This is a genomic window from Sulfurimonas sp. HSL-1656 (assembly GCF_039645585.1).
In the GTDB taxonomy this organism is placed as follows: Bacteria; Campylobacterota; Campylobacteria; order Campylobacterales; family Sulfurimonadaceae; genus Thiomicrolovo; species Thiomicrolovo subterrani.
Genome location: NZ_CP147915.1, coordinates 2042373 through 2156452, shown reverse-complemented (window position 1 = coordinate 2156452; position 114080 = coordinate 2042373). Strand labels below are relative to the sequence as shown.

Here is a 114080-nt window from a genome sequence, read left to right as displayed (position 1 = left end):
CTTGACTGAACATGGGGGGACCACCCTCCAAGGCTAAATACTACTACCAGACCGATAGCGAACCAGTACCGTGAGGGAAAGGTGAAAAGAACCGTGGTGAACGGAGTGAAATAGAACCTGAAACCTATAGCTTACAATCATTCGGAGCCCCATTCTTTATGAGGGGTGACGGACTGCCTTTTGCATAATGAGCCTGCGAGTTGTGGTATCTGGCAAGGTTAAGCGAACGCGAAGCCGTAGCGAAAGCGAGTCTTAATAGGGCGATTAGTCAGATGCTGCAGACCCGAAACTGAGTGATCTATCCATGAGCAGGTTGAAGCCGGTGTAAGAGCCGGTGGAGGACCGAACCGATGGGCGTTGAAAAGCCCCCGGATGACTTGTGGATAGGGGTGAAAGGCCAATCAAACTCAGTGATAGCTGGTTCTCTCCGAAATATATTTAGGTATAGCCTCGAGCATTAGCATACAGGGGTAGAGCACTGACAGGGCTAGGGCTGCTCACCGCGGTACCAAACCCTATCAAACTCCGAATACTGTATGTGTAACCTCGGGAGTCAGGCGGTGGGTGATAAAATCAATCGTCGAGAGGGGAACAACCCAGACTAGCAGCTAAGGTCCCTAAGTTACATCTAAGTGGAAAAGGATGTGGAGTTGCTGAAACAACCAGGAGGTTGGCTTAGAAGCAGCCATCCTTTAAAGAAAGCGTAACAGCTCACTGGTCTAGCGATTCTGCGCCGAAAATATAACGGGGCTAAGATGTACACCGAAGCTCTAGACTTAGTTTTACTAAGTGGTAGGAGAGCGTTCCATTCAGCGTTGAAGGTATACCGGCAAGGAGTGCTGGAGCGGATGGAAGTGAGCATGCAGGCATGAGTAGCGATAAAAGCAGTGAGAATCTGCTTCGCCGTAAACCCAAGGTTTCCTACGCGATGCTCGTCATCGTAGGGTTAGTCGGGACCTAAGTCGAGTCCGAAAGGGGTAGACGATGGCAAATCGGTTAATATTCCGATACCGACTGTAGAGCGTGATGGAAGGACGCATAGGGCTAAACGAGGTCACTGATGGAATAGTGGCTCGAAGGATGTAGGTTGTAAGGTAGGCAAATCCGCCTTACATGAGACCGAGATCTGACAGGCTGTCGACGCTCTTCGGAGCAGAAACAGAATCGTTGATGCCGTCGTGCCGAGAAAAGTTTCTAAGCATATCTACAGTCGCCCGTACCGTAAACCGACACAGGTGGGTGAGATGAGTATTCTAAGGCGCGTGGAAGAACCCTGGTTAAGGAACTCTGCAAACTAGCACCGTAACTTCGGAATAAGGTGTGCCCGTTGTACGTGAAACCCCTGCGGGTGGAGCGGAAGCGGGTCGCAGCAAAGAGTCCCTCCCGACTGTTTACCAAAAACACAGCACTCTGCCAACACGTAAGTGGATGTATAGGGTGTGACGCCTGCCCGGTGCTCGAATGTTAAAAGGATCCGTTAGCTTTGCGAAGCGGTGAATTGAAGCACGAGTAAACGGCGGCCGTAACTATAACGGTCCTAAGGTAGCGAAATTCCTTGTCGGTTAAATACCGACCTGCATGAATGGCGTAACGAGATGGGAGCTGTCTCAACCAGGGATCCAGTGAAATTGTAGTGGAGGTGAAAATTCCTCCTACCCGCGGAAAGACGGAAAGACCCCGTGCACCTTTACTATAGCTTGACACTGCTATTGGGATATTCATGTGCAGGATAGGTGGGAGCCGTTGATTTAGTGACGCCAGTTGCTAATGAGGCACCCTTGAGATACCACCCTTGAATATTCTGATAGCTAACTGCGCAGAGTTATCCTCTGTCAGGACAATGTCTGGTGGGTAGTTTGACTGGGGCGGTCGCCTCCTAAAAAGTAACGGAGGCTTACAAAGGTTGGCTCAGATGGGTTGGAAATCCATCGTAGAGTATAATGGCATAAGCCAGCCTGACTGTGAGACATACACGTCGAGCAGAGTCGAAAGACGGTCATAGTGATCCGGTGGTTCTGTGTGGAAGGGCCATCGCTCAAAGGATAAAAGGTACGCCGGGGATAACAGGCTGATCTCCCCCAAGAGCTCACATCGACGGGGAGGTTTGGCACCTCGATGTCGGCTCATCGCATCCTGGGGCTGGAGCAGGTCCCAAGGGTATGGCTGTTCGCCATTTAAAGCGGTACGCGAGCTGGGTTCAGAACGTCGTGAGACAGTTCGGTCCCTATCTTCCGTGGGCGTAGGAGAGTTGAGGAGAGCTGACCCTAGTACGAGAGGACCGGGTTGGACGAACCACTGGTGCACCGGTTGTCCTGCCAAGGGCACCGCCGGGTAGCTACGTTCGGATGTGATAACCGCTGAAAGCATCTAAGCGGGAAGCCAACTCCAAGATGAACTCTCCCTGAAGGACGCATGAAGACTACATGCTTGATAGGCTGGGTGTGTACGCAGAGCAATCTGTTTAGCTGACCAGTACTAATAGTCCGTTCGTCTTTTTTCCCTAAAATTAGTGTCTTACTGCCTTACTCAGTATGAGCTGTAATAGCTGTAGTTGCAACCGTTGACTTTAACAATCATATTTTATGCTAACCCTTAGCATAAAACATACATAACCGACACGCAGTCGGATCCAAGAGCTTCTCGAAGCTTTTCGATCCGATTGTCCAGGTGGCTATAGAGAGAGGGAAACGCCCGGCCCCATTCCGAACCCGGAAGCTAAGCCTCTCATCGCTGATAATACTGACCCTTGCAGGGTTGGGAACGTAGGTCGCCGCCTGGTTCTCGGATTTATCCTTCTACTTACAATTTACAATCAATCATCAAATACCTTACTTCTAATCAATCACTTGGCATCAACTGCATTAGCCTATTTCTATCTCTGCTACTGTGCTCTAGGGAATATAGATCTTGTCGATCAGTTCCTCATACTCTTTTTTCGCATCACTGTCGATTGTTATCCCGCCGCCGCTCTTGTAGACCAGTCCATTCGATGTCTGTTCGATATAGCGGATGGATACGGCACTATAGAGGTTTTTGCCGTCAAAATAGCCGAATACCCCTGTAAAATAACCGCGTTCGTACCCTTCAATCTCTTTGATAATCTCTACGGTTCGTTTTTTCGGTGTACCGCTTATACTTCCCGCAGGCAAAAGGGATCGCAGGATCTCTTCGATGCGGGTAGGCCATGTGTTTTCCAACTGTCCGGATATCTGCGAGCTAACCTGCAGTAGCTCTTTTGCTCCGGCTTTGATCCTGTCGATATAGCGGAACTTTTCGACACGTATATTGGATGCCACAATGCCAAGGTCGTTACGCAGGAGGTCGACGACCATCAGGTGCTCCGCCATCTCTTTTTCATCGCCAAGGATTGTTGCTTCAGCATCACGAAGAGATGCGTCAATGGTGCCTTTCATTGGATAGGTATAGATCTTGTCATCAATGATTTCAATAAATTTTTCCGGAGAAAAGCAGACGAACTTATTTTTGAAGCGAATTTTGAAAGGGGCATTGGCCTTCTGGTAGATTGTATGGAGCGTTTCAGTGCATTTGATAGGTGTAGGCTGGGTCAGGTTGAGGAGATAGGTCTCTCCGCAACGAATGTACTCCTGTACGTTGTCCAATTTTGCTTTGTAGGTCTCAAAATCAACAGGCTTTTTATCCAGCGTAGAAGCATGTGGCGTGCCTGAGGCATGAAAAGAAAATTCGATGTCTTCATCCGACAGGGTATCCAGGGGATAGCAGGTGAGACTTTTCCCTTCGAAGTCGGATAGAAAAAAGAAAGGCGTGGCGACTGCGCAGAGGGAATTGAGACTAGCGGTTGCCATCAAGGATCAGTTTTTTGAGCACGGCCATACGTACGGAAACACCGTTTGAGACCTGTTCAAGGACTTTGCAGCGGGGATCGGCCAGAAGGTCGTCATCGATATCGATATTGCGGTGTACCGGCCCTGGATGCAGGATGATGATGTCGCGGTCGCCGACCAGCTCTTTGGTGATACAGAAGTCGCTGGCATAATCCTGCAGCGAAGCGTAACTGGGCTGGGAGTGGCGCTCCGTCTGGGTACGTAGGCTCATGATGACGTCGACATCGTCCATCACGTCATGCAGGTGGTAGGTGGAAGGAAGTTCGGTCTGCGGCATGAATTGCGGCGGGCTGACAAGGGTGACCTTCATACCGAAGCGCTGCAGTAGCTCGATATTGGAGTTTGCGACCCGCGAGTTCTTGATATCACCGACGATGGCGATACGCTTACCGTTGACGTCCCCGAAATGTTTGCGCAGGGTATAGAGGTCGAGCAGGGCCTGTGTGGGGTGGGCGTGGGCCCCGTCGCCTGCATTGATGATGGCGGCACGGGTATGGTTGGAGAGTATTTTCGGGACCCCGGCATTGGCATGGCGGACGATAATGGCATCCGGCCCCATGGCATCTAGGTTCATGGCCGTATCGACAAGGGTCTCCCCTTTTTTCGTGGAGCTTTTGCCGACATCGAGGTGGACGACTTCCGCACCGAGTCGCTTGGCCGCAATTTCGAAGGAGCTGCGGGTCCGTGTCGAGTTTTCAAAAAAGAGGGTGATGATGATGCGGTCCTGCAGAATACGGTGAAAACCGCCCTGTGCATAGAGATCCGCATCGTTGTAAAGGGAGAGAATCTCTTCTGTGCTGAAGTCGTCGGTACGGATGAGATGCTGCATAGACCCTCTTTATTTTTGGAGAATTATAGCAAAAGCGCGTCGCAAAGTTGCTCAATATCGTCTTCGAGACGGTGCCATCCGGGTGCGGCCGTATCGAACCAGGGGCGGGACGTCTCATCGAAGCCCATATCGCCTTCCCGGCAATTCAATACCCATTCGGATGCGATGCCGCGCCGTTCGAGCGCTTCGAGGCTGAGACGCAGGTCGTTGATGCCGCCCAGACGGCAGTGGGCAACGAGCAGTGCCTTGGCACGGTAGCGGGGAATCAGGTCGATCATATCCGTTTCGGCATCAACGGGTACGAGAAGTCCGCCGGCCCCTTCGATCAGGCAGACATCGCAGATCGCGTCCATCGCCTCGACGGCACGGTCGATGGCGTCCCAGTCGATGGGTGTGTCCCCTCTGGCGACATAGGGGGCGGCCGGCAAGGCAAATTGCACGGGAACGATATCGTCGATGTCGAGCGCCCACGCCTGGGGATTGAGCTGCTTGAGGTCCTGCAGCAGCAGGGTGCCGTCTTCGGGGAGGTTCTGAACACCGGTTTCAATCGGCTTGATCACGCCGATGCGCAGCCCACGCGCGCTCAGTGCGTGCATCAGCTTCCGAGTCGTATAAGTTTTGCCTATCTCCGTATTGGTCGCTGTGATAAAAATGTGTTGCGCCACCTAAACCTCTTTCAGCTATAATGTGCCAATTCTACAATCAACAGGTTTAAAGCAATGAATCGTTTTGAAGCGTTTACGACACAGTTCGTGCAGGGAACGGGAGCGAAAGAGGGGGCCATATCACCCGTCATCGCCAACTCGGCGGCCTTTGCATACGGGGACCCGGAGACGGCAGAGGGGATTTTCGACGGCAGCGTCAAAAAACCGCTGTACGCCCGGGTGGGTAACCCGACATCCGGCAAACTTGAGGGCCTCCTGGCACAGATGGAAGGGGGCGTCGGCGCTATTGCGACAAGTTCGGGCATGGGCGCAACGACCCTGGCCGTGATGTCGCTGCTGGAGAGCGGGGACGAGATCATCAGCATCGGCGGACTCTTCGGGGGGACATACTCCTTTTTTGAGGAGACCCTGAAACGCTTCGGTATCCGCACCGCTTTTTTTGATGTTGATGCCCTCGAAGAGGTGGAATCCGTTATCAATGCGAAGACGAAGCTGATTTTCCTCGAGAGTGTCGGTAACCCGAACATGCGGCTGCCGGACCTTCAGGCCGTTGCGGCCATCGCCGACGCCCACGGGATCGCCCTGATGGTCGATAATACCGTGACGCCGCTGAGCATTCAGCCGCTCAAACTCGGTGCGGATATCGTTGTCTATTCGACGACGAAACTGATCGCAGGGAACGCTTCGGCCCTCGGCGGTGCCGCTGTCTTCCGTGCCATCAGCGAAGGCAAAGACAAATTCAAAACGTCACGCTATGCGTCGATCCACAAGTTCATCGACAAAATGGGGGCGATGGCCCTTGTCGCGGTCGGCAAAAAACGGGCGATGCGTGACTTCGGCATGAGCCCGTCGGCGTTCAACAGCTATCTGACGCTGCTGGGCCTCGAGACGCTTCCGCTGCGTCTGAACCGGATCGTCGAGAGTGTCGAAACGGTCGCACACGCCCTCAAAGAGGCCGGTCTGAACGTTAATCACCCGGTGCTGAGGGATCATCCCCACCATGACCGGTACACGACACAGTTTGCAAACGGGACCGGCCCCCTGCTGACGATCGATATGGGCAGTGCGGAGGCCGCCTATGCCTTTCTGCGTAAAACGAAACTCGTGACGATCACGGCCAACATCGGCGACAGTCGTACCCTGGCGCTGCATATGGCGTCGACGATCTATAGTGATTTCGGCGACAATGAACGGGCATTCCTCGGGATTACACCGGGGCTGATCCGCGTATCGATCGGGCTGGAAAACCCCGATGATCTTATCCGGGATTTCATTACCGCGGCAGAGTGACACTCTAAAGTGCGGCAAGAGTATCACAAATGTCGTTAGTGGACATGTGTTGTTAGATTTAATTAGATTGTAAGCTTAAGGAAAAGATAATATAAGCATTTGATATTCCTGCAAGGCTTATGATGCGTATTTTTTTCCTCTTTTTGTTCCTGGGTGCCTCTTTGCTCTTTTCCGCCACCGTAGAGCAGATGAAGAGCGAGAAGCGTTACGCTTTGGTGATCGCGAACGGGCTCGTCACCGAGACGGGTGATGACAAGGCAGTGGCATCCGCCCAGGCGCTGGCGTCGTTTTTGAAATCAAAGGGCTTCAAGACGGTAACGGCTTTCAACCTTGACCGCGCGGAACTCATTAAGACCTTCCGTAGCTTTGACAAGGAGCTCACTCCGAACGCTATCGTCACGCTTGTCTACAGCGGACGGATGATCGTCCACGATTCGCAGGCATGGATCCTGCCGGCGCGCATGAAGCTGGAAGGGCTGCCGCAGCTGCGTCTTTCGGCAGTCAGTTTCGACTTTCTGCTGCAGAAACTCCAGCGCCACACCCCCCGTGTCAGCATCGGACTCGTGGATGCTTTCGCCTACAGTGGCAAACCCAATACGACCGACGGCGAACTGATTCTTGACGCGATCAAGGATGTCAAAGAGGCCGATTCCATGGTACGCTGGAACGGCAAGGCGGCAAGTTCACCGCTCTTCGGCCACGTGACGGGGGCCGTGGGGAACGGCCATGACGATATGGACAGTCTGGCCGACAAACTCTCCAAAGCGGGTGTCCACTCCCGGATCGCCGCTGCCGATTTCTATTTCAATGTCCCGTCCAAACTGTTGACCCCTGCGGACAAAGCGTGGCAGCGCGCGGAGACCAAAAACAGTGTCGTCGGGTATGAAGCCTTTCTGATCGCCTACCCCAACTCTGCATACACCCAGACAGCTACAGGCCGGATCAATGCCCTCAAGGCCAAGGAAAAAAGCGCTGCTGCAGATAGCGCCAAGAACAAGGAACTTGAGAAGGTGGAAGCCGAGCTCAAAGTGCAGCAGGCGGAACTGGCACGCCTCAAAGCAGAGCAGAAGGCGCTCTCGAACGGAACCGAGAATGCGGATGCGGCACCGCTCTATTATGAGCCTACGGAGATGGTGGCCATCCCGGAGGGGATCTACCTGATGGGTTCGGACCGTTTCGACAACAGTAAGCCCGTCCATATGGTCACGGTCCAGGCCGGTCTGAAAATGAGTACCTATGAAGTCAGCAATCTGGAGTACAGTGCCTTTTTGAAAGCAACGGGGACGAAGTACCGCAAGAAAAAACTGCTCAAAAACGAGAGTGCCGCAGTGGCATTTGTGAGTTGGGAAGAGGCGATGGCCTACGCCGCCTGGCTGAGCAAGGTCACCGGCAAAACGTATCGCCTGCCGACAGAGGCGGAGTGGGAGTATGCCGCCCGTGCCGGAAGTGATACGCTCTATACGTGGGGAGACAGTGCTGCCAATGCCGCCCAGTATGCCTGGATGGCGACCAACGCACACGGCTTCGTGCATTCGCGCGGCTTGCTGCAGCCCAACGCCTTCGGCCTCTTCGATATGGCCGGGAACGTGGCGGAGTGGTGTCTGGACGGTGCAACCGCCGATTACAAGGGCGCCCCGACCAAAGCGGAGAAAACAGGTTCGGACAATGACGCCATGAAAATCATCCGCGGCGGCTCCATCAAGAGCCAGGATGAGGGGCTTTCACCCTCCTACCGCGATTCCAACATCCCTACATACCGCAGCGAAACGGTCGGGTTCAGGCTTATTCTCGAGTCCTGAAGCCGTCTGACAACCCTCTCAAAAACAACAATAATTAAAATAAATATATTTGAACAAAATATAATACTATAAATGTAATATATTACTTTCAATAATAGTTTATCTGTTTTTTAAGGTTGAAGAAGTGACAATGGGGCGTTACCGGAAACGGTTAAGAATGCCATCATACTTTGTAAGGAGAGAAGCATGGGATTGTCACGAAGAGAGTTGCTCAAGCTGTCCGGAGTCGCCGCCGTAGCGGTGGGGACCGCGGGGTGTTCGCAAATGGGGCTGTCGCCGGAAGAGGGTGAGGCCGAAAACAAGGGAAGCGTCGGGATCGGTACCCAGGCCCCGCTGCCCAAAACCGATGCGCCGAGGGTGGTCGTTGTCGGCGGAGGCTGGTCGGGCCTGACGGTAGCCAAATACGTCAAGAAATATGCGCCGAATGCGGATGTGGTTCTGGTCGAGCAGCGCAGCGAGTTCATGTCCTGCCCGGTCAGCAACCTCTGGCTGGTGGATGCCGTCGAACTGGACTTTTTGATGCATGACTACCTGCAGGCTGCACGGGAAAACGGCTATACCTTTTTCAACGCGACCGTTGTCGGAGTGAACAAGACCAAGCGGGTTGTGATGACAAGCGACGGCGATCTTTCCTATGACTATCTTGTGCTGGCACCGGGGGTCGATTACGACTATTCCGGGTGGACGAAAGACCCGGCGCTGGAATGCCGGCTGCGGACGGAGTATCCGGCCGGTTTCAAACCGGGGTCGGAACACCTTTCCCTGCGGAGCAAGGTGCTGGACTTCGAAGAGGGCAACTTTATCCTGACGGTACCCGGCGGCAACTACCGCTGCCTTCCCGCTCCCTACGAGCGTGCCTGCCTGATCGCCGATTATTTCAAAAAAGAGGGGATCGAGGGCAAGGTGATACTGATCGATGAGAACGAAGATGTCACGATCAAGGCCGAGGGCTTCCACTCCGCTTTCGAAAAGCTCTACAAGAATTACATCGAGTATATGCCCGGTACGAAGATCACGGCGTTCGATCTGGACAAAAAAGAGATCACGACCGAATACGACGATGTCATCCCCTTCGCGGATGCGGCGTTCTATCCGCATGTGCGCGGGGGCAAGATCCTGGAAGTTGCCGGGGTAGCAAAGGACAGTATCTTCAACAAGATGGAAGCGGACATCAACGTGCTGACCTATGAAGCCAACGGCCATCCGGAGATCTACTGCGCCGGTGACGTCCGTCCGATGGGCTTTAGCAAATCCGGCAATACGGCCAATACGGAAGGGGTCTATATCGCCAAGCGCATCGCCGCCAAGATCAACGGCGGGGGCGAAACACCGTGGGAGTCCCCGTTGACGATCTGCTACTCGGCCGTTTCCAGCGACCCGGTTCTGGCCATCTCGATCAATGCCGCCTACGCCTATGATGCCAAGGCCAAGCGTTTCACTTTTGCCAATGTCTATGCCAACGAGACGTGGGATGGCCGTGTCGGCATCAATAACGGTCGGGGGCTCATGGAATGGGCCAAGGGTATGTACCGCGACATGTTCAACGCATAGGAGAAGAGGAATGGAACGCAGAAATTTTTTAAAAGTGGTCGGTGCCACCGGTGCCGTGATTGCGATCGACCCCTCGACGATCGGCCAGACGCTGATGGCCAAGGACGGGTCGCTCTACAAACGTTATGCCAGGGTGCAGCTCGTTGACAACAGCGGCGCACCGCTGAAGGCCGATGCCCTGAAAACAGGTGAAAACTATGTCTTCAACTACCCCTATGCTGGCACGAGCTGCCTGCTGGTCAAAATGCCGAAACCGGCGGCAAAGGATGTCACACTGACGGATGAGTTCGGGAACGAGTACATCTGGAAAGGTGGTGTCGGAAGCGGGGGGACGATCGTCGCCTTCAGCGGCATCTGCCCGCACCAGCTGACGCACATCAATAAAAACGACAGTTTTATCACCTTCCGCAATCCGGGCGAACGTTTTGAGGGCGATATCGTCTGCGACGGGCATACCTCGGTCTACGATACGGGCAACGGCTGCCGCGTCAAGGAGGGCAAGGCGCCGCAGCCGCTGGCGGCCATCGTGCTTGAAGTCGGCAGCGACAACACCCTCTGGGCGGTGGGCGTGCTGGGCAAAGATAAGTTCCACGAATTTTTTCAAAGCTTCCGCCGCGAGCTCAAAGAGCAGTTCGGCAGCAAGCGCCAGGCAAAAGCTAAGGTGGGCGAACATGCCGTCACGGTGCCCATGCGCGACTATACCCGCGACATCGTCAAACTCTGATACACTCCGGACGGCAGGCCTTTTCGGGGCCTCTGCCGTTAATCTTCATTTTTAAGTCGTTGCTTACACAATCCCTGCTAATCTAACTGACGTTAGTAATGAACAAGACTGTTTTATGCATTTTGCACTGCAGAAGCAGTGGAATGCACGTGTTAAGGACAATGTTTGAGTACGAAAAGAGAGCTTGAACTTGAGGGTGAACTGCTGCTCAAGGAACCGGGACAATATAAAGTGATTTTGCTCAACGACGATTACACGTCTATGGATTTCGTCGTCGAGGTTTTGATGAGTATTTTTCACAAGAGTTATCAGGAAGCGGAGCAGATCATGCTCGACATCCATCGCCAGGACCGCGGGATCTGCGGTGTCTACACCTATGAGGTGGCAGAGACCAAAGTGATGCAGGTCAGCCGTCTGGCGCGGGAGCATGGGTATCCGCTCAAGGCAACGATGGAGGAAGCGTAATGATCAGTGCCGAACTTAATGCCGTCTTTCAAAAAGCGCTGCTGTATGCCAAGGATCAGCGGCATGAATACCTGACGATCGAGCATGTCTTTTATGCCCTGCTCGGTTCCAAAGAGGGGATCGCGATTATCCGCGAGTGCGGCGGCGACGTCGCGTCCATGCGTGCCATGGTGAGCCGTTACCTCTCCATGACGATGGAGCCCCTCCCCGAAGACGTAACCCAGGAACCCTTCGAGACGGTCGCGCTCTCGCGGATGATCGACCAGATGATCCGCCATATCCAGAGTGCGCAGAAGCAGCAGGCGGAAGTCGGCGACCTCGTGGCGGCGATCTATGAAGAGAAGCACACCTACGCCTGCCAGGTCCTGCTCGAGAGCGATATCAACCGTGTCGACGTCCTGGAGGTGATCTCGCACAAGGATGTGCAGCCCCAGTCCGTGTCGGACGCGGAAGAGAGCTACCTCGAGAAGTACACGGTGGAACTGGTGGCGCAGGCCCGTGCCGGACGCATCGACCCGGTTATCGGGCGCCAGGACGAGATCGAGCGGGTCGTGCAGACGCTCTGCCGTCGCAAAAAGAACAACCCCCTGCTCGTTGGCGAACCCGGCGTCGGCAAAACGGCCATCGCCGAGGGCCTGGCGCTGCGCATTGCGGACGGGGAGGTCCCCGAACTGCTCGAAGAGGCCCCTGTCTACGCCCTGGACCTCGGCGCGATGCTGGCGGGCACGAAATACCGCGGTGACTTCGAAAAACGTCTCAAAGGGGTGATCGATGAGGTGACGGCGCACAAGAACGCCATCATGTTCATCGACGAGATCCATACGCTCGTCGGCGCCGGTGCCGTCAACGGCGGCAGCATGGACGCTTCCAACCAGCTCAAACCGGCCCTCGCGTCGGGGGCGATGAAGTGTATGGGGGCAACGACCTATGCCGAGTACCGCAACGTGTTTGAAAAAGACCGCGCGCTGAGCCGCCGCTTTGCCAAGATCGATGTGGACGAGCCGAGCCAGGCCGAGAGCATCGAGATTCTCAGAGGGCTGCGTCCGAAGTACGAGAAGCACCACAAACTCACCTACGAGGACAAGGCGCTCGAAGTGGCGGTCACGCTGGCGAAGAAGTATATCTCTGACCGCTTTCTGCCCGATGTGGCGATCGACCTTATCGACGAGGCCGGTGCATCGTTCCATCTGAAAAAACATGACCGTAACGTCGTGGAGGCGCTTGACATCGAAAACGTCATCGCGAAGATGACAGGGATCCCGACCTCGCAGGTCTGTGAAGACGACACCCTGCGGCTCGAACACCTCGAGCGCGACCTTCGTAGCAGGGTAATCGGTCAGGATACGGCGGTCGAGAAGGTCGCTCTGGCGATCAAACGCAGCCGCGCCGGGCTCAATCCCGAAGAGCGGCCGATCGCGTCGTTCCTCTTCGCCGGCCCGACGGGCGTCGGGAAAACCGAACTGGCCAAGTCCCTGGCGGAGACGCTGGGGGTCCATTTCGAGCGCTTCGACATGAGTGAGTACATGGAGAAGCATGCGCTCTCTAGACTGGTCGGTGCGCCTCCGGGCTATGTCGGCTATGAGCAGGGCGGTCTGCTCACCGAAGCGATCCGCAAGCACCCCTACACGGTGCTGCTGCTCGATGAGATCGAAAAGGCCCACCCGGAGCTGATCAACGTGCTGCTCCAGGTGATGGACAATGCGACGCTGACGGACAACAACGGCTACAAGGCGAACTTCAAGAACGTCATCCTCATCATGACCTCCAATGTCGGCGCGACGGAGCGCAGCGTCATGGGCTTCAATGCCGACAGCAGCCTTGCCCGCGGCGAAGCGCTCAAGGCCTTCTTTACGCCGGAGTTCCGCAACCGCCTCGACGCCGTTATCGAATTCGCACCGCTGGACCGCGAGATCGTGGAGGGAATCGTCGACAAGTTCATCGTCGAGCTCAATTCGCAGCTGGCGCCGAAGGGCATTTCGATCACCCTGGGCGAGAAGGCCCGCGGTTATCTCGCTGAGATGGGCTATGACAAAGCAATGGGTGCGCGCCCGCTCGGGCGTATCATTCAGGAGAAGATCAAAGATCCCCTCACAAATGAGATGCTGTTCGGCCGCCTGAAGGCGGGCGGAAAGGTCCACGTCGATTACAAAAACGAGATCGTTTTCACGTACGACGAGCATGCGGAGGAAGAGGCGGCGGTGTGATCCCGCAGCAGATCCGCTACGAACTGGCATTTCCCGACCCGAGAGATGCCGACGAGTCCGGTATTGTCGCCTTCGGAGGCGACCTCTCCCCCTCGCGGCTGCTGCTGGCCTACCGCAGCGGTATTTTCCCCTGGTACAGCAAAGGCGACCCCATTTTGTGGTGGTCCCCCGATCCCCGCTTTATACTCAACCTTGAGGACTTCGTACTGCGCCGCTCCCTGCGAAAACGGCTGAAACATTTCGAGATCCGTTTCAATACGGCCTTCGGCGACGTGGTCCGGGCCTGCGCGACGACGCCGCGCCCGGGGCAGGAGGGGAGTTGGATTCTGCCGGAGATGGTCGAGGCCTATGAGGTGCTGCATGCCATGGGGCATGCGCACTCTGTGGAGGCGTGGCAGGAGGGACGGCTTGTCGGCGGACTTTACGGTGTCGAGGTCGGTGGGATGTTCTGCGGCGAATCGATGTTCGCCCATGTCAGCGATGCCTCGAAGGCCGCATTTGCCGCCCTGGTGGAGCATCTGAAGGCGCGCGGGTTTGAAATGATCGATGCCCAGGTACCGACGGAGCATCTCAAAAGCCTCGGCGCGATCGAAGTAAGCCGCGACTACTTCCTGATGCGTCTCGAACAGCTGCGCGATAAAGGTATAATGGGTTTCATGCAAGCGTAAAAGGAGTGGGCATGAAACTGCAAACGATCAGGGCGGCCGTTGCGGCACTGCTGGGCGTCATACTGCTTTCGGGCTTCTGGAGCGGGAAGACGGCGGACGAGAAGCGCCTGGAAGTACAGAAGATGAAAGCGGAAACGCTGGCGATGCTTTATAAAGAGGCGCCCGAGGCAAAGGCGATTATCAAGAAAGCGTACGGCTACGCGGTGTTCAGCAATATCGGGGTCAACGTCATCCTTGTCTCCGCCGGCGGCGGTTCCGGGGTGGCGCACGACAATAAAACAGGCAAAGATACCTATATGAATATGGGGACCGTGGGTGTCGGGCTTGGGCTAGGCATCAAGGATTTCCGCGGGGTCTTCCTTTTCGAGAACAAGAAGGTCTATGAGGATTTCATCAACAAGGGGTGGGAGGCAAACGCCCAGGCGGATGCCGCCGCCAAAGCGGACGACAAAGGGGCTGCCTTCGGCGGGGCGGTGACCGTCGCCCCGGGTATCCGTCTCTACCAGTTAACCAAGACCGGCCTGGCGCTGCAGGCGACGATCCAGGGGACGAAGTACTGGCAGGACGAAGAGCTCAACGAATAGCCGCTGCCCGCAACGGTGAAATAGGGTGCTTTATTAGACCGCTTTAAGGAAACAATTCCTATACTGAACCATCATCAAACGATGAAGGAGTCACAATGAAAAAAGTACTTGTAAGTCTTGCTGCAGTTGCGGCGCTCAGTTCGGCGGCTTTCGCCGGTGTTAACAGCCAGACGGGCTGCGGTCTCGGTGCGATGATCATCAAAGATGACAGCTCCGCGATTATGCTCGCACTGCAGGCGACAACCAACGGTACCTCTGCAAACCAGACGTTCGGTATCACCTCCGGAACGTCCGGCTGTAAGCGCATGCCGCTGGTCATGAACGACCGTGCTGCCGAATTCGTCGCGTCCAACATGGATCAGATTGCGAAAGAGGTTGCAATCGGCGGCGGTGAATCCGTCGATACGCTTGCGGAACTGCTCAACGTCGAAGACAAAGCGGCTTTCGCGGCTTCCCTGCAGCAAAACTACAACAGCATCTACACGTCCGGCGACGTCAAGATGGCTGACGTTCTCGACAACATCGCAACCGTCGAGGGCTGACCCTACTTTTTACGGGCCGGGTTCCCGGCCCATCCTTCCATCTTCCCCCAAAGGGTTTTTTCTTGTACCGTTTCCTCATTATGCTGATGATATTGGCGTCTGTCGTGCAGGCAAACGTAGTGGAAAACGCCCTGGATAAGGCGGCAGATATGGCGCTGGCAGAGAGCCGATACTGGCATCTCCTGCTGCATATGCCAGGTGACCTCAGCGAAGTCGACGACCCGGCATTCTTCCTTGCACCGGACGGCAGGGAAAACGCAGCGTCCGAACTCAATGCGACGATCACGGCGCTCTACGGGGAGACCCGTTTTGACGACAACGCGACGGGGTGCCGCTTCCCCGCCCGCCGCACCTGGTTGCAAAAGACCCTGGGGCACGAAGGTCTGCCGGAGCTGCAGTGCACCGCCTACGAAACGCTGGTGCGGAAGATGGACCCGCAGTCGGTGACGCTGGTCTTCTCTGCGGCGCACATCAACTCCCCGGCCTCCATGTTCGGCCACACCTTCCTGCGCATCGACTCCTCGTATGAATCGAAGATGCTCTCCTATGCCGTCAATTACGCCGCCGGGGCGGACCCGGACAAAGAGAACGGCGTTGTATTCGCGATCAAAGGGCTTTTCGGCGGCTATCCTGGCTTTTACTCCCTGCTGCCCTATTATGAGAAACTCAAGGAGTACCGCGATACGGAACAGCGCGACGTCTGGGAGTACGACCTGGACCTGGACCACGACGAGGTGATGGCGATGATCCGCCATATCTGGGAACTCAAAGGGGTGTACAACTGGTACTACTTCTTCGACGAGAACTGTTCGTACAATATGCTTTGGCTCATGGAGATCGCCCGGCCGGACGTGGATGTCCGGGGCCATTTCGCCTACCACATCATCCCGATGGAGACCGTGCATGCGACCGAGGAAGAGGGGCTGGTGCATGCCAAGCACTACCGTCCGTCGAAGCGGACGCTGCTGCTCGCCTATGAGAGGGTGCTGGACGGCCGCGGCGAAACGGAAGCCATGGCCCTGGCCGACGGGCTGCTCAACCCCATAGCCGTTCTGAACGATAATGGGCGCGATCCGCAGATGAAGCGCTATACCCTCGAGGCGGCGTCGGAGCTTGCCGAGTACCGCCTGATGAAGGGAGCGGTCGACAAGGCCGCCTATTCGGAGCGCTTTCACGCCATCCTTTCCGCACGGGCGGCCCTCGGGAAGGGGGAGACACTGCCCGTGACACGCCCGCGAAACCCCGATGAGGGGCACCGCGCGACGCGGGCGCTCGCCGCAACGGGATGGCGTGACGGCACCCCTTACCAGCGCATCGGCATCCGCCCGGCCTATCACGATCTTAGCGACAGTGACGTCGGGTTCATGCCCGGAACGCAGATCGAGTTCCTGGACCTTGAAGCACGTTATGACCGTGACGGTGCCGCCGTGGAAAAGGCGACGATCGTCTCTATTACGTCGATTGCCCCGCAAAGCGCCTTTTTCAGCCCCTTCTCCTGGCGGATGCGCGCAGGGTGGGACCAGTCGTTTCTGAGCCGTGATGCGGTATTCGGTACAACGGTCGGTGCGGGGTTTGCCGCCGGGGGCACCTGGGGGTACGGGTATCTCCTGGCGGAGCCGGAAATTTTCATCACGGACAAAGGGTACGGCGCATTGAACACGACGGCAGGGGTGCTTTTTGAAACGGGCGGCGGTGCCAAACTGGCCGGGGAGGGCGGCTACCGCTTTTATGCCGACGGGATGCGCCAGTGGACGGGAAAGGTAAAGCATACGAGCCGACTTTCACAGAACAACGCCCTGAAGCTCTCCTTTGAATACACGGACAAAACCGACGGTCCCCAGCGCAGTTTCAGCGCTACATTCGTACACTATTATTAACATGCTTTTATAGACACCGGTGTCGCAATCGGTTATAATCGTTACACGATATCAACGTAGAAGAGAGCCGATGTACATTCCGCAAATACAGTTTTCCCTCTGGGCCGATTTCATCGAACGCGATTTCATCGATACGGGCCTGAAACGCCTCGTCGAGCGGGGCGTTGTCAACGGGGCGACGTCCAACCCTGCTATTTTCAAAAATGCCATTTTGACCTCACCGGCCTACCAGATGCAGCTGGAGACACTGCAGAACCACACCCCAAAAGCCAAATACGAAGCCTTGGCGATCACGGATATCCAGAAGGCTGCGGATGCCCTGCGGCCGCTGTTCGATCAGAGCGACGACGGCTATGTGAGCATCGAAGTCGACCCCTATCTCTGCGACGATGCCGTCGGAACGATCGAGGAGGGACGCCGCCTCTTCCGTGAGATCGGACGCCCCAACGTGATGATCAAAGTTCCGGCTACCGATGCAGGCTATGTGGCGATGGAGATGCTGGTCAGCGAGGGGATCCCCGTCAACGCGACGCTGATCTTCTCCAAGGCGCAGGCGCTGGCCTGTGCCAACTCCTTTGCCAGGGGACTGGAGAAAGGCTCGGCGCAGGTCGACACGGTGATCAGCATCTTCGTCAGCCGCCTGGACCGTGCCATCGACGCGACGCTCGAAGCCAAAGGAGTACAGCCGGCCCTGGCGGGCGTCTACAACGCCGCGGCCATTTACGAGGCGGTCGAGTCGCTGGAAGTGCCCCGCTGCCGCGCACTGTTTGCATCGACCGGCGTCAAGGGGGGCGGATTGCGCCCCTCCTACTATGTCGATGCCCTGCTGGCGGCGCACAGTGTCAACACGGCACCGATCGAGACGATTGAGGCTTTCGTGGCGCACGGCGACACCGAGGCGAAGCTGCCGTTTGACGCGGAACGGATCGAGAAACATTTCGACGCCGTCGCCGAAGCGGGCGTCGATATCGAGGCGGTTTACGCCCAGCTGATGGCCGAAGGGCTCGAAGCATTTAAAACGGCATTTGCCGAAATCCTGGCGGAATTGGAGTAATTTATGAGTACAAATCAAGTCGATACCGAAATCAATATTGAGAACCTGACCTTTGAAACGCTCCGGCGTGTCCGCGGTTACCTGAAACGCATGATGGATGCCGGGGGGTCTGACCTCCACCTCAAGGCAAACTCCGTCGTACGTGCCCGTATCAACGGCGATATTACGCCGCTGAGCGGCGAGATCTTTAAAAAAGAGGAGGCGCTCACCTTCGCCAAGGAGCTGCTGCGGACCCGTTTCGCAGAGTTCGTCCGGCAAAAAGAGCTTGACCTCGTCTACTCTTTCGACGAGAATACCCGTTTCCGTGTCAACATCTTTTTCCAGATGGACGGGGTCTCCGCAGTTTTCCGTGTCATTCCCGTCAAGATCGTCTCCATCGATGATCTCGGCCTGCCGAAGGTCGTTCACCGGTTCGCCAGTACCGAGCGGGGGCTGGTCCTCGTGACCGGGGTCACCGGTTCGGGGAAATCGACGACACTCGCGGCGATCATCAACGAGATCAACTGGTCGCAGCGCAAGCACATCGTCACGATCGAGGACCCGATCGAATTCGTCCACAAGGACCGTAAATGTATCGTCAACCAGCGCAGCGTCGGGCAGGATACGAAGAGCTTCGCCAACGCTTTGCGCGCCGTTCTGCGTGAAGACCCGGATATCATCCTCGTCGGGGAGATGCGGGATATCGAGACGGTCGAGACGGCGCTGCACGCGGCCGACTCGGGGCACCTCGTCTTCTCCACCCTGCACACCCTGGATGCGAAGGAGACGATCAACCGTGTCATCTCCATCTTCCCGACCGGGGAGCAGAACCGGGTCCGTATGACCCTGGCGGCCGTTTTGCAGGGGGTTGTTTCCCAGCGTCTTATCCCGACCCTGGACGGCAAACGGACGGCGGCACTGGAGATCCTCGTCAATACGCCCTATATCGCCCAGCTTATCATGGAAGACCGCGACAGCGAGATCCGGGACGCCATCGAAGAGGGGAAAGATATCTACGGTTCGCAGAGTTTCGACCAGGGGATCCTGGACCTCTGGCATGCCAAGCGGATCTCGACGGAGCAGGCGTTCAAATATGCGACCTCGCCGGCAGACCTCAAGCTCCGCATGGAGGGCTTCACCAGCCGCGTGACCGCCAAAGACGGCAGTACGCAGCAGCGCAGTACCGAAGATGGCGATAAACCGCAGTTCAGCGAAGACGAGATCTTCCAGCTCAAAGGCGAGTAGCATCAGCTTTAGCTGTTTTTAAAGTACATTTAAGTATTATGCCGTCCTATTTTATTACAAGGACACACCTATGTTGGAAGGTATTGTTAGAGAGAGTACCGGTAAAAGCGCTACAAAAGCGTGTCGCCGCGATGGTTATCTGATTGCCAACATCTACGGAAAGGGGCTTGAAAACGTTCACGCCGCTTTCAAGATGAATGAGTTCATCCGTACAGTTCGCAACAAAGACACCCTGGCGTTCCCGGTAAAAGTCGGTGGCCAGGAGATGAACGTTGTTGTTCAGGCGTACGAGTCTCATCCGGTGTCTGGTAACCTGCTGCACGTTGACCTGATGGTCGCGCAGCCGGGTGTCGTTACCCACTACAACGTTCCGGTCAAAACGGAAGGTTCTCCGGTCGGTCTGAAGAACAAAGGTATGCTGTATGTCGCGAAGAAGCGTCTGCGCGTCAAAGGTGCGATCGATCAGATCCCGGATGCAATCACTGTTAACGTCGCTCCGCTCGACCTCGGTGACTCCGTACTGATCCGCGACCTGGAGAAATCCGAAGCGTTTACATTCACCGACGCTGACCGCGTTTCCGTTCTCTCCATCATCAAAGCGAAGTAATTTTGCTGATCGTCGGACTGGGTAATCCGGGTTCGGCGTATGAGAAGACCCGGCACAACGTCGGGTTCATGGTCATTGAGGCGCTCTTGCAGCGCCATCAGTGCGATGCCGTCAAAAAAGCCGTTTTTGAAGGCGACCTCTATAAATTTTCCACCCATTTTTTCCTCAAACCGCTCACCTTTATGAACCTTTCGGGCCGTTCCATCGCCAATGTCAAACGTTTTTACAAGATCGATGAGGTTATCGTGATCCACGACGATCTTGATCTGCCGTTTGGAACGCTGCGTTTCAAGCGCGGGGGCGGCCATGGGGGGCATAACGGCCTTAAATCAACCGATACGGCGATCTCCCCCGATTATATCCGTGTGCGGATGGGTATAGGCCATCCGGAGGACCGAAACCGGGTGGCGGATTATGTGCTGAGCGCCTTTACCCCGGCAGAACGTGAACATCTTCCCGCCTGGATCGACCGGGCTGCGGACGCGGTCGAGGCGTTGATGCGGATGAGCATGGACGAGGTCGCCTCTAAGTACACCGTCAAAAAAACTCCGTTACAATAACCGATATTTTTCAAGGGCCTGCGATGTTGATGTTCCGCTATATTGCCTACCATTATCTCAAATACATCGCCGTCATCCTCTTCGCCCTCGTCTTTTTCATGGTCGGCTTTGATTATATGGAGAGTGCGGACAAACTGCAGTCGGCGAACCTTATCGTCATCTACCTGACCTACAAAACTTTTTTTGCCGTCGACATGCTGCTGCCGCTCTCCCTGGTTTTCGCGATGATCGCAACGAAGATCTTCCTGATCCGCTCCAACGCCCTGGTGGCGATCTATGCGCTGGGCTACAACAAAACAGACGTGATCAAGCCCTTCGTCGGGGTGGCAGTCGTGATCATGACGCTCTACATCGCCCTGCATGCGACCTCTTTTGCCCGTGCGGACGAGTATGCGAACAATATCCGCCGTTCAGCGCAGTACCTGCAGCCCACCTCCAACCTCTTTTTCACCTTCAAGGACCGCTACGTCTATTTCGGGAAGCTCTACCCGCTGCAGGAACGGGCCGAAGACATCCGTATCTTCACCCATGAGAACGGACAGCTCCAGCAGGTGCTCTCCGCCGAGGGGGCCTACTATACCGATGAACACTGGCACCTGAGCCACGCCGTCTCGCTGCGCAAACCTGAAACGCTGAGCCTGGAGGGGGAAGGGATTACCGTGACGCAGCTGCAGGACCTGATGATGCTCGAGGGGTTCCGCCCGAAGATCCTCGACCAGGTCTACGAGGGGAAGGTTAACTACACCATCCTCGATGCGATCGATGCCCTGCTGCTGCTGGGGAGCGAAAACCTCAATATCGACAAGATCAAAAGTGCGCTCTACCGCATTTTCATTACGCCGCTCTTCGTGCCGAGCCTGATCATCCTGATCTTCTTCTTCGTCCCGATCAGCCCCCGTTTCCTCAATATCACGCTGTTCAGTTTCATCGCGATCTTGGCGACGATGATGACATGGTCGTTCCTTTTTATGCTCACCGAGCTCTCCAACAACAAAACGATCCCCAGCGAAGTGGGCATCGTGATGCCGGTGCTCGCACTCTTCGCGGCGGCCCTGATCCTCTGGTACCGCAACCACGGGCACGGCGTCGACGCACACTCCTAACGCCCCCTTTAGCCCTTTTTCGCTATTATCGCGCAACAATTTTCCCGGGCACGGTGCTGCTGCTGGCGTCACCCCGGCCCCGAAAGAAGGAAGCATGTCAATGGACTTCAATGCCCTGGCAGACACATACGGTACACCGCTCTACGTGTACGATTTCGATGCGATGCGTGCACAGTACGAGGAGCTCAAAGAGGCGTTCCGCGGACGCAAATCCCTCATCTCCTACGCCGTCAAGGCCAACTCGAACCTCAGCGTCGTCAAACAGTTCGCCGACCTCGGTGCGGGCGCGGACTGCGTCTCCATCGGTGAGGTGCGCCGTGCGATGATGGCGGGCGTGCCCAAATACAAGGTGATTTTCAGCGGCGTCGGCAAACGTGACGACGAGATCCGCGAGGCGATCGAACGGGACATCCTCTACATCAACCTCGAGAGCGAGGCGGAACTGGGGCGCGTCGAGATGATCGCACAGGAGCTGGGGCAGGTCGCGCGGATCAGTATCCGTGTCAACCCCAACATCGACCCCAAGACCCACCCCTACATCTCCACCGGGCTGCACGACAACAAGTTCGGTGTTGAGATCGATGCGGCCAAGCGGATGTATATCCGCGCCAACGCGTCACAATGGATCGAGCCCGTCGGGATCCACTTCCATATCGGCAGCCAGCTCACCGAGCTCGATCCGATCCGCGAAGCGAGCGAGATCGTCGCCGACCTCGTGCGCTCCCTCAAGGCGGCTATCGGCATCGAGCTGAAGTTCTTCGACGTCGGCGGGGGACTCGGTATCCGATACAAGGATGAAACAACGATCACGCCGTACGACTACGCCCAGGCGGTCCTCTCCACGCTGACGGGGATGGACATCACCGTCGTCTGCGAACCGGGCCGTTTCATGACGGCCAACGCCGGCTACTTCCTGACACGGGTACTCTATGAGAAACAAAACGGCGCGAAGCGTTTTGTCGTGGTCGACGGGGCGATGAACGACCTGATCCGCCCGAGCCTCTACCGTGCCTACCACCGCATTACCCCGGCCTCGGCCCATGAAGGCGACGAGACGCCGGCGGATATCGTCGGTCCCGTCTGCGAGAGCGGGGACTTCCTGGCCAAGGATTACCCGCTGCCGCCGATGGCGCATAACGACCTACTCGTCGTCCACAGCGCCGGGGCCTACGGCTTCGGCATGGGCAGCAACTACAATACCCGCGGACGTGCCGCGGAAGTCGCGGTCGAAGCGGGAGCGGACCGCCTGATCCGGGACCGGGAGTCTTTCGAGGACCTGGTCGCACCGGAGCTCAAGTACCTCGGCTGATCTCATGTACTTCGTCGACGTTCAGGGCACCCTGATCGATGACCGGGCCCAGGCGCCCATCCCCGGGGCGGTCGACTTCATCGACGCCCTCAACCGCAATCATATTCCCTACCTTGTCGTCACCAATAACACGAAACGCGCCAGTAGCGCGTTTCTGGCTTACCTGCAAAGCCTCGGTTTTGCCATCCCCCAGAACCGCTACCTTGATGCGCTGATGCTGCTGGAGCGCGAAGTCCCGAAGAAGGGGGTGGCCGCCTACGGTAGCGAGACCTTCCTGGCGCAGCTCGATGCCATGGGGTATGAACGCGATTACATCGCGCCGCAAACGCTCCTGCTCTCCGTCCGGGCCGATTACGGTGCGGAGGATTTCGCGCAGATGATCACCTTCCTGATGAACGGGGCACGCCTGGTCGGCATGCACGATACGTCGCTGTACGCGACGCAGGAGCGGCGCTATCCCGGAGTGGGGGCGCTGCTGCGGATGCTCTCCTATGCCGCGGCCGTCCCGTTTACGGTCGTGGGCAAACCTTCCGAGGCTTTCTACGCCGAGGCGCTGCGCCTGCTGCGCCGTCAGTGCCCGGAAGCCGGCTTTGAGCGCGTGACGATGATCAGCGACGATTACGCCGGCGACCTGACCGGCGCGGCGGGACTGGGGATGCGGACGGCCCTGGTCCTCAGCGGAAAAGTGCGTCCCGAAGACGCGCTCGCGGCGCGGCTGCGAAGGGAAGAATCGGGGACGGTGGTGTATAATGACGTCACTGACATACCGTCCGGAAAGAGTGTGAAGTGAAAAGCGAAGCGATACAAGCGTTGGACACCCTCGAGGCGTGCCGCGATGCCATTGATGCGATTGATACGGAGCTGCTGGCCCTGATCAATGAGCGCATGGCCGTGGTGGAGCGCGTCGGGGAGATCAAGAACGAAAGCGGCGCGCCGATCTACCGCCCCGAACGGGAACGGGCGATCCTGAAGCGGCTTGAGACGCTCAACATCGAGCAGAAGGGACTGCTCAATGCCGGGGCGATCGAAGCGATCTTCCTCGAGATCTTCGCCGTCGCGCGCAACCTCGAACTCCCTGAACGCATCGCCTACCTCGGTCCGGAAGGCACCTTTACCCACCAGGCGGCGGAGAGCCGTTTCGGCGCGATGAGCGAATACCTCCCGATGGGCACGATCAACGGCGTTTTCAAGGCCCTCGAGAGCGGGCGCGCGAAGTTCGGGGTCGTCCCGATCGAAAGCCGGCGCGACGGCGTCGTCGGCGAGACGCTCGACCTGCTGGCGGCGAGCCCCGTGAAGATCGTGGCGGAACTCTACATGCCGATCCACATGACCTTTGCAACGAAGGCGCCGCACCTCGACGGAATCAAGCGCATCTACTCCAAGGACAAGGGCTTCGGCCAGTGCCGCGCCTTCCTGGACGAGCATGGGCTTCACAATGTGGAGCAGATTCCCGTCGAGTCGACGGCGAAGGCCGCCATCCTCGCGGCAAAGGACCCGGAGTCCGCGGCGATCTGCAGCCATATCGCCGCCAAGCTCTACGGGGTCCCGATGCTGTTCGAGAACATCGAGGACGTCACCGACAACACGACGCGCTTCTTTATCCTGAGCGATTTCAAAAACGTCCCGAGCGGCCATGACAAGACCTCGATCCTGGCCAAACTCAAGAAGACGACGCGTGCCGGTGTCCTGGTCCATTTCCTGCACGATTTCGACAAGGCCAAGATCAACCTCAGCAAGATCGAGAGCCGCCCGGCCAAAAGCGGTTCCGGTTTCGGGTACTGGTTCTTTATCGATTTTTACGGCCATATCGACGATAAAAACGTGCAACGCGTTCTGAAAAAATATACCGAAGAAGTGACGTGGCTGGGAAGCTACGTCGAAGGGGAACAATGAGATTCAATCCAGTACTTGATGCCATCAGCGTCTATGAGGCGGGCAAGCCGATCGAGCTTGTCGTTCGCGAATTCGGGATCGCGCCGAAGGATATTGTCAAGCTCGCCAGTAACGAGAACCCGTTCGGCTGCTCCCCGAAAGTGCAGGAGGCCGTGGGCGCGATCGTCTCCAAGATGGCCCTCTACCCCGACGACTCCATGCACAAGCTCAAAGCGGGGCTCTCAAAACGTTTCGGCGTCGATCCGCATGAAGTCGTGATCGGGGCCGGTTCGGACCAGGTGATCGAGTTCGCCGTTCACGCCAAGGCGGGTGCGGGCAGCAAGGTGCTGGTGAACAGCGTCACTTTCGCGATGTACGAGATATACGCGCACCATGTCGGTGCGGAGGTGATCCGCACGGCATCACGCGAACATGATCTCGATGAGTTCTACGCGCTCTACCTGGAGCACAAACCCTCCATCATCTTCCTCTGTACGCCGAACAACCCGACCGGCGACAGCGCGGATGCGGCCGAAGTGAAAGCTTTCCTCTCTAAAATCGACAAGGAGACCCTGGTCATCGTCGACGGCGCCTACATGGAGTACGCCCGCTACAAGGATGCCGCCAAGGCCCTGGAGCCCAAAGAACTCATTGAGACCTATGAGAACGTGCTGTACCTCGGGACCTTCTCGAAAGCGTACGGGCTGGGGGGCATGCGTGTCGGGTACGGTATCGCGCAGCGCGATATTATCACCGCGCTCTACAAGCTCCGTCCCCCTTTCAACATCACGACCCTCTCGCTGGAAGCGGCTTCCGTGGCCCTGGAGGACGAGGCGTTCGTGCAGATGAGCATCGCGAAGAACTTCGAGGAGATGGCGCGTTACGAGGCCTTTGCCGAAGCGCACGGTATCCGTGCGATCGAGAGCTATACGAACTTTGTCACCCTCTGCCTGGGCGAGGGCAGGAATTCCACCGCGATCGCCGATGCCCTGCTGCGGCAAGGGATGATCGTGCGCAACCTCGCCGGTTATGGGCTCAATGCGATCCGGGTCACCGTCGGAAAGCCCGAAGAGAACGACCGCTTTTTCGCCCTGGCCGCGGAGCTGGTCTGATCGGAGGGCGGGGTGAAGATCGCAGACGCTTTCTCCTCCCTGCCGAAGACCGCCGTTCTGCTCTCCCTGCTCCTGCTCTGTTTCCTGCTGCTTGGCGGCATGCTCTACCGTTCGCTTACGCACATGGAAATGGCTATCGGTTCCATTGCCGACCCTGTTATGACGGGGCGGCTGATGGAGCGGCTGGAACTGCTCGATGCGGATTACCGTGTCAGGAAAGACGGACGTATCCTTGTGGATGAGCGCGATGCCGCACGCCTGCAGCGCCAGGGGCTCGCGCTGGGGGAGGTCCGCCCGCAGCCCGACCGCAGATCCCAGCTCCTTCTGATCCTGCTGCTGCTGGCGACGGCGGGGGGCGTCGCGTCGGTTGCACGGCGCTTTGTGCGACTGCTGCAGCCGACGAACCCGGCATCGGCTGTGACCGAACCTCACGTTGAAACCCGGCCGCTGCCGCAACCGCCCGCGACCGTTCCCGAGGCGCCTATTCCGGCCGGGACGCAGCGGCTCTATGAGGGGGAGCATCCCCAGACTGTCGCGGTCTACCTCCTGACGCTGGCGACGGCGGAAGCCGCCGCGGCGATGGAGGCGATGGAGGTGCACCAGCGCGACCGGGTCTGGGAACGGATGGCCTGCAGCGGGGAGTGTGACGAAGGGCTGCGCCGTCGGCTGTCGGAACTCTTTGCCCAAAAAATGAAAGCGCTGCAGAAACGGGTACGGCCGGCGGAGACGACGGAGAAGATGGTCGCCATCTACCGACGGCTCACGCCGCAGACGCGCGAGGCGCTGCTGGCGGCCCTGCGCCGGGGACACCCCAAAGAGGGGATTATCAGATTACTTGAAGCTGAAGCACTGCAGGCGCCCCGGGGCGGAGAAGGTTGATAATAGCCCCTTTTCGCTAATATGCTTCACCTTTTTTCCCCTTTTTCAGGGAGAGGCCATTGTACGAGGACAGGATGAACCAAAAACCATTACACGATTATGAAGCGCTGGAGGCACAGTGCCGCGCGATCCGGGAGCGGATCCTGGACGTGGTCAGTACCAACGGCGGGCACCTGAGCTCCACGCTGGGGGCGACCGAGCTGATCGTGGCGATGCATGCGGTGTTTGATTCGGCCAAGGATCCTTTCATCTTCGATGTCTCTCACCAGGCCTATGCCCACAAGCTGCTGACGGGGCGTTGGGAAGCTTTTGCCACCCTGCGCCAGTTCGACGGTCTCAGCGGCTACACGAAGCCCAAAGAGAGTGAGCACGACTACTTTGTTGCGGGCCACTCCTCCACCTCCATCTCCCTCGGGGTCGGTGCCGCGAAAGCGATTGCCCTCAAAGGGGAGCAGAACGAGCGGATTCCCGTCGTCATGATCGGCGACGGGGCGCTGAGTGCGGGGATGGCCTACGAGGCCCTTAACGAGCTCGGCGAGCGCGAATACCCGATGGTGATCATTCTCAACGACAATGAGATGAGTATTGCCAAGCCGATCGGGGCCGTCAGCCGGATGCTCAGCTCCGCGATGGCGAGCCCCTTCTATCAGAAAATCAAACGCGGCACGGAAATGTTTGTGGACCATTTCGGTGAGGGGGCGCATTACCTGGCCAAACGCTTCGAGGAGTCCTTCAAGCTGATCACGCCGGGCATCATGTTCGAAGAGATGGGAATCGAGTATATCGGTCCCGTTGACGGGCACGACATCAAACGTCTCGTCGAGACCTTCGAGACCGCCCGCGCGATGGGAAAGCCGGTGATCATTCATGCCCAGACCGTCAAAGGCAAGGGCTACAAGATCGCCGAGGGTCAGCACGAGCAGTGGCACGGTGTCGGTCCCTTTGATATCGACAGCGGCGTATCGCGGAAGAAGAGTGGAGGGAGCAAGAGTGCGACGCAGATCTACACCGAGGCGCTGATGCACCAGGCCGACCGTGATGAGAAGGTCGTCGGCGTCACGGCGGCGATGCCGAGCGGCACCGGCCTGACGCCCCTGCTCGAGAAGTACCCCGAACGTTTCTGGGACGTGGCGATCGCCGAGCAGCACGCCGTGACGTCGATGGGTGCACTGGCTAAAGAGGGGTTCAAACCTTTCTGTACGATCTACTCCACCTTTTTGCAGCGCGGGTACGACCAGGTGATCCACGATGTCTGTCTGATGGACCTTCCGGTCGTTTTTGCGATGGACCGGGCGGGGATCGTCGGCGAGGATGGCGAGACGCACCAGGGAGTCTTCGACATCAGCTTCCTGCGCGCGATCCCGAATATGACGCTCTGCGCGCCCCGGGACGAAAAGTCGATGCACCAGGCCGTGGCCTTTGCGGCGGCCTTTGACCGTCCACTGGGGCTCCGTTACCCCCGGGGGGCATTTTTGGAAGCGGAACTGCCCGAGTCCGCCTCTTTTGAATACGGCAAGGCGGAGCTGCTGATAGAAGCACAGAGCGATATCCTGCTGATCGGGTATGGCAACGGTGTCGGCCGCGCGGCGCAGACCCTCTCTCAGCTGGGGATGCCGGCAGCCCTGCTGGACCTGCGTTTCGTCAAACCGCTCGACACGGAACTGCTGCGTATGCTCTCAAACCGCCACAAGCGCTGGTTCGTCTTCAGCGACTCCGCCGCGGCCGGCGGGGTGGGCAGCGCCCTGCTGGAGTGGCTCTCAATCGAGGGGATCGGGGATGTCCGCCTTCAGAGCTTCGAATACGAAGACGCCTTTATTACCCACGGCGCGACACTGAAAGTCGAAGCGTCGCTGGGGCTGCGCCCCGAACAGCTCGCCGAGCGTATCCGCGAAAGCCTCTAGCGCTTCCTTCCCTAAAAAGCCAGTTCCATCAGCAGCGGCTGCTGCGCCGCTTTCGTTTTCAGGTAGAGCAGATGCGTTTTGATCGTACGCGGGCCTGACTTCAGGCTCTGTGTTGTATCCCCCGCCCCTGTATCAGAGGGGACGGCACTGCCGGGCGGGAGAGCCGTCGCATTGCTCTCCGCCGTCTCTTGCACTTTTCCGGTATAGATATTGAAATCTGTCACGTCACTGTCGATGATGCTGACGTGGATGCGTTCGCGGTCATCGTAGGGCACCGGCAGGGTAATGGGGAAAGCCGCCTCCAGGCGCACGAGCTGAAGGGTCTCCGCATGGACGAAGTAGGTGACATAGGGTGCGGCGATGCCGTAGAGGGAGTTCTTTGTCTGCAGCTGCAGTACCTGGTAGTGCTTGTCGTTGGTGGCAAGGACGCCGAAGGCATAGGATTCGACACAGTCGCGGTAGAACAGGGCATACTGCTTGAGCCGTTTGCTCTGGGCATCCGCATGGCTCTTCATCGTGACGTTGCTGGCACGGGTGCCCCCGAGTGCCCCGTAGAGGAAGAGCGCGAGCATAGCGATCAGCACGACCGAGATCAGCAGTTCCATCAGGGTAAAAGCGGTGCGTTTCATTGGGCCATCGGCCTTATGGTCAGGATGGAGCCGTGCTGCCGCTCCGCGCTCAGCGTCACCTGGATGAGTTCGAACTGGATCGGCGGAACGGCGCCGGCTGCCTCGATGTCCCTGGCATTGAACTCCTCCCCGCTCTCCGCCCCCTCCGTCAACGTCCCGGTATCGAACGAAATGGTGTCGACCAGGGTCTCCGTGTAGCGGTAGCGCTGGGATTTGAGGTAGGCGCGCAGATCGTCGTTTTCAATGGGGTAGCTGTCGCGCAGCAGGTCGTAAAGTGGCTTGTCGCTGCGGTGGAGGCTCTTGTCGGCGTGAAAGGCCGCGACGGCAAGGTTCTCGGTCATGAGGGAGGTCTGCTCAAGCTGGCCGAGGAAAAAGAGGTTCGAACTGTTCATCTTCAGCATCGCCGCGCCCGCGATGACCGCGATCGCGACGGCGGCCAGTACTTCGACGAGGGTGAAGGCGGGACGCATCAGGCGTCTTTGACCCCGACGCGGATGATCTCGTGCAGGGAGGTCGTCCCGGCCAGCAGCAGGGTCTTGAGCTGTCCGGAGAGGGGGACCATGCCCAGCGAGATCGCTTTGGCCCGCAGGTCATGGTCATTGACCCGGTCTTTGAGCATCGAGACCAGATCGTCTGTCATCTCGAAGAACTCCCCGATCGCCTGGCGGCCGGCGTAGCCCGTGTAGTTGCACGCTTTGCACCCCTGCTCCTCGAAGATGAGCGCCCCCCTGGGGAGGTCAAGCTCTTCGGCGTATTCGTCGGTAAGGACGGTCTGCTGTTTGCATTCGGGGCAGAGTTTGCGCACCAGGCGCTGGGCCAGGACCCCCAGCAGCGAAGAGCTGATGAGGAACTGCTCTATGCCCATGTCGACCAGACGGGTGACCGAGGCGGTGGCGTTGTTGGTGTGCAGCGTGGAGAAAACCAGGTGGCCGGTCAGGGCCGCCTGGATGGCGATCTCGGCCGTTTCGCTGTCGCGGATCTCCCCGACCATGACGACGTCGGGGTCCTGGCGCAGGATGGAGCGCAGCCCTGAAGCGAACGTCAGCCCCGCCTTGGCGTTGGTCTGGACCTGGTTGATGTTGTCGGCCTTGTACTCGACGGGGTCTTCGACGGTGATGATATTGATATCGGGGGTGGCGACCTGCTGCAAGAAGGCGTGCAGCGTCGTCGACTTCCCGCTTCCCGTCGGTCCGGTGACGAGGATGATGCCGTGGGAGTGCTTGAGAATTTCGTCGAGGTGCTTGGTGAGGGCATGGTCGAAGCCGAGTCCCTCGAGGTGGGGGATGTCCTCGGACTGCATCAGCATACGCATGACGACCCGTTCGCCGTAGTAGGTCGGCAGGACGGAAACACGGACGTCGAGGGTTTTGCCGGCAATCTTGACGTGGGTCCGGCCGTCCTGGGGGACGCGTTTTTCGGCGATGTCCAGGTTGGAGATGACCTTGATGCGGCTGATGATGAGGTTCGCGACCCGTTTTTCGATGTCGGCATGTTTGGTCAACGCCCCGTCGACGCGGAAACGCACTTCGCCCTTGTACTCATGCACCTCGACGTGGATGTCCGAGGCACGCTGCTTGACCGCCTGGTAGAAGAGGGCGTTGACGAACTTGATGACCGGCGCCGACTCCTCGCTGGTAAGCAGGTCCGAAGAGGTGTGCAGGAAATCCGAGAGCGACATCTCCTCCTCTTCGATCTCCTCCTGTTCCTGTTCGATCCCGCTGAGTTCGGAGTCGGTGCGGATTTCGAGGAACTTGTTGTAGAGCCGGTCAAAGGAGTCCGCATCGACGATGACCAGGGGGAGGTCAAGGTCGAACTTGGCGAGGAAGTCGAAGGCCTGGGAGAGGTGGGCGCGGGAGAGGACGATATGGACGTCGCCGTCGATCTCGCTGAAAAGCACGTAGCTGCGCAGGCTGAGGTTCAGATCTACCGATTCGAGCGGATGGGGTTTGAGGTCAACCCCTTCGAGTTCGGGAATGTTCAGCATGCGTTATCGCTTGGCCGGACTGATGACGGAGAGCGCATTCCCGGCGGCCGGGGCGGCGGCTTCAGTCGCATTGCTGTCGGGATCCTGCTTGTCCAGCTGCTCTTTACGCTCTTCGAGCTTCTCTTCGATCAGCTCCTCATACTTGGCCTGGATGGCGTCGAGCTCCTGCAGCATTTTACGGACTTTCGGCATATCTTCGTTGTTGCGTACGATGAAGGGCGTGAGGACGATCACGAGGTTGATCTCTTCGTGGGTGCTGTATTTCCAGTCGAAGAGGCCGCCGATGAGCGGAATGTCGCGCAGGAGGGGAATCCCCTGGGCTTCATCGCGGTTCTTGTCGTAGATGAGCCCCCCGATGATGACGCTTTCGCCGTTGCTGACGATAGCAGTGGTGACGACTTCACGCTTGGTCGTACTCGGCAGGCCGGGGACGGAGCTGTTGAGAATGTCCTCGAGCTTGGCCGTGGTGATCAGGGTGACCTTGTTGCCCTGGGAGAGGCGCGGCTTGATCTTGAGGGTCAGACCGATATCTTCGCGGGTGTAGGTGTTGCGCGCGACGGAGGTCGTATCGGCGGCCTGGGCCGTTGAGGTGACGATGGGCTCCGTGCGACCGACGTAGATGGAGGACTCCTGGTTGTTGACACAGAGCAGGGTCGGCTGCGAGAGGGTGTTCGCCGCGCCGTTGCTGGCGAGGAAATCGATCGTGGCGCCGAAAGCGATGCCCGAGTCGAAGGTGGCGCTGCTCAGGTTGATCAGCCCGCCGCCGTCGAAGGCGATGGCGGAACCACCGAGGTCCGCGGCGAAAGTGAAGAGGCCGGCATCGGTGACGGCGCCGCCGGCAAGGCCGTATTTGACCCCGATCCTGTCGGCCATGTTCTGGTTGATCTCGACGATGCGTGCTTTGACGAAGACCTGCGGTTTCTCAACGTCGAGGATCTTGATCATCGCCTGGATATCCTTGATGTCGGACTCCAGCCCGGAGACGACGAGGGCGTTGAGCTCGTCATAGACGCTTACCGTCGGCTTGTCCGCCTCTTTCGCGTATTTCTTTTTGTCCAGGACCGCCTGGAGGGAGGCGACGACGTTTTTGGCCTCGCTGTTCTCGAGGGGGATGATGGTCAGGCGCTGGTTCGTCGAGTCGTCTTTCTCGTCGAGCCGGGTGATCAGCGGGGTCAGTTTGTCGATGTTCTCCTGGGTGGCGAGGATGATGATGGCATTGGTGGCGTCGTCACTGAGGATCTCGACCTTGTTGTTCTCGACTTTCTGGTTGATGATCGCCTTGGCGATCTTCGTGACGGAGGCGGCCAGGCGGCTTGCCTTGGCATTGGAAAGCGGGATGAATTCGGCTTTGACGTCCTTCGCCTGGTCCCGGTCGATCTTGCGGACGATCGTTTCGATGACGCCGATATTGCCCGGGGTGTCGCTGACGATCATCATATTGTTCTCTTTGATCGTCAGCAGTTTGCCGGCGGGGGAGAGGAACTGGCGCACTTTCGCCGCGATGACGTCGATGTTCTCGTTCTTGGCGGAGATAAAGCGGGTCTGCATCAGCATCGATTTCGTGCCGGGGTTGATCGGCAGGTTCTCTTTGACCGCGACGTTCTGGCGGACGATCTTGAGGTAGCTCCCCTCCTGCACCAGCGTGAACCCTTTGCTGTCGAGCACGGAGAGAAGGATACTGAAGAGTTCGTCTTTGTAGATCGGCGTCGACGAGACGAAGTTGACGGTGCCGGGGATGGGTTTGTCAAGCAGGATGTTCTTTCCGTTGGCTTTGCCGACCATCTTGATCAGCTCCTCGATCTTGATGTCGTGGAGCTTCAGATTGACCTGTTCGCGTGCGGCCGCTGCGGAGCCGAACGCCATGGCCCCCGCCAGGACCAGGGTGAGGAGTTTAGTCGTAAATTGCATAGTCAAGCTGCCTTTCTGTATGGTTTCGCTGGATATCCAGGGTCAGGTTGTCGATCTGGTCCATATTCTTGTAGAGTTTGAGTACCTCTGCCACGGAGGTGAGGGGTTTGCCGTTGATGCCGGTGATGATGTCATGCTCCTGCAGTCCCATTTTAGCAAAGATCGAATCCTTTTTGATCCACTTGACTTCGAAGCCGGTCAGCTTCTTGTTCCGGTAGACCTCCTGGATTTTGACGTTTTGCCAGATGGCGTCGAAATTTTCGGTGTAGTAGCGTATCTCTTTGCGCTTGATGGAGGTGAAGCCGTTCTGGGTGACGACGGAGGTGGCCGGAGCCGCTGCCGTTTCGACCCCTCCCATACTCTCCTCTTTGAACGCCAGGGCATAACGCTGGCCGTCCTTTTCGAAAATGGCTTTGGTCGGCAGAATGTCGACGAGGGCATAGCGTTTGTACTGCTCCCCGATGGAGAGGAGTTCGGTTTTGCTCCCCTCTTCGACGAGGATAAAGGGGTGGGCCTCTTCCAGGTAGATCCCGCGCAGTGTCAGCGCGTCAAGCCGGTACACTTCGGTCTGCTTGCCGCCGCTCTTCGCAACGGCCCTGCGCTGTTCGATGCCGAAGAGCTGCGAGGGCGTGTAACGGGCGTAGGTGACGGTGTCTCCCGAGGCCACTGCCGGTTCGACGCCCCCGCGGGGCAGCCATACCGCCAGGATGAGCATCAGGGCTTTGGCGACGGCGGCGAGGATGGCCAGGGTGATGAAGCGCCGTACCCATAGCGGATTAATACGTTGTTTCATAGCGGTAAGCCCCCCCTTCGATACTCCGCAGCTGTTTCAACCAGAAGGGCCGTTTGGCCCGCAGGGCGGCAGAGGGGGTGAGTTCCAGCGTAATCTTGCGTTCCAGCAGCGCGACCTGGCCGGTGACACTGCCGAACGCGCCCGAGCCTTCCAGGGTGACGTGAAGCGGGTCAAGCACGGAGTAGGTCACGCGCATCCCGTCGACGCTGCGCGGCGCAAAGCTCTCCATGTCCGAGGAGAGGGTAAAAGGTGCCACCCGGACACTGTTGTAGAACAACCACGGCGTCACGGTGATCCGTTCGAGCCGGGCGACGTGCAGATCCTCGAAATAGAGGTCGCCGCCTTTGAGCACGAAATCAACGCCGCGGTCGACAGGCGTTTCGGCGGCAACGGCGAGACCGAAGGGCTTCATCTGTAGCTCCGCTTCGTGGTAGAGGGCGGTTTTGGGCAGGAACACCAGCAGGAAGAGAACGAACGCCGCGCTGTAGAGCAGGCCCATTTTCATGCGCTTCATAAGGCGAACTCCACGCTGAGACTGACGTTCTGGTCACTGCTGCGGCTGACGGTCATCTTTGAGATCGTTACCGGGGTGTTGAACAGTTTTGCGGTGAGACGGTCAAAGGTCTGTGCCGGCAGCGGCGTGAACTGCACCTGGTAGGTGCGGCCGTTCTTGTTCTTGCGGTCCACATAGGCTTTGAACTCGCCCTGTGTCAAGATGGCATCGATGCGGCGCTGTATCTGCTTGGTGTCGTCCCACTGCTGCTGCATGGTGCGGATCTCTTTGCCCAGACGTGCCGTTTCGGCATTCGCCTTTACCGCATCGCTGATGGCCCGTTCGGTGCGGCCGCTCTGTACGACCATCAGCAGGGCGAGAAAAAGCGCCGCGCCGAAGATGTAGACGATATTGATCTTATTCATACGTCGCCTCCAGGTAGAGGGTGTCGCCCTTGCGCTTCTCGGAGGTGACGGTGGCGATGGCTTTGAGCTGCTTTTTGAAGGCGTCGGCTTTTGCCGGGTCTTTGAAGACGGCGGCGATCGAGAGCTCCCGGGTGCCCAGGCTCAGACGCTCCACATGGTTCTCCTCGTCGGCGGGCAGGGCGAAGAGGGCCTTGGCCGTCGCACGGAGCTGCGTCTGGCGTTTCTGTTTCTTGTTCAGGGCGTTGATCAGGCCGTCGCGTTCGAACGAGGTCTGGGGAAGCCGGTAGGTGTCCGCGATCTTCTCCTGCTCCTCGAGGAGTGTTGCCAGCTGTGTACGGGCGGTAAAATATTCAATCCCGTAGAGGAGGGCGAAAACGCCGGCGACGATGCTGAGGCGTTTGAACTGTTTCTTGTCCAGCAGGGTGCTGTGGTAGAGGGTGATACCGACCGTGGGCCCTTTACGCGCATGGGTTTCGAAAAAGCTGCCGGCTTCCTCGGCCGTGGCCGCATACCTTGCGGGCAGCTCGGTGACGACACCGTCGACGCTGGAGAGGATCCGTGTCCCGCTCAGGCGCAGCGGTGTTTCAAGCGCGGCGCATTCGGTCTGGGCAAAGTAGATATGTCGTACATCAGAGGGACGGATGCCCGCGCGGGTAATGGCGTTGATGATCTGCTCCTCGTTGTACGCAAAGAGCCAGAAGCCCTCGTCGTGCTTGAGGACATGGTAGCTGTAGACCCCTTCTGGCGTGATGGCGTCGAAGACGGAGGGGGCGAGCTTTTTGGCCTGGAAAACCGTTTTGACGGGGAGCGCCTCGGTGCGGAACCAGTACAGCGACGGGGAGAGGATGAGGTCCACCTTCCCCTGTACGCTGACGGGCTGTGCTTCCCGGTCGAGGAAGAGGGTGGGCACAGCGGCTTCCGGACGGGAGAATTTAATTGGAAACTGCAATTTCGCTCACTTTCTGGTCGGCTAGATTGTAGGTGAAGGTATAGGAGGTCTGATGGGTTTTGCTCAGCACGTTCATAGTCCCGACCACATCCGGGGCGTAAAAGGTGACGCCCAGGTCCTGCAGCAGCTGCTTCGTTTCCGGTGTAAACGGCAGTGCGTCGAGGGAGGCGTAGGTCGCGACCCGTTTGGTTGTGAGTTCGGCCAGCGTCGCCGGATCGATGGAGGGGTCGATGAAATGGAGGGTATCGGGTTCGATATGGTTGAAGTCAACGGCCGTATTGCGGAAGCCGATAAGGTGTTCCCAGGGGACCTCGTCGACATTGTAATCCTGTGTCAGCGCTTTATACCCCTCGATCACTTCGTTGAAATGCTGCATGTCGTAAAGGCGCCCCTGGGTGAAATCCGGGTTTTTCAGGTTGAGTTCCGAGCCCGGGAAACGTTCGTTGGTGTCCATATCGATACTGTCCGCTACCATGGAAATGAGCAGAATGGTATCGGAAACATTGTAAACGGTCAGTATACGCTCGAGGTAGCCTTCCACCGCGGGATCGAGCGGCAGGGCGGTGTAGGGGTCTGCCGTAACCTCGCTGTTACTTTTGAGAAGGTGGTTTATATTGACTTTTCCGGCATCTGAGGCGAAGGTGATGTCCATCATCATCCCGTTTTGCTTGTTTTCGAAAAAGAGGGGGATGCTCAGCAGGATATCGAGGGCATCGGAGTCGTTGATGTCCCCGGTGTTCTGCTTCAGGATGGTGTAGATGCTCGGCAGCAGCGTGTTGCTCTGCACGAGGAACGCTTTCGTCTCGGTCTGGTTGTAGCCCCGTTCGAGCAGGCCTGCCCCGACGGCGATTAGTGCTGCAATGGCGGTAACGAACGCGAGCGTCATCAGCAGCGCTATCCCTTTTCGGTGCAAATCATACCTCTTTCCATGCTTTGGCCCAGCATTTTATCTCTGTTTATTTTAAGTATACTATAATCGCCGAAAAAATTATCTTTCGTGAGGCGGAGTGATACCGTATGATTCGAAGGGATTTAAGGATGTGCATGCAGAGCAATAGAGTCTACCGGGGAGCGGCCCGCGGGGCGTTTACGTTGATGGAGCTGATGATCGTCATCATCATTCTGGGGCTGTTGGCGGCCCTGGTCATGCCGAACCTGATCGGCAAGAGCGAAGAGGCGAAACAGAAGCTCGTCTGCGTCCAGATGAAGGGGATCAAGAACGCCCTGGATATGTTCCGGCTCGATAACGGAACCTACCCCGATGCGGAAGAGGGGCTTGAGGCTCTGGCGAAGAACCCGGATGCGGAGAAGTACCCCAACTACAGCGGGGGCGGCTACTTCCAAGACGGCGTCCTGCCGAAAGATCCCTGGAAAAACCGTTACATCTACGTGCCGGGCGAAGACGGTATCAACCTGATTTCGCTGGGCGCAGACCGTAAAGAGGGCGGAACCGCGGAGAGCAAAGATATCACCTATGCCGAGTGCATCAAGCAGTAGGAGGGGGTTCACCCTCTTTGAACTGCTGCTGGTCGTCCTGCTGATCGCCGTTTTGTACGGCGTTTTCATCAATAAACTCTCGACGGGCAAAGGCCCGGCCGACGGGAAAGATACCGTGACGCTGGAGACGCTCCGTGACTACCTTTCACGTTTCCGCCCGCAGCGTGGGGATGTGACCCTTGTCTGTCCGGAACCCTGCGAAACGTGCAGCGTTTTCATCGACGGCAAGGCGGTGGAGGGGGCGGATATCAGCCTCTTCAAACAGGAACCCACCGTCTACCGCAGAGACCGGTACGGCCAGTTCGAACCCTACGTCTTTCTGCCGGTGCGCCGGGGGGAGACCGATACGGTGAACGTCTGTTTCGCGTTTACCCTGCGTGACAATGACAGCAGTTCAAGTTACATTGTCGAATCGGGGGAGCTGTATTATCTGTTTGAGGCGTTCGGAGAGCCCGTGCGGCGCTTCGAGACGCTCGACGAAGCGGCGGAGGCCTACAGCCGCAAGGCGCTGATACCCGACGACAAACGGGTCTACGATTTTTAAGGGGGAAGCATGGTATTTGCCTATCGGGGCCTGCTGCAAGACGGTAAGAAGACCAAGGGGGTTCTTGAAGCCGCTGACCTGGAGGAGGCGAAAAAGCGTCTCCGTTCCCAGGGCATTTTCTATACCAAGCTCGACGTGGAGAAGAGCGCGTCCGTCGGCCGTCTGAGCTTCTCCCGCAAAAAGACCGCCGGGGCGAGCGAACTCTCCATCCTCAGCCGTGACCTCTCCATCTATATCAAGTCGGGCATCTCCATTGTCAACGCCCTGAAACTGGCCCGGAACCAGTATGCGAAGAACAAGAGGATGACGAACTTCCTCAGCAGCATCATTACGATGCTCGACGAGGGGAAGAGCTTCTACCAGGCCCTGGAGCGCCAGAAGATTCTGGCACTCCCGGAGTTCTACAAACAGTCCATCCGCGTTTCCGAGGAGAGCGGGATCCTGCAGGAGGTCCTGCTGGAGATGGCGATCTTCCTCAAAGAGCAGGATCGTATCACCAAGCAGATCAAAAGCGCATTCGCCTATCCCGCATTCATTATCATCGTCTCGATTTTCATGGTCGCGTTCATGATCACCTTCGTCGTGCCGAAGATCACCGGGATCTTCGATCAGCTCGACCAGGAGCTGCCGCCGGTGACCCAGTTCGTCATCGCGACGGGGGATTTCTTTACCGCGCACTGGCTGGGGCTCGCGGTGGGGCTGGTGGCGCTGATCGGCCTCTTCACCTCGGCGATGAAGTACAACCGCGCCTTCCGCTACGCCGTGCATCTGCTGCAGCTCAAACTTCCCTTTTTCGGGCAGGTCGTTCAGACCTCGGAGCTGGGGCGTTTCTCCTATATCGCGTCGGTGCTGATCCGTTCGGGGGTACCGTTCGCGCAGACGATCAACCTCTCGGCGAACGTGCTGCACAATCAGGTGCTGCAGCGGAAATTTTCGGACGCTTCGGACCGGGTCGTTGAAGGCTCAAAGCTTTCCAATGCGCTGCTGCGGGACGGGTTTGAGATTGATCCGTCTTTTGCCCAGGCGATCGCGCTGGGGGAGGAGACGAGTGAGGTGACGGCGATCCTGCAGAACCTCTCCGAGCTCTATTTCGAAGAGAACAAGGATAAGATCGGGCTTTTCCTTTCGCTGCTGGAACCGATGCTGATGCTGCTGGTGGGCGGGGTGATCGGCTTCATCGTCACCGCGATGCTGCTGCCGATCTTCTCGATGAATATCAGTTAGGAGCGGCGTCCGCCGCGGTTGCGGTCGCCCCGGTTGCGGTCGCCGTCCTGGCGGCGGCGGTTATTGTAGCCGCCGTTGCGGCGCGGTTTGCCGCCCTGGCGCCGGCCGCCGCGATCATTGCGCTCCATCGCTTCCATGATTTTGTCCAGGCGCTGCTTCGGGACACCGATTGACTGAGGGCCTTTGACGTTTGTGTTTTTCATCAGCATCGAGATGAGCTTGTAGGCGATCTGTGTCTGGTCCATGTCATCGCACAGCGCGTTGAAGAGTTCGGTCGCCTCTTCGTAGATCTTCTGCTTTTCGATCTCGTCGACGAGGCGGGACATCTGTTTGGACTGTACCTGCTGTTTTGTCGGGATGTAGGAGTGGGCCATCTGGGTGCCGACGATCTTGCGGATACGCTGCAGCTCTTTGAACTCCAGCGGCGTTACCAGGGTAATGGCGACCCCTTTCTGGCCTGCACGTCCCGTCCGGCCGATACGGTGGACGTAGCTCTCCGGATCGAAGGGGATATGGTAGTTGATGACGTGGCTGACGTCGTTGATGTGGATACCGCGCGCCGCAACGTCGGTGGCGACAAGAATGTCAATTGCATTCTCTTTGAGACCCCTGATGACGGATTCGCGCTGGCGCTGTTCCATGTCGCCGTGAAGCCCCTTGGCGTTGTAGCCGACGGAGGAGAGGACGTTGGAAAGACGGTCGACTTCGCGCTTGGTACGGCAGAAGACGATGGTCTTTTCCAGCTCTTCGGCGTCGAGCAGGCGGATGATCGCGTCGTCGCGCTCATTCTCCTCGATGACGTAATACTGCTGCGCGATGTCCTTGTTCGTCGTCTCCTCCTGGGTGATGGAGACAAAAGCCGGATTGACGAGGATACGTTCGGCGAGGGCCTTGATCGGTTTGGGCATCGTGGCCGAAAAGAGCAGGGTCTGGCGGTCCGTCGGCAGGAAGTCGAAGATCGTGTTGATGTCGTCGAGGAAGCCCATGTCGAGCATCTCGTCCGCTTCGTCAAGAATGACGGTGGAGGGGGCGAAATCGCTGAGCATGTTGCGTTCGAGGATGTCTTTGAGGCGGCCCGGGGTCGCGATGACAACCTGCGCGCCGCGTTCGATCAGGCCGATCTGGCGGTTGTAGGAGCTGCCGCCGTAGACGGTGACGGTGTGAATACCGAGCTTCTTGCCGTATTTGAAGAGCTCGTCGCTGACCTGGTTGGCGAGTTCACGCGTCGGGACGATAATGAGCGCCTCAACGCCGCGGTCGAGGCTCATCTGGCTCAGGGTCGGAAGACCGAAAGCCGCCGTTTTCCCGGTCCCGGTATGGGCCTGGCCGACGACGTCGCGCCCCTCGAGGACGAGGGGGATGGCCTGCTGCTGAATCGGGCTGGGGACTTTGAAACCGGCGTAGCGGATGCTCTGGAGGATCTCGTCGCGAAGACCGAAGTCGTCAAAGGAGGCCGTCGGTACGGCGGTATCGTCGAGTGTTTCGATGGGTGGTGTCTGCATTTTCTCTCTTGAAACGGACACGGCTAAACCATCGTTGCGACTGAAGTGAATCAAAAAAGAGTTGCATTTTCTGAAGCGGCTTAAAGAGCAGGAAAGACAGTTTGATCGGGCCCGGTAAATTTTAGTGCAATTATAGCGAAATTTTTCCCTTTTGCGGTGTGTGCGGGATTGTGGGCACGCCGCGGCGCGTCCCTTTAACTTTTTTCGCTAAAATGGCTTCACTTTTTGGAACCCGTGTGGGAGAGAATGATTAAAAAAACGATTGCAACCCTGTTTACGCTGCTGCTCCTGCTGGGCGGCTGTACGAAAGAACTGGACGAATATAACAAGCCGGCCGCGTACTGGTATGAGAAGATGGTCGCGGCCGTTTCCGACGGCAACCTGGACAAAGCGGACAACTACTACAGCTCGCTGCAGAGCGAACATATCGGTTCGCTGCTGCTGCCCGAGGCGACGATGATCATGGCGATCTCGCACCTCCAGGCGGAGGAGTACCTGCTCGCCGAGCACTTCCTGACCGAGTACATCAAGCGCTATGCAACCCCGGCTGAACGCGAATATGCCGAGTATATGAAGGTCAAGGCCAAGTACATGGCACTGCCGAACCCGCGCCGCGACCAGGGGCTGATCAACGAGGCGATCACGGAGGGCGAGACCTTTATGCGCCGCTACCCCCGTTCGACGTATGCACCCGTCGTCGATACGATGGTCACAAGGCTCTATCTGGCCGAAGCGGCCCTGAACGAATCGATCGCCGAACTGTACGACCGGCTGGACAAACCGAAGGGGGCGACTTTCTACCGCGAGAAGAAACCCCAGCCGTGGATCGACTGGAATGAAGTGGACCCGGCGCAGACGGCGTGGTACCGCAGTATTTTCGAAGGCGACGGCCACGGAAGCTGGTACGCCTTCATCATTCCCGACACCCAGAGCGTCGTCTCCCGCCACCGCTATGACGATAGTGCGGATGAAAACCGAACCGATATGAAGGAAGAGTAATGCAATTGGATCATTATGCAAGTTTCCCGACCGAACTGCCGGTCATCTTTGAAGACGGGCTGTTCCTCTACCCGTTTATGATCTCCCCGCTGTTTCTCAAAGACGACGAGAACATCGCGGCCGTCACCCATGCGATCGAACACGACTCCCTGGTCATCGTCTGTCCGACAAAAGAGGGGCAGGAGGGCGAACGCACCTTCGAGAGCATTCATGACGCCGGGGTGATCGGTTCCATTATGCGCAAGGTCTCCCTGCCCGACGGCCGGGTGAAGGTCCTTTTCCAGGGGCTGGCACGGGGCAAAGTGATGGAAGGGCGTGCGGAAGATCCGCTGCGCGTCCTGGTCGACACCATCGACCCCAAGGCGGTCAACGAGATCAAGATGGACGCGATCCTGGAGGTTGTGCGCGAAAAGGTACGTGCCCTGTCGCAGGTGAGCAACTTCTTTCCGCCGGACCTGCTGCGCACCATCGAGGAGACCCAGGAGTACAACCGCATCGCCGATCTGATCTGCAGCACGGTCAAGCTGCCGAAACAGCGCGCCTACGAGATGTTCGTCGAGGCGGATACCGAGCGGCGCCTGCTGCTGCTCATTGACTACCTGATCGAAGAGATCGAGGCGAGCAAGCTGCAGCGCGAGATCCGCACCAAAGTCAATACGAAGATGGAGCAGATCAACAAGGAGTACTTCCTCAAGGAGCAGCTCAAAGAGATCCAGCAGGAGCTGGGCGTCGACAACCAGCGCGAAGAAGAGATCGCCGAGTACCGCAAACAGCTCGAAGGGATGAAGGAGCATATGGGCGAGGACGCCTATAAAGAGATCTCCAAGCAGCTCGACCGCTATGCGCGGCTGCACCCCGACTCCGCCGATGCGGGGATGATCCAGGGGTACCTGGAGTGGGTGCTGGAGATCCCGTTTGGCAAGTACGCCAAAAAAGCCCTCAAGATCGAGAACGTCGAGTCCCAGCTCGATGCGGACCACTTCTCCCTGGAGAAACCGAAGAAGCGCATTGCCGAGTTCTTTGCCGTCAAGGAGCTGATGGAGCTGCGCGGCAAGAGCGCGCAGAAGGGCGGCAGCGCGATCCTCTGTTTTGCGGGCCCTCCGGGTGTGGGAAAAACCTCTCTGGCCAACTCCATCGCCACGGCGCTCAAACGGCCGCTGGTGCGGATCGCCCTGGGCGGGCTTGAAGACGTCAACGAACTGCGCGGGCACCGCCGTACCTATATCGGCGCGATGCCGGGCCGGATCATCCAGGGGATCATCGATGCGAAAAAGATGAACCCCGTCGTCGTCCTCGACGAGATCGACAAGGTCGGCATGTCCCACCGCGGCGACCCGACGGCGGCCCTGCTCGAGATCCTCGACCCCGAGCAGAACAGCCACTTCCGCGACTACTTCGTCAACTTCGACCTGGACCTGAGCCAGGTGATCTTCATCGCGACGGCGAACGACGTCGGCCGGATTCCCGCGCCGCTGCGCGACCGGATGGAGTTTATCGGGGTGAGCAGCTACACGCCCCAGGAGAAGTACGAGATCGCCAAACGCTACCTGCTGCCGCAGGAGCTGAAAAAACACGGCCTGAAAAAACAGGAAGTGACGGTGTCGGCATCGGCGATGAAAGAGCTGATCCACAGCTACACCCGCGAGGCCGGTGTACGTAACCTGCGCCGCCGCATTGCCGATATCGCCCGTAAATCGGCGAAGATGATCCTGGAAGATCCGTCGCTGACGAAGGTTTCGGTATCGCTCAAGAATCTCAAGGAGTTCATGGACAAGACCGTCTTCGAAATCGAGAAGACGGACAACGTCAACCGTGTCGGCGTCGTCAACGGTCTGGCCTGGACCGCCGTCGGCGGGGACGTGCTCAAGATCGAGACGATCCGGATCAAGGGCAAGGGGCAGATGCAGCTCACCGGCAGCCTCGGCGAGGTGATGAAAGAGTCGGCGCGCATCGCGATGAGCGTCGTCAAAACCCTCATCGACAACGGGAAGGTCAAAGTCGACCACGCCATCATCCCGAAGACGTTCAAAGAGCAGGAGGAGCAGACGGCGCTCGATGCCAGCGAGGTCTACAAGCGCTATGACCTGCACATCCACGTCCCTGACGGTGCGACGCCCAAAGACGGCCCGAGTGCGGGGATCGCGATGAGCACGGCGATCGCCTCCATCCTGAGCAACAAGGCGGTCCGCGCGGGGATCGCGATGACGGGCGAGGTGTCGCTCAGCGGCAACGTCCTGCCCATCGGCGGTCTCAAAGAGAAACTGATCGCCGCGCACAAGGCGGGCATGCACACGGCGCTCATCCCGAAAAAGAACTATGACCGCGACCTCGACGAGATCCCCGATGAGGTCAAAGAGGTGGTGACTATAGTGCCGGTCGAACGGATCGAAGAGGTAATCAAACTGACCCTCCTGCCGGAGTAAGCCCTCCCGGGCTGCCCTATTTACGCTTCCCTAATTATTTTCTCACTATAATCAATATCAAAATCCAGAACAAAAGTAAGCCGTGTCTGTAGAAACCTTGACCCCTCTTGTGATCGTTCCTCTTCTGCTGATCCTGCTGCTGGCGGGTGCGGTGGTATATCTGCTCGTACAGCTCCGCCGTCGCGGCGAAGCGCTCGAAGCGCTGCGGGAAGTCGCCGAAGCGAAACAGGCGGCACTGCAGCAGCGTGACCAGGAAAACATCCGCCTGAGCGATACGCTGGCATGGCGGGAGCAGGAGGAGACGCGTCTGCGCGGCAGCGTCGAGGCGCGGGAACGGCAGCTTGAGCAGACCCGGCGCGACCACCAAAGCCTTGAACGCGAATTCGCGGTGCTGCAGACACGCTTTGAAGAGGCGCAAAAGCAGCATACGGAGCAGCTGCGCCTCCTTGACGAGGCGAAGCAGGCCCTCGGCGCCCAGTTCGAAGGGCTGGCACACCGGATCTTCGAACAGAAGGCGAAGACTTTCGACGCCGCGAACCAGCAGCAGCTGCAGCTGCTGCTCAAACCTTTCCGCGAACAGATCGACGCCTTTTCGAAACAGACGCAGAACCAGTATGTGGAGGAGAGCAAGGAACGCCACCTGCTCAAAAGCGAGATCGAGCGCCTGAAGGTCCTCAACGAACGGATCGCGGAGGATGCACTCAACCTGACCAACGCCCTCAAGGGGGAGACGAAGACCCAGGGGAACTGGGGCGAGATCGTCCTGGAACGGGTGCTGGAGAGTTCGGGGCTCCGGCCGGGCCACGAGTACGAGACCCAGGGGACCTACAAAGACGACAAGGGGAACATGCTGCGCCCGGACGTCGTCGTTTTCCTGCCGCAGGAGCGCTGCGTCATTATCGACTCCAAGGTCTCGCTTGTCGCCTACGAACAGTTTATGAGCAGCGACGACCCGGAGGCGAAGAGCCGTGCACTGCGCCAGCACCTCCTCTCGATCAATGCGCATATCAAGGGCCTTTCCGAGAAACGGTACGAAAACCTGCCGGGGATGCGTACACTGGACTTCGTCCTGCTCTTCATGCCGATCGAGGGCGCTTTCCACCTGGCGCTGCAAAACGACAGCGGCCTCTTCAAAAAGGCGTACGATGCACGGATCATCATCGTCAGTCCCTCGACCCTGCTGGCGACGCTGCGCACCATCGAGAATATCTGGCGGACCGAGCAGCAGCAGCAAAATGCCGCGGAGATCGCACGGCAGGCGGAGGCGCTGTATGACAAGTTCGTCGGCTTCGTCGAGGATATGGAACGCATCGGCGACCAGCTGGGCAAGACCCAGGCACAGTGGGAAGGCGCGATGAACAAACTGGCCAAAGGCAAGGGGAACCTGATCCGCCGTGCTGACCAGATGAAGAAGCTCGGCCTCAGCCCGAAAAAGGCGTTGCCGGGCAGTGACGACGAGGGGGCGGAATGAAGCGCGACGGCCTGATCCCGTGGATGACCGCCATCGTCCCCGTGCTCTTCGCGCTGCTCGCCGGCGCCATCCTCTATGCCGTGTTCGGGAAGACGCTGGCGCAGGATGAGATGGTCATCGGCGCGGCGCTGATCGCCCTGATGACCCTGCTTTCCGTTTTTATTTCGGGTTACTGGGGGTATGCCCTCCTGGTGCGGCACCGCGAACAGGTACAGCTTCGCGACAATGCCCTGCGGGAGTTCAATGCGAACGTTGAAACGAGGGTGCAGGAGGCCGTGGAAGCGCAGCGCCGCATGGACCGTCAGGGGATACAACGTTCGGTCACCCAGGCCATGGACGAAACGGTCAGGCTGGTCGGCAGCCGCTGGCGCGAACCGCTGCAGCGGCTCGCGTCACTCCATGAAGAGGAGGGACCGACGTCGGGGCGGCTGGAGTCGGCTGCGCTGATCGCGACGTCGATGCTCGAGAGCCTTGAGGAGTGGGAGGAGTTTTTCCGTATCGATACCGCGCGCGAGGCGGTGGATCTCAGTGAGAGCGTCAGAAGCGCGCTGGCGTTGCTGGCGCTGGAGTTTACTGACGCTGGCATAAGTGTCGAAACGCACCTGGAGTGTTCCAAGACCTTGCCGCTGTATCGCAACGAGATCATTCGGGTGCTGATCAGTCTGCTGCAGAACGCGAAGGATGCCCTGGTGGAACGGCGCGTCGCGCTGCCGCGTGTCGAGGTCGAATGCTATGAAACGGGACAGTTTATCGTCATCCGCCTCTGCGACAATGCCGGCGGGGTGGAAGCGGGGATTGCCGACAGGATCTTCGAACCCTATTTTTCGACAAAGAACCGTTCGGCCGGACTCGGACTCTACATGGCGCGCAACATCGTCGAAGAGCACTGCAACGGCGAACTGATCTTCGACAATATCGACGAAGGCGCCTGTTTCTATCTGAAGATCGGTAAACACCAGGCGGAGGAGACGGAATGAAGAGGCCGACACTGCTGACCTGTTTCATCAAAGAGACGCGCTGGGTCCCGACCCGGCGGGAGGATGCGTTGCGCATTCTAAGTGAGGAGATGGACGGGGCGGACCCGGAAGGGCTGCTCGCCTACGTGCTGGAAGCGACGAAAACGGGCAAAACGGTGACCGTGGGCGAATGCCGGTTCCGCCAGGAGCTTACGGGTGGGGAACCTTCACCTTCGAGTTGAGCAGCCATCCGATCAGCAGCATCGCCCCCATGACGATGGTGGCATTGGTCACGTCATAGGCCGCCGTAAGATAGGCAAGCCAGAGCAGAATGGCCCCCAGCGGGGTGGGGACGCCGGTAAAGTACTTTTCGACCGTCCCCTCTTCGGCGTTGATGTTGAACTGGATCAGCCGGCGCAGGCCGCTGACGACGTAGTAGATGCTGACTGCACCCGCGACGAGCAGCGCGGCGCCGTCGAGGCCCGAGTAAACGGCCTGGAAGATCAGGAAAACGGGGACGAGGACGAACGAGAGGAAGTCTGCGAAAGAGTCGAGCTGGATGCCGAACTCGTTCGAAAGGGCATACTTCCGGGCGATTTTGCCGTCGAAAATGTCGAAGGCCCCGCCGATCCAGGCGAAGATGATCGCGGTGAAGAAGTTGTTCTGGCTGATGAAATAGACAGCGAGGAGCCCGCTGGCGATATTGACCATCGTAAAGAGGTTGGCCAGGTTGAAATGGTTGTCGGCACGGTAAAGAAATTTCATGGCGCCATTATAGCAAACGAAGCGGAAAAATCGGCGGCGGGGCAGGTATAATACGGCCAAAGGATTAGCACCGCTAATTTAGTCTAAATTAATTTGATTTTTATTATCATTTAGAAACCAATCAGGACGGGACTCGGGTAACAGTGAAATTGACAGAGTGTATGAAAGGGTGCAGCGCCACGATCGTCAAGCTGCATGCCCAGGGGCCTTTGAAACAGCGTCTTGTCTCCTTCGGCGTGATGAAAGGGGCACGGGTCGAGCTGATGGGCTTTGCCCCGGCCAAAAGTACCGTGGAGATCAAGGTGGGCCGGATGCGCCTCGCCCTGCGCAAAGAGGAAGCCGAACTGATCGAGGTCAATGCCGATGCCCAGTAACACGCCTGTCTGCCCCGTCACCGAAAAGCATATCCGCATCGCCCTCGTCGGCCAGCCCAACGTCGGTAAAAGCATGCTCATCAACGCCATCAGCGACGCCCGTCTGCACGTGGGCAACTTCAGCGGTGTCACCGTCGAGAAATCCGAGGTCTTCTTCGACTATAAGGATTTCCATTTCACCATCGTAGACCTTCCGGGCACCTACGCTTTCACCGACTACTCCATCGAGGAGCGCGTCACCCACGATTTTCTCTGCAACGAAGCGTACGATCTGATGATCAACGTCGTCGATTCGACAAACCTGGAGAAGAACCTCCAGCTCACCGCCGAACTGATGACGATGAACAAGAAGATGGTGCTCGCGCTCAATATGAGCGACGAGGCGGACCGCGAAGGGATCCGGATCGACTACGAGTACCTCTCGCAACTGCTGGGGTTGACGGCCGTACGGGTCTCCGCGGCAGCCAAGTCGGGGATCGAAACACTGATCGAGTCCGTGATCGCCGTGCACGAGGCCCCCTACCAGGAGCCGAAGCTGATCTTCTCCGAGGCGGTTGAGGAGGAGATCGGCCTGATCGCCTCCTACCTGGACGAGCACCGGTTCAGCGCGGCGATCTCCAACCGCAACATCGCGATCAACCTGCTTCAGAACGAGAAAAAGACCTACCGCACCCTGCACGACCTGCCCCTCTGGACGGAGCTGCAGCCGCTGCTGATCGAGGCGGACAAGCATATCGAGATGCACCACGATACCGACGACGTCAAAGAGGTCTTTGCCGAAGAGTACGCGGCGTTCATCCGGGGGGTCATCACCGAAACGGTGCGCTACACCGAACAGCCCGTCGAAAAGAAGAGCCTCACCGAGCGGGTGGACGATCTGCTCATCCACCCGGTGCTGGGGATCCCTATTTTCCTCTTTTTGATGTGGGGGCTTTTCCAGCTCACCTTCGAGATCGGGAACATCCCGATGGAGTGGATCGATGCCTTCTTCGGCTGGTTCGGCGAAACGGTAGGCGCGACGATCCCCAACGCGGATATCCGCTCCCTCGTCGTCGACGGGGTCATCGCCGGGGTCGGGGCCGTCGTCCTCTTCACCCCGAACATCATTATTCTTTTTATCGGGATCGCCCTGCTCGAAGCGACGGGGTATATGTCGCGGGTCGCTTTCCTGCTCGACGGCATCTTCCATAAGTTCGGCCTGCACGGCCAGTCGTTCATTCCGCTCGTCACCGGATTCGGCTGCTCCATTCCCGCCTACATGTCGGCGCGGATCCTCAAAAATGACAGCGACCGTCTGCTGACGCTCTTTATCATCGGCTTCATGAGCTGCGGCGCACGTCTGCCGGTCTACGTCCTCTTTACCGGGGCCTTTTTCGCGCCGAGCGTGGCGGGCAACGTTCTTTTTGCCATCTACATCGCCGGGGCGCTGATCGGGCTGATTGCGGCGAAGATCCTCAAGATGACGGCGTTCCGTGGGCAGGACGAACCCTTCGTCATGGAGATGCCCAAATACCGCCTGCCGTCGGTCAAACTGATCTGGCACACGGTGCTGACCAAAACATTGATGTACCTCAAAAAGGCGGGGACCTTCATTGCCGGTGCGTCGATGCTTGTCTGGTTCCTGAGCAGCTATCCCCACTCGCGGGAGATCGAAGCGGTTTACAGCGCGAAGATCGAACAGGCCGCAGACGAGCACGCGGCGTCGCACCTGATCGTCGAGAAGGATGCCGCCCAGCTCGAACAGAGCTACCTTGGGCGCATCGGGAAGACGATCGAACCGCTCTTTACGCCGATCGGGCTGGACTGGAAAATGGCCATCGCCCTGCAGACGGGACTGGCGGCCAAAGAGGTGGTCGTTTCGACCCTGGGTGTCCTCTACGCCGTCGGCGAGGGGGTGACGGAGACGGACAAAACCCTCATCAGCGCCATCCGCACACATATCCCCTTTGCGTCGGCCGTCGCATTTATCGTCGTCATCATGCTCTACCTCCCGTGTCTGGCCGCGTCGGTCGTCTTTACCCGCGAAGCGGGCGGAATCAAATACTTTATCTACCTGTTTCTTTTTACGACGGCGACAGCCTATACGCTGGCCTTCCTTGCCTACCGTCTCACCCTCATGCTGACGGGCGCTCCGGCCCTCCTGCCGCACTAGCACCGTTAGCTAAAAGTTAACGCTGCTGGGATAGAATGCTCGCATGAAAAAGATACTGATGATTGAAGACGATCTGGAGCTGGCGGAGATCCTGACAGAGTACCTTGAACAGTTCGGGTACGAGATCGAAACGGAAGACGACCCCTTCAAAGCGCTGAGCATTCTCAAGCTCAAGCCCTACGATCTGGTGATCCTTGACCTGACGCTGCCGGGGATGGACGGGCTTGAGGTCTGCGAAGCGATCCGCGAGCGCCAGGACATTCCCATCATCATCTCGTCGGCCCGTTCGGACGTCACCGACAAGGTCAACGCCCTGGAACTGGGTGCGGATGACTACCTCCCCAAACCCTATGACCCCCGCGAACTCGAAGCCCGTATCAGCTCGGTTCTGCGCCGCTACGCCGCCAAAACGGAGGCGAGACAGGCCGAGGAGCACCACAGCGACTTCAAACTCGATGAAGGGGCGATGCAGATCAGCTACAAGGGGCGGGCGCTTGACCTCACCAATGCGGAGTACGGTATCCTCGCCTTCATGATCAAAAAAGAGGGGATGGTCGTCTCCCGGGAGGATATCATCCTCAACGTCAACGCCATCAATGAAGACTCCTCGAACAAGAGCATCGATGTCATGGTCGGCCGGATCCGCAACAAGCTCGGAGACAAATCCCTGATCGAATCGGTGCGGGGCATCGGCTACAAGCTGATCAAATGAGGCGCAATGCCGTCTTACTGACCATCCTTTTCGCTTTCGCGGTGACGCTTACGAGCGTCACCTTTGTCTTCTGGGAGTTCTACAAGAACAACCGCGCCCAGTATATCGACAACATTTTCAACAAGTACACCGTTATCACGCAGATCTACCGCGAGCATATGATGAAGCACACCTCCGAGGCGATCCTGGAGGCGAACCTCGCCGTCTACGGACTGTCGAACATCCAGGGGGACAAAGCGGTCCGCGCCGTTTTCGACAAGGCCGATGTCCTCAAACGCGTCGGCTTCCAGGAAGTGGTGCGTACCATGCATTTCTCCAACGAGGAGATGCACGCCCTTGACCGGGTCAGCGATCTCCGCGCGACGATGCTGGAGTCGCAGGGGAAGATCTATTTTTTCCTCGAGACCCCCCAGGGAAGGTTCCTGCTGCTGGATGAACAGCTCCGCCCCTACTTTCCGACCCATCTGCTCAGTGCATACCTGACGATCGTCTTCGTCATCGTCTGGGCGGTTTTCATTATCTGGCGCCGGATCCGTCCGCTGCGCCTGCTGACGAAGCGGGTGATCCGCTATGCCGAGGGGGACCGGAATGTCGTCTTCCGGATGAAGGGCAACAACGAGATCGCCATTCTTGCCAACGAACTCGAACAGGCGCGCAAGAACATCAACACCCTGATCGAATCGCGGACCCTATTCCTTCGCAACGTTATGCATGAACTCAAAACGCCCATTGCCAAGGGGCGCATCAGCGCGGAACTGCTGGCCGACCCTAAACAGAAATCGCGTTTCAACAATATCTTCCTGCGCCTGGAGCAGCTTATCAACGAGTTCGCGATGATCGAGGAGGCCTCTTCCGGGTTCGGCAACAAGAACATCGGGACCTACCGGCTGGTCGATCTGATCGATGAGGCGATCGACCAGTCGATGCTGGAACCGGAGATGATCACTGTCGATATCGACAGCAGCGAGCGGATAGAGTGTGATTTCACGATGATGGCGACGGTCATCAAGAACATGATCGATAACGGGGTGAAGTATTCGCCTGATAAAAGGGTGGCCATAAGGATGGAGGGCAAGGAACTCGTTTTTGAGAACCGGGGGGAGAAACTGCGCCACCCGCTGCGCTATTACGTGGAGCCCTTTACCAAAGAGCACCCGGCGCGCAACAGCTTCGGGCTGGGGCTTTACCTGGTCGACGCGATCCTGCATGCCCACGGCCTGCAGCTGGCGTATGCGTACAGTGACGGGGTCAACCGCTTCTACATCACCGCCTTATGAGAGGTTGTGCACCTCGTGGAGAGGCTTGACCTTTCGTCTTTTCTTCCGTACAACGCTTTTATGGGTCCGGTTGTACTTGATCATCATGTAAAAGATGATGGTCAGGGCGACGGAAGCACAGATCTCATACCCGATCGCCCAGACGGCGGCGAACATCGCGATATCGAGTGCAAGGAAATTGTTGAAACTGCCCTTGGCGATAAAGATAAACAGAAAGATCAGGCCGGTGACGTAGGGGATAATGATAAAATAGAGTCCGAGAAACAGACGCTCATACCCCTCGGGTAACGGGAAGACCTTGGCAAGGTCAACTTGTTGCTGTGAAAATGGTTTCGGGTCGTCTAGACCCTCATGCGGGGGATGTGTATGAATCATGGAACGAACTCCGGTATTGATTACCATTGATTTATAGCAAACCATAATATCACAAAGAGTAAGGAAATACAACGTGAAGCAAATTCTTGTCACCAACGACGACGGGTACGAATCGGAAGGGCTGCTGGCACTGGTGGAGGCGCTGCAGCCCCACGGGCAGGTGACGGTGGTCGCGCCTTCGAGCGAAAAATCGGCCTGCGGCCACTCCCTGACCCTGTCGCACCCGCTCAGCTTCATCAGTGTCGGTGACGATTTTTACAAGCTTGACGACGGGACGCCGAGCGACTGTATCTACCTGGCCCTGCACTCGATGTTCGAGGGGCGCAAACCGGACCTCGTCGTCAGCGGCATCAACAAGGGCTCGAACATGGGCGAAGACATCACCTACTCCGGGACGGCGGCCGGGGCGATGGAGGCGGTCTTGCACGGCGTGCCGGCCATCGCCGTTTCGCAGGTGATGGATTTTGAAAAGCCCCTGCCGGATTTTGCCCTGGCGAAGCAGACGGTCTCCACGCTGGTCGAAAAGATATTTGCCTCCGAGTTTCCCCTCCCGCCGCGCCAGTTCCTCAACGTCAACATCCCCGCCGACGTCACTTCTGCTGCGACGAAAGTGACCTACGCGGGGCACCGCTTCTACGCCAACGACGCCCACCTGCACCGCAATCCCCGGGGCAAAGAGTACTACTGGCTGGGGCTGCACCCCCTGGAGTACAAAGCGCGGGAGGGGCGCGAGGAGCTCTGCGACTTCGAAGCGGTGATGCAGGGGCACATCTCCGTCTCGCCGATCATGCTGGACCTGAGTGCGTACGCTTCCATACGCACGCTCGACGACTGGCTGGGGGCGTAAGGATGCGCTATGAACGTTCCCGCATGCTGCTGGGGGAGGATTTCGAAAAGCTGCAGGGGGCCAGAGTGCTGCTGCTGGGCGTCGGCGGTGTCGGGAGTTTCTGCCTCGACTGCCTGATCCGCTCCGGCGTGAACGACATCACCATCGTCGATTTCGACACCTACGACGAAAGCAACCAGAACCGCCAGCTCTGGAGCGAACACCATGTCGGGGAGTCGAAGGTCAAAGCGCTGAAGACGCACTATCCGCAGATCACCGTGATCGAAACGCGTATTGACGAGGCATGGGTGGAAGCCTTCGATTTCGAACCCTACGACCTGGTCCTCGACGCTATCGACGACACGAAGGCGAAACTGGCCCTGGCACAGAAGTGCTACGCGAAACTCATCAGTGCGACGGGGTCCGCCAAGCGGCTGGACCCCAGCAAGATCGAAGTGGGGACCATCTGGACGGCACACGGCGACCGCTTTGCCTCCAAACTGCGCTACGAGCTTAAAAAACGCCGTTTCAGTAAGAAATACCCGGTCATTTTCAGCAGCGAACCGCCGCGGGTGAAGGTCAAGGGGAGCTTCATGGGCGTGACCGCCGCTTTCGGCCTGACCATGTGCTCGCTGGCGGTACGGCGGCTCATAGGGTCGAAATGACAGTCCGCGCCCCCGAGCTTCTCAGCGGCGACTGGGTCACCGGAGGGCCGCTGAGTTTACGAGCGCTGCGCCCGCGGGCCGTACTGCTCGACTTTTTCACCTTCGGCTGCATCAACTGCATGAACAACCTCCCCATGCTGGAACGTCTGCAGTCCCGCTACGGCGACAGCCTCCAGGTCGTCGGGGTGCACAGCGGCAAATTCGCCCATGAGAAAGAGGCCGATGCCGTCCGTGCCGCCGTTGCGCGGCTGCGGATCAGCTACCCCGTCCTCAACGACCCGGAGGGGAGGCTGGTCGACCAATACGCGGTCAAGGCCTGGCCGACGATGGTGCTGATCGACGGGAACGGCTATATCGCGGCGACATTCCGGGGCGAGGCACAGGGCGTCGCCATCGACCTGGCGCTGCAAAAGCTGGACCTGCTCCCGCGGGAGGGAACGGCCGAAAGTGCGGCCCTGCCGGGTCCGCTGCGTTTTCCCGAGGCTGTCGTTCGCTCTGATGAACAAACGTTCATAGCCAACAGCGGGGGCGGGGATGTCCGCGAATACAACGCGGCCGGGCAGCTTGTCCGCCGTTTTACCCCCTTCCGGACCCCTGCAGCCCTGGCCCTCTGGGAAGGGATGCTCTATGTCGCCGACCGCGCCGCCGGCAGCGTCTGCTGCATCGATCTACGTACGGAAGAGCGGACGGTCCTGTTCGAACAGCTTCGTTCCCCCTCGGCACTCATAGTGGAGGAGGAGACGATCACGATCGCCGAGGCGGGGGCGCACACCGTGACCGTCTATGACAAGGCCTCGCTGCGTCCGCTGCAGACTTACGGCAACCGCTTCGAAGCGCTGCGCGACGGGGCGGGGGAGGGGGCGCAGCTGGCCCAGCCGATGGGGATGGCACGCTGCGACGACGGGACCCTCTGGTTTGTCGACGCGGAGAGCTCCGCGCTGCGCTATATAGAGAACGGACACGTGCATACTGTCGTCGGTGAGGGACTGTTCACTTGGGGGGATTCGGACAGCGACCCGATCCTGCTGCAGCACCCCCAGGGCATCGCCTGCGGACGGATCGGGGACGGCTGCGGCGGCGGGCGGCTTTTTGTCGCCGATACCTATAACGGCAAGCTCAAGGTCTACGACCCTCAAAGCGGACGGATGATGACACTGATGGAGGGTCTGCAGGAACCCGCAGGCGTGTGCAAGCAGGGGTGCAGCCTCTATATCGCCGAGAGCGGGGCGCACCGCGTTATCAGGTATGATCTGTCGTCCATGTCTTTCGAGACTTATATCGCCTGAAAGACGGGGAGGAGAGTATGGATATTTATCTGCATACGTTGAGCTCGATGCTGGTGCTCACCGCTATCATTCTGCTCGTAACTTACTTGCGCCGTTCGGGCATGTTCACCTCAGATAACGGCACGCTGTTCGCTTCTCTTATCACGCAGCTGACCCTGCCGGCCCTGATCTTCTATGCGCTTTCGCATGCCGCGCTGGAGTGGAAATACCTGCTTGTCACGGGCCTGATGCTGGCGGGGGAACTGCTCCTTTTCGTGCTGGCGTGGGGTGCGGGCAGAGTGATGGGACTCTCCGCCCCGAAAATGGGCAGCTTTATCCTGGCGTCCGTCTTCGGGAGCTCCGCGCTGCTGGGATACGCCCTGGTGGCCGAGGTCTTTGGGAAAAATGCGGCCGCAATGGCCGAAGCGTCGCTGGTCTCGGAGCTGGGCGTGGGATTGCCGCTGTTTACGCTGGGGGCGATGATCGCCAGCACTACGGCAGCAAAAAAGAACCGGGATCCGGCGGGGCGGGGGCAGCGGCCTTCTTCCGCTCGCCGATGTTCATCGCCATTGTAGCGGGGAGTGCCTGGAGCGTTGCCGGGCTGCCCGTGACGGGCATGGTGGTCGCACCGCTCTTCGACGCGGTGCAGATCGTCGCGAAAGCCAATACCCTGCTGGTCACTTTGCTCGTCGGGGTCACGCTCGGTTTCGACCGCCTCAGGGAGATCGCCGGTATCGCTGCGGCCGTGCTGCTCCTGAAGCTGGTCGTTTCCCCCCTCCTCATTGCTTTGCCGGCCCATTATATGGCGCTTGAAGCGTGGCAGCTCCAGGTGCTGGTGATTGAGTCCGCCATGCCCTCGGCGATGTTGAGCGTCGCCTTCGCCAAGCGCTACGGCTGCGACGTTCGGCTCGCCTCACAGCTGGTGTTCGCCACCCTGCTGGGCAGCATGGCGACGGTAACGGTCATGATGCGTCTGCTGGGATAGGCACCTGCACCGTCAGAAGTGCAGATAGATGTAGTTGATCTCTTCGAGATAGACCCGCGAGTGGGTGCCGTCGTCCGGCATGCCGCTGATGCCGCTTACATGCATACTGAAATAGACGTAGTAGCTGTGTCCCGGTTTTGCGGTGAAGTGTGCGACACCTGTGGGGTGCTGAAGGGTGTCTTTCGTGTCGCCGACGGTATCCTGGTGATGGCTGTGGAAGACGGTGGCCGCCTGGCCCGCCGTCGCATCCCAGACGCCGAAATGGACATAGGCGTGGGCTTCGCTTGAACCGGCGCCGGTGTAGTAGCTGTTCGTGACCATATGGTACGTCGCGTCGTAGTCGACATAGAGCGTGCGCTCCTGCGTCCCGTCGTAACGGAAACTGCCGTCGATTTCATAGTGGCCGGTGTATTCGTATTCCCCGTCGGCCTGTCCGAGGATCCCGGTGCCCCACGGTGCACTGCCGTAGGTATCCGAGAGGTACATGCCATCGGTGTGCGCGCTCCAGTATTCCGAATCTTGTGCGAAGTGGTTCAGGGCGCTGCGGCGGAAAAAGGTCGTATGGCCGTAGGTGTAGTTCCCGTCGGGCTGGACGCTATAGTTTTCATCGTAACGCTGTACGGTGATCTGTCCAATGGTCTTCGCAGTGCTCAGGGCAATGATGTAGGGGTTGGGGTTCTGATCGAGGATATCGTAGGTACGGGGCTCGATCGGATCGGTAATGCCGCACTCGTAGACGTCGTATGCGGTTTCGGGCTTGATACTGTTGCCGTCCCAGTAGACATAGGTGGCGCCGGGTACCGATCCGTCGGCCTGGACACAGCCGAACTGCGAATTCTTTAAGATGGTATCGGGATTGGCAATGTAGAAGCTGTTGTCGCTGGGGGTGTCCTGCGTCTGGAACACGAGGATGCGCGGTCCGAACGTTTTGCTGCCGGAGGCCAGCAGTCGGTAGAATTCGGCGCGTTTGAGCAGGGCGGCCGCTTCGTCCGTGAAGTAGTCGTCGCCGGACTGGTAGGGCAGCGGGTTGGCATGCATCAGGGCCAGGCGGTAGGCATTGTAGATGAAGCTTTCGCCGTTGCCGGGATCGCCGAGCATCTCGTGCAACTTCGTCTGGTAGCTCCCCATGTACTGTGTCACGGACGCGTTCCCCTCTTCGACGTGTTTGGCTTCGACAACGAGGTTCACCCCCTTGAGCTGGTTGACGATAAGCTGGGAGGTGTAGAGCTCCATAGCCTTATAGGCATCGGTCAGCGTGCCGTAGCCCTGGGTATAGCTGTCGTTGACGAAATTGGTGAAGTTGGTCAGCGCCGGTGTTTTGGCGATATCGGGAGGGACGATGGCGTCGTGGATGGTATTCACATCGTTCTCGATGTGAAAATCATTGACGATGTGATTGTCGATAAACGCATGGATCTCCGTCTGATTCCCTTCGCCCGATTTCACGCCGCCGAAAGTCGCGTCGAATTCGTCGTGCGTCGTGCCGATATCGGTGATGGCATCGGTGGGGTCGAGGATGTTTTTGTTGATGATCTCCATATCGAGGTTGAGCTGTACCTTGAGGGAGTCGAGGCTCTCCTTGATCGCCTGGAGATCATTGAGGATATCGTCGAGTTTGGCGTTCATGCTTTGAAGGAGTTTGTTCGCTTCGTCATCCCCCTGGCTGCCCCAGCCGATCTTCTCGAGAATCAACCCCATGACCACCCCGCCGATGTCCCCCGTCGCCCCGCCGACGAATCCTTCGACCGATGTCCGGATGATGGAGGCGAACATCGAGCCTCCCTCCTCTTCGGTCGCATTGACATCTTCAGCGGGGGCGAACATCACTTTTTGCATCGGCATCTCCGTCAGGAGCTGCTGCGTCCAGCTCGTACCGCCGTCGCGGGTCAGTAGGAGCTTCCCGATCTGCGGAGAGCCCGCGGCCATCCCGGCGATGACGGCGTGCTGGGCATCGGCGGCGTCTATTCCCACCAGGAACATATTGCTCGCGCCGCTGCTGTTCTGTTCGTTCCAATGCACTCCGGCGTCCGTGGTCAGGAAGATGTTGTCAAGGTCCATGGCGCTCCACCACCGTACAGTGTCAAGCATGATGAGGTCGTTGATGTCGGCACCGTCGACCCCACCGCTGACGTTGATAAGGCCGTTGATCCAGGTCGTGCCGCCGTCGGCGGTCGCGCTGTAGTGCCCCCTTCCCCCGTAGACGACGATGTGGTCTTTATCGGTCGCCTTGACCCCGATCCACTCGTTGGCATTGTAGTTGTCCGGCAGGGTGATCGCTTCCCAGTTCTCACCTCCGTCCAGCGAACGGGAGACAAAGCCGCCCGTGCTGTCGGCGGGCTTGCCGACGGCGTAGATCGTCAGGGCATCGATCGCCTTGATCCCCTGTACAAGACCGTTATGAAAGGCGGCGGGATCCATCTTTTCCCAGTGGCGTGCGCCGTCTTTTGTATGGTAGACGCTGCCGTTACTGCCGCTGACCCAGAACTCGTCGGGGGAGAGGGCAGAGATGCCGTACAGGTCGATCGAGCTGTTTTCATCGGGAAAGGTCGCGTATTTTGCCCAGGTCTGCCCGCCGTCATCGGTATGCACCAGGGTTTGAACCGTCCCGACGACCCAGACGTCGTCTACAGCGGTGACGTGGAGGTTCTGTGCATCGAACCCTTCGAGCATCGTGGCGTTGGCATCGGGACGGTACCAGTGCGTTCCGCCGTCGTCGGAGCGGTAGAGCGCGGCGTAACCGTTGCTGTCGGCATTGCCGACGGCCCAGACAACGTCGCGGTCCCGCCCGTCCGAAGAGGAGCCGCAGCCGGTAAAGATGACGGCGACGGCGAACAGGAGGCCGAATCCCCCGCGGAAAAGAGTATTGAATCGCATTGTTTTTCCTTGTTTGGTTTCTATGTCTATTGTCCTGCAACTTCCGTTAAATGAGTTTTAATTTCATCGATTTTAATTTTTTCAAACTACTGTGATACGGCGTTATTTGCAGCTGCGGATGAAGATGACGGTTGCGGGAAAGCGGGTGCCGGTAGGGGTTGAAAAGGGAAAGAAGCGGGGGGAGGCTTTGCACCTCGGTGATGCCGAGGGCGTACCTCACTGGTCGGGCATCAGCTCTTGGCGGCCCCGAACATATCGATGTAGCAGGCCTCTGCCCAGCCGTAGATGTTACGGGCATTCTCCAGCCCCTCTTCGCCTTTCCAGTGCTCATCGGTAACAGGGGTGGCGAACTCGAACTGTTTTTGCTTCGCGTTATAGGCGTATTCGGAGTGGATGAAGATCCCGTGTTCGGGAAAGGCGGAGACGGCGGAGATGCAGAGCGTCACCGGCGACATCCACTTCAGGGGGGCCTGTTTGTTGATCTTCGCGGCGAGCATCTTCGCGACATTCTGCCCCTCGCTGAGCGACGTGTTCCCCGACTTTGAGAAGCCGGTGGGCCGGGCGTCGCCGGTGACGTAGATGTTGGAATGGCCGCGGACCTCGTAGGTCATCGGGTCGATGTCCCCCTCGAGCCGGTTGTAGACGGTGTCTTTGGCGACCCCGCACACCTCCAGGAGCTTCCCACCCCGCACATGGGGGTAGAAGGAGGCGTCGTCGAACGCGAAGGTGTCGAACTCCGTTTTGACGACTTTTTTGTCAAGGTCGATCTCCTCGATGACGGCGTTGGGTTCGTAGACGATGTACTCCTTGTAGAGCTCTTCGAACGCCGTGTGGAAACCGTGGGCCTTGATCGTGATGTCGTTGTTCTCGTCGAGCAGAAGGACTTTGCCCTTGATCCCGTTGTGTTTGAAGTAATCCGCAATGAGGCAGGCGCGTTCGTAGGGCGCGGGCAGGCAGCGGTAGTTGCCGCCGGGGACGGTCATGAGGAAAGTCCCTCCCTCGAAGGCGTGGATCTTGCGCTTGAGGGTCATATGCTCCGAACCGGGACGGAAAGCGGCCGGGTACTCCTGGCGCAGGCGGTTCTCCAATTGCGGGTCATTGGTCCAGAAGGAGTAGTCGTAGTCGATGCCGGGGGCGAGCACGAGGTAGTCGTAGGTAATGTCGCCCATGGTGGTGTGCAGGGTGTTGCGGGCTTTGTCCACGCCCGTCGCGGCGGCATGGAAATAGGTGTAGCCGTGCTGCTGGGCCGCCTGGTAATAATCATGGGTGATGAACTCCAGGTCGACCTTGTCCACCAGCCACATGTTGCTGACGGGGCAGGAGATGAAGACGTCGCGCTGTTCGACGAGGACGACGTCGGCCGTGGGGGCGAAGAGCTTGGTGTACTTGGCCAGGCTGAGCCCGGACCAGCCGCCGCCGACGACGACGACACGGGGACCTTTGGGCTTCGGCAGCGTGGCCGGGCTGTCGGTTGGCCGGTTTTTCGGGACGGTATCGGCGGCTTCGGCGACTCCGGCGGCTGCAACGGCGGCGGCGAGGGCTCCGCCGAATTTCAGGATATCTCTGCGGGAAAATTTCATGATGATGGCTCCGGTATAGTGGGGTCGGGTGGGGACCTTCTGTTGGACGTTTTGAATACGCTTGAAAGCAGCATAGTAGGATAAAATCGGTTAACCCGCCGTTTCGCCTTTGGCGGTATTTCTGGCGGCGGATGCCGATTGTGCGCTATAATTCATCTAAAAACGAGGAATGATTTTGAGCCAGGCACAACCGATGACCCGTTTCGGATACGAAAAACTGCAAGCGGAGGTCAATCATCTCAAAACGGTCGAACGCCCGACGATCGTCAAGGCGATCGAGGAGGCCGTGGCCCTGGGGGACCTGAAGGAGAATGCGGAGTACCATGCCGCCAAGGAGCGCCAGGGTCAGATCGACGACCGCCTGAACGAACTGTCAGCGCTGCTGGGCAATGCGCAGATCGTTGACCCTTCCACCCTGGAACACAGCCGCGTCAGTTTCGGCTCGACGGTCGTACTGTGCGACATGGATACGGATGAAGAGGTGACCTATACCATCGTCGGCGGCTGCGAAAGCAACCCGCAGCTGGGGCTGATCTCGTTCGCGTCGCCGCTGGCCAAGCAGCTGCTGGGCAAAGAGGAGGGCGACGAGCTCAAGGCGAAGCTGCCCGGCGGGATGAAAGCGTTCGAAGTCATCGAAGTAAAATACCAGGAGATTGTTTTTGAGTGCCATGATTAAAGTCGCGGTCATCGGGGCCAGCGGCTATACCGGGATTGAACTGATCAAAATGCTCATCACGCACCCGCGTTTCGAGCTGGCCTATGTCGCCACCAGCGAAGGCGGCGTGAGTCTGACCGAACTGCACCCCTCTCTGGCGGGCGTCTACGAGTGCGATGTGCTCAAGGCCGATGCCGACGCCGTTGCCGACGCGGCGGAGCTGGCCTTCCTGGCCCTCCCGCACAAAACGGCGATGGGCTTCGTGAAAGCGCTGCGGGAGCGCGGTGTCAAAGTCGTCGACCTCTCTGCCGACTACCGCCTCAAGCGCGAGACCTATGAGGCGCACTATGTTCCCCATATCGATCCGGAGAACCTTGCGCATGCCGTGTACGGACTGCCGGAACTTTTCCGCAGCGCGATCAAAAAGGCCGACCTCGTGGCGAACCCGGGATGCTACCCGACGGCGACGATCCTCGGGGCACTCCCTTTTATGCGCTACATGCAGCCGGGTTCGCCGCTGATCGTGGATGCCAAGAGCGGGGTCAGCGGCGCCGGTAAGAAGTGCACGGAGAGTACCCACTTCGTGGCGATCAACGACAACGCCTTCGCCTATAATCCGCTGGGGCACCGCCACGGGCCGGAGATCGCCGAGAAGCTTGCCCTCGAGGAGGGACAGGTCCATTTCGTGCCCCACCTGCTCGGGGTGACGCGGGGGATGCTCAGCTCCGTCTACATGCAGGTTACGGGGAGTTTCGAGCCGCTGGAAGTGCTTCAGGCCTACTATGCGGACGAACCGAACGTGCGTGTCCGGACCGAACCGGTTTCGATGAAACAGGTGGCCGGGACCAACTTCTGCGACGTCTTCGCCAAGCGCAGCGGCGATACGCTCTTTATCACCTCGGCCATCGACAACCTCCTCCGGGGGGCGAGTTCGCAGGCCGTCGTCAATGCCAACCTGATGATGGGGCTGGACGAAAACACGGGAATCCCGAATATCGCCTATGTCCCGTGACCCCTACGAGGTGCTGCCCGGCGCGCTGCTGATCAGCGACGCCCACTACGCCGAAACGCGCCCGCAGCTGCTCGCTTTGCTGCAGGCGATCGACACGGGAGAGCTGGACACACCGCAGCTGCTGCTGATGGGGGACATCTTCGACCTGCTTTTCGGGCAGATCGCGGTGACCCATGCCATGAATGCCGAAGCGGTTGCAACGCTGCAGCGCATCAGCCGGCGCATACCCGTTCTCTACCTTGAAGGCAACCATGACTACAACCTCGCCGGACTTTTTCCGGATGCCACCGTCGTACCACTGTCGCGTCAGCCCTTTGCGTGCCGATGCGGGGAACGCACACTGCTGCTGGCACACGGGGACTTCAACCAGCCGTGGCAGTACAACCTCTATACGGCACTGATCCGCAACGGCGTCATTCTGCACCTGCTGGGCTGGATCAACCGCCTGACCGGGAACGGTATCATCGCGAAACTCGAGGCGCACCTGAACAGGAAAAACCACTGCCACGCCATGACGGACTACGAAGGGTTCGTACGGCGCCATCTCGCCCCGCTGGCGCTTGCGGGCACCGATGTCTTGATCGAAGGACACTACCACCAGGGGATGGCCTTCGACTTTGAGGGCCTGCGTTATTTCAATCCCGATGCATTTGCCTGTAATCTTCGCTATGCTATCGTTAGAGACGACCAAAACGGGTTTACCCTGCAGACGCGGGAGTGGAAGGACGGTTAAAGGCAATGGCGCAGCTGCGGATCGAAGAGACCGGACACGGGATGACGGTATACTGCAGCGGCCTGTGGCAGGCCACGGCGCTCGATGAAGTCGCCGGAAGCGTCCGGGAGACGCTTGCCCCTCTCCGGAGTTACGAAATCACTTTTGAGCTTTCGGGGGTCGAACGGATCGATTCGGCGGGGGCGTTGCTGCTGCAGCATATGCAGCGCCGACTGGAAGCCGGGGGTAACCTGGTCAAGATTCAGGGGGCCGATGACGACAGCGCCCGGATGCTGGAGATGGTGCGCCAGTACGGCCACCCCGGGACGGATTTCGCGGTAGCCTCCCCGGGCTTCCTGGCGCAGACCGGGAGGGAGGCGGCCGAGGTCTTTGCGAACGGCATGGGCATTACCGCCTTTGTCGGGCGGACGTTCAAGGCATTTGTGAACCTGCTTTTCCTGCGGGTGGGGTTCCGTTACAAAGAGACCGGCTACCAGATGATGGAGAGCGCCATCAAGGCCCTGGGCATTATCGCGCTGACGATGTTCCTGGTGGGGGTTGTCGTCGCCTACCAATCGGCGGTGCAGCTTAAAACCTACGGGGCGAACATCTTCATCGTCGACGCGCTGGGGATCTCGATCCTGCGCGAACTCGCCCCGATGCTGACGGCCATCGTCGTCGCCGGCCGAAGCGGTTCCTCCTATGCCGCGCAGATCGGGGTCATGAAGATGACCGAGGAGATCGACGCGATGCGGACCATGGGCTTCGACCCCTTTGCCTTCCTGGTCCTGCCGCGGCTTTTCGCCCTGATCATCATGATGCCCATCCTCATCTTCTTCGCCGATGCCTTCGGCATGCTCGGGGGCATGCTGATCGCCCATACGGAGCTGGACCTCTCCGTGACGCTCTTTACCGACCGTTTCACCGAAGCCGTGGCCCTCAAGCACTTCTGGGTCGGGTTGGTCAAGGGGCCTTTCTTCGCGGTCCTCATCGCCTCGATCGGGATCTACCGCGGGATGCAGGTCAGAAACGACACGGAGAGTATCGGGATCAACACGACCAAGAGCGTCGTCGAGGCGATCTTTGCCGTGATCATCTGCGATGCGCTCTTCTCCATCGTCTTCACAAAGCTGGGGTTCTGAGATGCGGCCGGTGATCGAGGTTGAAAAGGTTGTCACGCGTTTCGGGGATCGCCTGGTGCATGACGGGGTCTCACTGCATATCAACGCGGGCGAGATCTACGGTTTTCTCGGTCCCAGCGGCTGCGGTAAATCGACGCTGATGCGCGAGATCATTCTGCTGGAACCGGTCCAGAGCGGGAGCATCCGCCTCTTCGGCGAACCTTTGAACACGCTCTCTTTCGAGGCGGCACAGGCCCTGCGGCGCAAATGGGGGGTGCTGTTCCAGTCCAACGCCCTCTTTACCTCGCTCAACGTGGCCGAAAACATCTCCGTCATGCTCAGAGAGTATACGGCGCTGCCCGCGGGGGTGATCGATGAGATCGTGGCTTTCAAACTGGATATTGTGGGGCTGACGCCCAAAGAGGGGCAGCTCTACCCCTCCCAGCTCAGCGGCGGGATGAAAAAGAAGGTGGCCCTGGCCCGCGCCCTGGCCCTCGACCCGCCGCTGCTGTTCCTGGACGAACCGACCTCGGGACTCGACCCCGTTTCGGCCCGGGAGTTCGATGCCCTGATCATGCGGCTGCGGGACATGCTACAATTAACCGTAGTAATGGTGACCCACGACCTCGCCTCGATCGAAACGACCCTTGACCGCATGGCGATCATCGATGAGCGTCGCATTGCCGCCGAAGGAACACTTTCGGAGGTCAAAGAGGTGCCGAGCCCGTTTATACGTACATTTTTTGGAGGTGACGTGTCGTGAACGCCAAAACGAACGAGACGATCGTCGGTATCTTTGTCCTACTCTCCTTGGCGCTGATGGCCTTCTTTGTCATCTGGATGCTGCAGCCGGCCAAGAAGGATGAGCTGCAGAGCTACCGCATCGAGTTCGGTGAATCGGTTTCAGGGCTTAACGTCGATTCGCCCGTCAAGTTCCGCGGCGTCACGGTGGGCAAGGTGCGTGCCATCCGGATCAGTCCCAACAATATCGAGAAGATCGAGGTCCTGATCGACGTGTGGAAAACGACGCCGGTGAAAACGGATACGATCGCCATGCTCAAATCGCAGGGGATCACGGGGCTGAGCTACGTCGACCTGAGCCGCGGCAGCGATTCGGCCCCGCTGCTGCAGCCCAAAGGCAAAGAGACGGTCCCGACGATCCCGTTTGAGCCCTCATTCTTTGTGACGCTGGAGCGTACGTTCGGATCGGCATCCGATAACATTTCCGAGCTTCTGCTGCGCCTCAAAGAGCTGATCGGAGAGCAGAACCAGGGGGAGGTCTCCCGCCTGCTCCATCACAGCGCCAATGTCGCGGAGAAGCTTGATGCGGGGCTGACACCGGAACGGTTCGCACACCTGGACGATACGGTCCGGAAGCTGGGCCGGCTGGCGGCGGACCTGGATGCCCGCACAAAGGGACTCCCGCAGCTGCTGCAAAACGGCGATGCCGCGATGGGGCAGGCCAAGGTCTCGCTTGCTTCCCTGCAGGAGAGTTTCGCCTCCATGGCTGAAACGCTGCGGGTGATCAACGCCCGCAACAAGAACGGCGATTACAGTATCAAAGAGACGATGGGGCCGGGGATGGCACAGTTTGAGGTGACGATGCGGCAGATGGAGCAGAGCCTCGTGCTGCTCAACCAGATGCTGCTGCGCTACGGCGAGAACCCCTCGGATATGCTCTTTGAACATCAACCGCCGCAGGTGGGACCGGGAGAAGCGAAATGAAATGGGTAACAGCGATAATCATCGCAGCATTGATCGGCGGCTGCAGCCTGACGCGGGAGGCGCCGCCGGTGCAGAGCTACCGGCTTGACGGCGGGGAGATGATCGGCACGGAGAGCACGGAAGGGTGCAGGGAACGTGTCATACGCATCGCTCTTATCGAGGCCCCGCAGTGGCTGGAAGGCACCGCGATCCATTACGCCGGGACGGACCACCGTTTCTACCGCTATACCCTTTCGCGCTGGGAGCAGTCCCCGGTGCAGCAGATCCAGCAGCTGATCGAAAAGAGCGTCATCGAAAGCGGCCTGTTCAAGGGGGTGGTTCCGTACAAATCCCTGGCCAAGAACGACTGGCTTCTGGAAGTCCGTATTGAACAGATGCTGCAGACGATCGACAGTAAGGGGGCGGGTGAAACAGAGCTGATGCTCTATGCGGTCCTGGTGGACCAGTACAGCCGGCGGATCCTCGCGCAAAAGACGTTCAGCTACCGGCAGCAGAATGCCGATGCCGGTGCACAGAGTGCGGTACGCGGATGGAGCGAGGGTGTCACCGCCTTCAAATCGGCACTGATAGCGTGGCTGGCAGAACAGTGCGAGACACAGGCAGGGATTGACCGCAGCGATGTCGATCTTTGACCGCGTCACGGAGCGCAGCGGCGGTAACGCCGAGAAGTACGCCCTGCGCCAAAAGCTTTTCGGGACGGAAGACGTCCTGCCGATGTGGGTGGCCGATATGGATATCGAGACCCCCCTGTGCGTCCGTACTGCCGTGATGAAGCGGGCGGAGCACCCCGTTTACGGGTACGAAGAGATGCCCCGCAGCGCTTTTGAAGCCCAGTGTGCATGGATGGCAGCCCGCCACGGTGTGACCATGGCGCCGGAGGAGCTTTTCTTTTCGCACTCCGTCGTCGCATCCATCTCTGCTGCCATCGCCGCGTTTACCGAGCCCGGGGACGAGGTCGTCGTGCAGCCCCCGATCTACCCTCCCTTCGTCAGTACGGTGCGCCACAGCGGCCGCAGGGTGCTTTCCAACCCGCTGCGGCAGGACGAAGAGGGGATCTACCGATTTGACCTGGAGGGGCTTGAGAAGCAGATCACGCCGAAGACGAAGCTGCTGCTGCTTTGCTCACCCCATAACCCCGTGGGACGGGTCTGGGAACGGGCGGAGCTCGAAGCGCTTGCCGCGATCTGTCTGCGCCACGGCATCACGGTCTTTGCCGACGAGATCCATTCGGACCTGATCTTTGCCGGGCATAAGCATACGCCCTTTGTCGCGCTGGGCGATGCGGTCCGGGCGATGACGATGACGGCGCTCGGACCGGGCAAGACCTTCAACGTCGCGGGCCTGGCCGTGTCGACCGTGGCCATTACGGATACGGCGATGCGCACACGGTTCAAAGCGGTTTACGACACGATCCATTTTGCCCAGGGAACGGTGTTCGGTCATGCCGGTTTCGAAGCGGCCTACCGGGAGGGAGCAGCGTGGCTGGAAGCGCTGCTGGTGCACCTGCAGGGCAACGTCGACAGGCTCGCCGATCTGGCGGGGCGTTTTGATACGATCGCTTTCCGGCCGCCGGAGGGGACCTACCTCGCCTGGCTGGACTGCCGGCAGATGGGTTTTGATTCCGATAAGGCCCTGCGGGAGTTTTTTATCAGGGAAGCACGCCTCGGCCTCAGCCCGGGGATCTCTTTCGGGCGGGAAGGGAGCGGTTTCATGCGCCTTAATTTCGCCGTCCCGACGCCGACGATGGACGAGGCGCTGAATCGTTTGGAAGGTGCTCTGCAACGCCTTTAGAACCCTAGTTATTGTAACGGGTACGTAATCTGTTTTGCCTACACTTCGCGAAAAAATCGGGGGCGCATCCGCGTGCTCCGGGGGGTGTGAGAGGCATGATGAGATTGGTTGTAGTGGCAGTTTGTACGTTTGTAGGTTTGCAGGCGGCACTTTTCGACGGGGACGTGCATGAGAAGGCGTCGCGCCAAATGGGGCTTCTGAAGCAGTTCAAAGCGAATGCAAGCGATGCCAGCGCGATTACGAAGCGCGGCGAATATTCGCTGATAAACGAACAGACGCAGGGCATTGCCCGTATCCGTTCGGAAGTGCTTAGACTGGGGCTGCCGGATACGGAGCGCGAAGCGCTGCTGCACGATCTGGATACGTATAAAACGACCGTCAGTGAGATCGGCGCACAGCTGCAAAAAAGCGCGCCGGATCTTCATCGGCACTACCGCCGGCTTCTTGAGGGGCTGGGGGCGTTTAACAGCCGCCTCGGCAGTATCGGTCTGCGGGAACTTCTCCACAGCTGGCGGGAACTCAGCCGTATCAAAGGGCGCTTCGTCAAACAGCCGGACGCGCGGCTGGCCAAAGCCTTCGAGGGGGCGTGGACCCGGGTGACCGTGACGATTTCGGAACTCTACCTCGACGAGGAGATGGAACAGCCCCTTTTTGAGTACCTGGATGCCTACAAAGCCTGTTTCGATGAAATGAACACTGCCTACCGCGCGGTCGGCTATGCCGATGTAGGCAGTCTGAAACCGCTGACCTACAAGATCAAGATGCAGTTCGAGATGATGGCCCCCCGCCTGGCCGATCGGCACTGAAATCCGGCACTTTCATTTACGGCAGACATGGTATCCTGACGGCATGCACCGGGGCGCTTCCCGGGAATGCTTTCGAAGGAGAAGCCATGAAAAAAGTGATGATCCTGAGCGGCGCCGGTCTCAGTGCGGAGAGCGGTCTGCGGACGTTCCGCGACCATGACGGGATGTGGGAAGAGTACGACGTCATGCAGGTCTGCTCGACCGGAGGCTGGGAAGCGGACCGCGGCCTGGTGACCCGCTTTTACAACGCCCGCCGTCTCGATCTGGAGGATAAAGAACCCAACGTGATGCACCGCGCCATCGCCGAACTGCAGCGGCGCTACCCCGGACAGATCTGGAACCTGACGCAGAACGTCGATGACCTGTTGGAGCGGGCGGGATGCAACGAGGTGCTGCACCTGCACGGAACGCTTCGGGACCTGCGGTGCGAAAGCTGCGGGCATGTCTGGGACATCGGCTATACGGAACAGACCGAAGCGGACTGCTGCCCGCGCTGCGAGAGCGCCGTTGTCCGCCACAATGTCGTCATGTTCGGCGAAAGCGCGCCGATGTACCGCAAAATTTACGAAGCGGTAAACGATGCGGAGCTCTTCATCGCCATCGGCACCAGCGGCCAGGTGATCGATATCGTTCCTATCGCCCGGGAGTTCGCACGTTCCGTCCTGGTCAACCCGAAGCGGGAGGAGTATGTGACGATGTTCGGTTCTTTTGAGCAGAACATCGACGCGTTCTTCACCGACTTTCTCCAGATGGGTGCCGTGGCGGCCGCCGTACCGCTGACGGACATAGTAGAACGGTTTATGCATGAAGATGTATAGCGTTCTGAAATGGAAATGAGACGTTGCCGTAACTGGAAGGAGATGAAACGCCATTATCATTTCGCCATCTTGCATCCGGAGTGAGCAATGAAAGAGACGACCTTTGTGATCCATCATCTGGAAAACGGTTGGGGCTGGCCCGATATCGACTGCGATGAAGTCGCGGTGGAGTACCTGTGTGAAGAGCTCGAGATCCCCGAAGAGCTGATCAACGAGGTACATTGCGGCGAGGGAACGATGCAGCTTTCCCTCATTCCCGACCGCGGCTATATGCGCGATGACTGGTACGTCAATCTGATGCGCTGCGCCTGAGGGATACGGCGCGTTTTCGCGCTATAATCCTTCCATGCTATTACATCCCTTCTTCGGCCGTCGCCATGCGGTCCACACTTGAATCGATCGCCGCATTCGTGCGGGAGCACCATGTCCTGACCCTTGCGACGAGCCGGGACGACTCCCCCTATGCGACGCCCCTGTTTTACGCCTATGACGATACGCGCAACTGCTTTGTATTCGCCTCCGCGGAGGAGACGGAGCACACCGCCCAGATGAAAGCAAATCCTTCGGTGGCGGCGGGCATCGCCCTGGAAACGGATGCGGTCGGAAAGATCCAGGGGCTGCAGTGCCGCGGCCGGGTCGTCGCTTCCGATGCGGCGGATGCGCGCTGCTACTACGCCCGTTTCCCCTATGCCCGCGCGCTGCTTCCCACCCTGTGGCGGCTGGAGCCCTCCTGGATGAAACTGACCGACAACCGGCTCGGTTTCGGCAAGAAACTGGTCTGGGAAGCCGCAGCGGCGGTCGAGTAGCCGCACTGGCACGTTCCAGTTTTCCCCATGGCCCCGGACGGAAGGGGGGCTGAATACAATTCCCGCTAAAATGTCGTCAAAAAACGGAGCGTACCTATGAACAGAGCTTTACAGATGCTGCAGCTGCAACAGCAGCTCAACGATGCCACAAACGGAGCAGACTGGGAAGCGGGTACGACCAAGAACGGCAAGGCGATCAACTGGAAGCGCTGCATCTACATGGAGTGCGCGGAGATGATCGATTCGTTCGCCTGGAAGCACTGGAAAAACATCGCGGCCGAGCCGGACTGGGCCAACCTGCAGATCGAAGTCATCGATGTCTGGCACTTCGTGATGAGCCTGGTGCTGCAGGAGTACAAGCAGCGCGATCTCGGCAGCCTCGATGACGCGGCGAAGGCGATCGCGATCATGCCCTTTTACGAGATGCTCAACGATGATGCAGAAGGGTTCGCCGTCGAGAAGCTCGTGATGGCCCAGGTGGAGTCGGTGATGAAAGATGCCCTCGACAGCAAGCCTGACCTCACCAAGCTGCTGGCGGACTTCTTTGAACTGGTCCGCATGAGCAACCTCGACCTCACGTCGCTTTACCGCCTCTATGTCGGCAAGAACATCCTCAACCAGTTCCGCCAGGACCACGGTTATAAAGAGGGGCACTACGTCAAGGTGTGGAACGGGGAAGAGGACAACGTTGTGATGAAGCGGCTTTGGGAAGAGAAAGGCGATATGACGCCTGAGCAACTTTATGCCGCTTTGGAAAGCGTCTACCCGGCAGCGTAATTTGCAATTGTTTGTTCCCTTTCTTCTTTGTGTGCCCAAAGAAGAAGCCGAACCGGGAAGAAGAAAGGGCAACAAGCTGCCGCTTTCGGGATATTCCATTCCCCGGTGATCCGGCTGACACGCTAATGATCGTTTCGGCCTTGACAGAATGGACGGATTGTCACAGGCTGCTCTTAACTCTTAACTCTGACTGCTATTCAACTGATATCCGTGACCCGTTCGCTGATTGCGTTTTTGCGTTCCACCAGGGTCAGCAGCGCCATAAAGAAGGCGGTGATGGCGGGACCGAGGATCATGCCCCAGAAACCGAAGCTTGTCAGCCCCGCGATGATGGCAAAGAAGATGATCAGCTCGTTACGCTTGGTCTCGGTGGTGGAGAGCTTGCTGTCGATGCTTTTGATGATCACCGGTTTGATGAAGGTGTCCGCGATTACCGAGATGACGACGATCGTATAGAGCGCGATGAAAACGGCGCTGCCCGTATGGCCGACGGAGAGTTCGTAGAGGGAAAAGGGGACCCACATCAGCGCGCCGCCGACGACGGGGATGAGCGAGGCAAATCCGAACAGGATGCCGAAAAGCAGCCCGTTATAGCCCATGAAACTGACGGCGATTCCGAAGAGGGCCCCCTCCAGGGCTGCGGTGAGCAGAATCGAGTAGAAGACGATGCTCATCACCGAAGAGACCTCCGAGCCCAGCAGGGCCGCATCGTCGGGGGGAAGATTGATGACGTGTTTGAAGTAGGCCGCCAGCCGCTGGCCGTAGAGGTGGGCGAAGAAGTAGAAGACGATGATCATAAACGCGTTCTTGACGAAGGAGGCGCTGATGCTGCCGATGGTGCCGGCGTAGGCGAGGGCTCTCTTCGTCAGTTCGGCGGGGTCATACGAGGCAATAAAGTCCGAGATGTGGGACCTGGAGCGCCCGGAGAATCCCGGCGCGCGCTCTATGAGTTCCTGCAGGTAGTCCATGACCGATTCCAGGGTCGCCGGGTCGAAGTGCTGAAGGTAGATGGTGATCTTGGCGAGAAAGTAGCCCAGCGGTGCGAAAAAGAGCAGGGCCATCACGAGTGTCGAGAGGGCCGCCGCCGTGAGAACCGATCCGGACCACTCCCGCAGACGCCGTTTGAACGAGAAGGTCGAAACAGCCAGCAGGGAGGCGATCAGGATGCTCATCAGGTAGGGGCTGTAGAGCAGGTACATCCAGTAGAGCGATGCCGCGAGCAGGATGGCGAAGATCGTCTGCGGCTTCACGGCGCGATCCTAGAAGAGCCCGCTCTGTTCGGCGGGCGGGGTGAGCCGGAGCACGTCGTAGCACTTGGGGGTGGCGACGCGGCCCCGGGCGGTACGCTCCAGGTAGCCGTTGGCGAGCAGGTAGGGCTCTAGGACATCCTCGATGGTCCCCTCATCCTCGCTGAGCGCCGCGGCGATGGTGCTGAGTCCCATGGCGCGCCCTTTGGCCTGGACAAGGAGCTCCAGCAGCCGCAGGTCCATCTCGTCGAAGCCGTGGGCGTTGATGCCCAGTTCGTTCAGGGCATAGACGGTGCGTTCATGCGTGATGGTCGCTTCATCCGCGACATCGGCAAAGTCGCGGACCCGGCGCAGCAGCCGCAGGGCGATCCGCGGCGTCCCCCGGGAGCGGCGGGCGATCTCCAGTGCGGCGTCGTGTTTGATCGGCTTGCCCAGCTTCTCCGCGGCCTGCATAATGATGCGGGAGAGCTCTTCGGGGTGGTAGAAGTTCATGCGGAAGTTCATGCCGAAGCGGTCGCGCAGGGGGTTCGAGAGCATCCCGGCCCGCGTGGTCGCCCCGATCAGGGTGAAGCGGGGCAGGTCGATCTTGACCGTCTGGGCCGCCGGGCCGCTGCCGATGATGATGTCGAGGCGGAAATCCTCCATGCTGGGGTAGAGGATCTCCTCGACGGCGGGGGAGAGGCGGTGGATCTCGTCGATAAAGAGGATGTCCCCCTCCTCGAGGTTGGTCAGGATGGCGGCCAGGTCGCCGCTTTTCTCGATCATCGGGGCGGCGGTGACCTTGATACTGCTGCCCATCTCGTTGGCGATGATCAGCGCGAGGGTCGTTTTCCCCAGGCCCGGAGGGCCGAAGAAGAGGGTGTGGTCCAGGGCTTCGCCGCGCTTTTTGCTCGCCTCGATGAAGACGCCGAGATTCTTTTTGATCTGTTCCTGGCCGATGTAATCCTTCCACCCTTCGGGGCGCAGGGAGGTCTCAACCGTCTCCTCGGCGCTGAATTTTTCGATCTCGACGATGCGTTCCATCAGTAGGTGTGCTCCTCGGCCGGGAAGGTGCGCGCCGCGACCTCCTCTTTGTACTGCGCGACCGCGGCTTTGACCGCGTCGGCGCCCTGCATGTACTGCTTGACGAACTTCGGTACGAAGGGCTCGTAGAGGCCGAGCATATCGGAGAAGACGAGCACCTGCCCGTCGACGCCGCTGCCCGCTCCGATACCGATGACGGGGACCGATACGACTTCCGCGATCCGCGTCGCGACCTCGGCCTTGACCCCTTCGACGACCATACAGAACGCCCCGGCCGCTTCGACGGCTTTGGCATCCTCGATCAGGGAGAGGGCGTTGGCCTCGTCTTTCCCCTTGACCTTGTAGCCCCCCTCGCCGCGGACCGCCTGCGGCAGCAGGCCGATGTGGCCGCAGACGGCGATGCCGTTGGCCGTGAGGTGGGCGATGATGCCGGCTTTGTCCCGGCCCCCTTCGATCTTGACGGCGTCGGCGCCGCTCTGCTGGTAGACGGCGATGGCGTTGTCCAGGGCGCGCTCGGCCGTTGTATAGGTACCGAAGGGCATGTCGCAGATGACGAAGGTGCCCGGTGCCCCGCTGCAGACGGCCTGGGTGTGGTAGATCATCTGTTCGAGCGTTGCGCTCAGGGTGTCCGGTTTCCCGGCAAAGCTCATATTGAGCGAATCCCCCACCAGCAGAATGTCGGCGATGGGATCGAAGAGGCGTGCGAAGAGGGCGTCATACGCGGTGATCATCATCAGCGGCGTGCCGCCTTTGGCATTTCGGATGGCACCGACGCTCAGCTTTTTGGCCATTGATTGCTCCTGCGGGCATGCCGGAATAGGGGGAATTCCCCTCTCCGGCGCCCTAGTCAATTGAGAGCGATTTTATCCAAAAATGCTACAATTGCGGATAAATATGGCAGGCCGCCGCCCCGTTGCAGGGGGCGGAAGCGCCCGGGTACGGGCGATACGGCAAAAGGGTAATCGGTGGAAAAACAACTGGTGGGCTACATTACGACGGGCTATCCCGACAAAGATTTTACGATCGACCTTGCACTCTCCCTGGGAGAGAACGGCGTCGATTCGCTGGAACTGGGGATCCCCTTTTCCGACCCCGTCGCCGACGGCCCGGTGATCGAGGCGGCGAACTACGTCGCCCTGGAGAACGGGTTCCGTTTCAAAGACGTCCTGGACGTCTCCCGGGCCGTGGCACCGCGTGTCGATACGCTCTGGATGGGCTACTTCAACCCCTTCTACCAGTTCGGGATGGAGAACGTCCTGCGCGAGGCGAACGATCTCGGCGTCACCGGCCTGATCGTCCCGGACCTGCCGCACGAAGAGGCGTCCCTGTATGCCGACGCCTTCGCCAAACACCGCATCAGCAACATCGCCTTCGTCGCGCCGACGGATACGGATGAGCGGATCAAAACGGTCGTCGGTGCGGCGCAGAAGTTCATCTACCTTGTCGCCTACGCCGGGATCACCGGGGCGGGCAAGAGCGAAGAGCTCGGCGGGGTCGTCGCTTCGATCCGCCGCCACACGCAGACCCCCGTCTACGTCGGTTTCGGCGTCAACGAGCAGACGGCAAAGGCGAAGGCGGAGGGCGTCGACGGCGTCATCGTCGGCTCTGCGTTTATCAATGTGCTGCTGCGCGAGGACCTCTCCTTTTCCGAAAAGATCAACCACTGCTGCGCGATCGCGAAAACGATCAAAACCCGCATCAACGAATAGGGAAATCACCTCCCGTTTTTTAGCCCCTCTTTATGGCGCATCGGCTATAATTTGACTAGCAGCCTGGGTGGTGCGAGCTCTCGCATTTCAGGGGGTTCTACATATCTATACTATGGATGGAGTAGTCGCTTTTGTGTGCCGGTGATCTCGCTGGAGGGCGCAAGCCCGAGAGACCGCCGCCTGATGAAGCGCTCAATCCGTATTTTTTTGGCTTTGAGAACCAAAGCTATCTTGCGGAACGGCCACTCGGGTTTCTCTCTCCGTTCTCATTCAAGAAGATGCCGTCTTTTTGAATGAAAACAGACAGATAAGGATCGGCAGAATATGAATGTAATGGTAATCGGCAGCGGCGGACGCGAATTTGCGATCGGGCGTGTTCTGGCACAGGACGAAGCGGTAGAGAAGCTCTATTTCGCACCGGGCAACGGCGCGACGCCGATGCTGGGCGAGAACGTCGCGATCCAGGATTACGACGCGCTGGCGGATTTTGCGATTGCGAACAATATCGAGCTGACCATCGTCGGTCCGGAAGCGCCGCTCACCGAAGGCGTCGTCGACATCTTCAAGGCGAAGGGGCTGACGATCTTCGGCCCCTCCAAGGCGGCGGCCCAGCTCGAGGGCTCCAAGGTCTACATGAAGAACTTCCTCGCCAAGTACGGCATCCCCACGGCCCGTTACATCGAAACGGACCATATCGAGACGGCCTTCAAGTTCATCGAGACCCTGCCGACGCCGGTCGTCGTCAAAGCCGACGGCCTCTGCGCGGGCAAGGGCGTTATCATCGCAACGACCCACGACGAGGCGAAAAAAGCGGCCTCGGAGATGCTCAGCGGAAAATCCTTCGGCGACGCGGGCAAAAAGGTCGTTATCGAGGAGTTCCTCGACGGCTACGAACTCTCCATGTTCGCCATCTGTGACGGCGAGGACTTTATCCTCCTGCAGGCGGCGCAGGACCATAAGCGCCTCCAGGACGGCGACCAGGGGCCGAACACGGGCGGTATGGGGGCCTATGCGCCGACCCCGCTCGTCAACGACGAGATCTATGACAAAGTCAAAGAGCGTATCGTCCGCCCGACACTCGACGGGATGCAGGCGGAGGGGGCGCCCTTCGAGGGGGTCCTCTTCATCGGACTGATGATCGTAAACGGCGAACCGATCACCCTGGAATTCAACGTCCGTTTCGGCGACCCGGAGTGCGAGATCCTGATGCCGCTGCTGAGCTCCCCGGCAAGCGAACTCTTCTACAAGGCCGCGACGAAGCAGCTCGATACCCTGGACGTGAAGTTCAAAAACGAATACGCTGTCGGTGTCGTGATGGCGAGCCGTGACTACCCCTACAGCAGCAGCGAACCGGCGGAGATCGTTGTCGACGAGATCGTGCATACGGAGCTGGCAGAGCATTCGCACATCGCCTATGCCGGCGTCAGTGAAGAGGACGGAAAGCTCTTTGCGACAGGCGGGCGCGTCCTCGTCTGTGTCGGAACGGGAGCAAGCATCCGCGAGGCCCGCGACCGCGCCTACCTGCTCTGCGGCCAGGTCCATTTCGCCGGCAAGAAACTGCGCACCGATATCGCATACCAGGCCCTCTAACCCGTGAACGAGACGATCGAAACGCTGCTGCACCGGTACGAACTGCACCTTGCTTCCATCCCGAAGCGTGCCGTGGCGTTCCTGATCGACGAGCTCCTGCTGAGCCTCCTGTTCACGATCATGCTCTGGGGTCCAATCTCCAAGGCGGAAGATATGGAGACCTTCCTCTTTATCACCAACGCTTACGCCCTGGAGTACCTGGGGATGAAGGTCTTCTACCAGACGCTCTTCGTCGCCCTTTACGGGGCATCGCTGGGGAAGATGGCGATGCGCATCCGCGTCGTGGCCGTGGAGGACGGCGGGGTCCCGGGCTGGCTGCCGGCATTCAACCGCGCCGTCTTCCGAATTCTCAGCGAGATCATCTTCTACCTCGGCTTTATCTGGGCGATGTTCGACCCCAACAACCAGGCGTGGCATGACCGCACCGCCCGCACCGTCGTTGTCGATGCTTAGGTTCTTTCTCCTTCTTACGCTTGTGCTGACCGCCCTGCGGGCGGAAAACCAGATTGAATTTTTTGCGACCCGGCTCGATTCGAACCTGAGCGTCGTCCATGCCAGCGGGGATGTGCTCGTCCTCTATAAGAGCTACTACCTCAGTGCCAACGAGGCCTACTTCGACCGCAACAGCAGCACGCTGGAGCTCTTCGGCAATATCGTCGCGATGCAGGGGTCGGACTATTTCGCGATGGGGGACTATGCCAAGCTCGATGTCGCGAAGAAGAGCCGGGAGTTTTCCCCGTTTTTTATGCTCGACCGCCATACGAACGTCTGGATGAGCTCCTCGCGTTCGGGGGCGGAAGACAAGGACTTTACGGTAGAGAAGGGGATGGTGTCGGGATGCGACCCCAACGACCCCTTCTGGGTGCTTTACTTCTCCAGCGCCGATTTCGACAGCGAATCACGCTGGATGAACGTCTACAACGCCTACCTCAAGATCTACGGTATTCCTGTCTTCTACTTTCCCTATTTCGGCTACTCGCTGGACAACCGCCGGCGCAGCGGTCTGCTGGTCCCCTCTTTCGGGGTCTCCAGTACGGAAGGTTTCTTCGTCGAACAGCCCGTCTACATCGCGATCGACCCCTCCTGGGACGTGGAACTGCGGCCGCAGATCCGCACGGAGCGGGGCGAGGGGCTTTACGGGAAGTTCCGTTTTGTCGATTCGAACGTCTCCAAGGGGTCGATCAACGCGGGCTACTTCCAGGAGAAATCCTCCTATGTCGATACCTATGACCTGGCCAACTCGAACCATTACGGGTTCGACTTTTTCTATACCAACACGGCGGTGCTGCAGCGCTGGCTCGGCCTCGACCTTCACGGACAGTCGGGGCTCTATGCCGATATCAAGTGGATGAACGATATCGACTACATCAACCTCTCCTCCAACGATACCGTCAACTACGCGACGTCAAACCAGGTTCTTTCCCGGGTGAACCTCTTTTACAACGAGGAGAATGCCTACTACGGTATGAACCTGCGCTACTACCTCGACCTGAACAAAAAGAGCAATGCCGATACGCCGCAGAACCTGCCGATCCTGCGTTACCACCGCTATATCGACACCTTCCTGGATGAGCACGTTTATTACACCTTCAACCTCCGCGGGAACAATATTTTCCGCGAAACGGGGATGCGTGCGGTCGAGGGCGAAGTGGACCTTCCGGTAACGCTGCAGACCTCGGCGCTCGAAGATTACCTGCTGCTCTCCTACAGCGCCCGTCTCAACGGGAAATATATCACCTTCGGGAACGAACCGACGAGCGTGTCGGCGATCCCGACGGGCGGGATGTACGAATCGGGGCTTTTTGGCCGGATCTACCACGTCTTCGACGCGGGGACGCAGGTGACAAAAGCCTTTGACGGATTCAGTCACACCGCGGGGCTTGACCTTGCCTATACCAAGGCCGGTGTTGACGATGCAACGGGCTATTACGAGACCCAGCAGTCGCTCTGTACCGGGAGTGATGCGGCGCTTTACCCCGAGTGCGATTTTTACGCCGTCAATGAGATCGAAGAGGCGCTGGATCTGAAGTTCAGCCAGTTCTTTGTCAATGACGAGGGAGAACAGGTCCTCTACCACCGCATCTCGCAGCGCTTCTCCTTTGACCGTTACCAGGATCAGCTCAGTGAACTGGAGAACGAGCTGGACTGGCAGGTCACGCCGGAAATCTCGCTCTATTCCGATGTCTTTTACAACTATGATTACCACCGCGTCTCCAAGACGCTCAACGGGGTCCGCTACAGCGATGATGCGTTCAACGTCGGTGTGACGGACCTTTATGAAGACCAGCCCGACGTCAACGGCACCAACCGGGTGAATTACCTGACGTTTGATGCCGTCTACCGCTATAATGACCACTACCGTTATTTCGGGCGTTACGCCTATGATCTGGAGGAGCACGTCAAGAAGCTTTCCGAGATCGGGTTCGACTATACGAAGCGCTGCTGGAAGTTCGGGATGCGCTACGTCGAGAACAACCGGCCGATCCTCACCAATGCCCAGACCGATTCGGTGCTCGAGAAGTATGTCTATTTTACCGTTGAGCTCCGTCCGATCGGCGGCACGGAGGTGAACTATAAACTCAGCGATGTACTGGATGGTTCGTGATGATACTGTTTGAAGATAGAAAAGCGGCCGCTTCGGCGCTAAAAGAACTCCTGCCGCTGGCACAGATGCAGCGCGAGTCGTGGATACTCATTGCCGTCTCCGAAGGCGGTGTCGCACTCTGCCAGGAGCTCAACGGCCGGATGAAACTGAAGATCGACTGGCTGATGGGCGAATCGATCATGGCCCCCCACAATCCGCAGTGCGAACTCGGACGGGTGAGCGAGATGGAGGAGATCGTCATCAATGACGACCTCGTCAAAGCGTTCGGCGTGCAGTACGACTATGTCTACGGCGAGGCGCGCCGCAAGCATGAGGAGAGGATTCTCTCGAAGATCTACCACTATCGCAAAGGGCGCCCGCTCACGAGCCTTCGGGGCAAAAACGTCCTGCTGGTCGACCAGGGGTCGGAGAGCGGGCTGAAACTGATCTGCGCGATCAAAACGGTGCTTTCGCGCTCGCCCGATGCGCTCTTTGCCTGCGCGCCGGTGCTGCCCAAAGAGGTCTATGCGGCCATCGAACCGCTCTGCGACGCGCTCTTCTGCCCGCACGTGCTGGAGGATTATATAGAAACATCATGTTATTATTCACAATTAGAAGATGTTTCGGATGAAATGATTATCAAGATATTAGGGGAATAAATGGATTATGATGTACTGGTAGCCGTCGAGAACAGAACGGAAGAGTATGCGCTTACAAGCGTGGCCCGTCAGGCAAACGGAAGCGCATGGCTCAAGGCCGGCAACACGGTTGTCCTGGCCACCGTCGTCATCGACGAGACGGAATTCGTCGAAGAGGGATTCCTGCCGCTGACGGTGCAGTACATCGAGAAGTCGTATGCCGCGGGCAAGATCCCGGGCGGCTTCATCAAACGCGAGGGCAAACCGAGCGATTTCGAAACGCTGACTTCGCGCATTATCGACCGTTCCCTGCGTCCGCTCTTCCCCAAAGGGTTCGCCAACCCCGTCCAGATCACCGTGATGGTCCTCAGCGCGGATGAAGATGCCGACCTCCAGGTGCTCGGTCTCAATGCGGCATCGGCGGCCCTGTATGTCTCCGACATCGATATTGACATCCCCGTCAGCGCCGTCCGTGTCGCGAAAGTCGACGGAGAGGTCGTCTTCAATCCCACGCTGCCGCAGCTCAAAAACAGCACGCTTGACCTCTTTCTCGCGGGGACGGAATCGGACCTGCTGATGATCGAGATGCGGGTCCAGGGTTCGGTGGAGACGGAACTGCTTGATACGATGATGGTCGACCCCCTTGTCGATCCGGCGCTGGCCGCCGAGACGATCGCCCGCTACCGCAGCAACGCGATGGGCGAGGATGATTTCATCGTCATGCTCTCCGAAGCGCAGCAGCTGCTGGCGACGGCGAACGGCTCTTATGCAAAAGCCTTTGCCCCGTTCAAGAAAGAGACCTTCAAACTGACCTGCATTGCCGCGGAGCCGGATGAGCATCTGATGGCGTATGTCAAGGAACAGCACAGCGGCGACATCGCTGCGGCCATCGCTCAAATGGCGCGCACGGAGCGTTCCACGGCCCTGCGCAACCTGCGCAAAAAGATTCTCGATGCCGAGCCGGAATATGATGAGCATGCCCTCAAAAAAGCGATCGAAGCGGTCAAGCGCGAGACGGTCCGCGCGCAGATCCTGCAGACGCAGAGCCGTGCCGACGGCCGGAAACTCGATGAGGTCCGCCCGATCAGCATTCTGACGAACGTTCTGCCCTCCGTCCACTCCTCCTGTCTCTTTACCCGGGGCCAGACCCAGGCGCTGGTGACACTGACGATCGGCGGCAACAAAGACGCCCAGATGTACGAGGAGCTCACGGACAGCGCTGCGCAGTATGAAAGTTTCATGGTGCATTACAACTTCCCGGGCTTCAGCGTCGGGGAAGCTTCACCGGTCCAGCCGCCGCGCCGCCGGGAGCTGGGACACGGCAACCTCGCCAAGCGGGCCCTCGAACCGGTCCTGGAAACCCCGGGCCAGACGGTGCGCCTTGTCTCCGAGATCCTGGAATCCAACGGTTCCTCCTCCATGGCGACCGTCTGCGGCGGCTATATGGCGCTCAAAGCGGCGGACCTGGAGACGACCGACCCGATCGCCGGTGTGGCGATGGGCCTGGTCAGCGAGGGCGACCTGCACATGGTCCTGACCGACATTACCGGACTTGAGGACCACGACGGGGATATGGACTTCAAGGTCGCGGGTTCCAAAGAGGGGATCACGGCGCTGCAGATGGATATCAAGCTCGGCGGTATCTCGCTTGAGCTGCTCAAAACCGCGCTCTACCAGGCAAAAGCGGGGCGTGCCCACATTATCGATATCATGGCCGACGCCGAGAGCAAGATCGAACTGAGCGACGAACTGCCCGGCAGCGACTTCTTCAGCATCGACCCCGAACGTGTCGCCGACGTCATCGGCCAGGCGGGCAAGACGATCAGAGAGATCATCGAGAAGTTCGAGGTCGCGATCGACATCGACAAGAAAGCCGGCAACGTAAAGGTCACCGGCAAGAACCGTGAAGGGGTCAAGGGGGCGCGCGAGCATATCGAGCAGATCGTCTCCGTGCCGAAGATGGAAAAACCCGAATACCATGTCGGCGATATCGTCAAGGGGCGTGTCAAGAAGATCGTCGATTTCGGTGCCTTCATCGAACTGCCCGGCGGCGTCGACGGGCTGCTGCACATTTCCAAGATCTCCGACTCGCACGTCCGTAACGTTTCCGATGTCCTGAGCGAGGGGGATGACATCGATGTCGAGATCCTCGAATTCAAGGGCAGCAAGATCAGCCTCGGCCGCGCACCGGTTCTCTAAACCCCCTCAGGGCTGCGCGGCCCGAACGTATGGAAAATACTTCACTCTCTACACTGCTTTCTGCATTGCAATCCGGACAGAACCTTTTTCTCACCGGCGGGGCCGGCACCGGGAAAACGACCCTGACACGCCAGATCATCGCCGCGTACGGCGTCGAAGGGAAAAAAGTCGCCAAGCTCGCTTCGACGGGCATGGCGGCAGCCCTGATCGGCGGCCAGACCCTGCACAGTTTTTTCGACCTCGGCATCGCCGACAGTGAAACGGACCTGGAGCGGCGGGGCAAGCTGATCCCCAAGAAGAAGATCGTGAAGCTGGTGCGTGCCATGGACCTCATAGTCATCGACGAGATTTCGATGGTGAGCGCGGAGGTACTTGATATGGTCCGGCTCCGGTTGCTGCAGTGCGGGTTTGACGGCGTGCTTCTGGCCGTGGGGGATTTCCTGCAGCTGCCGCCGGTGACCAGGGGCACGATCCGTTTCGCGTTCGAGGCCCCCAGCTGGAGTGCGTTTGCATTCGAGACCGTCACACTGACGCACAACTGGCGCAGCGAGGATACCGAATTCAACGGCATCCTGAACGCCGTGCGGCATGCCCGTGTCGGCGAGGAGGAACACCTTTATCTGCATGAGCTGATCAAGCCGACGGGCGAGGACCTGTCAAGTTATACCTTCCTCTACGGTACGAACCGTTCGGCCTTCGAACATAACCGTGAGCAGCTGGATGCGGTGGAGGGGGATCTCTATGCCTTTGAAACCCAGAGTGTCTGCCATGACACCAAGACCCAGCCGCGGGAAGTGCAGCGTTTTATGGAAGATGCCCGTATCCCCGAGATCCTGGAGCTGAAAATCGGGGCGCCGGTCCTCTTTACGCGCAACAGCTGGAATTACGTCAACGGCGAGCGGGGAAGTATCGTCAAGCTCGAGCAGGATGCGGTCTCTGTCCGTAAAAGTGACGGTATCGTGGTCAAGCTCGAACGCGTCGGTACGGAGAAAAGCCGATGGGAAGAACGCACCGTGGAGCAGGAGAAGCAGATGGTCGAAGTGCCCCTTATCACGCTCTACCAGTTCCCTATCGTGCTAGCGTTTGCCATCACCATCCACAAATCACAGGGGATGAGCATTCCCGACCTTGTCATCGATACCACGGAGATCTTCGCCCCGTCGCAGTTCTATGTCGCCCTTTCACGCGCCGTCTCCCCCCATACCCTTATTCTGAAACAGCCTCGTGTCAACTGGGCAAACCTCGCTTTTGTGCACCCCAAAGCACTGGCCTTTGTCAGTGCCTGATTTTTCAAAATAAACTATTATTTTTGATTATATAATGTAATTGAATTTTAACAGCTAGTTGTTTTCTGCGCAGTTATGCGAAAGGAGGCAGATAGTAAGATGGTCTTACTGGACGTTATTCCCTGTTAATTGTAAAGGAGGGGACAATGCAAAGGATGAAAGAGAAAGGCATCGTACTGCTGGCCGCGATTGCACTGTTGACCGGGGGCTGCAAGGTCGAGAGTGAAACGGATACAGGGACAGGCGGTGGCGGCGGCGGGGGCGGCACCGTTGTCATCGCCGCCTTCCCGACAGCCGTCGACGGCTTTGAAGGCAGCTCCGGCGATAATGCCCCGGACCATCCCAGCAGTATGCTCGTTGATCAGGGGCTGCAGACGCGCACCATCTATCCGCAGGGGGATGAGGACTGGGTACAGGTGGCCCTGGAAGTCGGCAAGACCTACGAAATTTTTGCCACCAACCTGAACTATACGGCCGATACCGTTATCGAACTCTACAAATCTGACGGGACGACGTTGGTGGCTTCGAATGATAATTTTCTTGACTTTGACAGCAACATCGAACAGGTACCGATTACGCAAACGGGCAATTATCTGATCCGCGTCTACTCCTTTTACCCGTACGATACGGCCAGCTACCAACTCGGGGTGAGGGTGTTTGTCGACGGCGACAATGACGGCTACTCCGCGACGTATGACTGCAACGACAGCAACAATGCCGTCTACCCTTATGCAGCAGAAATCGCCGGCAACGGGATTGATGAGGATTGTTCGGGGGCGGATGCCCCCTCGGGGAGTGACGGTTTTGAGCCTGACGGCACGCTTGGGGGCGCGACAACGATCTACAGCACCGAAGGTGCGGTCGGCGAGATCATCTACCACCATACCCTCTATTCCCTGGCCCATACGATCAATCCCGGCAGTGACACCGATTATTACAAAGTGACACTTCCGCCGTATGGCGCCGCCTATATCGTGGATTACTCACAGGGACCCGCCGGGATAGCGATGGCGCTGCTTGATGACGGCGGCGCATCTACAGGGATCTCAGGCGTGAAGGCAGCCGGCGGTTATATTGAGATGAGTACGCCTGATGCCGGAGCGATTGCGGCCGCCCAGACCTACTATCTTGAAGTCGTATCCGGAGACGGGACGTCGACGACCTGGTATGCCCCGGCAATGATCCCCATCGGGACGGACAGTGACGGTGACGGGTTTTATACGAAAGACTGGTCTCCCGACTGCGACGACACGAACGATCAGATCTTCCCCGGTGCAACGGAACGCCCGCTGGACCCGAAAGACTGGGACTGCGACGGGGACCCGACCTCATAGGCAGGTATGAGCGATGCGGTGGATCATTCTCGGGACGGGGGTAATGGCACTTGCCTTTTTGGCCGCGGGGAGGATGGAGGGGCATCCGAACCGACCGGTTGACGGGGTACTGAGTGTGCCGACCATGCTGGAAATGGCGGTGAAACCCGTTCCGGCGGTAGAGGCTCCCTCGGATGGAGAGGTGATGACGGCTTTACCTCCTGAGGTGCCTGCACTTTCCGATGAGCAGAAAGCCTATAACCGTCTTGTCGCTTCCGAGCAGCGCATCGAGCGTCAACGCGCACGGGTTGCCTATATCGAGGCCCGGCGTGAATGGCGCAGAGCCCTGAATGCGGCAAGGGACAGCGGCGACACGGAGGCGCTGAGGCGTATCAAGGCGCAGGAACCCGTTCGGGATAACGGGTATGCGCAGGAGTAAGATATCCGTCGGACGAAGTATCAGAAACCGAGCGTATGGAAGATACCCTCATCCCGGATGCGCTTTTTCAACCCCTCTGCCGTCTGTCGTCTGGCGTCTGCGAAGCTGTGGGATGACACGGCTTCAAGGAACAGCTCGTTCTGGGCGAGCCGCTCCCCTTTGGCAACAGATTCCAGCCGAAGCCGCACGGTGACGTGGAAAAGCCCGTTTCGCCGTTCCTGCTGACTGTCGGCATGCATCAGGAGCAGGCCGATGCGGTTGCCGGTCGGCAGCATCCCCTCGGCACGAAGGGCCTTCTCCATGGTATCGACGTAGACGATGCCTTCCGCATCGCTGATCACATTGACGGCGACGCCGAATTTGAGGGTGTTATAAGCTGAATCCATCTGCTCGGCAAAAGCATGATAGGGTTTCGTATCGCTGCCGGGATCGGCCGTTTCGAGGAGGAACATCTCTGCGAGCAGCATCGGTTTCTCCTCATGCGTGGCCCCCAGTTTCCCCAGTTTCTGGAAGAGGGGGGCGTATTCATCGCTCTTGGCCTGCTGTTCGAGCGTCTGGCGGTGCGCTCTCAGCCGGGCATCGATCTGTGCCGCGAATACGGCCCGCGGCATCGTGATCAAGACCGCGTACTCCTCGCCCATTTCCGCCTCCTGCTTGAGGACGACGTCGGGATAGTCGATCTCCTGAAGGGCCTGCTCCATTGCCTTTGTAATCGCTTGGCGCTCGTTGACGTCGCGGATGTGCCGACCGAGGGGGAGCTGGGCGCCTTTGAGCATCGTTGCCGCAATATTGCCGATGGCGGAAAGAAACGCCTCCTCTTTGCTTTTGGCCACCGAGACGCCGTACAGTTCTGTCGTCGTCGGAGCCGGAGGATGCTCGACCCAGCCAGGGACTTCAGGGGTCTGTGGCGTGAGGCAGCCTGAAAACATGATAGTGGCAAACAGCAGAGTCAGTAAGTTCAAACGCATGAAACTCCCTTTTGTGTCATGGTATCAACGGAAGGGTAAAGGGGGGCTTTAGTGGTATAATGCGGCCATGTATTATTACAGCTATGAGGCTTTCGAGGCGGATATGCGTTCCCTGCTGCCGGAGTGTCGCGCGTATGCACCGGATCTGATCGTGGCGCTTGCCCGCGGCGGCATGATGGGGGCGCAACTGCTCGGCTATGGTCTGGATGTTCGGAACATCGCCCTGCTGCGGGTGGCGTCATACGACGATGATTCCCAGCGTGAAGGAGTCACCATCGAGGGGGATTGTCCCGAGGAGGCGGCCCAGCGCATCCTGATCGTCGACGATATTGTTGATTCGGGCAAAACGCTGCAGCAGGTCAAAGCGTATCTGCAGGAACGCTTCCCCGTCAGCACGATCAAATGTGCTGCACCGTGGTATAAACCCGCCGCCTGTGAACAGCCCGACTTCACCTGCCGGGAAGCGACGGAGTGGATCGAGTTCTTCTGGGACCGTTTCAGTGAGTAGGGTTCTGGCGTGGCTGCAGTATCTGCGGACGCTCTCGCTGGCGTTTCGCGTAATCGCGTTTGAAAAGACCGATGAAGCGGCCCTGATTATGTGGGGAGCGTTGACGCTGTTCGTCACGCTCCTGTGCTTTGTGCTTTCCACGGTGGCAGGGGCCGCGGCCCTTTCAGGCATGGGGGCGCTCTGGTTCGCCGTACGCGGTTGGGCCCGCCGAAACCGCTACCGGCTGATCCGCACGGCCGACCGGGTGGAGTTTGCGGATTTGGACACGGCGGACGATGATTACCGGCAGGGGTTCAGCACCGGGGTGGTCCTGCGCCGGTTGGACGTGGACGATGTCAAACGGACCGGTGAATACGATGCGGAGCTGATGGCGGGGAACCGATGGTTTTTTGTAGTCACTGCACCTGAAAAAACGCTCATCGTGCCGTGTGAGCGGATCGTTTCCATTGAAATCGATACGGAGGAAGCGCGTTGGGATCACTGATCTTTTACCTGGGTGTCGGCCTCTTCTTGATGTGGGTTTTCCGTAGTTACGGTCGCTATCAGTACCGCACGAACGCGGCGGGGCATGCTCCCCTGCATTCCGAGGCGCTGCGTAACTCCGAGCTGGGGCTTTTTGTCGCGCTGATGGCGAAGGTGGCCAAGGCCGATGGGCGGGTCGATACCCTTGAGGCGGAACTGGTCGGTAACACCTTTACGGATATCGCCAACACTTTTCCAAATGCCGAAGCGGTTCGCGAGGAACTCAAAGCGATATTCAACCGTGAAAAGGAGCAGCGCTTCAATGCCGATGCGATCGCACAGCGGCTCGCCTATGCTACGGTGCACCATCCGCAGCAGCGGCTCGGGATGTTCTCTTTCCTCGTCAATCTTGCCTTCGTCGACGGCGAGCTCAGCCACAGCGAAGAGAATCTGCTGATCAAGATTGCGGCCTTTCTGAAGATTGCGCCGGAGCAGGTCGAGACGATCATGGCGCAGTTCGCGCAGATCTACAAAACGGGCCCGACCCGTACCGGACTGAAAGAGGCCTATGCCCTGCTGGGCGCAGCAGAGGGTGAATCGATGGAGAGCATCAAGAAAAAGTACCGTGCGCTGGTGAAACAGTACCACCCCGATCTCATGAAAGCCAAAGGCGCGGACGAGGCGTATATGGCGGAAGCAACGCAGAAGATGCAGCAGATCAATGCTGCCTATGAAACGATCAAGGCCTCCCGCTAGAGATGGGGTCTGTTACGGCAACACGATGCCGGGTTTGTTAACAACCTCTGGTATAATCCTATTTATTTTCGGCGGCTCGGCCGTGACACGCGAAAGGAGAAATCATGGATGAATCATGGCTTTATCCGGCGACCATCGTCGTCCTGTTGATTCTGGCGTACATGCAGTGGCAGATCAACGCAAAGAAAACGATGATCCTGATCCTCGTTGTTTTGGGCTATATTATCTATTCGCACGAAACGGGGCATTCGTTGACGGAATTCCGTGAACAGGCAGTCGACGACTTTGACGAGGCCGTCGGCAACAGCAAGTACAAAGAGCGGGTGGTCACCCCGCAGATGCGGCCTGTCGAAGCGCAAGAGATGTTCGACGGGAACGGGAGTGCAACAGAATGATTTTGATGTCGGGCCCCTGCGTTATCGAAAGCGAAGCATCGCTTTTCCGCATCGCCGAGGCGCTGCAGCCCTATCATGAGGATGCACGCTTCGACTTCTACTTCAAGGCGAGCTTTGACAAGGCGAACCGTACCTCGCTTGAAAGCTACCGCGGACCGGGGCTCGAGGAGGGACTTCGTCTCCTGCAGAAGGTAAAAGATACCTTCGGCTACAAGATCGTCACCGACGTGCACGAATCGTATCAGGTGGCACCGACGGCGGAAGTGGCCGATATCATCCAGATCCCCGCTTTCCTCTGCCGCCAGACCGATCTGCTCGTGGCCGCAGCCAATACGGACCGGATCGTCAACATCAAGAAGGGGCAGTTCATGAACCCCTCGGATATGCGCTATTCGGTGCTCAAAGTCCTCAAAACCCGCGGCTGCGATGAGGTGAGTTACGAGAATGCGCAAAAGCACAAGGTCCTTCTCACCGAACGCGGTTCGAGTTTCGGATACGGCAACCTTGTCGTCGACATGCGTTCACCGGTCATCATGCGCGAATTCGCGCCCGTCGTCTTTGATGCGACGCATTCGGTCCAGATGCCCGGCAGCGGCGGCGGCAAGACCGGCGGCGACAGTTCGATGGTGCCGTACCTGGCGAAGGCGGCCGCGGCCGTCGGTGTCGACGGGTTCTTTTTCGAAACCCATTTCGACCCCTCTTGTGCCCTGAGCGACGGTCCCAATATGATTACGCTCGAGGGCCTGAAACAGCTGACGGAGAGTCTGCTGGCGATCGAGGCCTGCAGCCGTTAGGCCCGACGGGATATTTACAGTAAATGAAGGAGAATGAAAGATGAAAATCATCGAAGGAAATCTGCAGGTACGTCCGGGCAAGAAAGTCGCCATTATCGCGGCACGTTTCAACCATCTCATCACGGACCGCCTGGTCGAAGGGGCGAAAGATGCCTATGCCCGCCACGGCGGCGACGAAGCGGAGCTGGACCTCGTCCTGGTCCCGGGCGCGTTTGAACTGCCGATGGCAACGGAACGCCTGCTCGCCAGCGGCCGGTACGACGCCGTCTGTGCGCTCGGTGCCGTCATCCGCGGCGCCACACCGCACTTTGATTATGTCTCGGCGGAAGCAACCAAAGGGATTGCGACGGTGTCACTGAAATACGCCAAACCGGTCGCCTTCGGTCTGCTGACGACCGATACCATCGAACAGGCGATCGAACGTGCCGGTACGAAGGCGGGGAACAAAGGTTTCGAAGCCATGACGACGGTCATCGAAATGCTCAACCTCTACGCGGAGATCGAAGCGTAATGGCGACACGTCACCACGCCCGTATGGCCGTCGTCAGTCTGCTGTATGCCTATGACCTTGGAAACGGGGCGATTGCCGATCACACCGACGAGATCCTCGAGGAGAAAAAGATCCGCAACAAGCAGAAGGATTTCGCACTGACGCTTTTTGACGGGGTGATGGCCCATCTCGAAGAGGTGGACACGGCGATTGTCAAACACCTTAAAGAGTGGGATTTTGACCGCCTCGGCTCCATCGAGCGTGCGACACTCCGCCTGGGTGCCTATGAGACGCTCTACAGCGACCTGGACTCCGCCGTCGTGATCAACGAGGCGATCGAAGTCGCCAAAGCGTTCGGTACGGAGCAGTCTCCCAAATTCATCAACGGCGTGCTCGATGCGATCGCCAGAGAAAAAGCCGCTTCCTAAGTCCCGCCCGCGCTTAAAACAATCTTTTTAAAGTTTTCCGCCTCCGGAGCCGGGGGCGGAACTGAATCCTGGGGCGGTTATACTGCGCCCAAGGAAAAAACGTACGAGAGAATGGAACCATCATGAGCAGACTCACAAAAGAAGAAGCGGTTGATCTGATCCGCAATGCCGATCTCAAAACCCTCGGAAAGCTTGCAACTGCCCGTAAAAAGGAGCTGCATCCCAAAGGGGTGACGACCTTCGTCGTCGACCGCAATATCAACTATACGAACATCTGCTGGGTCGACTGCAAATTCTGCGCCTTCTACCGTCATGAGAAGGATGAAGATGCGTATGTCCTCACCTACGACGAGATTGATGCCAAGATCGAAGAGCTGCTGGAAATCGGCGGAACGCAGATCCTTTTCCAGGGCGGCGTCCACCCGAAACTGAAGATCGAATGGTATGAGGATCTTGTCGAGCATATCCATACGAAATATCCGCAGATCACCATTCACGGATTTTCAGCCATCGAGATCGACTTTATCGCCAAGGTGTCGCGTATCAGCGTCGAGGAGGTGCTGACCCGTCTCAAGGCAAAGGGGCTCTCTTCCATTCCCGGTGCAGGGGCGGAGATCCTCAACGACCGCGTCCGCGACATCATCGCACCGCGCAAGATCGATGCCGACGTCTGGATCGATATCCACCGCAAGGCGCACAAGCTCGGCATCAAGTCCACGGCGACGATGATGTACGGCACGATGGAGACGGACGAAGAGATCGTCGAGCATTGGGAGATGGTCCGCCGCCTTCAGGACGAGACGGGCGGTTTCCGCGCCTTTATCATGTGGTCGTTCCAGGGGGAGAATACGAAGCTGCTGGCGGAGTTCCCCGATATGAAAAAGCATTCGGCGAACCGGTATCTCCGCCTGCTGGCGGTATCACGCCTCTTCCTGGACAATGTCCCGAATCTGCAGAGTTCCTGGGTGACCCAGGGACCTTATATCGGGCAGATGGCACTGCAGTTCGGTGCGAACGACCTGGGATCGACGATGATGGAAGAGAACGTCGTCCGCAGTGCGGGGGCGGGTTTCCGCATGGCCAAAGACGAAATGGTCCGTCTCATCCGTGACATCGGCGAGACCCCGGCGATCCGGAACACGGCGTATGAAACCCTGGAGCTTTTTGCGTGAGCCTCAAAGCGCTATTAATATTCATTTTTTTCACAGGACAGATTGTAATGGCTGAAACGACGGTGGAACAGGTAGAAGTAAACGGCATCGAGGTGCCGATGATATTTGAGCAGGACCCTCGGCTTCCGATCGTCTCCATGCAGTTGGTCTTCCGTCAGAGCGGTTCGATCGAGGACGGCGCCGGTGCGGGCCTGGCGAAGGTGACGGCTTCAATGCTCAACGAAGGGACGCAGAAGCGCGGCGCCGTCGGTTTTGCAGAGGCGCTCGACGCCCGGGCCATCCATCTCAGCGTGCATGCCGGGACAGAGACGATGGTCTTTGAAATGGGGTCGCTCAAAGAGGAGTTCGGCGAAGCGGTCGGTCTGCTCGAAGAGCTGCTCACTTCTCCCAACCTCAGTAAGGAAGCCCTGCAGAAGGTGAAGACGACTTCTGTCGGTGCGCTCAGCCGCAAAGAGAGTGACTTTGACTATGTTGCCAACCGCGAGCTCAAAGCGGCACTTTTTGCCGGAACACCGCTGGCTACCCCGGCTTCCGGGACGGTTGAGAGTGTCAAGGCCATGGAACTCAAACAGATCAAATCGTTTGTCGAAAATCATCTCCAGACGTCACGTGCCATCGTGGTGATCGGCGGGGATATTTCCAAGGCGGACGCCGCTGATGCCGCGCGCCGTCTGCTGGGGCACCTGCCGAAGGGTTCACTGGAGCGCCTCGGGTTCTACCCGGCCAGCGCAGCCGCAAAGACGGAGCTGCTCAAACGCAAGACGGAACAGGCCTACGTCTATTTCGGCGCACCTTTTGAGATGAAAGTCAGCGACCCCGAGCATTACATCAGCCGCGTGGCGATGTTCATCCTTGGCAGCGGCGGCTTCGGCAGCCGGATGATGGAGGAGATCCGTGTCAAGCGCGGGTTGGCCTACTCTGCATACTGCCGCGCCAATATCGCCCGTTCGAGCAGCTACTTCTTCGGGTACCTACAGACCAAGATCGCTTCGCAGAAAGAGGCGGTAGAAACGGTGCGGGAAGTGATCGAAACGTTCATCGAGAAGGGGGTGACCCAGGAGGAGCTCGATCAGGCGAAGCGCTTCCTGCTCGGTTCCGAACCGCTGCGTGTCGAGACACTCTCCCAGCGCCTTTCGCGCACCTTCCTGGAGTACTACAAGGGGGAGGGCATCGGTGCTTCCACCCGCGAACTCGCGCAGATCGAAACGCTCGACCTTGCCACGCTCAATGCCTTCATCAAAAAGCATGGGGAGATCGAGAAGCTTACCTTCGCGATTGTGACGGAGGAGTAAAAGGCTTTTTCGTTCCCCTTCTTCTTTACTTGTGTAAAGCAGAAGCCGAACCGGGAAGAAGAAAGCACAAAGGGCTGACGCCTTCGGGACATTCCATTCCCCGGTGAGCCGCCTGAGACGCTAACGACCGTTTCGGCTTTGACAGTAGAAGCGGATATTGTCAAGCTGTCTCATTACACATCAGGGCGATAGCGCCGTTTTGACTTCCCGCACAATTCCCTCATCCTCGGCCAGATCGGCCCAGAGGAACTTCTTCCCGCTCTGGATGCTCCCTTTGAGAAGATCACCGCTTTTGCGGTATTTGAGGTCAAGTGCGGCAATGTCGAAGCCGTTATCCGTTTGGCGGAAGGCGTCGAGTCGCTCGCTCTCGTTCAGGTTCGTATAGAGAAAACACCATCCCTTGAGCCCGGTGCGGCTGACGCGTCCGCGCAGCTGGTGCAGGGTCGCCAGCCCGAGCCGTTCGGCGCCGACGATGACAACAGTTGTCAGGCGCGGAAGGGAGATCCCGACCTCGATGACGGTTGTCGCAAGCAGGATATCCCCCCGCTCTCTGAACGTTTCAAGAATGACCTCTTTCTCCCTGTCCTTGCCGTGGGTGACGTAGACGTTCGCAAAATGCTTCTCCCAGTAACCCCGTGCCTCTTCAATGCTCTGGTAGCCGAAATTCTCGCTCTCTTCCACCAGCGGGTAGACGATGAGCACCTGGTGCGATTGCGCGATTTCGGAGCGGATATGTGCCAACAGGGAGGGGAAATCGGGTTTGTGGATGACCGTGGTCGTAATGTCCTTTTTAAAAGGGGTCTTGGTGATGAGACTGACGTCGATATGGGCGGAATCGATCATGGCCTGGGTCCGGGGGATGGGCGTGGCGGAGAACTGAAGGTAGTGGGGGTGACGGGCACCGTCGGCGATCAGCTTCTCGAGCCGGTGGCGCTGCGCGGTGCCGAAACGGTGCTGTTCATCCACCATGATGAGCGCGGCTTCGGGCAGGTCGCGGTAAAGCAGGGCATGCGTCCCGATGAGGACATCGGCTTCCTCCAGCGGCAGTTTTTTCGGTGTGGCATTGGTGATGAGTAATATCTTCTTTTCCGGGAGGAATTTCCGTGCCTCCTCGTAAAGCTGGTTGGCGAGAATGGTCGTCGGGGCCATGAGGATGCTGCGGTGCGGTGTGGCCATCTGCATGGCGGCAAGGATCACCATCGTCTTGCCGGCGCCGACATCGCCGACGACCATCCGCTTGGCGGCATGGGGCTTTTTAAAATCCGCTTCGATCGCCTCGATGGCCCGCGTCTGTTCATCGGTCAGCAGAAACGGCAGCTGCATGGCCCAGCGGCGCCAATCACTGCCGAGTCTCTGCAGGGCATCGAAGTAACGCCGTTTCCCCCGGAGCGAACGCATGTAGCTGTAGAGTTCGGCGTATTTGAGTGCATAGAGCTCTGCGGGTGTCGGCTCCTTCTGTGGCGCGGTTTGGGGGAAATGGAGCCCCAGCAGCGCATCGGAGACATGCGGCGGCAGCCCTTCTTCCAAAAGGCTCTCCCGGGTGATGTAGCGCGCCGCCAGACGCGCCATCACGTCAGTCCGCAGCGCCGTTTTGTACTTCGGTGTCAGCGAGCCCGCTTCGGGGATGCGCTGTGGATGGCTCATCTGGCAGCGTCCCTGTCTGCAGTCGATGCGGCCGTAATAAAGGGCCCGCTCCCCTTCGACGAAAAAACGGAGCATATAGGGTTTCGGATTGAAAAGGACCCCTTCGATGCGGTGACCGAAATTGTGGACAAAGAGGGTGATCGTAACGGTGCGAGAGGTACGGTGGATAGATTCGACGGTGGCGTCGATGGCCTGATCATGCCCCTCGGTCAACCTGGGATAGAGCCGGCGGTCTTCGAACCGGACCGGGACGAGTATGGCCAGTTCTGCGGCCGAGTAGACTCCGAGCTTTTTGAATTTTTCGATATCGGCCTGTTCAATTTGCATGGGGTATTTTAACGCGTTTGTGCCCGATCGGCTTGAATAATGACATGTTTGCTGTGTTATAATCGTTGCCACGACAAATTACACAGAGGGCCTTGCCCGGAAAGGTTGCATGATGAATATCTCACTGACCGGAAGAGCGATCGAACTGACCGATCCCATCAAAGAGTATCTGCAAAACGCGATCGGATCACTCTCGAAGTTCAACCTGGACATCATTTCGGCACAGGCGGTCTGTGCCAAGCGCAGCATCGGGAAAAAACAGGGGGTTTCGGTAGAGTTTACCATCAACCTTGCCGGCAAGAATACCGTCGTCATCAAACAGAGCGATGATGACATGTATGCCGCTATCGACATTGCGATCGAACGGGCCCAGAAGGCGCTTCGCCGTATGCATGACAAGATCAGCGATCACCATCACGAGGGGATGAACAGTGCCAAAACCGAATCGGCAGATGTGAAAGCCGCCGCAGAAGCCCTTGAAGATGATGTGATCCCGGTCGAACTCGACAGCTATAAACCGAGAGAGGTGGCCGATGTGCTCGAGGAGTTGAAAGCGGGTGAAAAGCAGTTCGAGATCTTCCTGGACAACGACGGGAAGACGCGTGTCCTCTACAAACGAAACGACGGCCGTTACGGCCTCTACTGATCATAAGACGGCGGGAAGCCGTCTCTTCTTTAAGACTTTCCCGATTTACAGTTTTTGCAGGGTCCGGCGATGGTATCGGATGGGCTCAGCAAGACCTATTCCCACGTGGTCGCTGACATAGACATCTACCAGCATGGAACCGCCGGTTTCATTCGTAATTAGCTGATTTGCTGCTGCCTGGTTGCCATCGATATAGCCGAAGCAGTTGGCGCCGCCACTGCCTGATACGTTAAGAGCGGCAGTCTGATCATTGGACCAGATGTAGCTGATCTGCGTCGTGTACGTCAGCATTGGGTTGTTGGCCGGGAATTGCCCGGTGATGGTCCTGATACAGCCATTGGCTTCGCGATCCCTGCCGGAAACAGCCAGCACGGCCTCTTCGGTTGCAGCATAGGTCAGCAGGATGGCCTGCTGATGGATATAGTTATTGATACTGCGTTGGCTCCCCTCAGCTGTTTCGCCGATCATACGAAGCAGCAGAAAGCTGATGGCCAGCATCATGAAGACAGCGACGATGAGGACGAATCCTTTTCGTTTTTTTAAAAGACGGTTCGTTCTTTGCATAACGAATACTCTCCTTCCCCAGTTAAATCGTTGTCACCGATACAGACCTGCAACTTGATGATGTCACCCACTTTCGTGAAGGTAAACGTCGTGACGTTTTCCATCAGGATCGACGCGGTACCGGCCGTATAGATCTCCCCGTCCCAGGGTTGATAATCCGTATAAAGCGTTAAAATACGTCCATTCAGTTCGACCGCAAAGGCGCTGTTCGCCAGTTGGTAGAATTCATAGACGTCACGGCCGCTGAAAGAGCCGACGGCGGGGGTGAGTTGTCCTGCCCCGACATTGACGGGGTGCATCGTATGGGACTGGTCCGCGAATGCGGCGGCCTGCCAGCCGAATCCGGAGAGTACATCAACGTTCGATCCGAGGAAATAGACCGCTGCGGTTCCGCCGTTGTAGAAACCGGAACGTGACGATGTCCGCGGCGATTTCAGGTTGGTGCCATTTGAATCCGTCAGGTCGATAGTCCCGCTCCAAAGCGGCGGGAGCGACTGCCAGCCGTCATAGTCGATGCCGACCCACTCCAAAACGGTTGAACCGGCAGCCGTATTGCTTCCGAGGGGCTGGTAGGCGCCGTGGTTAAGCGTACTGGCAATGACGGAGTCCTTGATACGGTTTTGGAGCCGGTTGGCGATCTGGTTCACGGCGGCTTCGCTTTGGGCCTGCAGGACGTTGGTACGTTGACTGTAGACAAAGTTGTTGTAGATCTGCTGCATAATATCTACCCCGAACTTGGCGAGGACCCCCATGATAACGATGACAAAGATCAGCTCCATCATGGTAAATGCGCGTTTATGCATCATTGCATCGTCCTTTTGAAGTAGTCGATTTCACCGATGTTGGCAGCGTATACATAGAGGGTCGCAACATTGGTCCATGACGGTGTGGCTGTCACCGAATCGTTTTGCTGGAGTTCGATTTTCACCATTTTCATATTGGTTGCCGTTCCGGAGACCGGAGAGGGAAAGTTGGGGAAATTGTATGTTGCAGAGGCTGTAGCCCCGGTGTTATAAGCGGCATTTCCGTCTCCCACAAAACTGGCAGCGACATTGAGCTGGTAGTCCTTTTTATAGGCGGTGGCACTGGTGGCGTCTCCTCCTGTAATAAAGGTGAGTGCGCTCCCTGTCGTCATGCCGCTCAGTTCATTTGAGGCCGGGCCTGCAACCGCGGAGTGGAAACGGCGGTGCGCATTCTCTGCAATCCCCCCGATACGGAAGATGCTGTTCGTTCTGCTCAGACCCCCGCTGCCGGCAACATCCAGTATCTTGGAGTGCGAAAGCAGGTCGCCCGCGTTTTGCGAGTTGTCGTCCCATCGGAAGGAGAGCACCTGTGCCGCTTTGGCAGAAACGGCAAAGACCGCCTCGTCGACGATATTGCTTTCGAGTGATCTGTTATTCCGTTCAATCATCCTTGGCACCCCGGCAACCGCGATGCCGATCAGTACGATTGCAAAGATGAGTTCGATCATGGTCATTGCGTGGCGTACTACCATTGGATTCTCCTATTGGTATTTGTATTCCCCTCGGAATCGACAGTAACATCTGCTGCATCGGTACCGGTTTTGGCGCCGCTCTTATTGTTAAATTCGAGTTCGAACTCGTTGCGGGTCGCATTGGCATTGTACTTGTTATAGATGAGCCAGCTGTTGCTTCCATTGTATGGGTTCACCCGGATCGTTGCCTTGTAAGGATAGCCCTCATTGCCGTTGTAGGTATAAGGGATTTGTGTCCAGCCATTGACATTTGTATAGGTGCCGTCGCTGACGAGGGCGCCGACGGCAGGCGACGTTGTCGTAATGTTACCGTCGGTGGCCGTGTGAAGGGTATTGATATACCATTTAATCGAATCGGTACTGCGCCGGTTGTCGTCTGAAAGGGCATTCATTTCCGGAATGGACGTATTGGCATCGAGAGAGTAGGAGCCCGGTACGTAATAATAGAACTCGTAATAGACTTTTACCGGTTTTGCGACTTCTGTTGAACAGGGTGCGGTTCCGGCGACGTCACAGGGGACGCGGAAGCGCGGTGAGTGGGCACGGCCATAAACAAAGAGGACACGTCCGTCCGCAGTCGCATTGCGGTCCCCGCGCGGGTACGCATCGGTATCATAGGTGACACCCGCGACGGCAGGCGGTACCGGCGGAGCTGTCTGCGTATAGTGCGAAACGATACTGACGTTATAGTCCGGCCCGTCGATGATAAACGGGTTGACCGGGGCATTCTTCTTGCGTGGGAAGTTGAAACGCAGGACCTGGGTGAGGTCTGTTTCATCCCATGTAATGCTCTTGGTCCCGTTTTCATCCCCGTCTTTCCCGAAACCGAGCAGGACGCCGTCTACTGCGGGGTCACCGATTTTTGTGACGTTTGCGTCTCCGTGCAGCGTATCGTGGGCGGCCTGGACAAGCCAGACTTTGTTTTCGTAGTACTCGGCACCGTCACGGAAGTTCTGGGTTACACCGTCAAGGGCATTTTTGGCGGATACCAGCGTATCGACACGCGCCGCCATGACATAGGTGGATGTATTGGCCTCGTTGAGGTTGGCGAGGTAGGTGAAGCTGCCCGGAAGGCCGTTGTTGTTCGTGACGTTGGTCTCGTTGAAGTCGAAGTGGTGGGGGATATAGGTGACGTTCTGGTCGCCGCAGATATAGGCGCCGTCAGGGCTGCAGTCTTCAGGCGTGCTGTCGTCGGCATTGGCAATGTCAACCGATGCCCATTCATGGTCCTGTACCCCGATGACGACCCTGCCGACATCATCGAATTTCACACCGGCGACTTCAGTGGCACCGGTAGCGGGGTAGATCGACAAACCATTTTTCATATCAAATTCCCAGGTGCTCCATTGCAGTGTACCGTGGAGGAGGCCGGTGGTGTCAAGCACACCGGTTTTGAGATACATGCTCTGTTGGAGTTCGATATTTCCGCCATTGCCCCCGCTCTGGTTATAATCGAGCGTCGCGACAGCACTGTCGTAGTTGAGCGCATAGACCGTCATGTTGTGGTCACTGCCGGAACGGAGCAGGTCCGGGTAGTGGGGATCGATGGTGCTGATGGCATAGTGGTCCGGGCGGATGGCAAACGCATCAGAGGAACAGGTGTAGGGGATGCCGCCGAGACTGCATTCAAGACATCCGTACTGTGTGTTGTAGGGTTCGGGGACATTGGCCGCGATGGCACTGCTGTTACACGGCTGTCCGTTGGCGATCGCTTCCCAGCAGCGCTCAAACGCCACGTCGCCGAAGACTTCCTTGTAGCGCTCCGCCGGGGTACTCTCCGCAGAGGTGGATGTCAGACAGGCCGGGATCCCGGTGACGGTTCCCGAAGCACTCCCGGAGGTGCTGGAGTTCGGGCAGTCGATATCCGCATCGATGATCAGTTTACTGAGGTCAAGGGCTTTGTATTTGAAGCGGGCCGCTCTTTTCGCGCGCAAACTGTCTGTATAGGCCATGGTAAAGACATTACTCGCTGCCGTGGAAGCGCCTGCCTGGAAGATGGATACGACGGGTTCGTTGCCGCCGGGGACCGTCATCAGGCGGACGGTTTCGTCACAGGTCTCATCGCTGAGATAGTAGACAACATACATATCGACGGTTTTATTTTCTGTAATATGGCCGCCGTAGGTATTATCTGCACTTTGCGTTTCATTGCTGTCCCCGAGGAAAACGGCGGTCATCTGGTAGTTCGGTTTATTGGAGACCTTGGTGTGGATAACCCCGGTATAGGGATCTGCCGTATTGACGACGGTATCGACGATGTCGACCTGCGAAGCGAAATCGTTGATGTCGATCGTCCCGCCGGCACCGGGACAAGAAGGGATCATCCCTTCATAGTCTTGGCCGTCTTTGGTGTAGGTCGCATAGAGAATAATGTCATCGATTTCACCGCCGCTGTACCAGGAGTTGAAATCACTGACAGTGACGTTGGTTTCCGGCGCCAGGGTCCCGATATCGTAGGTATAACCGCTGCCAAACCCTGAAACAAGGGAGAGAGGTGCCGGGTTGGTCGTTGTACAGCCACCGACGCCACAGGTTCCGTTGTCAATGGTCGGATCGTACATTTTGTAGACGAAGACGGAACTAAGGCTGGTATTCGTGTCCTTGTTCCTGATCTCCTGTGTTGCTTCACAGGTATGCGGATTATTCGGGCCGTAGTAGAAGTAACCTTTCTTCTCGCATTTGTTACCAATGCCCTGAACATTACCATAACAGAGATCTTCTATCGCTGCTTCGGAGATCGAGATAAAAACCCCTCCTACCAAAAAGCTCTGCAGAAAGATAATGGATAAAAACCGTTTCATAAACTACTCCTCTCCTTCACAATATCGGGGGTTCCGGTAGACAGTATTGATGCATAATATCTATATTACTGCCGCTCGACTAAATGTAGTCTTAAACAAAAACCACAATATTTAATAGCTATTGATTGCTGTTAATAAATAACTTTATGCTAACTTTTTTGTGTTATTTTGTAAGCTTTTTCGATGGCATCGATGCATCCGTGGCGGACCCCGGACGCTTCCAGGGCGCTGTATCCCGCCGCCGTTGTCCCGCCGGGACTCATGACGCCGTCTTTGAGAAGAGCGGGGTGTTCGTTTTGAATCAGTTCGCCGAACCCGCCGAAGAGGCCGCGCATCACGGTCATGGCATCGTCACGTCTGAGCCCCTGCTTGACGGCGCCGTCGGCGAGGGCTTCGGCAATGAGGGCGAGGTAGGCGGGGCCGCTGCCCGCAAGCGCCGTGGCGATGTCGAGCTCTTTTTCGCTGCCGAGCCAGAGTGTCGTACCGATGGCGTTAAACAGGGAGACCGCCTCGGCCTCGAGGTGGCGGTCGCCGGTGAGCGTTGTCATGGAACGGCCGACCGTTGCGGCAAGGTTCGGCATCGCACGGACGGTTCCTGCTGCGGCGATATGGCTTTTGAGGGTTTCGACTTTCGTCCCGGCAAGGACGGAGTAAAGGGCTTCCGCCTTTCCCTGCAGTTTCGTGCCGACTTCGGCGATATTGGCCGGTTTGACGCACAGCAGAATGGTCTTGCCGGTGATGTCGAAGTCGTTGAGCAGATGCTTGGTGACGTCGGTGCCGACGGCAGCTTCGAAGGTGTCGAGGTTTTCCAGGTTCCGCCCGACGACTTCGATGAGATAGTTGTTTTTGAGGGTCTTCGCCATGGAGGTGGCCATATTGCCGTTGCCGATGAAGGTGATGGTCTTTTTCATGCCTTCTACTCCTCCTCTTCGCGCATCATGTCGATTTCGTCGATGATGGCGCGGCACTCTTCCTCGTCGAGTTCGCCGTTTTTCACTTCGTCGAGGAGCAGGGCGAACTCTTTTTTCAGCTCCTGCAGTTCGGCGAGCTGCGTCTTGTCGTCATCCGTCGCGTTTTTCGTTTCGGCAATCTTCTCATAGAGGTCGTCGATGAAGGATTCGATCTCGGGGATCACGTCGTTTTCCAACAGGTCGATAAGGTCTTCGGATTCGGTCATAAGAGCCCTTTGCATGATGTTTGTAAAACTATAACATAGGGCGGCTTGAAGCCTAGTCGCATTTGATCAGGGCCTCTTTGGCGTCCCGCGTCATCTGTTTGATGGCGTATTCGCGTTTTTGGGCGCTGCTGCGGTCGGGATGCAGTTCCGTATAGACGAGGACGACCGGGCGCCGGGCGCGGGTATAACGGGCAGCTTTCTGGGAGTGGTTGTGCTCATGGAGGCGCCTTTCCGTATCGACGGCGATACCCGTATAGTAGGTCCCGTCGCTGCAGCGGACGATGTAGACGCTATAGCACATAGCGGTTCCCCTCGACGGTAAAAGGGAGGTCGGCTGGGAGGGTACGGTAGAGCAGGGGGCTGTCGAGATCGACCCAGGCGAAACGGTCGGGGTGGGCGGCGGCGAGGTGCAGGGCGGCAGTGATGGAGACGGGGCCTTCGAGCATGGAGCCGAGCATGCACTGTACGCCGTGAACCCGGCAGACGTCAAGGATCGCCAGGGCGCCGGCGAGCCCGCCGCACTTCATCAGCTTGATATTGATGAGGTTTGCGGCACCCTTGCCGAGCACGCGCCGGGCGTCTTCGGCATCGAAGACCGCTTCGTCGGCCAGGATCGGGAAAGGGGAACGTTCCGTGATCTGGCGGAGGGCTTCGAGATCGGCTGCGGGCACGGGCTGCTCGATCAGGGCGAGGGGCAGATCGCTGCATTGTTCGATAAAGTCGAGGCTCTCGCGGAGATCCCAGGCCTGGTTGGCGTCGACGAGCAGCTGTGCGTCGGGGAGGGCCTCGGCGATCGCCCTGACGCGCTGCGCGTCCAACCCGTCCCTGCCGCCGACCTTGACCTTGAGAATGTCGTACCCGTTGCGCAACAGCTCGGCGGCTTTGGTCCGCATGGCGTCCGGTGCCCCGAGGCTGACGGTCACGGCCGTAGTGACGGGAACGGGCTCTTTTGCACCGAGGTAGCGGTAGAGCGGGAGGTTTTGTTCCTGGGCAGCCAGGGAGTAGAGCGCCATGTCGGCCGCGGCTTTGGCACTGCTGTTGCCCGGCAGGGCGGTGGTGACAGCATGAAGCAGTGTTTCGAATACAAAAGGACGGCCGAGCAGAACGGGCAGGATATGGTGCCGCAGGGATGCTTCGATGCTTTCGAGCGTTTCGCCGGTGACCGCCTTGGTCGCGGGGGCGCTGCCGTAGGCGATATAACCGTTGTCTGTATGCAGTTCAAGGACGACAAAGACGACGTCATCGACGCGCCGCAGGGCCGTGACAAAGGGGGTGGCCAGAGGGAGCGATCCGCGGTAAATCCTGGCGTCGGCAATGGTCATGCCGCTACACTCCGCAGGCCCGTCGCGATGGTGAGGCCGACGAGGGTGCCGATGAGGTAGCCCATAATGGCCATGATGACGGCGGGACCGACAAGCAGACGGTTATAGGCGGCGGCGAGAATGGGAGCAGAGGCGACCCCGCCGATATTGGCGAGTGAAGCAACACCGATGCTGAACAGCGAGAGCCTGAAGATCCGGGCGAGCAGGAGCATGACCAGAGCATGCAGCAGCAGGATGGCCGCACCTGCGGCAAGGTACACGGGGACATCGGCAAAGCCGTGCAACAGGGCATGGGAGCCTATCAGGGCGATCAGAACGTAGAGGAGAAAGGAGGCCAGCGTGCTGCTGCCCCCCAGACGCCGCATCGGGGTAAAACTGCCGGCAACACCGGCAAGGGTTGCGAGCAGAACGCTCCAGGTGCTTTCGGGCAGGATGGGCAGCATCGGCGCTGCTGTTTTGACCGCGGTGGCAATGAGGAGTGCAGCGGCCAGAAGGATCAGGAACATGCGCAGGTTTCCCCGGGTTTCCGAAGGGCCGGCGAAGGCGATCTCGATGCTCCCCGCACGGCTCCATCGGTCGAAGCGGCGGGCGAAGGGAACGGCCAGCAGCAGGGCGCTGACCCAGAGGGTATAGAGCAGCGAGTCGATGACGAGGGCGGGGCCGAGCTGGCTCTCGGAGATCTCCAGGGCGGCGGCGACGGCAAGCATATTGGCCGTACCGCCGGTCCAGCTCCCGCCGAGTGCACCGAAGACGCCGGCAGCTTCCGGTCCGAAACCGAAGAGGGCAAAGACGGCGAAGAAGGCTCCCGTAATGGAGAGGACGGCACCGCCATAGGCGAGCAGTAGGGGTTTGCCGAGCGTCGCGAACGCCCGCAGGTCGAGCTGCAGCAGCATGGTGAAGAGCATCATCGGCAAAAGCCAGGATTTCACCTGCATGTACGCCGAAGCCTGCGCGGCATTCTGCGCAAAAAGGCCGCTTTGCGACAGTGTGATGCCGACCAGGTAGATCAAGACGATGGCGGGGAGCCAGGTAAAGAGTTTGAGGGGGGTGCGCATCTCGATCCACCAGAGGCCGCCGCCGAGCGCGATGACAATGCCGAGGTATCCGAAGACGCTAGTAATCATGGAGACATTGTAGACACTTTTTGGTTAGTTACGGGTTTGCTATGGCACAATGACAGCATGTTTTATTCGCTCCAGTTCTCTTTTTGGTACCTCTTTTTCGGGACGATTCTCACCTACCTTGTCTGGGGCTTTATCGTATCGTTCGAAGTCAACCTGGCCATGGGCGGATCGAAGATCGCCCAAAAATGGATCCGGGCACACCACACCTACAAGCAGCTCTATTACGAAGTCAAAGTCTTCTACCCGATGATCTATGCGGGCTATTTTTTCCTGGAGCTTCTGCCGCATCTGCTTTGGAAGGCACCCAAGGCGGCCTTTGACATGGAACGGCTTTTTCAAGAACTTTTTGACGAGGAGGAACGTTAGGCATGGCGAAATTCGTACTGCTGGACACGGAAACGACAGGGGCGGGAGAGACGGACCGCATCATTCAGCTGGGCTTCATGGTCCTGGAGGCGGGACAGCAGACGGAGGTCTATAATGACTTCTGTTCGTCGGATGTGCCGATCGCGTATGGCGCGATGGAGGTGCACAACATTACTCCGGAGATGATCGAAGGCAAACCGCTCTGCACCGAGACTGAGGCCTACCGGGCACTTATGGCCCTCAACAATGATGCGAATTACCTGGTGATCCACAACGCGCCTTTCGACCTGGGAATGCTTGAAAAAGAGGGGTTTGCCAACGGCATGAAGCTCATCGATACCCTGCGCTGCGCACGGCATGTTTTCGAAGATGAGGAGGCGCACCGGCTGCAGTATTTCCGCTACAAAATGGGGCTTTACAAAGAGGAGGCGGCTGAAGCGCAGAAGCTCGGCGTCGAGATCAAGGCGCATGATGCCATCGGCGACGTCCTGACGCTCAAACTCTTTTTAAGCCGTCTGCGTGCGCGTGTCCAGGAGCGCTTCCCCGGCGAAAACCCTGTGGAGAAGATGGTCGCCCTGACCCTGGAACCCGTCTTTTACAAGGGTCCGATGCGTTTCGGCAAGTACAAGGGCAAAACGCTCTTTGAAATTGCAGCGGATGATCGCGGCTACCTGCAGTGGATGGTGGAGAAGATGGAGAGTCTCGACGACGATATGCGCTATTCGATCAACAGGGTATTGTCGGGAGTGTAAAGGGGAATTGCGGGGAGCCCGGCTGATCAGAGGATCAGCTGGGAGATCTTTGCGCTCAGTTCTTTTTCGCGCACCGGTTTCATGAGGAAACCGTTTGCACCGGCTTCGAGGGCCTCGGCTTTTTTCGTCTCATCCGTCGTCAGAACGATGACAGGAGGCTGTTTGAGGTTCTCGTCGGCGCGCAGGACGCGGAGCATATCCAGACCGCCCATGACCGGCATGATGATGTCAAGCAGTACGACGTCGATGTCCGGTGTATTTTTCAGCTCACCGATGGCATCGGCGCCATTCTTGGCTTCGATGACTTCAGCGACGTAACCCGTTTTCATCAGCATGGACTTCAGCAGTTTCAGGTTGATGAGGTCGTCGTCTACGGCAAGTACTTTCAGTTGTTTGTTCGGCATTCAGTTTCCTTTAGAGTTTATACGTATTTTTCAAAGATCAGGCGCAGCAGGTCTTTGTTGATGACATTTTTGATGACGTCGTTGACGCGCTTGCGGGTCGCCTCGTCGGGTTCGACACCCGGATCGACCATCATGACAGTAGCGGTTTTGTGCGCTTTGTTCCCCAGGGTGGTCTGCAGCATTTCCAGATCCAGTCCTTCGATCTCCTGGTCGAACAGCACGAGTTTGTAGGCTTTGTCCTCGAGGGCCTCGATCATGTTGCGGCCGCCGCTGACACTGTCATAGCTGAAGCCGAGATCGGAGAGAAGCTGACCGAAGAGTTTGTTCTCCAGCACCCCTTTTTTCACCAGCAGGATGTCGGCGTTATAGGCGATCTCCGGCGCTGCTTCGGTCGCCGTTTCCTCTACGGCTTCTTCGACGGCAGCAGTCTCTGCTGCCGTCTCTACTTCGGCTGCCGCCGTGCTGCGCGTATCGACGATCTTGTCACCGATGAACTGGCTGAGCAGGTTGAGAATTTCGGTACGGACCAGCGGTTTGGTCGTATATTCGTCCATCCCGACGTCCATAAAGCGTTCGCGGTCCCCTTTGAGGGCATTGGCCGTCAGGGCGATGATCGGTACGTGCGGCTGGTTCTCATCCTCTTCGAAATCGAGGATCTCCATGGTCGCTTCCATCCCGTCGAGTACCGGCATCTGGATATCCATGAAGATCAGGTCGAAGTCGCCGTTTTTGCGTTTTTCAAAGGCTTCGAGACCGTTGTTCGCAATGGTGATCTCCAGGCCGAGCTCCTCGAGGGTACGGCGGATCAGTTTCTGGTTGATGATATTGTCTTCCGCGACAAGGACCTTGGCGTTGAAGCGGCTGTCGGCGCTGACTTTTTTGCGCTTCTTCTGCGCTTTTTTGACGACGTAGTCTTCGGCATCGAAGGACTCGAGCACGTTCTGCAGCTTGGTGGCGTTGAGCGGTTCGTACAGGACCTTGAAGAGGTCGAGCTCCATGCTCTCGATCTTCTTCATGTAGTAGGACTTCGTAATGAGGACCGTTGCCTCCGGTGTGGCGCTGACTTTCTGCAGGACCTCTTCGTCGCAGTAGTCGAAATCGGCGATCAGGATGTCATAACTTCCCTTTTCCTGGAGCGCCTGCAGCTGGCGCAGGTCGTTGAAGGTGGTGTGCTTAACCCCGTAGTAGCTGAGGTACTCGAGCAGGTACTCCGTCTGCGCTTTCTGGCGCGTCTCATCGTTCATGATGAGCGCGTTGATGTTGGTGAAGCTGTGACGGAGCGACTCGTTGAGGGTTTCGATCTCTTCGAGTTCGAGAACGAAGAAGAAGGTCGTACCGTGTCCCGGTTCGCTCTCGAGGTCGAGCTTGCCGCCCATCAGCTCGATGAAGCTGCTGGAGATCGTCAGACCAAGGCCGGTACCGCCGTATTTACGCGTAATGGAGGTATCCGCCTGGCCGAAGGCTTCGAAGATGCGGGCTTTCTGCTCGGCGGTAACGCCGATCCCGCTGTCTTTGACTTCAAAGCGCACGCGGGCACGGTTCGGCGTATCGCACGCTTCGCGGCGGACGTTGACGTTGATCGCCCCGCCGCTGTTGGTGAACTTGACGGCGTTGGAGAGGAGGTTGATAAGAACCTCTTTGATCTTGGTCGGGTCCCCTTTGAGCGGGCGTTCCAGGCTCGGGTCGATGAAACAGCCGAGGTCGATGTGTTTTTCGGAAGCGCGGACGGCATAGACTTCGACAGCGCTTTCGAACTCTTCGAGCGGGTTGAAGGCGATCTCTTCGATCTCGAGCTTGTTGCTTTCGATCTTGGAGAGGTCGAGGATGTTGTTGATAATTTCCAGCAGGTTCTCGGAACTCTTCTCGATAATATCGATGAATTCGCGCTGCTCTTCCTGGAGGTCGGTATCTTTGAGGAGTTCGGTAAAGCCGACGATCCCGTTGAGCGGCGTACGGATCTCATGCGACATGTTCGCCAGGAACATCGATTTCGCTTCGCTGGCCTCCTGTGCGGAGACCTTATCCATACGGGTCTGTTCGATGACGCTTTCAAGCAGGGCGTAGGCCTGTGCCGTACCCTTCGCCGTTTCGAGGTTGATATCGGAACTTTCGGTCTCGATACCCTCTGCCGCCCGTTTGAGGACCGATTCGAGGTCCTTGATGTTACGGGCGATGTCGTTGGCGAGGAAGTAGCCCAGCAGTGCAATGATGATCGCGATCGCCCAGATGACGACGGCGGCCGTCAGGATTTCGAGGGCCTGGGTCTGGACGATGGCCGCCCGTTTGTCCATGGCTGTGATCAGGACGTTTTCGGCTTCGGAGAGCAGGTTGGTCTTTTCCGAGAGCATCGCAAACCAGACACCGGACTGCGTGGAGTAGAGCCCGTCGTTGATCGCCTGGATGATTTCGGCGCGTTCGGCGGTAATGTCTTCGAACAGCTCGGTATTGTCTTCTCCTTTGAACAGGGCATCCATAGCGGCCTTGAGATCGGCATCGAGGGCCGTATCGTAGCTGATGGCGTCAGCCCGGCCGATCAGCGAGAGCCAGCGGTTGACCTCTTCGGTCTCCAGCGCGGTGGAGCGGGCAAGAATGAAAGAGATGAAGTCGCGTTCGGAAGCGGTATAGAACTCGGCCTGGAGCAGGTTGAAGTAGGCGGAAGCACTGGAAGAGAGCGCCTTGTCGTCGGAGATCTGGGTAATATGGCCGAGAATCTCGAGGATGTTGTTCAGCAGTACCCCGTACGCCTCAGCGTAGACGGCTTCGAATTCCGCACTGCCGGTATCGACGGCGTTACGGACCTCTTCGATGGTGTTGGCCGTGTTTTTCAGCGAGAGGGCGTCCTGGGCGTTCAAAGTGCTGCTAAGCTGCGCCAGCGACTGGTCGACGATGTCACGCTGGGAGAGCAGCGATTTTTTGGTCGCTTCGGAGTGGTTACCCATGTACATAACCGTCATCCCGCGTTCGCGGGAAATGTTGGTGAACAATCCGTTGAGGTATTTATTCTCGGCCAACTTCGTCTGCAGGACTTCCGCAGACTGGTAGTCCTTGAACGAGGTATAAACGTAGAAACTGGCCAGGCTCAGCAGGAGGAGGATCGGCAAAAGGCTGATCAGGCGCAGCTGGCTTTTAAGTCCCAAATTCATATAGCTTCCTTTTTAGAGTTGATTCAAAAGTGAATAAAAGTGTTCCGCTTCCCGTTTCAGTGCCGGCAGCTGCTCTTGACGCAGCAGCTTGGTCAGGCTCCGGGAGACATCCTCGATACGAAGGTTATCCGAAAGACCTTTGAATTCAAAGGCCGCGGCACGTACTTTTTTCAGATCGCCGTCATCGATGGCCTGCAGGATCTCACCTTTTTTCTTTTTGGCGTCATCGATGAAATCTTCCACGAGGCTCTTGACAAACGATTCGCTAAGCCCGATCTCGGCGGCAGCCCGGGTGAGGTCGTAATGGAGCTCGCTCTCTTCGGAACCGGACATCAGTGCAGCGTCTTTTGCGCTGTCACCGCTGACCTGCTTGTAGCGTTCATGCTCTTCGGCATCGTCGATCAGGTGCTGTTCCGTTTCGGGGATGACATCGAGGCTGAAGGGTTCGACATCCTCGGCGGGTTCGCGGGGCTCCTCTTCAATCGCCGGGGCGTTTTCGTCTTTGATCGGCGGGAGTTCGATATCGTCGTCCGTCAGGCTGCCCAGTTCCAGGGAAGCCGGTTCCTCTTCGACGGTCGGTGTTTTCAGCTCCTCCTTGAAGCCCGGGAACTCCTCGGGTGCGGAAGTGCCGAGCAGGTCGCCGAAGTCATAGAGATCGTCTTCCTCCTCTTCCGTCGGGGCGGCTGCAGCCGGGACGTCGGCTTCGGCGGCCGGGGCTTCCGGTTCGACCGTTTCACTTTCCGGCGGTGTAGCGGCCATCATTTCCGGAAGCGGTTTGCCCTCCATCTTGGCGACGATCAGGTAGAACTGCTTCAGGTTTGCCTCGATCTCGACCTGGTCGCGCGACGTGTTGACGATGCTCAGGACCTCGAAGGCGTCTTCGATCCGGAGGTTGGCGGCGACCCCTTTGAGTTTGTGCGAGAGAAGGTGGACCTCGTCGAAATCCTCTTCATGGTTGGCATTGAAGAGGCCCGCTTTGAACTCGTGCGCCTGCTGGATGAAGTCGCCGATGAACTCTTCGATCAGTTCGACGGGCAGACCGAGCTCATTGGCTGCGACATGGGGATCGAAGCGGTAATCGCTGTCCGTCTGAAGGTTGTCGAGGTAGGCCTGCTCTTCCTGGTTGATGTAGTCGCCGAGCATCGGGCGTTCGGTTTTCGCCGGGGCGGGTTCCGGTTCAAAGCTTTCGGGCAGCTCGAAATCCTCATCGAAGGTAAACGGTTCGGGTTCGATATCCGGTCCGAAGCTTTCGGGCTCGATATCTTCGAGGCCGCTCAAGGAACCGTCAAGGTTGATGTCGGGCAGGTCGATGGCCGGCAGCTCTTTGAACTCGAACTCCTCCTCGGCGGGTGCGGCAGGGGCGACCGGGGTTTCCGGTTTCGAGGCCTCGAACGGGATATCCGGGAGCGCGGAAGGCGCGCTGCTTTCGGAGCGTTCAAACGGTTCGATCGTTCCGCTGAGGGTCTTGATCTGCTTGAGCTGCACGACGTACCCCTCATTGTCGGGGGCATCCGTCATAAAGATCGGCGAAAGGCTCAGCGTACAGGAGAACTGTACCTTGCCGTTTTGGATGATGGCACGGGTGTCTTCGGCATCGGCATGGAGGACGAAATCGATCCAGGGAAAGTTCTGGAAATTGTGGATATACCCCGGTTTCTTGACGAACATTTCGGCGACGTCGTTATGCTCCGCTAGGAATTCGGACAGGGTTTTGTATCCGAGATGATGCAGCGTTTCGTCGTCGATGCCCACCAGTTTTTTGTTGTGGTTGTAGATTAGCACAATGCCTCCTTCACGTTATGATTCTGCTTCTTCGCTGCGCAGGCGCGCGTACAGCGCCTCGGCCTCTTCGATGGCCGTTTCGCTGGCCCCTTTGCGCGCCGCGGCATATTTGGTGATCGCTCCGGACTCGTCCTGGATCGGGGTGATGGTCGTTTCGACCCAGTAGTAGCGCCCGTCTTTACGCAGGTTCTTGACGAGACCGCTCCACACATTCCCCTGTTTGATCGTGTTCCACATGGTTTCAAACGCTTTTTTCGGCATATCCGGGTGGCGGATAATATTGTGCGGCTGTCCGATCAGCTCCTCCTTGGTATAGCCGGAAATTTCACAGAATTTCCGGTTCGCAAAGGTAATGATCCCATTCAGATCGGTTTCACTGACGATCGCACGGCCTTCGAATTTAAACTCTTCATCTATCGGTTCTACTACCTGCATAGTCGGCCTTGTTTTAATTTGTGTCTGGATAAATATAGCATATTAACCGCAAAATGCAACTTATCGATAACTATTTTTGATTATTTTTGCATCGGCGATGTTGAGGAGTGCGGCGAGTTCCTCTTCCGGTGCAGCATAAACGGCTTCAAAGGTGCCGTAGTGGTTGAGAAGTTTTTTGATCTTGGCCTCTGAAATTCCCTTGAGCTGCAGCAGATTGGAGCTTTTTGCTTCTTTTTCCCGTTGCTTTTTGTGAAAGGTGATGGCGAATCGGTGGGCTTCGTCCCGCAGCCGCTGTACCCAGTGCAGACGGGGGTCTGATGTCGGCAGCCGCAAGGTCTCTTCAGCGGTATGGATCAGGTCGGCGGCCTTGCCTTTCGCGCGGTGTGCCTTGGCGTCGATTTTCTCCTTGCTGACGGCGATGACGTCGAGGTTGACCCCCGCCGAGGCGAGGAGGTCCGTTGCCAGCAGCAGGAGGGTCCTGCCCCCGTCGATGATCCAGAGGTCCGGCGGCGGGTTTGCGCCGAAACTCTCGATGCGCCGCGTCAGCATTTCGCGCATCTGGGCGTACTCGTCCCGCGCGTCGAGATTATAGTGGCGGTAGGCCTTTTTGAGGAACGTTCCTTTTTCCGATACGATCATCGCACCGACGGGGGCAACGCCGGCGAGGTGGGAGTTGTCAAAGACCTCGACGCGTTCGGGGAAGGCAGAGAGCCCGCAGAGCGCCTGCACGGCTTCGGCCGTTGCTTCGGCTCCCGTATGCCGCTGCTTTTTCAGCAGCTCTTCGGCGTTCAGCCGTGCGGTATCGATGACCTTGCGCTTCTCCCCGCGCTGGGGAGCGTGGATCTCCACCTTGCGCCCGAGATGTTTCGAGAGTGCCGACGCGACCCAGTCCCGGGTTTCGAAATCGTCCGCGACGAGAATGGGCGCGACGATGGGGGGCTGGTCGTGGACATAGAACTCCAGCAGGGTGCGTTCATACAGCTCGCCGGGGTCGAAAAGGGCGCCCGTGCGGATCGTATCGAAGGCGGAGGAGACGATCTTGCCGCGGCGCATGAACAGGCGGACGATAGCGGCGTAGCGGTCATTGTGGGCCACCGCGAAGATGTCGTAATCCGCCGCGTTGGCCAGGTCGATCTTGGAGAGCTGCTCGCTGCGTTCGATACGGTCGATGCGGTCACGCAGCTTGGCGGCCTCCTCAAAGCGCAGCGCTTCGGCGTAAAAGGCCATTCTCTCTTCCAGCCGGGAAAGTAGTTTCCGTTTCGAGTCGATAAGGCCTTTGGCCTCGTCGATGAGTCCGGCATAGGCTTCGGGCGTCACCAGCCCCTCGCAGGGGCCGAGACACTGTTTCATCTGGTAGAAGAGGCAGGTCTTTCCCCCGGAAAGGCAGCTCTGCTTCTGGACCAGCGGCACGAGGTCGTAGAGGGAGTCGAGAATGTCCCGCGCCCCGACGGAGTAGGGGCCGAAATATTCGATCCGGCTGCCGGTGACGACCTTGCGCGTGATCTCGAAACGGGGGAAGGGGAGCGCGCGGTTGATGTAGATGTAGGGGTAGGTTTTGTCGTCGCGCAGCAGGATGTTGTACTTGGGCTTGAGCTGCTTGATCAGGGAGTTCTCCAGGATCAGCGCGTCGTGTTCGCTTTCGACGACGATGTAGTTCAGCGAGACCGTTTCGCCGAGCATCTTCCGGATACGGGGGGAGAGGGTCGGGTTGGGCGCGAGTACGGGGGTGAAGCGGAAATAGCTTTTGACCCTTTTCTTCAGGCTTTTGGCCTTGCCGACATAGAGCAGATGGCCGCCGGCGTCGTAGTAGTGGTAGACGCCGGGGCGGTCAGGCAGGTTCTGAATCTGTTCGAGCATGGACGTGTTCTCTGATCCGTTCGATAAGGCGGTGCAGTTCGGGGTGGTGCGTATCGTTGGAGAATGCCCCCTCGGAGCGTTCGGTATAGTGGGCCTCGCTTTGGCGCAGAAGCCCTGCATCCTCGGTACTCGCGGGCTGGATACGGTGGGTGACGAAGGCACGGATATCCTCAGGGGGGCACTCCCGGCACTCCGGCGGGGTGTACTGTCTTAAAGGGGCTTTAATCGAGGCAATGATATTATCGAACTCCTGTTTGGCGCCCGGATGGCTGAGCACAAAATAGAGTATATTGTTGTGAAAATAGCCGTACCGTACGAGCCGCTGCAGATGCGGGGGGAAAAGCCCCTGGATGCGGCGGATGCACTCAAAGCGCGCCAATTTTGAAAACGACGGCTTTTGCCGCAGCGAAGCGAGAATATGCGAAGCATTTTTCATATGATGATTATAGCGGTTTGCCTGTTAAGCCTTACTGGATGCGGCTACAAGGGCGACCCCTATTACGAAGCCCCGCAAAAGGTGCGTTGATGCAGTATGACATCCTCATCATCGGTGCCGGGGTCGCCGGACTCTACGCCGCGCTGAACATTCCCACCGATAAAAAAGTACTTCTCATCAACAAGACCCGCCCCTGGGAGTGCAATACCTATTACGCCCAGGGCGGGGTGACGACGGCACGCAACGATGCCGACATCCCGATTCACATCAAAGACACCCTCGAAGCCGGGGCGGGGATGTGTAACGAGGAAGCCGTCCGGGTACTGAGCGAAACGTCGCAGGAAGTCGTCAGGGATCTGATGGCGCGCGGTTTCAAATTCGATACCGCCGAGGACGGCCGTCTGCTTTACACCAAGGAGGCGGCGCACTCCGCCGACCGCATTCTGCACGCGGGCGGTGATGCGACGGGGCGGCACCTGCACCACTTTCTGCTGATGAACAACCCCCATCCCATGCTGGCCAACGCCACGGTCATCGACTTTCTGATCGAAGCGGGGAAGATCTGCGGGGTCGAAGTCGTTTACAAGGGCGAACGCAAGGTGATCCTCGCGCACCAGGTCATCCTGGCCAGCGGCGGGGTGGGCTCGCTCTACCGTTTCCATACGAACGCCTACAGCATCAGCGGCGATATCCAGGGGATCTGCGCCGAAAAAGGGATCGCGCTTGAAAACATGGAGATGATGCAGTTCCACCCGACGGTCTACCTCGGTAACCAGTCGGTGCAGAAACAGCTGCTCAGCGAGGCCCTGCGGGGCGAAGGGGCGCAGGTCGAGGACGAAGACGGCTACCGTTTCCTTTTCGACTACGACCCCCGGGGCGAACTCGCGCCCCGCGACATCGTCAGCCGGGCACTTTTCGACTACCGCCGTAAGACGAAAAAGCAGATTTACCTCTCCTTCCGGGAGTTCGACCCGGCCTATTTCCACAAGCGTTTCCCGAACATCAGCGCCAACCTGCGGGATATGGGCTTTGACGTCCCCAAGGACCGGGTGCCGGTCTCCCCGGCGTTTCACTACGCCATCGGCGGGATCAAGACGGATCTCGACGGCCATGTCGCCGGCGTCAAAGGGCTCTATGCCATCGGCGAAGCGGCGTCGACGGGGGTGCACGGCGCCAACCGGCTGGCGAGCAACTCGCTGCTGGAGGGGCTGGTCTTCGCCAAACGCGCGACCGCGGTGCTGCTGGGTGAGTCCGGTACCCACTGCTCCACGCCTTTTACACCGGGGGATGATGCCCTGTTCGTCGAGGGGGACAAAGAGAAAAAGGAGCAGCTGCGCCGTATAATGTGGAAACACGTTTCCATTGTCCGGACAACGGAAGGGCTCCAGGAAGCACTGGGCGAAATCGACGCCATGCTCGCTTCCCCGATCGGCCGGATGCTTCGGCTGCGTCTGATGACGGCGCACGAGATCGTCCGCGCGGCGCTGGCCAGGGAAGAATCGGTCGGGGTCCATTACCGCGAAAACTGAGTTTATGACACCGTCGGAGGTGTAGGATATATTTCAATTGGGAGTTTTATATGCATGATACCATGCTTGATCTGACCTCGACGTGGGTCGGGATCGCCGTACTGGCCGTCTTTATCATCGGCTACTATTTTATTGCGACGGAAGAAAAATATGAGTTGAACAAGGCCAAGCCGGCGCTGTTCATCGGGACATTCTCGTTTATGCTGATCGGGATCTACTATGCGCTCAACGGGCTCTCCCCGGACCCGCTGCATGACGAGATGCGCACCCTGATCGAAGAGATTGCGGAGATCTTCTTCTTCCTGTTCGTGGCGATGACCTTTATCGAAACCCTGATCGAACGGGGCGTCTTCGACGTGCTGAAATACAAGCTCGTTTCCAAGGGCTACAGCTACAAAAAGCTGTTCTGGCTGACGGGGCTGCTGGCGTTC

The 114080-nt window shown here is 58.3% G+C and carries 111 protein-coding genes and 2 rRNA genes (2 of these 113 cut by a window edge); 76 read left to right on the top strand and 37 right to left on the bottom strand.

What is annotated here, in order from left to right; all coding sequences use genetic code 11:
• Window positions 1-2500, top strand: a 23S ribosomal RNA gene (locus tag WCX49_RS11150); it begins 366 nt to the left of the window's first position.
• Window positions 2501-2663: 163 nt separating this feature from the next.
• Window positions 2664-2779: ribosomal RNA gene (gene rrf, locus WCX49_RS11145) — 5S ribosomal RNA — on the top strand.
• A 112-nt stretch (window positions 2780-2891) separates the two neighbouring features.
• Here rrf and WCX49_RS11140 read toward each other — a convergent pair.
• From WCX49_RS11140 to bioD, 3 genes are read right to left on the bottom strand one after another with little or no spacing between them, the layout of a single operon-like run.
• Window positions 2892-3824 (bottom strand): aminodeoxychorismate synthase component I, encoded by a 933-nt coding sequence (locus WCX49_RS11140; protein ID WP_345985164.1) that lies wholly within the window; start codon window positions 3822-3824, stop codon window positions 2892-2894.
• The gene (locus tag WCX49_RS11135) at window positions 3811-4692 is read right to left on the bottom strand and encodes an aspartate carbamoyltransferase catalytic subunit (RefSeq protein WP_345985163.1); all 882 of its coding nucleotides are present in this window, start codon (window positions 4690-4692) and stop codon (window positions 3811-3813) included. Before WCX49_RS11135 ends, WCX49_RS11140 begins: the two co-directional genes overlap by 14 nt.
• Window positions 4693-4715: 23 nt before the next feature.
• Window positions 4716-5357 (bottom strand): dethiobiotin synthase, encoded by a 642-nt coding sequence (bioD, locus tag WCX49_RS11130; RefSeq protein ID WP_345985162.1) that lies wholly within the window; start codon window positions 5355-5357, stop codon window positions 4716-4718.
• Window positions 5358-5411: 54 nt separating this feature from the next.
• On the opposite strand from bioD, the gene WCX49_RS11125 reads away from it, so the two are divergent.
• From WCX49_RS11125 to dxs, 21 genes are all read left to right on the top strand, one after another.
• Window positions 5412-6647, top strand: a complete 1236-nt coding sequence (locus WCX49_RS11125) for an aminotransferase class I/II-fold pyridoxal phosphate-dependent enzyme (protein WP_345985161.1) — start codon at window positions 5412-5414, stop codon at window positions 6645-6647.
• A gap of 122 nt (window positions 6648-6769) precedes the next feature.
• On the top strand, window positions 6770-8446 hold the full coding sequence (locus WCX49_RS11120) for an SUMF1/EgtB/PvdO family nonheme iron enzyme (protein ID WP_345985160.1): 1677 nt from the start codon (window positions 6770-6772) through the stop codon (window positions 8444-8446).
• Between the two features lie 186 nt (window positions 8447-8632).
• Window positions 8633-9997, top strand: coding sequence for an FAD-dependent oxidoreductase (locus tag WCX49_RS11115; protein ID WP_345985159.1), 1365 nt, complete (start codon window positions 8633-8635; stop codon window positions 9995-9997).
• Between the two features lie 10 nt (window positions 9998-10007).
• Window positions 10008-10721, top strand: coding sequence for a Rieske 2Fe-2S domain-containing protein (locus WCX49_RS11110; protein WP_345985158.1), 714 nt, complete (start codon window positions 10008-10010; stop codon window positions 10719-10721).
• 165 nt (window positions 10722-10886) lie between these two features.
• Window positions 10887-11186 (top strand): ATP-dependent Clp protease adapter ClpS, encoded by a 300-nt coding sequence (gene clpS, locus WCX49_RS11105; RefSeq protein ID WP_345985157.1) that lies wholly within the window; start codon window positions 10887-10889, stop codon window positions 11184-11186.
• Window positions 11186-13390, top strand: coding sequence for an ATP-dependent Clp protease ATP-binding subunit ClpA (clpA, locus tag WCX49_RS11100; protein ID WP_345985156.1), 2205 nt, complete (start codon window positions 11186-11188; stop codon window positions 13388-13390). Before clpS ends, clpA begins: the two co-directional genes overlap by 1 nt.
• Window positions 13387-14058, top strand: a complete 672-nt coding sequence (aat, locus tag WCX49_RS11095) for a leucyl/phenylalanyl-tRNA--protein transferase (RefSeq protein ID WP_345985155.1) — start codon at window positions 13387-13389, stop codon at window positions 14056-14058. The genes clpA and aat overlap by 4 nt, the downstream gene beginning before the upstream one ends.
• Before the next feature lie 11 nt (window positions 14059-14069).
• Window positions 14070-14642, top strand: coding sequence for a hypothetical protein (locus WCX49_RS11090; RefSeq protein ID WP_345985154.1), 573 nt, complete (start codon window positions 14070-14072; stop codon window positions 14640-14642).
• A 95-nt stretch (window positions 14643-14737) separates the two neighbouring features.
• Complete coding sequence (locus WCX49_RS11085) at window positions 14738-15184, top strand: DUF3015 family protein (RefSeq protein WP_345985153.1); 447 nt, start codon at window positions 14738-14740, stop codon at window positions 15182-15184.
• A 62-nt stretch (window positions 15185-15246) separates the two neighbouring features.
• Complete coding sequence (locus WCX49_RS11080; protein ID WP_345985152.1) at window positions 15247-17061, top strand: DUF4105 domain-containing protein; 1815 nt, start codon at window positions 15247-15249, stop codon at window positions 17059-17061.
• A gap of 70 nt (window positions 17062-17131) precedes the next feature.
• Complete coding sequence (locus WCX49_RS11075) at window positions 17132-18115, top strand: transaldolase (RefSeq protein ID WP_345985151.1); 984 nt, start codon at window positions 17132-17134, stop codon at window positions 18113-18115.
• Between the two features lie 3 nt (window positions 18116-18118).
• Entirely contained in the window at window positions 18119-19339 is a 1221-nt protein-coding gene (locus WCX49_RS11070; RefSeq protein ID WP_345985150.1) for a PilT/PilU family type 4a pilus ATPase, read from the top strand.
• A gap of 70 nt (window positions 19340-19409) precedes the next feature.
• Window positions 19410-19946 carry a 50S ribosomal protein L25/general stress protein Ctc gene (locus tag WCX49_RS11065; protein WP_345985149.1) on the top strand — a complete coding sequence of 179 codons (537 nt, stop codon included), beginning with the start codon at window positions 19410-19412 and terminating at the stop codon, window positions 19944-19946.
• A 2-nt stretch (window positions 19947-19948) separates the two neighbouring features.
• Window positions 19949-20506, top strand: a complete 558-nt coding sequence (pth, locus tag WCX49_RS11060) for an aminoacyl-tRNA hydrolase (protein ID WP_345985148.1) — start codon at window positions 19949-19951, stop codon at window positions 20504-20506.
• A gap of 29 nt (window positions 20507-20535) precedes the next feature.
• Window positions 20536-21609 (top strand): LptF/LptG family permease, encoded by a 1074-nt coding sequence (locus tag WCX49_RS11055; RefSeq protein WP_345985147.1) that lies wholly within the window; start codon window positions 20536-20538, stop codon window positions 21607-21609.
• Between the two features lie 94 nt (window positions 21610-21703).
• Window positions 21704-22918 carry a diaminopimelate decarboxylase gene (gene lysA, locus WCX49_RS11050; protein ID WP_345985146.1) on the top strand — a complete coding sequence of 405 codons (1215 nt, stop codon included), beginning with the start codon at window positions 21704-21706 and terminating at the stop codon, window positions 22916-22918.
• A 4-nt stretch (window positions 22919-22922) separates the two neighbouring features.
• Window positions 22923-23708, top strand: a complete 786-nt coding sequence (locus tag WCX49_RS11045) for an HAD-IIA family hydrolase (RefSeq protein WP_345985145.1) — start codon at window positions 22923-22925, stop codon at window positions 23706-23708.
• A 20-nt stretch (window positions 23709-23728) separates the two neighbouring features.
• On the top strand, window positions 23729-24811 hold the full coding sequence (pheA, locus tag WCX49_RS11040; RefSeq protein WP_345986808.1) for a prephenate dehydratase: 1083 nt from the start codon (window positions 23729-23731) through the stop codon (window positions 24809-24811).
• Window positions 24808-25902: a histidinol-phosphate transaminase gene (gene hisC, locus WCX49_RS11035; RefSeq protein ID WP_345985144.1), complete on the top strand. Its 1095-nt coding sequence runs from the start codon at window positions 24808-24810 to the stop codon at window positions 25900-25902. The genes pheA and hisC overlap by 4 nt, the downstream gene beginning before the upstream one ends.
• A 12-nt stretch (window positions 25903-25914) precedes the next feature.
• Window positions 25915-26781: a hypothetical protein gene (locus WCX49_RS11030; RefSeq protein ID WP_345985143.1), complete on the top strand. Its 867-nt coding sequence runs from the start codon at window positions 25915-25917 to the stop codon at window positions 26779-26781.
• 74 nt (window positions 26782-26855) lie between these two features.
• Window positions 26856-28682 carry a 1-deoxy-D-xylulose-5-phosphate synthase gene (dxs, locus tag WCX49_RS11025; RefSeq protein WP_345985142.1) on the top strand — a complete coding sequence of 609 codons (1827 nt, stop codon included), beginning with the start codon at window positions 26856-26858 and terminating at the stop codon, window positions 28680-28682.
• 11 nt (window positions 28683-28693) lie between these two features.
• On the opposite strand, the gene WCX49_RS11020 is transcribed toward dxs, so the two are convergent.
• From WCX49_RS11020 to WCX49_RS10980, 9 genes are read right to left on the bottom strand one after another with little or no spacing between them, the layout of a single operon-like run.
• Window positions 28694-29311 carry a prepilin-type N-terminal cleavage/methylation domain-containing protein gene (locus WCX49_RS11020; protein ID WP_345985141.1) on the bottom strand — a complete coding sequence of 206 codons (618 nt, stop codon included), beginning with the start codon at window positions 29309-29311 and terminating at the stop codon, window positions 28694-28696.
• The gene (locus WCX49_RS11015) at window positions 29308-29781 is read right to left on the bottom strand and encodes a prepilin-type N-terminal cleavage/methylation domain-containing protein (protein ID WP_345985140.1); all 474 of its coding nucleotides are present in this window, start codon (window positions 29779-29781) and stop codon (window positions 29308-29310) included. The genes WCX49_RS11020 and WCX49_RS11015 overlap by 4 nt, the downstream gene beginning before the upstream one ends.
• A complete protein-coding gene (locus tag WCX49_RS11010) occupies window positions 29781-31295 on the bottom strand; it encodes a GspE/PulE family protein (RefSeq protein WP_345985139.1) in 1515 nt (504 codons plus the stop codon). The genes WCX49_RS11015 and WCX49_RS11010 overlap by 1 nt, the downstream gene beginning before the upstream one ends.
• A gap of 3 nt (window positions 31296-31298) precedes the next feature.
• Window positions 31299-33203, bottom strand: a complete 1905-nt coding sequence (locus WCX49_RS11005; RefSeq protein ID WP_345985138.1) for a secretin N-terminal domain-containing protein — start codon at window positions 33201-33203, stop codon at window positions 31299-31301.
• Complete coding sequence (locus WCX49_RS11000) at window positions 33187-33996, bottom strand: PDZ domain-containing protein (RefSeq protein WP_345985137.1); 810 nt, start codon at window positions 33994-33996, stop codon at window positions 33187-33189. The genes WCX49_RS11005 and WCX49_RS11000 overlap by 17 nt, the downstream gene beginning before the upstream one ends.
• Window positions 33980-34510, bottom strand: a complete 531-nt coding sequence (locus WCX49_RS10995; protein WP_345985136.1) for a hypothetical protein — start codon at window positions 34508-34510, stop codon at window positions 33980-33982. Before WCX49_RS10995 ends, WCX49_RS11000 begins: the two co-directional genes overlap by 17 nt.
• Window positions 34507-34914, bottom strand: coding sequence for a hypothetical protein (locus WCX49_RS10990; protein ID WP_345985135.1), 408 nt, complete (start codon window positions 34912-34914; stop codon window positions 34507-34509). The genes WCX49_RS10995 and WCX49_RS10990 overlap by 4 nt, the downstream gene beginning before the upstream one ends.
• On the bottom strand, window positions 34907-35824 hold the full coding sequence (locus WCX49_RS10985) for a hypothetical protein (protein ID WP_345985134.1): 918 nt from the start codon (window positions 35822-35824) through the stop codon (window positions 34907-34909). The genes WCX49_RS10990 and WCX49_RS10985 overlap by 8 nt, the downstream gene beginning before the upstream one ends.
• A gap of 22 nt (window positions 35825-35846) precedes the next feature.
• The gene (locus tag WCX49_RS10980; RefSeq protein WP_345985133.1) at window positions 35847-36749 is read right to left on the bottom strand and encodes a hypothetical protein; all 903 of its coding nucleotides are present in this window, start codon (window positions 36747-36749) and stop codon (window positions 35847-35849) included.
• Between the two features lie 158 nt (window positions 36750-36907).
• Here WCX49_RS10980 and gspG point away from each other — a divergent pair, with 158 nt between their 5' ends.
• Genes gspG through WCX49_RS10965 form a run of 3 tightly spaced genes read left to right on the top strand, consistent with a single transcriptional unit; the run spans window position 36908 to window position 39128 of the window.
• On the top strand, window positions 36908-37360 hold the full coding sequence (gspG, locus tag WCX49_RS10975; protein ID WP_345985132.1) for a type II secretion system major pseudopilin GspG: 453 nt from the start codon (window positions 36908-36910) through the stop codon (window positions 37358-37360).
• The gene (locus tag WCX49_RS10970) at window positions 37338-37904 is read left to right on the top strand and encodes a prepilin-type N-terminal cleavage/methylation domain-containing protein (RefSeq protein WP_345985131.1); all 567 of its coding nucleotides are present in this window, start codon (window positions 37338-37340) and stop codon (window positions 37902-37904) included. Before gspG ends, WCX49_RS10970 begins: the two co-directional genes overlap by 23 nt.
• Window positions 37905-37913: 9 nt before the next feature.
• Window positions 37914-39128, top strand: a complete 1215-nt coding sequence (locus tag WCX49_RS10965; RefSeq protein WP_345985130.1) for a type II secretion system F family protein — start codon at window positions 37914-37916, stop codon at window positions 39126-39128.
• Here the strand turns inward: WCX49_RS10965 and WCX49_RS10960 are convergent.
• Window positions 39125-40630 (bottom strand): DEAD/DEAH box helicase, encoded by a 1506-nt coding sequence (locus tag WCX49_RS10960; protein WP_345985129.1) that lies wholly within the window; start codon window positions 40628-40630, stop codon window positions 39125-39127. The genes WCX49_RS10965 and WCX49_RS10960 overlap by 4 nt on opposite strands.
• Window positions 40631-40876: 246 nt before the next feature.
• Here WCX49_RS10960 and bamD point away from each other — a divergent pair, with 246 nt between their 5' ends.
• The 5 genes from bamD to WCX49_RS10935 all read left to right on the top strand — a co-directional run bounded on the left by bamD (window position 40877) and on the right by WCX49_RS10935 (window position 46721).
• A complete protein-coding gene (bamD, locus tag WCX49_RS10955; RefSeq protein WP_345985128.1) occupies window positions 40877-41629 on the top strand; it encodes an outer membrane protein assembly factor BamD in 753 nt (250 codons plus the stop codon).
• Complete coding sequence (gene lon, locus WCX49_RS10950; protein ID WP_345985127.1) at window positions 41629-44052, top strand: endopeptidase La; 2424 nt, start codon at window positions 41629-41631, stop codon at window positions 44050-44052. The genes bamD and lon overlap by 1 nt, the downstream gene beginning before the upstream one ends.
• 109 nt (window positions 44053-44161) lie before the next feature.
• The gene (rmuC, locus tag WCX49_RS10945; protein ID WP_345985126.1) at window positions 44162-45523 is read left to right on the top strand and encodes a DNA recombination protein RmuC; all 1362 of its coding nucleotides are present in this window, start codon (window positions 44162-44164) and stop codon (window positions 45521-45523) included.
• Entirely contained in the window at window positions 45520-46500 is a 981-nt protein-coding gene (locus WCX49_RS10940) for a HAMP domain-containing sensor histidine kinase (protein ID WP_345985125.1), read from the top strand. The genes rmuC and WCX49_RS10940 overlap by 4 nt, the downstream gene beginning before the upstream one ends.
• A complete protein-coding gene (locus tag WCX49_RS10935; protein WP_345985124.1) occupies window positions 46497-46721 on the top strand; it encodes a hypothetical protein in 225 nt (74 codons plus the stop codon). The genes WCX49_RS10940 and WCX49_RS10935 overlap by 4 nt, the downstream gene beginning before the upstream one ends.
• On the opposite strand, the gene WCX49_RS10930 is transcribed toward WCX49_RS10935, so the two are convergent.
• Entirely contained in the window at window positions 46690-47244 is a 555-nt protein-coding gene (locus WCX49_RS10930) for a CDP-alcohol phosphatidyltransferase family protein (RefSeq protein WP_345985123.1), read from the bottom strand. The two genes, WCX49_RS10935 and WCX49_RS10930, sit on opposite strands and share 32 nt — an antisense overlap.
• A 143-nt stretch (window positions 47245-47387) precedes the next feature.
• Here WCX49_RS10930 and WCX49_RS10925 point away from each other — a divergent pair, with 143 nt between their 5' ends.
• From WCX49_RS10925 to WCX49_RS10910, 4 genes are read left to right on the top strand one after another with little or no spacing between them, the layout of a single operon-like run.
• On the top strand, window positions 47388-47618 hold the full coding sequence (locus tag WCX49_RS10925; protein ID WP_345985122.1) for a FeoA family protein: 231 nt from the start codon (window positions 47388-47390) through the stop codon (window positions 47616-47618).
• On the top strand, window positions 47608-49770 hold the full coding sequence (gene feoB, locus WCX49_RS10920) for a ferrous iron transport protein B (RefSeq protein WP_345985121.1): 2163 nt from the start codon (window positions 47608-47610) through the stop codon (window positions 49768-49770). Before WCX49_RS10925 ends, feoB begins: the two co-directional genes overlap by 11 nt.
• A 43-nt stretch (window positions 49771-49813) precedes the next feature.
• Window positions 49814-50482 carry a response regulator transcription factor gene (locus tag WCX49_RS10915; RefSeq protein ID WP_345985120.1) on the top strand — a complete coding sequence of 223 codons (669 nt, stop codon included), beginning with the start codon at window positions 49814-49816 and terminating at the stop codon, window positions 50480-50482.
• Window positions 50479-51759 (top strand): ArsS family sensor histidine kinase, encoded by a 1281-nt coding sequence (locus WCX49_RS10910; protein WP_345985119.1) that lies wholly within the window; start codon window positions 50479-50481, stop codon window positions 51757-51759. Before WCX49_RS10915 ends, WCX49_RS10910 begins: the two co-directional genes overlap by 4 nt.
• Here WCX49_RS10910 and WCX49_RS10905 read toward each other — a convergent pair.
• Window positions 51754-52134 carry a hypothetical protein gene (locus WCX49_RS10905; protein ID WP_345985118.1) on the bottom strand — a complete coding sequence of 127 codons (381 nt, stop codon included), beginning with the start codon at window positions 52132-52134 and terminating at the stop codon, window positions 51754-51756. The two genes, WCX49_RS10910 and WCX49_RS10905, sit on opposite strands and share 6 nt — an antisense overlap.
• 73 nt (window positions 52135-52207) lie before the next feature.
• Here WCX49_RS10905 and surE point away from each other — a divergent pair, with 73 nt between their 5' ends.
• From surE to WCX49_RS10880, 5 genes are read left to right on the top strand one after another with little or no spacing between them, the layout of a single operon-like run.
• Entirely contained in the window at window positions 52208-52981 is a 774-nt protein-coding gene (gene surE, locus WCX49_RS10900) for a 5'/3'-nucleotidase SurE (RefSeq protein ID WP_345985117.1), read from the top strand.
• Window positions 52982-52983: 2 nt separating this feature from the next.
• Window positions 52984-53625 carry a ThiF family adenylyltransferase gene (locus WCX49_RS10895; RefSeq protein ID WP_345985116.1) on the top strand — a complete coding sequence of 214 codons (642 nt, stop codon included), beginning with the start codon at window positions 52984-52986 and terminating at the stop codon, window positions 53623-53625.
• On the top strand, window positions 53622-54911 hold the full coding sequence (locus WCX49_RS10890) for a thioredoxin-like domain-containing protein (RefSeq protein WP_345985115.1): 1290 nt from the start codon (window positions 53622-53624) through the stop codon (window positions 54909-54911). The genes WCX49_RS10895 and WCX49_RS10890 overlap by 4 nt, the downstream gene beginning before the upstream one ends.
• 17 nt (window positions 54912-54928) lie before the next feature.
• Window positions 54929-55465, top strand: coding sequence for an AEC family transporter (locus WCX49_RS10885; RefSeq protein WP_345985114.1), 537 nt, complete (start codon window positions 54929-54931; stop codon window positions 55463-55465).
• Entirely contained in the window at window positions 55447-55875 is a 429-nt protein-coding gene (locus WCX49_RS10880; protein WP_345985113.1) for an AEC family transporter, read from the top strand. The genes WCX49_RS10885 and WCX49_RS10880 overlap by 19 nt, the downstream gene beginning before the upstream one ends.
• Window positions 55876-55887: 12 nt before the next feature.
• Here WCX49_RS10880 and WCX49_RS10875 read toward each other — a convergent pair whose 3' ends face one another.
• Together WCX49_RS10875 and WCX49_RS10870 are read right to left on the bottom strand one after the other, a co-directional pair.
• The gene (locus tag WCX49_RS10875; protein WP_345985112.1) at window positions 55888-58749 is read right to left on the bottom strand and encodes a YCF48-related protein; all 2862 of its coding nucleotides are present in this window, start codon (window positions 58747-58749) and stop codon (window positions 55888-55890) included.
• Between the two features lie 230 nt (window positions 58750-58979).
• Window positions 58980-60329, bottom strand: coding sequence for an FAD/NAD(P)-binding oxidoreductase (locus WCX49_RS10870; RefSeq protein WP_345985111.1), 1350 nt, complete (start codon window positions 60327-60329; stop codon window positions 58980-58982).
• Between the two features lie 175 nt (window positions 60330-60504).
• On the opposite strand from WCX49_RS10870, the gene greA reads away from it, so the two are divergent.
• From greA to WCX49_RS10805, 13 genes are all read left to right on the top strand, one after another.
• On the top strand, window positions 60505-61005 hold the full coding sequence (gene greA / locus WCX49_RS10865) for a transcription elongation factor GreA (protein ID WP_345985110.1): 501 nt from the start codon (window positions 60505-60507) through the stop codon (window positions 61003-61005).
• A complete protein-coding gene (argC, locus tag WCX49_RS10860) occupies window positions 60998-61996 on the top strand; it encodes an N-acetyl-gamma-glutamyl-phosphate reductase (protein WP_345986807.1) in 999 nt (332 codons plus the stop codon). The genes greA and argC overlap by 8 nt, the downstream gene beginning before the upstream one ends.
• On the top strand, window positions 61986-62729 hold the full coding sequence (locus WCX49_RS10855) for a metallophosphoesterase (protein WP_345985109.1): 744 nt from the start codon (window positions 61986-61988) through the stop codon (window positions 62727-62729). The genes argC and WCX49_RS10855 overlap by 11 nt, the downstream gene beginning before the upstream one ends.
• Before the next feature lie 5 nt (window positions 62730-62734).
• Window positions 62735-63850 (top strand): MlaE family lipid ABC transporter permease subunit, encoded by a 1116-nt coding sequence (locus tag WCX49_RS10850; protein ID WP_345985108.1) that lies wholly within the window; start codon window positions 62735-62737, stop codon window positions 63848-63850.
• Between the two features lies 1 nt (window position 63851).
• Window positions 63852-64592, top strand: a complete 741-nt coding sequence (locus WCX49_RS10845) for an ATP-binding cassette domain-containing protein (protein WP_345985107.1) — start codon at window positions 63852-63854, stop codon at window positions 64590-64592.
• The gene (locus tag WCX49_RS10840; protein WP_345985106.1) at window positions 64589-65554 is read left to right on the top strand and encodes an MlaD family protein; all 966 of its coding nucleotides are present in this window, start codon (window positions 64589-64591) and stop codon (window positions 65552-65554) included. Before WCX49_RS10845 ends, WCX49_RS10840 begins: the two co-directional genes overlap by 4 nt.
• Window positions 65551-66186 carry an ABC-type transport auxiliary lipoprotein family protein gene (locus WCX49_RS10835; protein ID WP_345985105.1) on the top strand — a complete coding sequence of 212 codons (636 nt, stop codon included), beginning with the start codon at window positions 65551-65553 and terminating at the stop codon, window positions 66184-66186. The genes WCX49_RS10840 and WCX49_RS10835 overlap by 4 nt, the downstream gene beginning before the upstream one ends.
• Window positions 66173-67345 carry a PatB family C-S lyase gene (locus WCX49_RS10830; protein WP_345985104.1) on the top strand — a complete coding sequence of 391 codons (1173 nt, stop codon included), beginning with the start codon at window positions 66173-66175 and terminating at the stop codon, window positions 67343-67345. The genes WCX49_RS10835 and WCX49_RS10830 overlap by 14 nt, the downstream gene beginning before the upstream one ends.
• A gap of 137 nt (window positions 67346-67482) precedes the next feature.
• A complete protein-coding gene (locus WCX49_RS10825; RefSeq protein ID WP_345985103.1) occupies window positions 67483-68151 on the top strand; it encodes a hypothetical protein in 669 nt (222 codons plus the stop codon).
• Window positions 68152-68237: 86 nt separating this feature from the next.
• Entirely contained in the window at window positions 68238-68969 is a 732-nt protein-coding gene (locus tag WCX49_RS10820) for a Sir2 family NAD-dependent protein deacetylase (RefSeq protein ID WP_345985102.1), read from the top strand.
• Window positions 68970-69056: 87 nt separating this feature from the next.
• The gene (locus tag WCX49_RS10815; RefSeq protein ID WP_345985101.1) at window positions 69057-69281 is read left to right on the top strand and encodes a hypothetical protein; all 225 of its coding nucleotides are present in this window, start codon (window positions 69057-69059) and stop codon (window positions 69279-69281) included.
• Between the two features lie 65 nt (window positions 69282-69346).
• The gene (locus tag WCX49_RS10810) at window positions 69347-69775 is read left to right on the top strand and encodes a pyridoxamine 5'-phosphate oxidase family protein (RefSeq protein ID WP_345985100.1); all 429 of its coding nucleotides are present in this window, start codon (window positions 69347-69349) and stop codon (window positions 69773-69775) included.
• Window positions 69776-69871: 96 nt separating this feature from the next.
• Window positions 69872-70552: a dUTP diphosphatase gene (locus WCX49_RS10805; protein WP_345985099.1), complete on the top strand. Its 681-nt coding sequence runs from the start codon at window positions 69872-69874 to the stop codon at window positions 70550-70552.
• A 197-nt stretch (window positions 70553-70749) separates the two neighbouring features.
• Here the strand turns inward: WCX49_RS10805 and WCX49_RS10800 are convergent, their stop codons facing one another.
• The 3 genes from WCX49_RS10800 to panB are packed head-to-tail and all read right to left on the bottom strand — an operon-like array spanning window position 70750 to window position 73613.
• The gene (locus WCX49_RS10800) at window positions 70750-71802 is read right to left on the bottom strand and encodes an AI-2E family transporter (protein ID WP_345985098.1); all 1053 of its coding nucleotides are present in this window, start codon (window positions 71800-71802) and stop codon (window positions 70750-70752) included.
• A gap of 9 nt (window positions 71803-71811) precedes the next feature.
• The gene (ruvB, locus tag WCX49_RS10795) at window positions 71812-72822 is read right to left on the bottom strand and encodes a Holliday junction branch migration DNA helicase RuvB (RefSeq protein ID WP_345985097.1); all 1011 of its coding nucleotides are present in this window, start codon (window positions 72820-72822) and stop codon (window positions 71812-71814) included.
• Complete coding sequence (gene panB / locus WCX49_RS10790; protein WP_345985096.1) at window positions 72822-73613, bottom strand: 3-methyl-2-oxobutanoate hydroxymethyltransferase; 792 nt, start codon at window positions 73611-73613, stop codon at window positions 72822-72824. Before panB ends, ruvB begins: the two co-directional genes overlap by 1 nt.
• A 174-nt stretch (window positions 73614-73787) precedes the next feature.
• Between panB and trpA the strand changes: the two genes are divergently transcribed.
• The 9 genes from trpA (at window position 73788) to WCX49_RS10745 (ending at window position 84580) form a co-directional block, all read left to right on the top strand.
• Window positions 73788-74531, top strand: coding sequence for a tryptophan synthase subunit alpha (trpA, locus tag WCX49_RS10785; RefSeq protein ID WP_345985095.1), 744 nt, complete (start codon window positions 73788-73790; stop codon window positions 74529-74531).
• 324 nt (window positions 74532-74855) lie between these two features.
• Window positions 74856-76121, top strand: a complete 1266-nt coding sequence (gene purD / locus WCX49_RS10780; protein ID WP_345985094.1) for a phosphoribosylamine--glycine ligase — start codon at window positions 74856-74858, stop codon at window positions 76119-76121.
• Window positions 76122-76124: 3 nt separating this feature from the next.
• Window positions 76125-76574 carry an RDD family protein gene (locus WCX49_RS10775; RefSeq protein WP_345985093.1) on the top strand — a complete coding sequence of 150 codons (450 nt, stop codon included), beginning with the start codon at window positions 76125-76127 and terminating at the stop codon, window positions 76572-76574.
• Window positions 76537-78726, top strand: a complete 2190-nt coding sequence (gene lptD, locus WCX49_RS10770; protein WP_345985092.1) for an LPS assembly protein LptD — start codon at window positions 76537-76539, stop codon at window positions 78724-78726. Before WCX49_RS10775 ends, lptD begins: the two co-directional genes overlap by 38 nt.
• A complete protein-coding gene (locus WCX49_RS10765; RefSeq protein WP_345986806.1) occupies window positions 78726-79364 on the top strand; it encodes a phosphoribosyltransferase in 639 nt (212 codons plus the stop codon). Before lptD ends, WCX49_RS10765 begins: the two co-directional genes overlap by 1 nt.
• Window positions 79365-81542 carry a polyribonucleotide nucleotidyltransferase gene (locus tag WCX49_RS10760; protein WP_345985091.1) on the top strand — a complete coding sequence of 726 codons (2178 nt, stop codon included), beginning with the start codon at window positions 79365-79367 and terminating at the stop codon, window positions 81540-81542.
• A gap of 65 nt (window positions 81543-81607) precedes the next feature.
• Window positions 81608-82828, top strand: a complete 1221-nt coding sequence (locus WCX49_RS10755; RefSeq protein WP_345985090.1) for an AAA family ATPase — start codon at window positions 81608-81610, stop codon at window positions 82826-82828.
• Window positions 82829-82974: 146 nt separating this feature from the next.
• Entirely contained in the window at window positions 82975-84162 is a 1188-nt protein-coding gene (locus tag WCX49_RS10750; RefSeq protein WP_345985089.1) for a putative metal-binding motif-containing protein, read from the top strand.
• 13 nt (window positions 84163-84175) lie between these two features.
• Window positions 84176-84580, top strand: coding sequence for a hypothetical protein (locus WCX49_RS10745; RefSeq protein WP_345985088.1), 405 nt, complete (start codon window positions 84176-84178; stop codon window positions 84578-84580).
• Between the two features lie 20 nt (window positions 84581-84600).
• On the opposite strand, the gene WCX49_RS10740 is transcribed toward WCX49_RS10745, so the two are convergent.
• The gene (locus WCX49_RS10740; RefSeq protein WP_345985087.1) at window positions 84601-85542 is read right to left on the bottom strand and encodes a hypothetical protein; all 942 of its coding nucleotides are present in this window, start codon (window positions 85540-85542) and stop codon (window positions 84601-84603) included.
• Window positions 85543-85615: 73 nt separating this feature from the next.
• Between WCX49_RS10740 and WCX49_RS10735 the strand changes: the two genes are divergently transcribed.
• The 9 genes from WCX49_RS10735 to WCX49_RS10695 all read left to right on the top strand — a co-directional run bounded on the left by WCX49_RS10735 (window position 85616) and on the right by WCX49_RS10695 (window position 91845).
• Window positions 85616-86056: a phosphoribosyltransferase family protein gene (locus WCX49_RS10735; protein ID WP_345985086.1), complete on the top strand. Its 441-nt coding sequence runs from the start codon at window positions 85616-85618 to the stop codon at window positions 86054-86056.
• Window positions 86049-86540: a hypothetical protein gene (locus tag WCX49_RS10730; protein WP_345985085.1), complete on the top strand. Its 492-nt coding sequence runs from the start codon at window positions 86049-86051 to the stop codon at window positions 86538-86540. The genes WCX49_RS10735 and WCX49_RS10730 overlap by 8 nt, the downstream gene beginning before the upstream one ends.
• On the top strand, window positions 86528-87274 hold the full coding sequence (locus WCX49_RS10725) for a TerB family tellurite resistance protein (protein WP_345985084.1): 747 nt from the start codon (window positions 86528-86530) through the stop codon (window positions 87272-87274). Before WCX49_RS10730 ends, WCX49_RS10725 begins: the two co-directional genes overlap by 13 nt.
• A gap of 104 nt (window positions 87275-87378) precedes the next feature.
• Window positions 87379-87669: a hypothetical protein gene (locus tag WCX49_RS10720; RefSeq protein WP_345985083.1), complete on the top strand. Its 291-nt coding sequence runs from the start codon at window positions 87379-87381 to the stop codon at window positions 87667-87669.
• The gene (kdsA, locus tag WCX49_RS10715; RefSeq protein WP_345985082.1) at window positions 87666-88463 is read left to right on the top strand and encodes a 3-deoxy-8-phosphooctulonate synthase; all 798 of its coding nucleotides are present in this window, start codon (window positions 87666-87668) and stop codon (window positions 88461-88463) included. The genes WCX49_RS10720 and kdsA overlap by 4 nt, the downstream gene beginning before the upstream one ends.
• Window positions 88464-88503: 40 nt before the next feature.
• Window positions 88504-88974 (top strand): 6,7-dimethyl-8-ribityllumazine synthase, encoded by a 471-nt coding sequence (ribE, locus tag WCX49_RS10710; protein WP_345985081.1) that lies wholly within the window; start codon window positions 88504-88506, stop codon window positions 88972-88974.
• On the top strand, window positions 88974-89381 hold the full coding sequence (gene nusB / locus WCX49_RS10705; RefSeq protein ID WP_345985080.1) for a transcription antitermination factor NusB: 408 nt from the start codon (window positions 88974-88976) through the stop codon (window positions 89379-89381). Before ribE ends, nusB begins: the two co-directional genes overlap by 1 nt.
• A gap of 122 nt (window positions 89382-89503) precedes the next feature.
• On the top strand, window positions 89504-90553 hold the full coding sequence (locus WCX49_RS10700; RefSeq protein WP_345985079.1) for a dehypoxanthine futalosine cyclase: 1050 nt from the start codon (window positions 89504-89506) through the stop codon (window positions 90551-90553).
• Between the two features lie 47 nt (window positions 90554-90600).
• Window positions 90601-91845, top strand: coding sequence for a pitrilysin family protein (locus tag WCX49_RS10695; RefSeq protein WP_345985078.1), 1245 nt, complete (start codon window positions 90601-90603; stop codon window positions 91843-91845).
• 180 nt (window positions 91846-92025) lie between these two features.
• On the opposite strand, the gene recG is transcribed toward WCX49_RS10695, so the two are convergent.
• Window positions 92026-93816, bottom strand: a complete 1791-nt coding sequence (gene recG, locus WCX49_RS10690; protein ID WP_345985077.1) for an ATP-dependent DNA helicase RecG — start codon at window positions 93814-93816, stop codon at window positions 92026-92028.
• A gap of 112 nt (window positions 93817-93928) precedes the next feature.
• Here recG and raiA point away from each other — a divergent pair, with 112 nt between their 5' ends.
• Window positions 93929-94462: a ribosome-associated translation inhibitor RaiA gene (raiA, locus tag WCX49_RS10685; RefSeq protein WP_345985076.1), complete on the top strand. Its 534-nt coding sequence runs from the start codon at window positions 93929-93931 to the stop codon at window positions 94460-94462.
• Window positions 94463-94507: 45 nt separating this feature from the next.
• Here the strand turns inward: raiA and WCX49_RS10680 are convergent, their stop codons facing one another.
• From WCX49_RS10680 to WCX49_RS10640, 9 genes are all read right to left on the bottom strand, one after another.
• Window positions 94508-95026: a hypothetical protein gene (locus tag WCX49_RS10680; RefSeq protein ID WP_345985075.1), complete on the bottom strand. Its 519-nt coding sequence runs from the start codon at window positions 95024-95026 to the stop codon at window positions 94508-94510.
• A complete protein-coding gene (locus WCX49_RS10675) occupies window positions 95002-95832 on the bottom strand; it encodes a type II secretion system protein (protein ID WP_345985074.1) in 831 nt (276 codons plus the stop codon). Before WCX49_RS10675 ends, WCX49_RS10680 begins: the two co-directional genes overlap by 25 nt.
• Window positions 95829-96521, bottom strand: a complete 693-nt coding sequence (locus WCX49_RS10670; protein WP_345985073.1) for a prepilin-type N-terminal cleavage/methylation domain-containing protein — start codon at window positions 96519-96521, stop codon at window positions 95829-95831. Before WCX49_RS10670 ends, WCX49_RS10675 begins: the two co-directional genes overlap by 4 nt.
• Entirely contained in the window at window positions 96515-99322 is a 2808-nt protein-coding gene (locus tag WCX49_RS10665; protein WP_345985072.1) for a hypothetical protein, read from the bottom strand. Before WCX49_RS10665 ends, WCX49_RS10670 begins: the two co-directional genes overlap by 7 nt.
• Before the next feature lie 149 nt (window positions 99323-99471).
• Window positions 99472-100233, bottom strand: coding sequence for a pyrroline-5-carboxylate reductase (locus tag WCX49_RS10660; RefSeq protein WP_345985071.1), 762 nt, complete (start codon window positions 100231-100233; stop codon window positions 99472-99474).
• A 5-nt stretch (window positions 100234-100238) separates the two neighbouring features.
• Window positions 100239-100499, bottom strand: a complete 261-nt coding sequence (locus tag WCX49_RS10655) for a hypothetical protein (protein ID WP_345985070.1) — start codon at window positions 100497-100499, stop codon at window positions 100239-100241.
• A 52-nt stretch (window positions 100500-100551) separates the two neighbouring features.
• Window positions 100552-100800: a GIY-YIG nuclease family protein gene (locus WCX49_RS10650; protein WP_345985069.1), complete on the bottom strand. Its 249-nt coding sequence runs from the start codon at window positions 100798-100800 to the stop codon at window positions 100552-100554.
• Complete coding sequence (locus tag WCX49_RS10645) at window positions 100790-101821, bottom strand: dipeptide epimerase (RefSeq protein WP_345985068.1); 1032 nt, start codon at window positions 101819-101821, stop codon at window positions 100790-100792. The genes WCX49_RS10650 and WCX49_RS10645 overlap by 11 nt, the downstream gene beginning before the upstream one ends.
• Window positions 101818-102945: a DUF819 family protein gene (locus WCX49_RS10640; protein WP_345985067.1), complete on the bottom strand. Its 1128-nt coding sequence runs from the start codon at window positions 102943-102945 to the stop codon at window positions 101818-101820. Before WCX49_RS10640 ends, WCX49_RS10645 begins: the two co-directional genes overlap by 4 nt.
• 57 nt (window positions 102946-103002) lie before the next feature.
• On the opposite strand from WCX49_RS10640, the gene WCX49_RS10635 reads away from it, so the two are divergent.
• Both WCX49_RS10635 and WCX49_RS10630 read left to right on the top strand, forming a co-directional pair.
• Entirely contained in the window at window positions 103003-103311 is a 309-nt protein-coding gene (locus WCX49_RS10635; RefSeq protein WP_345985066.1) for a hypothetical protein, read from the top strand.
• A gap of 2 nt (window positions 103312-103313) precedes the next feature.
• Window positions 103314-104063 (top strand): 3'-5' exonuclease, encoded by a 750-nt coding sequence (locus WCX49_RS10630; RefSeq protein ID WP_345985065.1) that lies wholly within the window; start codon window positions 103314-103316, stop codon window positions 104061-104063.
• Between the two features lie 26 nt (window positions 104064-104089).
• On the opposite strand, the gene WCX49_RS10625 is transcribed toward WCX49_RS10630, so the two are convergent.
• The 6 genes from WCX49_RS10625 to WCX49_RS10600 are packed head-to-tail and all read right to left on the bottom strand — an operon-like array spanning window position 104090 to window position 112120.
• Window positions 104090-104467, bottom strand: a complete 378-nt coding sequence (locus tag WCX49_RS10625) for a response regulator (RefSeq protein ID WP_345985064.1) — start codon at window positions 104465-104467, stop codon at window positions 104090-104092.
• A gap of 17 nt (window positions 104468-104484) precedes the next feature.
• On the bottom strand, window positions 104485-107610 hold the full coding sequence (locus WCX49_RS10620; RefSeq protein WP_345985063.1) for an ATP-binding protein: 3126 nt from the start codon (window positions 107608-107610) through the stop codon (window positions 104485-104487).
• A gap of 12 nt (window positions 107611-107622) precedes the next feature.
• Window positions 107623-109392 carry an Hpt domain-containing protein gene (locus WCX49_RS10615; RefSeq protein ID WP_345985062.1) on the bottom strand — a complete coding sequence of 590 codons (1770 nt, stop codon included), beginning with the start codon at window positions 109390-109392 and terminating at the stop codon, window positions 107623-107625.
• 15 nt (window positions 109393-109407) lie between these two features.
• On the bottom strand, window positions 109408-109827 hold the full coding sequence (locus tag WCX49_RS10610; RefSeq protein ID WP_345985061.1) for a PAS domain-containing protein: 420 nt from the start codon (window positions 109825-109827) through the stop codon (window positions 109408-109410).
• Between the two features lie 60 nt (window positions 109828-109887).
• The gene (gene uvrC / locus WCX49_RS10605) at window positions 109888-111684 is read right to left on the bottom strand and encodes an excinuclease ABC subunit UvrC (protein ID WP_345985060.1); all 1797 of its coding nucleotides are present in this window, start codon (window positions 111682-111684) and stop codon (window positions 109888-109890) included.
• Entirely contained in the window at window positions 111656-112120 is a 465-nt protein-coding gene (locus WCX49_RS10600) for a hypothetical protein (RefSeq protein ID WP_345985059.1), read from the bottom strand. The genes uvrC and WCX49_RS10600 overlap by 29 nt, the downstream gene beginning before the upstream one ends.
• 89 nt (window positions 112121-112209) lie before the next feature.
• Between WCX49_RS10600 and nadB the strand changes: the two genes are divergently transcribed.
• Complete coding sequence (nadB, locus tag WCX49_RS10595) at window positions 112210-113649, top strand: L-aspartate oxidase (protein WP_345985058.1); 1440 nt, start codon at window positions 112210-112212, stop codon at window positions 113647-113649.
• 50 nt (window positions 113650-113699) lie between these two features.
• Window positions 113700-114080, top strand: the beginning of a protein-coding gene (gene nhaD / locus WCX49_RS10590; RefSeq protein ID WP_345985057.1) for a sodium:proton antiporter NhaD. The gene runs 927 nt beyond the window's last position; 381 of the gene's 1308 nt are visible here — the first part of the coding sequence; the start codon lies at window positions 113700-113702; the stop codon falls past the right edge of the window.

What these genes read in the sequence shown, in the direction of transcription:
- uvrC (WP_345985060.1), bottom strand. Translation starts at nt 111,684, where the DNA reads ATGCTCGAACAGATTCAGAACCTGCCTGACCGCCCCGGCGTCTACCAC.
- WCX49_RS10995 (WP_345985136.1), bottom strand. Translation starts at nt 34,510, where the DNA reads ATGAAGCGCATGAAAATGGGCCTGCTCTACAGCGCGGCGTTCGTTCTC.
- WCX49_RS10665 (WP_345985072.1), bottom strand. Translation starts at nt 99,322, where the DNA reads ATGAAACGGTTTTTATCCATTATCTTTCTGCAGAGCTTTTTGGTAGGA.
- WCX49_RS10885 (WP_345985114.1), top strand. Translation starts at nt 54,929, where the DNA reads ATGGATATTTATCTGCATACGTTGAGCTCGATGCTGGTGCTCACCGCT.
- WCX49_RS10630 (WP_345985065.1), top strand. Translation starts at nt 103,314, where the DNA reads ATGGCGAAATTCGTACTGCTGGACACGGAAACGACAGGGGCGGGAGAG.
- dxs (WP_345985142.1), top strand. Translation starts at nt 26,856, where the DNA reads ATGAACCAAAAACCATTACACGATTATGAAGCGCTGGAGGCACAGTGC.
- WCX49_RS10940 (WP_345985125.1), top strand. Translation starts at nt 45,520, where the DNA reads ATGAAGCGCGACGGCCTGATCCCGTGGATGACCGCCATCGTCCCCGTG.
- WCX49_RS11045 (WP_345985145.1), top strand. Translation starts at nt 22,923, where the DNA reads ATGTACTTCGTCGACGTTCAGGGCACCCTGATCGATGACCGGGCCCAG.
- WCX49_RS10875 (WP_345985112.1), bottom strand. Translation starts at nt 58,749, where the DNA reads ATGCGATTCAATACTCTTTTCCGCGGGGGATTCGGCCTCCTGTTCGCC.
- WCX49_RS10695 (WP_345985078.1), top strand. Translation starts at nt 90,601, where the DNA reads ATGGCTGAAACGACGGTGGAACAGGTAGAAGTAAACGGCATCGAGGTG.
- WCX49_RS10660 (WP_345985071.1), bottom strand. Translation starts at nt 100,233, where the DNA reads ATGAAAAAGACCATCACCTTCATCGGCAACGGCAATATGGCCACCTCC.
- argC (WP_345986807.1), top strand. Translation starts at nt 60,998, where the DNA reads ATGATTAAAGTCGCGGTCATCGGGGCCAGCGGCTATACCGGGATTGAA.
- WCX49_RS10830 (WP_345985104.1), top strand. Translation starts at nt 66,173, where the DNA reads ATGTCGATCTTTGACCGCGTCACGGAGCGCAGCGGCGGTAACGCCGAG.
- WCX49_RS11125 (WP_345985161.1), top strand. Translation starts at nt 5,412, where the DNA reads ATGAATCGTTTTGAAGCGTTTACGACACAGTTCGTGCAGGGAACGGGA.
- WCX49_RS10765 (WP_345986806.1), top strand. Translation starts at nt 78,726, where the DNA reads ATGATACTGTTTGAAGATAGAAAAGCGGCCGCTTCGGCGCTAAAAGAA.
- WCX49_RS10990 (WP_345985135.1), bottom strand. Translation starts at nt 34,914, where the DNA reads ATGAATAAGATCAATATCGTCTACATCTTCGGCGCGGCGCTTTTTCTC.
- WCX49_RS10930 (WP_345985123.1), bottom strand. Translation starts at nt 47,244, where the DNA reads ATGAAATTTCTTTACCGTGCCGACAACCATTTCAACCTGGCCAACCTC.
- WCX49_RS10915 (WP_345985120.1), top strand. Translation starts at nt 49,814, where the DNA reads ATGAAAAAGATACTGATGATTGAAGACGATCTGGAGCTGGCGGAGATC.
- WCX49_RS10640 (WP_345985067.1), bottom strand. Translation starts at nt 102,945, where the DNA reads ATGATTACTAGCGTCTTCGGATACCTCGGCATTGTCATCGCGCTCGGC.
- WCX49_RS11120 (WP_345985160.1), top strand. Translation starts at nt 6,770, where the DNA reads ATGCGTATTTTTTTCCTCTTTTTGTTCCTGGGTGCCTCTTTGCTCTTT.
- nadB (WP_345985058.1), top strand. Translation starts at nt 112,210, where the DNA reads ATGCAGTATGACATCCTCATCATCGGTGCCGGGGTCGCCGGACTCTAC.
- WCX49_RS10745 (WP_345985088.1), top strand. Translation starts at nt 84,176, where the DNA reads ATGCGGTGGATCATTCTCGGGACGGGGGTAATGGCACTTGCCTTTTTG.
- ribE (WP_345985081.1), top strand. Translation starts at nt 88,504, where the DNA reads ATGAAAATCATCGAAGGAAATCTGCAGGTACGTCCGGGCAAGAAAGTC.
- WCX49_RS10845 (WP_345985107.1), top strand. Translation starts at nt 63,852, where the DNA reads ATGCGGCCGGTGATCGAGGTTGAAAAGGTTGTCACGCGTTTCGGGGAT.
- WCX49_RS10910 (WP_345985119.1), top strand. Translation starts at nt 50,479, where the DNA reads ATGAGGCGCAATGCCGTCTTACTGACCATCCTTTTCGCTTTCGCGGTG.
- WCX49_RS11015 (WP_345985140.1), bottom strand. Translation starts at nt 29,781, where the DNA reads ATGCGTCCCGCCTTCACCCTCGTCGAAGTACTGGCCGCCGTCGCGATC.
- WCX49_RS11090 (WP_345985154.1), top strand. Translation starts at nt 14,070, where the DNA reads ATGAAACTGCAAACGATCAGGGCGGCCGTTGCGGCACTGCTGGGCGTC.
- WCX49_RS10720 (WP_345985083.1), top strand. Translation starts at nt 87,379, where the DNA reads ATGGATGAATCATGGCTTTATCCGGCGACCATCGTCGTCCTGTTGATT.
- WCX49_RS10680 (WP_345985075.1), bottom strand. Translation starts at nt 95,026, where the DNA reads ATGCAAAGAACGAACCGTCTTTTAAAAAAACGAAAAGGATTCGTCCTC.
- lysA (WP_345985146.1), top strand. Translation starts at nt 21,704, where the DNA reads ATGTCAATGGACTTCAATGCCCTGGCAGACACATACGGTACACCGCTC.
- WCX49_RS10870 (WP_345985111.1), bottom strand. Translation starts at nt 60,329, where the DNA reads ATGAAATTTTCCCGCAGAGATATCCTGAAATTCGGCGGAGCCCTCGCC.
- nusB (WP_345985080.1), top strand. Translation starts at nt 88,974, where the DNA reads ATGGCGACACGTCACCACGCCCGTATGGCCGTCGTCAGTCTGCTGTAT.
- WCX49_RS10675 (WP_345985074.1), bottom strand. Translation starts at nt 95,832, where the DNA reads ATGATGCATAAACGCGCATTTACCATGATGGAGCTGATCTTTGTCATC.
- WCX49_RS11110 (WP_345985158.1), top strand. Translation starts at nt 10,008, where the DNA reads ATGGAACGCAGAAATTTTTTAAAAGTGGTCGGTGCCACCGGTGCCGTG.
- WCX49_RS10835 (WP_345985105.1), top strand. Translation starts at nt 65,551, where the DNA reads ATGAAATGGGTAACAGCGATAATCATCGCAGCATTGATCGGCGGCTGC.
- WCX49_RS10880 (WP_345985113.1), top strand. Translation starts at nt 55,447, where the DNA reads ATGTTCATCGCCATTGTAGCGGGGAGTGCCTGGAGCGTTGCCGGGCTG.
- WCX49_RS10980 (WP_345985133.1), bottom strand. Translation starts at nt 36,749, where the DNA reads ATGACGCTCGCGTTCGTTACCGCCATTGCAGCACTAATCGCCGTCGGG.
- WCX49_RS10850 (WP_345985108.1), top strand. Translation starts at nt 62,735, where the DNA reads ATGGCGCAGCTGCGGATCGAAGAGACCGGACACGGGATGACGGTATAC.
- panB (WP_345985096.1), bottom strand. Translation starts at nt 73,613, where the DNA reads ATGGCCAAAAAGCTGAGCGTCGGTGCCATCCGAAATGCCAAAGGCGGC.
- WCX49_RS10960 (WP_345985129.1), bottom strand. Translation starts at nt 40,630, where the DNA reads ATGCAGACACCACCCATCGAAACACTCGACGATACCGCCGTACCGACG.
- purD (WP_345985094.1), top strand. Translation starts at nt 74,856, where the DNA reads ATGAATGTAATGGTAATCGGCAGCGGCGGACGCGAATTTGCGATCGGG.
- WCX49_RS11115 (WP_345985159.1), top strand. Translation starts at nt 8,633, where the DNA reads ATGGGATTGTCACGAAGAGAGTTGCTCAAGCTGTCCGGAGTCGCCGCC.
- WCX49_RS10965 (WP_345985130.1), top strand. Translation starts at nt 37,914, where the DNA reads ATGGTATTTGCCTATCGGGGCCTGCTGCAAGACGGTAAGAAGACCAAG.
- WCX49_RS11135 (WP_345985163.1), bottom strand. Translation starts at nt 4,692, where the DNA reads ATGCAGCATCTCATCCGTACCGACGACTTCAGCACAGAAGAGATTCTC.
- clpA (WP_345985156.1), top strand. Translation starts at nt 11,186, where the DNA reads ATGATCAGTGCCGAACTTAATGCCGTCTTTCAAAAAGCGCTGCTGTAT.
- raiA (WP_345985076.1), top strand. Translation starts at nt 93,929, where the DNA reads ATGAATATCTCACTGACCGGAAGAGCGATCGAACTGACCGATCCCATC.
- WCX49_RS10655 (WP_345985070.1), bottom strand. Translation starts at nt 100,499, where the DNA reads ATGACCGAATCCGAAGACCTTATCGACCTGTTGGAAAACGACGTGATC.
- WCX49_RS10600 (WP_345985059.1), bottom strand. Translation starts at nt 112,120, where the DNA reads ATGAAAAATGCTTCGCATATTCTCGCTTCGCTGCGGCAAAAGCCGTCG.
- WCX49_RS10935 (WP_345985124.1), top strand. Translation starts at nt 46,497, where the DNA reads ATGAAGAGGCCGACACTGCTGACCTGTTTCATCAAAGAGACGCGCTGG.
- WCX49_RS10750 (WP_345985089.1), top strand. Translation starts at nt 82,975, where the DNA reads ATGCAAAGGATGAAAGAGAAAGGCATCGTACTGCTGGCCGCGATTGCA.
- feoB (WP_345985121.1), top strand. Translation starts at nt 47,608, where the DNA reads ATGCCCAGTAACACGCCTGTCTGCCCCGTCACCGAAAAGCATATCCGC.
- WCX49_RS11000 (WP_345985137.1), bottom strand. Translation starts at nt 33,996, where the DNA reads ATGAAACAACGTATTAATCCGCTATGGGTACGGCGCTTCATCACCCTG.
- WCX49_RS10815 (WP_345985101.1), top strand. Translation starts at nt 69,057, where the DNA reads ATGAAAGAGACGACCTTTGTGATCCATCATCTGGAAAACGGTTGGGGC.
- WCX49_RS11020 (WP_345985141.1), bottom strand. Translation starts at nt 29,311, where the DNA reads ATGAAACGCACCGCTTTTACCCTGATGGAACTGCTGATCTCGGTCGTG.
- WCX49_RS10635 (WP_345985066.1), top strand. Translation starts at nt 103,003, where the DNA reads ATGTTTTATTCGCTCCAGTTCTCTTTTTGGTACCTCTTTTTCGGGACG.
- recG (WP_345985077.1), bottom strand. Translation starts at nt 93,816, where the DNA reads ATGCAAATTGAACAGGCCGATATCGAAAAATTCAAAAAGCTCGGAGTC.
- WCX49_RS10620 (WP_345985063.1), bottom strand. Translation starts at nt 107,610, where the DNA reads ATGAATTTGGGACTTAAAAGCCAGCTGCGCCTGATCAGCCTTTTGCCG.
- WCX49_RS11005 (WP_345985138.1), bottom strand. Translation starts at nt 33,203, where the DNA reads ATGCAATTTACGACTAAACTCCTCACCCTGGTCCTGGCGGGGGCCATG.
- WCX49_RS10700 (WP_345985079.1), top strand. Translation starts at nt 89,504, where the DNA reads ATGAGCAGACTCACAAAAGAAGAAGCGGTTGATCTGATCCGCAATGCC.
- lptD (WP_345985092.1), top strand. Translation starts at nt 76,537, where the DNA reads ATGACCGCACCGCCCGCACCGTCGTTGTCGATGCTTAGGTTCTTTCTC.
- WCX49_RS10760 (WP_345985091.1), top strand. Translation starts at nt 79,365, where the DNA reads ATGGATTATGATGTACTGGTAGCCGTCGAGAACAGAACGGAAGAGTAT.
- WCX49_RS10610 (WP_345985061.1), bottom strand. Translation starts at nt 109,827, where the DNA reads ATGCAGGTAGTAGAACCGATAGATGAAGAGTTTAAATTCGAAGGCCGT.
- bamD (WP_345985128.1), top strand. Translation starts at nt 40,877, where the DNA reads ATGATTAAAAAAACGATTGCAACCCTGTTTACGCTGCTGCTCCTGCTG.
- WCX49_RS10810 (WP_345985100.1), top strand. Translation starts at nt 69,347, where the DNA reads ATGCGGTCCACACTTGAATCGATCGCCGCATTCGTGCGGGAGCACCAT.
- gspG (WP_345985132.1), top strand. Translation starts at nt 36,908, where the DNA reads ATGCAGAGCAATAGAGTCTACCGGGGAGCGGCCCGCGGGGCGTTTACG.
- WCX49_RS10650 (WP_345985069.1), bottom strand. Translation starts at nt 100,800, where the DNA reads ATGTGCTATAGCGTCTACATCGTCCGCTGCAGCGACGGGACCTACTAT.
- WCX49_RS11085 (WP_345985153.1), top strand. Translation starts at nt 14,738, where the DNA reads ATGAAAAAAGTACTTGTAAGTCTTGCTGCAGTTGCGGCGCTCAGTTCG.
- WCX49_RS10625 (WP_345985064.1), bottom strand. Translation starts at nt 104,467, where the DNA reads ATGCCGAACAAACAACTGAAAGTACTTGCCGTAGACGACGACCTCATC.
- hisC (WP_345985144.1), top strand. Translation starts at nt 24,808, where the DNA reads ATGAGATTCAATCCAGTACTTGATGCCATCAGCGTCTATGAGGCGGGC.
- WCX49_RS10895 (WP_345985116.1), top strand. Translation starts at nt 52,984, where the DNA reads ATGCGCTATGAACGTTCCCGCATGCTGCTGGGGGAGGATTTCGAAAAG.
- WCX49_RS11010 (WP_345985139.1), bottom strand. Translation starts at nt 31,295, where the DNA reads ATGCTGAACATTCCCGAACTCGAAGGGGTTGACCTCAAACCCCATCCG.
- WCX49_RS10890 (WP_345985115.1), top strand. Translation starts at nt 53,622, where the DNA reads ATGACAGTCCGCGCCCCCGAGCTTCTCAGCGGCGACTGGGTCACCGGA.
- WCX49_RS10855 (WP_345985109.1), top strand. Translation starts at nt 61,986, where the DNA reads ATGTCCCGTGACCCCTACGAGGTGCTGCCCGGCGCGCTGCTGATCAGC.
- WCX49_RS10735 (WP_345985086.1), top strand. Translation starts at nt 85,616, where the DNA reads ATGTATTATTACAGCTATGAGGCTTTCGAGGCGGATATGCGTTCCCTG.
- WCX49_RS10805 (WP_345985099.1), top strand. Translation starts at nt 69,872, where the DNA reads ATGAACAGAGCTTTACAGATGCTGCAGCTGCAACAGCAGCTCAACGAT.
- WCX49_RS10645 (WP_345985068.1), bottom strand. Translation starts at nt 101,821, where the DNA reads ATGACCATTGCCGACGCCAGGATTTACCGCGGATCGCTCCCTCTGGCC.
- WCX49_RS11140 (WP_345985164.1), bottom strand. Translation starts at nt 3,824, where the DNA reads ATGGCAACCGCTAGTCTCAATTCCCTCTGCGCAGTCGCCACGCCTTTC.
- WCX49_RS11065 (WP_345985149.1), top strand. Translation starts at nt 19,410, where the DNA reads ATGTTGGAAGGTATTGTTAGAGAGAGTACCGGTAAAAGCGCTACAAAA.
- lon (WP_345985127.1), top strand. Translation starts at nt 41,629, where the DNA reads ATGCAATTGGATCATTATGCAAGTTTCCCGACCGAACTGCCGGTCATC.
- WCX49_RS10820 (WP_345985102.1), top strand. Translation starts at nt 68,238, where the DNA reads ATGAAAAAAGTGATGATCCTGAGCGGCGCCGGTCTCAGTGCGGAGAGC.
- WCX49_RS10670 (WP_345985073.1), bottom strand. Translation starts at nt 96,521, where the DNA reads ATGGTAGTACGCCACGCAATGACCATGATCGAACTCATCTTTGCAATC.
- WCX49_RS11075 (WP_345985151.1), top strand. Translation starts at nt 17,132, where the DNA reads ATGTACATTCCGCAAATACAGTTTTCCCTCTGGGCCGATTTCATCGAA.
- WCX49_RS11055 (WP_345985147.1), top strand. Translation starts at nt 20,536, where the DNA reads ATGTTCCGCTATATTGCCTACCATTATCTCAAATACATCGCCGTCATC.
- WCX49_RS10905 (WP_345985118.1), bottom strand. Translation starts at nt 52,134, where the DNA reads ATGATTCATACACATCCCCCGCATGAGGGTCTAGACGACCCGAAACCA.
- WCX49_RS11070 (WP_345985150.1), top strand. Translation starts at nt 18,119, where the DNA reads ATGAGTACAAATCAAGTCGATACCGAAATCAATATTGAGAACCTGACC.
- ruvB (WP_345985097.1), bottom strand. Translation starts at nt 72,822, where the DNA reads ATGGAACGCATCGTCGAGATCGAAAAATTCAGCGCCGAGGAGACGGTT.
- kdsA (WP_345985082.1), top strand. Translation starts at nt 87,666, where the DNA reads ATGATTTTGATGTCGGGCCCCTGCGTTATCGAAAGCGAAGCATCGCTT.
- WCX49_RS10970 (WP_345985131.1), top strand. Translation starts at nt 37,338, where the DNA reads ATGCCGAGTGCATCAAGCAGTAGGAGGGGGTTCACCCTCTTTGAACTG.